Raw genomic sequence first — 111,918 nt, forward strand, 5'->3', positions numbered from 1 at the left:
AGCGGAGTTGTTGACCACGTCGGTGACGGCATCGTCGGTGATGTTGATCGTCATGAGAACCCCCCGTTCCACCTCCCATCATACTCGAACATACTTTCGAGTCAAGGGCTTTTTCGAGAAGGTGAGGTGGGCCCGGCCGTCGTGATTCTATTGTTCGAGAACAGGTTCCGTCGCTACTCGACTCGTTGGAGGAAGGGGCGAGGCCAGGCGCCGAGTGCGAGAACGGCGAGGATCGTCTGGACTAGTCCGGTGGTGAAGAAGATGCCCTGCAGCGGCGACCAGGCGAGAACGATGGCGATCTCGACGAAGATCCAGATCATCATGGTCAGGCCGGCGGCCGCGTGCAGGCCCCACGTCAGACGGAACCTGTTGTGCTGAGCGAAGAGCGCGGCGGCCTGGATGCCTCCGACGACAACGCCGAGGAGGATTCCGGGCCAGAAATATGAAGGGAAGACGGTTCCCTCGATCCACTCAGGAGGCAGGCCCATCCCGCCGCCGATCGTCAGGCCCGCCATTCCTACGAGCGCAGAGAGCAGGTTTAGCCACGCGATGGCGGACAGACCGATCCGGAGACCCCGTGGAGGGAGCGATGTGGACGTCATGCCTGACAACGATAGAGAGGGTCAGTCGAGCCCGTCCATGTTCCTGCGCGTTGCCGCACTGGCAGCGTCGGCATCACCCGCGACGATTGCTTCCACCAGATCTCGGTGGGCAGCGGCTTCGTCGTCGATGGATTGGGGGTTTCGTGCCGTGACGTCGGTGATCACGTCCAGGGCTGAGTTGCGGAGCGTTTCGATGAATGAATCGAACACCATCGACAACACGCTGTTGTGCGCAGCATTCACCACGGCGCGATGTAGTTCCATGTCAGCGTCGACAAATTCTGTTGGTGTCGAAGCATTTTCACGGGCTGCGAGTGCTGCCCGTAACAGGTCGACGTCGGCAGAGGTCCGACGCATGGCAGCCAGGCGGCCCGCTTCCACTTCCAGAAGTCGGCGTACTTCGTAGACTTCGCGGCGGTCCGAGCGTTTGAGTTCTCGCTCGAGTTCTGTGACCGGAGTCGAGGACATGACGTAGGTGCCGGACCCTTGATGCGAGTAGAGCTGGCCCGACGCAATCAGTGCGCGAACTGCCTCTCTGCCGGTCGAACGCCCGACTCCGAGGAGTGTGCTCAGATCCTGCTCGTTCGGGATTTTGGTCCCGACCGGCCACTCGCCGTCGCCGATGAGGCGCGCAAGTTCGTCCGCGGCTTTCTGTACCAGCGACTGCTGCTTGATCTGGCGCACTGCCATGTGACTGCTCCTGACTGACTCGGTGAACCGCAATGGAGCGGCTCACCGAGTAATACTTCATGTCCTCCGATGAATCTTCAGACTACGGGGCCGTCTTTCGGTTTATCGAAGGGCGATGACGTCCAGTTCGCGCTCCGTCTCGTCTTCCGGGTCGAGTCGTCGATCGCGCAAGGTGAATGCGATGACGGCGCCGACGAACAGCACTGCAGTTGTCGCCCCGATCGCCATGCGCGGTCCGAAGTGATCTGCCAGGTAGCCGAACAGCGGAGATGCGATGCCCCCCACGGACATCGCGAGTCCGAGCGTCACCCCACTTGCTGTGCCGGGGCGATTCGGTAGGTAGTCCTGCGCCAATGTCACCTGTGGCGCGAAGGGCAGGAACATAGCAAATCCGAGACAGACGATTCCCAATTCGGCAACTGCGACGTGCGGGGCGGCAGCGAGCAGTGCCAGTGAAGGTACCGCAAGCAGGTAGCCGAGTCGGATGGATGCGCGTCGACCACGACGGTCCGCGAGGACTCCTCCCAGTAGCGTTCCGGCCGCTCCTGCCAATGTGAAGGAGGACAACACGATTGCAGCGCTCGAGGACGATCCGTTCAGTGCGTTGAGCACGAACGGTGAGACCAACGACAGTGTGGTCACGTACGGAATTGACCAACAGACCGTTACCAGCACGAGTCGTGTGAACGAGCGCCAATCGTCTGACACGGGACCGTTCGCTGCCAGTTGCGCACTCAACGACTGGGCTGATTCGGCCGCACCCGTGTTGGCCGATCGCGACTGGGCGACCATCCACCAAATAGCCGCCACCACTGCAGGAACTGCGAGCAGATAGCCGCCGGACAAACCGAGTGAGCCAACCACGAGCGTGACAAACGGTGGCGCCAGCGAGGCGCCCAACGTACCGCCCACGGAGAACACGCTCATGGCTTTCTGTGAATGACCTCCAGCCGCGCGTGCCAAATTTGTGGCGGGAGGATGGTATGCGGCGATGCCGATGCCGGCCACGGCAATTGCCAGCCAAGTGACGATGTAGGTGGTGCTCATCGCTGCCACGACAATGCCTGCTGCGGCCGTCACAAAACCTGTGGGTACCAGCCAGTTTCGGCTCTTTCGATCGACCAGCATGCCGAATGCAGGTTGCACGACACTGGATAGTCCGGTCGCGGCGAGCGTGATTCCGGCGACCGCGGAATAGGAATATCCGCGTTCGAGCATCATGAACGGCAACAGTGCAGGCACAGCCCCCTGGTACAGATCGTTCACGACGTGTGTGCCGGTGAGAAATGCAACTTGCCCCTTCTTCATCTCCTTGGGCATCCCTTCGTTCAGGTCTTCAAGTCCTCAGGTCCTCTGAGGACTTGAAAGCTATCACGAACCCGCGGGCGCACGGTTGTGTTGGAGACCTGGATCTCATTCGAGACGACTGACTAACTCTCAGCAGTCGCGGCGTTGCGGGCGGCGAGTTGTGCGAAAGCGTGGGTAAGTTCTGCCGGGCCGACGACATCGATGTCGGTGTCGAATCGGTTGAAGGAGGCTGCCAGCGCCGTCCAAGACCATGATCCGGCTTCGAGAATGCACTGCTCGGGGCCAAGATCTTCGACGATGCCGTCCCCGACAAAGGGAAGAACATAACTGGCTGGTCGATGGAGAACGACCTTGCCGTGACACGGCCATTTGTTGATATGTTCCGATCCTTTGAAGCGCGCGGACACGTGTTCGCTGACGTCGCCGCCGGGGATTTCCTTCGGCGTGAACCGGGGACCGTTCGGGGTGCGTGGGGTGATGCGATCGGCGCGGAAGATTCGCCAGTCGTCTCGCGCGAGATCCCACGCGACGAGATACCAGCGACGCTTGGAGGTCACCAGGTGATGCGGCTCCACTCGGCGCGGGGGTGTTATTTCGCTGTTGTTTGAGTGGTCGTTCGAGTAATCGAAGCGGAACACCTCGCGACCGCGGACTGCAGCGGAAATCGCTACGAGCACCTCTGGGGACGCGGAGTCTGCGTCGCCGGAACCGGCCGAAATCGTGGTGAACGTGAGCGCGTCGAGGCGATGGCGCAGACGCGACGGCATCACTTGCCGCACAGTGGTCAACGCTCGAACCGCATCCTCTTCGATACCGACGCCGGTCAGCGTCGCCGCCTGCAGCGCAACTGCCAGTGCGATGACCTGATCGTCGTCGAACAGCAGGGGTGGCAGCTCGCTGCCGGCGTCGAGTCGGTATCCGCCGTCCGGGCCCATGGTCGCCGCAATGCGGTAACCCATCTCCCTGAGCCGGTCGATATCGCGGCGGACCGTGCGATGGCTGATGTCGAGCCGCTCGGCGAGTAGAGCGCCCGGCCAGTCGCGCCTCGTCTGCAAGAGGGACAGCAGATTCAAGAGTCGAGTGGTGGTCGCCATGCGGTGAGACTACGACGAGTCTAGGACGAAAACAGTCCTATACGGCTGTGAGAGTCGACGTTGTCAGGGAAAACCCGAGCGACGTTCGTACCAGGAGCAGACATGAGCATCAAGACAACGACCCACCTCAACTTCCGCGGAGACGCCCGCGCGGCTCTGGAGTTATACCAGTCCGTCTTCGGTGGCCAGGTCACGATCGCAACCTACGGCGACTTCGGGATGCCCAAGGAGGTGCCCGGCGCTGAGAACGTCGTGTTCGGCCAGGTGGAGACAGAGGACGGCTTCTGTGTGATGGCATACGACATCCCTGGACAGTCGGGCGGCTCGGCCGGCAACGCAGGCTCGACACACCGCGAGAACGGCACCACGATCACCGACCAACCGTTCTTCGTCTCGGTTCGCGGTGAAACCCTCGAAGAGGTGCAGAACTACTGGGCCAAACTCTCTGCTGGTGCATCGATCATCGAGGGTCTTGCCGCCGCGGCGTGGAGCCCCGGTTTCGGCATGCTTACCGATGCGTTCGGGGTGACGTGGATCCTCGACGTCGCTGCCGGCGAAAACCCGGCCTAGCTACTCCCCGTGCTGCGGCGCGCGTTCCGAGTCACCGCGTCGCAGCACCTTCGTCATTGCGGCATCGAGTCCTGTGTCGCCGAGGCAGTCACAGTGCCTTTGTCGTGAACAGCAGGTCCCCGTGGATTTCGTGAGGCTCCGCATGGTCGGTCGCCACGAATACGAGTTTTTCCAGCACACGGCGAGAAGCGCCGTTCCAGTCACGGACCGTGGCCCACAGACGTCGATAGCCTGATGCCTGCGCCCATTGGATTACCGCCCATGAGGCCTCAGTCGCATATCCCTGACGCCATGCCCTACGGAGAAATTCGAATGCCAGTTCAGGCTCTCCGTCAGGTCCGTGCTCAGTCTCGATCAGGCCGCAGTAGCCGATGACGTCATGGGATCCTTTACGCTCCACCGCCAGTAGACCGGGTTGGTGTGAGCGACTGCGAATCTGGTCCTCGATGTCTCCGATGGAGGGTCGACCATCGGAATCGATCCGACGATGCGGTGGGACACGAGGATCGCGCTCACCCCAGAGCTCCCGCAAGACAACGGCATCGGGCACACGGAACGGCCGGAGAAGCAGTCGGTCGGTCTCTAGCGAATTCTCCCGTTCGGACTGTGAAAGGGCGTCCATGTCATGGACTCTATCGGTGCGGATCACCTGCGGGCCGCGACGTACCAAATCGCGATGATCAACAAGGTTGCGGCCGAGGAGTATGCGAGGAAACCTCCCATATCGAGCCAGTTGGCCTCCCCGAACGGGCCCGGCTGTATCGGTGACGTCTCGACTGCGCGACTGCCTCGCCGTGAAAGGTGGATCCACCACACCACAGAGTTGCCGAGGCCCCATGTCAGCAGTAGCCATCGGAGCGCCCTGTCGGCAGAGGGACGGTCATAGCTGCTTTGGCGCATGATCGAGTGTCCACCCTCCGGTAGGAAAACCACGCGTTTTCGGTTATTGCAGATTCGGCGGTCGACTCCGTGGACCTCGACCGTCACGGACCGAGGTCCGACCCCGGACACGACGAAGCCGCCGGACACCTGCAGGTGTCCAGCGGCTCCAGCGCGTCGGTGCCCGTCTTGCGCCTCTCGGCAAGCGGCCACTCGAAGTGGCAATTCTGGGGTGGTACCCGGGGCAAAGAACCGAACACCGACACCATCTCCAACGAACCTCCACACGGAGTTATTCCATGCTGACTTGTGCCGCGGTCAATCGTGGTCCTGCTCATTGCTCAGCTCCAGCAGAGCTGGCGACAACGGCTTCGATTCTCTGATGCGCGCGTCGTAGCACCTCGAGGATTGCCTGGGTATGAGATTCCCTGGTCAGTAGGCGAAGCACGAGAACGGCTCAGGCCCTCATCTCGGTGTGAGATGGGGGCCTGAGGTGAGGATCTGAATCAGCCGGTGACACCGGTCAATTCGTTCGGGGCGTGATCGAGAGTGGTCTCGGTCAGGATGCTGCCGTCCTCGAGGTCGACTGCGATCAGCTTCTTCGACGCTGGGTCGGTGACGTAAGCGGTGTGATCTTCTACGAAGAGCGCGGGCCTGGGCTCTTGCCATTTGGTGGGCTCGGTCCATGCGTCTATGACGGCGATCTTCTTGGTGACGACGCCGGTGTTCGGGTCGATGACGTGGATGGCGCCGTCGGTGCCGAGCACCAGTGCCTCTCCGTGCGGTCCGCGGCCGAGTGAGCGGAAGGTGTAGCTGGTGCCGAGGTCGACGAGCTTGAGTTCGGACGTCGTCGTGTTGGTCAGCGAGACCCGTTGCGGACGTTCGAGTTCGGCGTCCTTGTCGGTCTTGTAATCACCCAGCACGATGTCCGACTCCTCCGAGCCTGCCTGATTTCCGATGCGGCCGTATGCATCCGGACTCTGGACCTTGGTGATCGCTCCGTTCTTGTACACGAGCAACCCGTCCTGGCAGCCCAGCACGATGGCTTCGCCGGCAGCGACTGCTTCGCCGTGGACACCGGGGCACTGTTCGTTGCGCAGGAATTCCTTGCGGTCGGCATCGAGGATGGCAATGCCGTTGCGGGACTCCGAATTTCCGATGGTCGTCAACAGGCTGCCGTCGGCAAGTGCGACCGCAACGCCGTGATGGGGTTCTGGCGTGGTGTACGTCTCGACGCGGGGTTGGCGTTTTGCCAACTGCGCCGGATCGAAGATCTCGACGAGTCCCGAGCCGTCGTTGAAGAGAACGGTTTTTCCGGCATGGCGTACAACGTGTCCGGGTTCGTTGGCTGCGAACTCGACCTCGGACATCGCGGGATCGGCTGTGTAGTAATGAGAATGATCACCGTGAGCCGAAGACCACGTGCCGGTGTCGAGCACCTTGAATGCTTCGCCGGCAGAGATCATGACGTGGCGACCGTCGCCGGCCGGGTTGAGTCGGGTGAAGCCGTCGATCTCGGTCTCGCCGACCACGTCGAGGGAAGTTGCATCCAGCACCAGGACGCCGCCGTCGTACGACACGGCGAGACGTGGTGTTGCCGAGGCCTGTTCGGTTGGTGCGGCCGACGTCGTGGTCGTGGTTTCGGACTGGGCGGAGTCCTTGTTGTCGGACGAGCAACCCGTAACGAGGGCGAGTGAGAGGCCTACTGATGTGGCAAGGGTGAGGCGCCGCGACATGCGGGTGTTGAGGTGCATGGGTATAGATCTACTGCTTAATGTAAATGATTGTCAAAGTCGAGTATGCGAATATTCGCATGTCAGGTGTAGTCGGCTCGCTCGAGCATGCGCGAGGCGATGACCCCGAAGACGAGTCCCCAGAAAGCGGCTCCGATATTGAGTAGTTCGATGTCGGAGATCGTCACGAGGAACGCGATCAAAGCGCCGAAGGTGAATTTCCCGCCGAATGCGGTCACGAAGGCTCCCTGTAAGGCCTTGAGCATGGCCAGACCACCCAGAGTGACGATGAATGCCGTCGGAGTTCCCAACATCATCGCGACGAAAGTCGGGGCGAACAGTCCGAAGACGACGGCGAGTAAGCCGCAGAAGATTCCGGCGGTGTATTGGCGTGTCCGCTCTCCCGACGCCGTGAGCAATGCGTTCGTCGGCCCGGTAAGGCACGTCGAGACACAACCCACCGCCGCGTTCACGAGAGAGAACACACCGCAGGCAACCGTTGCTGCCCCGATCGGCGGTTGATGACCCGCTGCGCGGAGGACTGCGATTCCTTGGCCGTTCTGCACGACGACGACTGTGATCGCCAGCGGTACAACCAGTTCGATCATCGCCTGCCAAGACCAGGTTGGCGTGGTCAGCATCGGATGCGCCAGCCACTCGTGCGCGTCGCCGGCGGAGTTGAATCTTCCGGCCGCGAGTATCACGACCACGCCGACGATCAACGCGCCGAGAACGGGCGGAACGAATCTTCCCAGCTTGGCGAACACGCTCAGAGCGACAAAGGTGGCGATCATCGGCAGGGCGATCACCGCGTCGTGGGCGGGCGCTTCGACCAAATCCGTTCCGAAATGAAGGAAAACGCCTGCCACCATTGCCATTACGATGGGCAAGGGTAATGCGGCCATGATCGGTGTGACCCACCCTGTCAATCCCAACAGCAAGATCAGGGCGCCGGTCGCGAAGAACGCTCCGAGCACTTGCTCCCACGGCAGATGCTCCAACGACGCTCCGACGACAACGGTTCCGGGAATCGTCCAGAAGAAGGCCAGCGGCTGCCGGTACAGCCAGGAAGCCGTGATGGTGAGAATGCCGTTGACGAAGAAGGCACCGAAAAGCCAAGAGGCCAATTGGGCTTGACTCAGTCCACCCGCCAACCCCGCAGCGAGAATGACCGCCACCGGCCCGGTGGCCGAGAAGACGATGCCGATGATTCCGTTGGCAATGGACGTTCCGCCGAAGTCGCGCAAGACCCGCTTCGGGCCGTAGAGCGGTTGGGGGAGTGGCTCGGTGACGACGCGAACGGGCGCGGTCGTCGTAGTGTCCGGCATGTTCTCAGTTCTCCTGATGCGGATCCGAAAGCCCTCGGTCGCGGAACAAAGCCGCGAGTTCGCTCCGTGATCGCAGTCCGAGTTTCGCGTACGCGCGCGTGAGGTGATATTGAATGGTCTTGACGGAGAGGAACAATTCGCCGGCAGCTTCCTTGTTGGACTTGCCCGCTGCGACAAGGTCGGCGACGGCTCGTTCTTGCGGGGTCAGGTCGGTGATTCCCTTCTCCGTCCGCGAGAGGTTCAACCCGCCCGCGCGGAGTTCGCGCTCGCAGCGCTCGACGTAAGTAGCGGCGCCCAACGAGTGATACAGCTCGCGGGCGGCGCGGAGGACGACGTCGGCCTCCGCGCGTTTCCCGGCCCGGCGGAGAGTTTGGCCGTAGGCAAAATTGATTCGGGCTCGGTCGTAGGGGAGCGGCAGCGTCTCGATGCCGAGTAGTGCAGCATCGAAACTTTCTCTTGCCAAGTCGAGTTCGCCCCGTGCGCCGTGGATCCGGCCGCGAACGTAGCCGAGACGTGCCGCAGCTGAGCGGTGCTCCCGACGTCGTGCGGTCTGCTCGTGTGGTTGCAGAAAGGCGTCGGCATCATCAGCTCGCCCGACCATGACCAATGCATTGGCGTAGAGATCGACCCACGGCCAGAAGCCCGGCTCGTCGAGCCATTGTTGCGCCTTGCTCGAGGTGAGCGGAGCCAGCGCCACCAGAACTTCGGCGTAGTCGGCGGCGGCCTCGGCAACCTGGGCCCTGGCGAGAAGTGCAGGAACATACATGATTTCGTAGGCGTGAATGCCGGCGTACGCACGTCGCACATGGTCACGGGCCAGTTCCCAGTTGCCGCGCAGAGCGTGAATCTGTGCTCCCGACCAGTGGACCAACGGCCGGATGATCTCGATCTCGAACCGATCCACCTCGGCACCGGCGCCCTCGACGGTCGAGAGCGCTTCGTCCCAGGCGCCGAGAGCGAATTGAGTGCGGGCGAGCCAGGCCTGTGCCCACAGTGAGATTCTTGCCGAACCACTGGAAAACTCTGTGGACACCGCGCTTTCGAGGTCGCGTCTGGCGGACTCCGGGTGGTCCAACGCAAGCTCGAGCCATCCGCGTCCCATCTGGAAGCGCTGTGCTTGGGCTCCGGGGCGGACACGATCGGAGAGTTCGGCGTATGCCGCGAGCGCATTCTCGGTTCTTCCGGTAGCACCGAGCCCGAGACCCTTGATCGCTTCGGACTCCACTGCTGCGGGATCAGAAGGGCCCACCAATTCGACTGCGCGGTCAACCCACTCGACGAGCGCCGTGCCATCGAGCCGAGCCAGAGAATGCAGGACCATTCGTTGGGCGATCATCGCAGCGATGCCTGGCTCACGATCCACGCTGCAGCTGTCCCACGCTCTGGTCAGAAGATCGGCGGCCTCGGTCGGTCGCCCTCTATGGATGGCGAGGTAGCCGAGGACGGCGTCGCGGAGAGGCCCGCGCGAAATACTCTCGATCTCCGGCACGAAGACCATGGCGCGGGGGATGTCACCCGATCCGGTCAGCGCGTCGACTCCGCGGAGCAGTCGGTCCTCGTGTTCGGTTCGGGCCGTGGTGAGACGGCTTGCCGTGACCATGGCGTCGGCGACTTCCGACCACGCGCCGTCGGATGCTCGTAGTGATGCGTACGCAACGAGTTCGGCGGCGAGGTCCTCGTCATGGGTGGTGCTGGCAGCGGCAAGGTGGAAAAGCCGTTCACCTTCTCCCCAAGCGATCTCGGCTGCGCGTGTGTGCAGCAGATGCAAGTGCGCGGGTCCCAACGCCCCGCGCACTGCGGCCGTGACCATCGTGCTGCTCAGTGACACCTCGGTGCTGCCGTGCTGCTCGTGGACAGAAAGGAGGCCGCTGGCGAAGGCGCTGTCCAAGGCGCCGACCACGTCGTCGATTTCGGCCAGCTGAGCAAGATGCGACAACGTCGTGCTGCGCCCGACAACTGCTGCGGCTTCGATCAACGTTCGTGCTCCCGCCGAACACGTAGCGAGGGCGGCGGCGATCGATACTGCACGATGGCGAGGGACGGGCAAAGTTCGGTGCCACTGGGTCCAATAGGTAGGTGGCAGCTCGTCGAGAAGCGAGACGATGTCGAGTGTGTTGCCCGCGGTGAAGTCCTGAAGGGCAAGCGCGACGCCGGAGCTGAGGTCGATTCCGCTTCGCATGCGCGCGATGTCGATGATGACGGGTGCGTCGATCGGGCTGATGTGCAATCGCGTCGACCAGTGCAGGTCGAGAATCTGCCTGACATCCTCGCGCAGGAACGGCGTTTCCTCGGCGACGAGGACGAACAGCAGTGGTGCCGTTCGGCCTCGATGGAGGGCGGAGGTGATTGCCTGAAGCGAGCTGACATCGCTGTGATGGGCATCGTCGACGACGATCAGGGTCAGTTGCTCCGCTGCGTCAACGATCTCGTGTGCAACGGCGACCGGGTCCGAGTTGGAAACCGGACGTTCGAGTAGTTGATCGATCACTCCGAAGGCAGTGTTCGATTCCCACTCCAGCCCACGAGCGCGGCGGAGCGTATGAGCGGAAGAGATTTCGGCGAACCGGTCGACGAGAGTGGACTTACCGCTACCGGCATCGCCCTCGACCAGCACGAGAGTCGGCACTCCTGTCTCTGCCGCGGCCAAGGCTCGGCCGAGAACGGCGAGCTCGCGTTCTCGGCCGAGCAACAGGTCACGAAGTGTCACCCGACTACCGTAACGCCGGGCTCACCACGGGTTTCCTTTTCGGCACGGTCTCCATCGGATCGAAGTGCAGTGGCACCCAGGTCGGGTGCTTGCTTCGGCACGAAGAAGGTGACGATGGCGCCCAGCACCGCGATGCCGGCGAAGACGTAGAACGCCGATTCGGAACTGATTCCGGCGCTGATCAAACTTCCGCCGATCAGTGGCCCGAATATCCCGCCCAGACGTCCGAATCCGGCGCACCACGCGACACCTGCAGCCCGAGCGGCCGTCGAATAGTAGTTGGACACGAATCCGTAGATCAGAACCTGAGTACCGATGGTTCCGACACCCGCGATGGCAACGGAGGCGAGGAGTACGGGAAGCGGGAACCCGAATGTGAACAGGAGCAGGGCGAGTGCGGCCAGGCCGAAGGTGGTTGCGACAACCCGCTGTGGACCGGTGACGTCCGCGATCTTGGAGGCGAGAAGTCCACCGATGATGGCACCGCCGTTGAGTACCAACAGGAACGAGAGCGAACCCTTCGCGTTGTATCCCGCGTTTTCCATGATCTTGGGCAGCCAGGTGTTCAGTCCGTAGGTCAGGAGGAGGCCGGCGAAGCTCATGAGGCCGAGAAGCGCGGTGCCCCAGACATATTGTCTGCTCGCCAACGCTCGGAAGCCGACCTTCTCAGCTACGGCGTCGTTGGGTCGATCTGTACCGGCAGGCAATGGAATTCCGGTTTTCGAGGAAATGGCGCGAGCTTCGTCGACACGTCCGCGAGCAATCAGCCACGCGGGAGACTCGGGCAGTTTGAACCAGGCGAGTGGGAACAGGAACACCAATGGCAGGGCGCCGACGAGGAACAGTCCGCGCCATCCGATGGAATCACGGAGAACGATCGCCAGGACGGAAGCCATGACGCCACCGGCCGGGACACCGCTGTAGACGATGGCGTTGAACAGATTGCGGCGTCCCGGCGGCGCGAACTCGGCAATCATGGCTCCGGCGGTGGCGACAAGCCCACCGACTCCGATGCCGGTGAAGAACCGCAGCAGACCGAAGGTGGTGATGCTGGTGGCGAACGCTGCCAGTGCCATTCCGACCGAGAACCAGATGATGTTGACCAGCATCATCTTTCGGCGACCGAAGTGATCGCCGATAGCTCCACACGTCAGTGCGCCGACCATCACTCCGACGAGTGCATACGAACCCAACGCGCCGGCCTGAGATGCGGTCAAGGTGCCGATATGGCTGGGGTCGTCCATGAGTACGGGCAGGATCGTGCCGTACACGACCAGGTCGTATCCGTCGAACAGAATGGCAATGGCGGCGATGGTGACCACCCACAACACTGACGAGCGATGGCGGGCACTGGCCCAGGAACCACGTTCGATCGAGGACATGGCGAATCTCCGTTCGAGAGATCAGGAATCGGGGGAGGCTGGATTCAGCCGAGGTCGCCACCGGCGACGGGCAGAACCGTTCCGGTGACATACGAAGCCTCTTCGGAGGCAAGGAAAGTGATAGCAGCAGCCTGTTCGTCCAGGGTGCCGTAACGCTTGAGTAGCGACGAGTCGACGGTCTGGTCGACGATCTGCTGGTACCAGGCCTTCTCCTCGTCGGTCTCGGCACCCGGCCCGCGTGCCACGACGCGTGGTGGCGCCTCGGTTCCGCCGGGAGCGGTTGCCACGACGCGTATTCCGTACTGTGCGACTTCCATCGCCAGTGCAGCGGTGATCGCGCTGACCCCGCCCTTGGCCGCCGCGTAAGGAACACGGTTGACACCGCGGGTGGCGACGGAGGAGACGTTGACGATGGTGCCGCTCGCCTGCTCGATCAGATGAGGCAGTACGGCGCGACACGTCCAGAGCGTGGGGAACAGTGATCGTGTGACCTCGGCTTGTATCTGCTGCGGCGTGTAGTGCTCGTAGGGTTTGGCCCAGATGGTCCCACCGACGTTGTTGATCAGGACGTCGATGCGTCCGAAGCGCTCCAATGCGGAATCTATTGCATTCTGGGCACCTTCGAACGTCTCGAGGTCCGCGGTCACCGAATGGGAACGCTCCAGCGGTGTCGCGATGTCGTGAACCAGTTCAGCTCGATCCACAAGCGCGACGGAACCACCTTCTGCGGAAACTCTTTCGGCAACGCTGCGCCCGATCCCCTGAGCCGCTCCGGTGACGACCACGACCCGGTCGTCGAACCGGCCGGCGAAGAATCTCGTGCTCACGACGCCACACTTTCCCGAGCGTCAGTGATGGCGCGGTGCATCGTCGACTTGGCGTGTTCGCTGTGCTGGACGATCAGATCACGGGCCGCGGCGCGATCATTCTGCTCGAATGCACTCACGATACGTGAGTGATCCTCCGCGACATGTTCGTCCACCCAATCGGCGGTGCGGAGCACTCGGTTCATCAGTTGTGTGACCTCGAGACGGTGGTATGCCTGCAGCAGCACTTCGTTTCCGGTGCAGCGGAAGAGGAAGTCGTGGAACAGGGCATTGGTTTCGGTGAATGCCGCTGCGTCCGTGAAGTGATCGCGGTCGATGGAAGCAGCCGAGTTCTCCGCCAGAATGCGGTACTCCGTCAACTGTGCTGGAGTGAGGCGGCCGATCGTGAGTTCCATTGCTCCGAGTTCGAGTGCCATCCGAGCGTCGAACTGTGCGTCCGACTCCGCGACCGGCAGATGTTCTTCACCGATCTCGTACGGGCCGGCAGCTGATTCTTCGGCCGAGGCTGCCGGTGAATCAGCCGGTGCTGCCGCATTGTTGAACTTTTCGAAGTAGAAGTTCGTGGGTGTGATCGATACGTCCTTGAAGTGCAGACGTACGGCTTCGACCATCGGCGGCGGGCCGCACAGGTAGACGTCTACGTTGCCGTCGTCGAGGTGATCGGGCTCGATCAAGCCCGTGACATAGCCCTTGTTCGGTGCTGTGCTGTCGGGATCGGATACGCAGTAGTCGAAGGTGAACTGGGGTAGAGACTCCGCGTAGTCGTGCAGTTTGTCGAGTTCGACGAGATCGGTGTCGGAGCTGACGCCGTAGACCAGATGGACGGGCCGAGTGGAGCTTTCGGTACGCATCTTCTCCAGTATGGAGAGCAGCGGGGCCAAGCCAGTTCCGCCGGCAAGCAGTAGGGCTCTCCGTTGACCTGACCGGAGGAAGAAGCTACCCATCGGTCCGGTCAATTCGAGAGTGTCGCCTACCTGCGCGCGCTGACTGAGATACTCGGACATCAGACCACCCGGGGTGATCTTGACCAGGAACGACGCCGACTCGACCTCAGGGCCGGAGCTGAACGAGTACGACCGCGTCGCTTCGGTTCCGGGAACGAGGATGTTCACGTACTGACCGGGGAGGAAGACCAGATCTGCGCGGTTGTCGACTGCGACGGTGAAACCCACCGTGGAATCCGAATGGCGAATGATCTCGGTGATGGTGGACGTGTACGAACCGGCAGTGGTCTTGGCGACCGCCGACGTGGTGGGAATCTGCAGCACGAGATCAGATTCCGGCACCATCTGGCACGGAAGGCAGTATCCCTGCTCGGCCTCGTCGTCCGTCAGGGCCTCCTCGATGTAGTCGCCGGCATCGAAAGTACCTGATTCACAGAGTGATTTGCAGGTGCCACATGCTCCGTCGCGGCAGTCGAGCGGAATGTTGATTCGTGCGCGGTACGACGCGTCCGCGACGGTCTCGTCGGTGTTGCATTCGACGAAGCGGGTGATGCCGTCTTCGAAACTCAGGGCTACTTGAAAGGTCGGCGCAGCTTGAATGCTCATGGGAAACAGCTCGATTCGAAGGGAAGTCGTGTCAGAAGTGGTAGATGTCGACCACGTGATGGATGTAGTCGTTCTTGAGGACTACCTTCTTCTTCATGATCAACGGCTGCTCGCCCGAGAAGTCGATCGTGTAGTGCGAGGTGCCGAAGTAGGTGTCGACTGTGTTGTAGCGGAAGTACAGCGTGAACCAATTGAAGCGGACGTCGACGACGAAGCCGCGTTCTTCGATCACTTCCACGTTGGTGATGTTGTGACCGGTGCGGGGCTCGGGAAGGCTTGTCGCGCTGGAACGGTCAGTCCTGATTCGGAACACGCGGTCCTCGATACCGCCGCGATTCGGGTAGTAGATCAGGGAGATCTCTGCGGCCGGGTCCGTGGTCAGCTCGCCGTCGTCCGCCCATGCGGGCATCCAGTACTCGGAATCGGGGTGGTAGCACTCGATCCACTTCTCGAACTCGCGATCGTCCAGATAGCGAGCCTCACGGTAGAGAAACTGCTGCACTGTTTCGAGGGCGACGGCATTGGTGGTGGTGACAGTCATGGTGATCGTCCTCAGATGGTCCGGTTGGAAGCGGCTTGCTCGGCATCTACGGCCGCAAGCATGGCGTCGCGCCAGTATCCGTGCTGAATGGGATACAAGCCTTCGTCCTCGGTCTTGGCTCCGCTCGAGAGCACACGATTCATGCCGAGATCCTTCGCGACGTCGTTCGGACCGGGAATCTGGTGTGTGACGCCACGGCTGAGGTCGTTCCACGGGGCGCCGGTTGCCTGGTAGGTCTTCTGGCAGGAACGGAACTCTTCGAGATCGTCCGGGGTGGCCATACCGCTGGCATTGAAGAAGTCCTCGTACTGACGGATGCGGTTGCTGCGCGCTTCGGCGCTCTCTCCCTTGGGCGCGATGCAGTAGATGGTGACTTCGGTCTGGTCCACGGAGATCGGACGGAAGTGCCGGATCTGGCTGCTGAACTGATCCATGAGGTAGACGTTCGGATACAGGCAGAGGTTTCTCGACGCACCGACCATGAATTCGGCCTTCTTGGAACCGAACTGAGCTTCCAGCTCCGCCTTGCGTTCGAACAGGGGACGGTCCTCGGGATTGCCCCACCACATCCAGAGCAGGAGGTGGCCGTAGTCGTACGAGAAGTACCCACCGCCCTGCTTCCCCCAGGTGCCGGCGTCCATGGCTTTGGTCTCGTTGGACGATTCACCGGCGGTGCGGCGAGCGGTGGTAGCGGCGTAGTTCCAGTGCGTCGAAGACACGTGGTAGCCGTCGGCACCGTTCTCGGTCTGCAACTTCCAGTTGCCGTCGTAGGTGTAGGTGGAAGCACCGCGCAGAACTTCGAGTCCGTCAGGTGACTGATCGACGATCATGTCGATGACCTTCGTGGTGTCACCGAGGTGCTCTTCGAGTGGCAGCACGTCGGGGTTGAGGCTGCCGAAGAGGAAGCCGCGATAGTTCTCGAACCGCGCCACCCTGGTCAGGTCGTGTGAGCCGTCTTGGTTGAACTGCTCCGGATAGCCACCGGTGCGAGCGTCCTTTGCCTTGAGGAGTTTTCCGCTGTTGTTGAAGGTCCAGCCGTGGAACGGGCAGGTGAAGGTGGTTCGGTTGTCGGTCTTACGGCGACAGAGCATCGCACCGCGGTGGCTGCATGCGTTGATCAGCGCACCCAATTCGCCGTCCTTGTTGCGGGTGATCACGATGGGCTGACGGCCCATGTAGGTGGTGAAGTAGTCGCCGACGTTCGGGATCTGGCTCTCGTGCGCGAGGTAGATCCAATTGCCTTCGAAGATGTGCGTCATCTCGAGTTCGAACAGTTGCTCGTCCGTGAAGACGCTGCGCCGCACCTGGTAGCGGCCGGTCTCCGGGTCCTCGACGAGCGCGTCGTCGAGGACGGCGCGGATGTTCGCGAACTGGTCGGTGCCGCGGGCAGCATCCAACATATCCGTCATGGGTGTCCTCCAGATAAGAGTGGGCGCCTACCGAGAAAGCCGAGGGCTGTCGGACCAAATCGGTGGGACCCGCTTTCCGGACGGGGCTGCGTCCGGTACTGAATTCACCTTGACATCGTGTGTCTCGGGTCACACTAGGCAATTGCCTAGTCCTGACCAAGGGTGCAGTGTTCGTCGAATTCTGCTGATGGGCCATGCCTGCTGAAGACGACGAGCAGGGCGGACTCGACATCGCGAGTCCGCCCTACCTGCCGAGGGGATTACCGGTTCTTGAAGAACGAGACGTCGTCGTTGCCGATGAGGTCAGGGACCGTCCAGCCGTCGAGGTCGTATTCACTCAAGCACTGCTCGGCCAGTCCCTTCATGGAACTTGCGTGTCCACGATTCTGGGCTGCGAACAGCAGTTCGGCTTTGACGTTCTCGTGATTGCCGGAGTAGTTGCGCTCGTAGAGTTCGTGTCGGCCGCCGAACTCGGTCCCGATCGAATCCCACAGCGCCTTCATGACTTTCACGCGGTCGACGGCGGTGATGCCGTCGGAACCGCGAACGTACTTGTCGAGGTACGGACGCACGTCCGGGCTCTTGAAGTCGAGTGAACTCGAAGGCAGGTAGATCAAGCCCGACGCGACGTCCTGTTCGATGATCTCCTTGATCCGCGGGTACCCCTGGATCATGAACATTCGATAGGTGAGGCCGTACTCGAGCTTCGGGATCACCGAATCGCCGACCCACTGTTCGGGATCGCGTGCCATCGATTCGGTCAACGACCAGAAGAGGTTTCGCCACCCGATCACCTCACCGACACGGGTCTGGACTCCGCGGAAGCCGCCGGCGCCGGTGGCTTCGAGTGCCTTCATCAACAGTCCGGCGATGAAGTCGAGCTTGACGGCCAGGCGAGTGCAGCCCTGAAAGGTGAAGCGCGGCAGGAAGCCTGATTGAGGGAAGAATGCGTTGATCCGGTCGACGTCGCCGTACATGAAGACGTTTTCCCACGGAACCAACACCTTGTCGAAGACGAAGATGGTGTCGTTCTCGTCCATGCGACTCGACAGCGGATAATCGAACGGACTGCCCATCACCGCAGCATGTTCGGTGTACGAGGTGCGGCAGATCAGCTTCACACCCGGCGCGTCCATCGGTACCGTGCAGATCAGGGCGAACTGCTTCTTCTTGATCGGCAGACCGTAGTGAGCGATGAAGTTGTAGTTCGTGATCGCCGATCCGGTGGCGACCACTTTGGCGCCGCTGACGATCAAACCTGCGTCGGTTTCCTTCTCCACCTTCATGAAGACGTCACCGACCTCGTCCGGTGGAAGTTGGCGATCCACCGGGGGATTGATGATCGCGTGGTTCCAGTACAGAACTTTCTCCTGCGATTCGCGGTACCAGCGTTCGGCGTTGTCCTGGAACGGTGCGTACAACTCCTTGTTGGCGTGGAGGGTGCCCAGGAAACTCGCCTTGTAGTCGGGGGAACGGCCCATCCAGCCGTAGGTCATACGAGCCCACGTCGCTATGGCATCGCGTTCCTTGAGCAGATCGGCCGACGACGTCGGAGTGCGGAAGAACGGCATGGTGACACCGCCGTTGCCCGTGTCCGTCGGAACGGTCAAGGCGTCCACGTGCTCGCCCGTATGCAGAGCGTCGTACAGCCTCGCGGTCATGCGGATCGGATTCCGGAACGCGGGGTGTGTCGTGACGTCCTTGACGCGATCACCGTGAAGCCAGATCTCGCGGCCGTCCTGCAGGCTCGAGATGTACTCGTCACCGGTCATCGGTCGGGTGGCGAAGTTCTTCGTGCGGTTGGCTTCGCAATCGGCGGCCGGATTGACCTGTGGCGCTCCGGAATCTGCGGGATCGACGCCGGTGGGAGGAATTTCGGTGGTCGTCATGGCAAAGCCTTTCAGATCGTTTGGGGTGCGGGCTGAAGATGAATCGGGGTGAACGAAGTGGTGGCGTCGAACCAGCCGCTGTGGGGGTCGTCCTGACTTCCGTTCCAGACTGTGGTCGACGAGGTAGCGCCTAGATCGTGAAAAGTGCTTCGGTAGAACAGAAGCGGATCCTTGCCACTCGACTGAGCGTCGACGATCTCGCCGATGAAGATGATGTGGTCACCGCCGTCGTACTCCCTCCACGGGACGCACGAGATGGTTGCTGCGGCGCCGTCGAGCAGGGGAGCGGTCGGTCCGTCGATCCACCTCGGTTCGGTGCGCTGCGGTCGGCCGGCAAAATGCATGGCCGTGTCCACTTGGTCGGAGGCAAGGATGTTGACCGCAAACGGCGCGTTGCCGAGGTAGCCGCACGCCTTGGACTTGCGAGTCATCGTGATCTGGCACAGCCGTGGTTCCAGGGAAATGGCCGTGAATGCGGTGACGGTGGCTCCGTGTGGTTGACCGTCGGCATTGGTACAGGTGATGACGGTGACGCCGCTCGCGAATTGACCGAAGATTCCTCGAAGCTGATTTTGTTCCATGACCGGACCTCCTTGTCGGATGGCGGGTGAGTGAGAGTGCCGCGAAGTGCGGGAGGGAAGTAGTGGGCGACTAGCGCCGGGAGTGAAGACGAACGTACGGCGGGCGCAGGCTTCGGTCGATCCGTACAGCGCGGTGGCTATCCGGATTGCGCACCCGATCGCGGCCCGTACCCGTTTTCTCTTGGAAGTGACCGGGGACACAGTGTTCAATGATGTTCAGCGCCCTTGCTCGGCAATGTGGCTGGTCACGGGTTTGGAAGGTGAAGAAGGACGATGGTCGACTCCATGATCGGTACAGCTCCCCGCGACTGGGACGAGGCGTGTCATGCGGTTTCGGACGCCTACTTTCCGCACTCGCTGACGCCGTTGTCTCGGCATGCGGCCAGTGGAGTCGGGGTGTGCACCACCGAGTTGGGACCGCTGAGGATCGCTCATATTCGGTGGGGAGCTGACGTCGCCGTCGAATCCGATCATCCCGGTGCCTATGGGGTGAACATCCCGCTCTCGGGCGAGCTCGAGTCGGTGTTCGCGGGCTCGCACGTGCTCTCGACGCAGGGTGTTGCGACGGTATGTCCACCCGACATCACGACGAGAATTACGCGGTGGAGTGCGGACTGCGAGATCGTCGGAGTCCGGATGGACCGTCAGTACCTCGACCGTGAGATGGAAAAGGTTCTCGGTCGACCCGGAATGCACTTGCCTGATCAGGTGGATCTTCGGGGCGACGACGGAGCCAGATGGCTGAAATTTGTTCGCTCACTGTCGGATCAGATACTCGGCCCGGTCGGCGTGCTGCACAACGAACTGGTGGCAGGTCAGCTCTCCGGCGCCGTGGTCACGGCATTCGTCCTTGCCGCAATGCCCGAAAGCGAGGACGCGGTGCGAAACGCCAGGCCACGCATCGTCAAGCGGGTGCTCGACGAGATGCACGACGACCCGGCCCGCGTGTGGACCGCAGCCGAGATGGCGGAGGTGGCGGGCGTCAGCGTACGGAGATTGCAGGAGGGATTTCGGCAGTATGTGGGCCGGAGTCCGTCGGAATGCCTGCTCGACATCCGTCTCGAGCGGGTCCATGCAGATCTGGTGGATGCCGACGACGCGACGACGGTCACCGATGTCGCTGTGAGATGGGGTTTCACGCACACCGGACGGTTCGCGTCGTCCTTTCGGCGTAAGTACGGATTGCTGCCTTCCGAGGTGTTGAGGCGCTAGCTTCGGTACCCCATGTCCGCGCTGAGTTGGTTCGCCTTCTCGACGAGGAAAGGCGCGACGTCGGCGCGGAAAGCTTCCGGGGATGTTCGTCCGGCCGAGGTCGAACACGCTGTCACTCCGACGACGCTTCCACCGGCGTCGCGGATGGGAGCAGCGAGGGAAATCAGGCCGTCTTCCAGTTCCTCCGATGTGAGCGCGTATCCCTGCTCGCGCACCACCCGGAGGGCGGTATGGAATGCGCCTTCGTCGGTGATCGTGGTGGGTGTGAGGGCGTCGAACGTGGAGTTCGCGATGACGTTGTCGACGATTTCGGTTGGCGCCCAAGCTAGCAGGGCTCGACCCATGGAGGTGGCATATGCAGGCACTCGGGTGCCGACGCTGACGTTGATGCTCATGATCCGCCGGACGGGTACACGCGCGGCGTAGACCACGTCGACACCGTCGAGCACCCCGAGCGACGCCGACTCGTGGGTGTGTTCTGCGATCTCCAACAGACGAGGGAGCGCCGCCTCTGTCAAAGCATGTGATGCCGAGAAGTGCTGCCCGATACTCAGAACGCGTGGGGTGAGCGACCACCGACTGTTGTTGCCGGTGACGTATCCGAGCTTCTGCAGCGTGAGGAGGATGCGCCGGACCGCGGGGCGGGAGAGACCCGTTTCGGCGGCAAGATCGGCGAGCGACGGGTTGGGGTTCTTCTCGTCGAAGGCCGTCAGCACAGCAAATCCACGCTCGATGCTCTGGATGTAATCGCGATCGTTCTCGCTCACGGAATGGCCTTTCATCTGCGGGTATGCCCGATCGACGCCTTCGAAGGTTGACAAACCTTGTGACTGGGCGCACAGTACAAGCGTACGCACAGCGTAACAGATGTACGCAGAGCGTACAACCCAAACTTGGGGAGCCGACGCAGCCCAGCAGTACGGCACCCACCCGGTAACAGCCACATACGGCCCCGAGGAGGACCACATGACCACTTCCGAGAGCCCCACCGCAGTAGGTTCGGGTACTGCCGCCACCGACAAGTTCCTCCAGGAACGAGTCAGCGCGGACACCCCGCCCGAACGCGTCTCGGCCATCGCCAAGGACGTGCTCGAGGCACTCGCAGGCGTCATCGACAAGCACGGCATCACCTACCCCGAGTACCGCGTCCTCAAGCAGTGGCTCATCGACATCGGCCAGTTCGGCGAGTGGCCCCTGTGGCTGGACGTCTTCCTCGAGCACAACGTCGAGGAGGTCGCGTACCGCGGCCAGCACGGCACCAAGGGAAGCATCGAGGGCCCGTACTACGTTGCCGATGCCAAGACGTTGCCTGCCAAGTGTGAACTTCCGATGCGTGACAACGAGGTTGGAGCGAAGCTGGTCTTCGAGGGCCAGGTTCGCGATCTCGACGGCAAGGGGTTGGGAGGTGCAACCGTCGAACTCTGGCACGCGGACGACGAAGGCTACTACTCCCATTTCGCGCCGCACATCCCCGACGGCAACCTCCGCGGAACGATCGTCGCCGACGACGAGGGACGCTTCGAGATCACCACGATTCAGCCTGCGCCGTACCAGATCCCGACCGACGGCCCCACCGGCTGGTTCATCGAGAAGGCCGGCTGGCACCCGTGGCGTCCGGCTCACCTGCACCTCATGGTGAAGGCTCCCGGTAAGCGCACCATCACCACCCAGCTCTATTTCAAGGATGGAGAGTGGATCGAGAACGACGTGGCAACGGCGACGAAGCCCGAACTGATTCTCGATCCGAAGCCAGGTGCCGACGGAACCAACCGGGTCACATACGACTTCGTGCTCGATCCGGCCTGATCCACAACTGCTCTGAAGAAAGTGATTTGATGACAGACCTGTCGATCGTCTCCATCGAGACGACCATCCTCGACGTTCCGCTGGTTCGCCCCCACAAGTTCGCCACCACGTCGATGACGGCGCAGCCGTTGTTGCTGGTCGCGATTCGCACCTCCGACGGGGTGATCGGATACGGCGAAGGAGTCGTTCCGGGCGGGCCGTGGTGGGGTGGCGAATCGGTGGAGACGATGCAGGTCATCATCGAGAAGTACATCGCACCGGTGGTGGTCGGCAGGCGCGTGGATCACATCACCGCGATCATGGCCGACATCGAAAAAGTTGTTGCCAATGCACGATTCGCGAAGGCGGCCGTCGACGTGGCGTTGCACGACGCCTGGGCGCGTAGCCTGGGAGTCCCCGTGCACACGCTCCTCGGCGGGGCTTTCCGCGAGAGTGTCGACGTCACGTGGGCACTGGGTGCTGCGCCGGCGGACGAGATCATCGAGGAAGCTCACGAAAAGCTCGAATCCCGGCTCAATTTCAGCTTCAAACTCAAGATGGGAGCACTCGATCCAGCAGTCGACGTTGCGCGCATCGTCAACATCGCGCAGGCGCTGGACGGCCACGCCGGAGTCCGTGTCGACGTCAACGCACGGTGGGATCGCTTCACTGCCCTGCGGTACTTGCCACAACTCGCCGAGGGTGGAGTCGAACTGATCGAACAACCCACTCCGGCAGACCAAATCGAGGTCCTCGCCGAACTCAGTAGGCTTCTACCGATTCCGATCATGGCCGACGAGAGTGTGCAGACCCCACACGACGCTCTGGAAATCGCCCGCCGGAGCGCCGCCGATGTCATCGCCCTCAAGACCACCAAATGTGGTGGCCTCCAGCGCAGCCGCGACATCGTCGCGATTGCCAAGGCAGCAGGTATCGCGTGCCACGGTGCGACGTCCATCGAAGGCCCGATCGGCACCGCCGCTTCGTTGCACTTCGCGTGCGCCGAGCCCGGAATCAACTTCGGAACAGAGCTTTTCGGCCCACTGCTCTTCAGTGAAGAGTTGCTTCAGGAACCCCTGAAGTATTCCGAGGGTCAGTTGCACCTCCCCGCCGGACCTGGCCTGGGAGTCGAACTGAACATGGACGCCGTCAAGACCTGGACCAGGAACTAGAGGATAGAAGAACATGGCACTCTTTCACGTTCGGATGGACGTCGATATTCCGCGCGACCTGGATCCGGAAGCACGCGCCGATACCGTCGCAACGGAGAAGGCGTACTCGCAAGACCTTCAGCGACAGGGAAAGTGGGTGCATCTGTGGCGAATTGTGGGACAGTTCAGCAACATCAGCATCTTCGATGTCGAGTCGGCTGACGAACTCCATGAGATTCTCTGGAACCTGCCCCTGTTCCCGTACATGACCATCGAGGTCATGCCGTTGACGCAGCACGGATCTTCGATCAAGTAGCCCGCCATGTCTGCCGTGTCTGCCACGCCTGCGAGCCTGCCGGAATCTGTGCAGCAGTGGCACTGCGAGATGTCGGAGACCTTCGGTGGCCTGTGCCCCGAGAGTTCCGTCGATGCCGCGCCTGTCGGTACGGTCAGCGGCGTAAGTCTCGGGGACGTAGGCGCTTTCGACATCTCCGGTTCACCGCAGATACTGCGGCGGAGCGCACGCGCAGCAAAGCGACACGGTAGTGATCTGCTCAAGATCTGCACGGTCCGAACCGGGAGCGCGATACTGCGCCAATCGGACCGCGAGTTGACGGCCCCGCCCGGCGCGATGATTCTCTACGACGTCGAGCATTCGTACGCGCTGCGTTTCGACGGTCACTGGTCGTGCACCGTCATGACCCTACCGCGCAGTGCGGTGAGTCTGACCGAGCGAGAACTGAATTGCGCGCTCGAGCGCACCCACGACGGTCGGCGTGGGTCCGGTGCATTGCTGGAAAATTTCATCTCGGGCGCTGTTGCATCCCAGGTCGACGGCAGCGCAGCCGGGCTTCTCGGAGATGCTGGAGTCAATCTCGCTTCGGCAGTTCTGATGCAAGGATCTGCGCCCGCGACACCCGGACGTTCGACGCGAGAGGAGATCTTGCGATATGCGCTTCGGAATCTCGACTCACCAGACCTCTCGGTCGCGTCGATCGCCGGTGCGTTGCACCTGTCGCCGCGAACCGTTCAGCGTCACTTCGGTGACGGGGATCTGACCCTCAGTGCGCTGATTCGCCGCGAACGGTTGATCCGCGTACGCCGCGATCTCACCGACGTCTCACTGCGGGGTCATTCGATCTCCATCCTGGCCGCACGATGGTGTTTCCATGACGCACCAGCGTTTTCGCGTGCATTCAAAGCGGAATTCGGTGCGGCGCCGTCGGAAGTACGTAACTCGCCTGATCCGAACGCCCGCGAACGTCACTGATCTGTCGCATCCGAACAACAAACGTGTCCGATCACGACAACTGGGAGCCCGAATACCGGGGCAGAGTGTGTTCCAGATCGCTTTTCAGGCTCGCGAAGAGCTCAGGTCCACGAACAGCGAGGACCGCAGCGAAAGCTACGAATCGAGGAACGCATGACGAATCTGCTCGCTCATCAGCAATGGCACGGAAAGATTTTCGACGGCCAATGGATCGACGGAGGCGGTGACACCGTCGAGTCGCTCGAACCGGCTACCGGCGAGGTGCTCGGTGTGATCGGCACGGCGACTGCTGCGGATATCGATCGAGCGGCACACATCGCGTCGGCCGCGCAGCCGGCGTGGGCGGCGACGATCGGGCAGGCTCGCGCTTCGGTGATCCGTAAGGCAGCGCAGATTTTGGAAGCCGAGCGAGCCGAGGTGGAGCGCTGGTTGATCCGTGAAGGTGGTTCCGTACCAGGGAAAGCCGCATTCGAAGTTGATCTTGTCATCGCCGAACTGTGGGAAGCCTCGGCGCTGCCGACACAGCCGTTCGGGCACCTTCTGCCCGCCAGCCAAGAGGGGCGCACGAGCATCGGTCGCCGGGTGCCCCTGGGTGTGGTCGGCGTGATCAGCCCGTGGAATTTCCCGCTTCTCCTCGCCATGCGCGCTGTCGCCCCCGCCTTGGCGCTCGGAAATGGCGTCGTTCTCAAGCCGGATGTTCAAACCGCGATCAGCGGGGGTGCGGTCATCGCGGAATTGTTCACGTCCGCAGGTCTTCCCGAAGGCCTCCTGCATGTGCTCGCCGGTGACGCGGCACCTGGTCAGGCATTGTGCGAGAGCCCGAGCATCGCGATGGTGTCCTTCACGGGTTCGACCGCCGTCGGCCGTCAGGTCGGGGCAACTGCCGGTCGCACGCTCAAGCGTGTCTCGCTGGAACTGGGTGGGAACAATGCGCTGATCGTCCTCGACGACGCAGACCTGGATGCCGCGAGCTCGGCGGGTGCGTGGGGTTCGTTCCTGCATCAGGGGCAGGTCTGCATGACCGCAGGCCGCCACATCGTGTTGGAATCGGTCGCCGATCAGTACCTGGACCTGCTGGCCAAGCGCGCAGCGGTCCTGCCGGTCGGGGATCCCAATACAGGCGACGTCGCTCTCGGACCGCTCATCAACGCGCGGCAGATTGCGAACGTCGATCGAATCGTCCAGGGCACCAAGGCGGCCGGCGCCGAAATCCGCGCCGGTGGAACATACGAAGGGCTCTTCTATCAGCCGACCGTCCTGGCCGGAGTCACCTCGGACATGCCCGCGTTCCGTGAAGAAATCTTCGGGCCCGTGGCGCCCGTCGTGATCGTCAAGGACGAAGACGAGGCAGTCAGGACGGCCAATGACAGCGAATACGGTCTGGTTGCTGCCATTCAAACACGATCGGTTGAACGCGGCGAGCGGATCGCGGACCGACTGCGTACCGGCATCGTGCACATCAACGATCAGACTTTGAACAACGATGCCTATGCACCATTCGGTGGCACGGGTGCCTCCGGAAACGGCGCGAGATTCGGAACTCAAAGCAGTTGGGACGAATTCACCACCTGGCAGTGGCGAACCAGCCGGCCAGCGGCGCAGACCTTCCCCTTCTGAAGTCGAAAGGTACTCCTATGCGCACCATCTCGGCTCACGATCTTCCCATCGTGTTGCAGGACGGCGAATTCGAATTGCGGATGCGAGAAGAAGGCGACATGATCGTCAACTTCGTCAAAATTCCTGCTGGTGCAGACTTCGCCGAACCGTTCGCACAATTGGAAGGCGGGCGCTGTCAATGTCCGCACTACGGATACGTCTTGAAAGGAAGGATCTACACAGATTCCGAAGCAGGTCGGCAAACCTACGATGCCGGCGACGTGTTCTACTGGGCACCCGGTCACGTTCCCGGAGCGATCGACGACTCGGAGTATGTCGACTTTGCTCCCAAGGCTGAATTCCTCGAACTGATCGACGGAGTGCGTAAGGCGATGGGCGGCTGAGCTGTTCGGCTGCCACCGAGGTCAGCGTATTCCGTCGCGACGTAGTGCGACGGACACTGCGGCAGAGCGGTTATCGACACCGAGTTTGGCGTAGATGTGCCCGAGGTGTGTTTTCACCGTCGCTTCGCTGATGAAGAGTGCTTTACCCAGCTCGCGGTTGGTCATCCCCTCGGCGAGCAGGCTGAGCAGTTCGGACTCACGGGCGGTGAGCGCTTCCTGCGGGCGCTGCATCTGCTGGACGAGACGAGAGGCCACGGTAGGAGAGAGAACGCTGCGCCCGGCTACCGCGCCCCGCACCGCGCCGAAGATCTCGTCGGGAGTCGAGTCCTTGAGTAGGTAGCCGATGGCACCGGCATCGACGGCTCGCACGACGTCGGCGTCGGTGTCATACGTCGTGAAAACCAGTACGGGAACATCGACACCGTCGCTTCGCAGGCGTTTGATCGCTTCTGCACCGTGCATGCCGGTGCCCATGTCCAGATCCATCATCACCAGATCCGGTGAGGCCGACGGTATCGCCGTGGCCGCCTCCTCGCCGGACGATGCTTCGCCTACTACTTCGACGTCCGGCTGAGTGTTCAGCAGCGCCCTCAGCCCGGCTCGCACGACCAGATGATCGTCGACGAGGAACACGCGAATGGTGGTGGTCACCGGATCCTCCGTTCGAGAGGGAACTGGGCCGCGACGACGGTGCCGTCTCCCGGTGCACTTTCCACGGTGAACGATCCGCCGAGCTGTGCGACGCGGCTTCGCATCGCACGCAGGCCGTATCCACCGTACCGAGAATGGTCGGCGAGCTTTCCCGGATCGAAGCCGACGCCGTCGTCGAAGATGTCTACGGAGACGGAGTGGTCGAGATACGTGATCGTCACGCCCGCCGTTTCGGCGCGAGCGTGGCGGGCGATGTTGGAGGACGCGCTCGAGACCACTCGCACGACGGCATGAGCTACGTCCGAGGGCAAGATGACGGCTTCACCGACGGTGCGGATCCGAACGGCCGGGACGAACTGGCGGGCGGCGGCCACGACCAAGGCGTCGAAGTCGCCCGTGCCGCCCTTGGTCGGCGCCAGATCGTGGACGAGGTCGCGACTCTGCATCAAGCTGGTTCGGATGTTCTCTGCTGCGGCATCGACATCGGCTCGAGACGGCGAACCCGTTGTATTCCACGTTTGTTCGGCTGCCTCGAGCCGTAGAAGGGCGCTCGCCAGTCCCTGGGTAACGGTGTCGTGGATTTCGCGCGCGAGGCGCTCTCGCTCAGCGGCAACGCCGGCAGCGCGTTCGGTATCTGCCAATGCAGATTGCGCTTCTGCTATCTGACGCAGAAGCCGAAGGCGTTCTCGGGCATCTCGTTCCATCTGCCCGTACGCGGCCGCGACCAGTGCCGCGGTGCACAGCGGCCCGAGAAGTGTCACCAATTCGGCACGACCGGTGACCCGGTAGAACGCGATACCGGCGAGGACGCCCAGGATCCCGACGAGGGGGTAGGCGATCTTGCTCGGATACAGACGAATGCAGAGGAAGAGAACGGGAAACGCACACCACGCGAAACTCGGGGCAAGCCAGACCAGCGCTGCCCATGCGCTCAGTACCGGCCACATCCACAGCCGTTGGCGAACCACATCTCGCGAGGACACCGTGGCCATGACGGCGTAGAGCAGGGCGAGGACCACGGCCAGGACGAGTACCACCCCGAACCGACCGCTGGTCCCGTGGACTGTGACGTACCGAACTCCCGATGTAGACAGCAGTACGAAGAACGACGCGTGGATCGCATACGCCAACGGGCCGCGTAGGCCGCGTTCGGCGTCGGCGTTCATGGCTCCGTTACTCATCCCTCGAATGTTACGGAGGGCACCAGGCCGTCGTATCAACCATTCGGATGATATCCGGGTAGCCGTAGGGGGCACGGTTCGTCACCCGAGCGCCCGATGTGCGCACCCGCCCCCGGACGCGACGCTGTAGTGGACGGTTTCGAATCATTCGATTGAAAGTGTGCCCGACATGAACCACCGCATTTACACACGACTTCCCCGTACGCTCGCTGTCGCCGTTCCGGTTGTCGCAATCCTTGCCAGCGCCGCATGCTCGACCACCGACACACCGGTGGCGAACGCATCGAGCACGACGTCGATTACTGCCACGCAGCAGCCTGCCGCGACCGGTGATTCGGCGATTGTCACTCAGAATCGACTCAGTGCCGACGCAGCAGTGAAGGCTGCTGGTGCGGCCCTGGCGAAATGCCGCGCCGACGGTCTCGGCTTCGTCACCGTCTCCGTCGTAGACCGCGCGGGAAATGTCATCGCCATGTTGCGCGGCGACAACGCAGCCCAGCACACGGTGGAAGCCTCACGCGAGAAGGCATACACCTCTGCAGCTTTCGGAGCCGACACCAGTGACCTCTCGCAGCGTACCAAAGGCGAAGGATCAACCATCGCCGACCTTCCCGGCACTCTCTTCCTTGCAGGTGGAGTCACATTGAAGGCTGGAGCCGGGTCGATCGCCGGTATCGGTGTCGGTGGCGCTCCAGACGGAATGCAGGACCAAGCGTGTGCTGCCGCAGGTCGTGATGCGATCGCTTCGTCACTCGGCTGAGTGAGCGCATTCAGCGTGCTTCGTGAATTGTGCTTTTCGCCACCTGGATTCGCTCGGCACGACAGTTGTCCGATTGTTGCGATGACCTCGACTTTGTAACACCGGAGCCCCCGGAAAGGGACAAACACGTCGACAGTGGAACCGACGATGCACTTACCGAAGCGAGTTTCTTGATGCGCAGTTTCGGGGAAAGACACAACCTTGCAGAGAATCAGATTCACGTTGCCCGAACGCAATACACGGCGGGTGCGGGTGCTCGTAGCGGCGTTGTTGTCGATATTCCTGCTCGGCGGTATGTTCGGTCCGACCGCCGCGAGTGCTACTCCGGCGCGCTCGGCGCCATGGGGTGGGTACGACGAGTTGTGGGTCCCGTCTTCGATGGGAAACATCAAGGTTCAGGTGCAGTGGGCCGCGCGCGGTGGCAACGCCGCGTTGTACCTGCTCGACGGTCTTCGCGCGCAAAACGACAGAAATGCTTGGAGTTTCGAAACGAACGCACTCGATCAGTACCGCAATGACAACATCACGTTGGTGATGCCGGTCGGCGGTGAGTCGAGTTTCTACACGGATTGGTACGCGCCGTCCAATTTCAACGCTCAGCCGATAACGTACAGGTGGGAAACGTTCCTCACCCGCGAGCTTCCGGACTTCCTTGCAGGGTATGGCGTTTCACCAACCAACAATGCGATCATCGGGTTGTCGATGGGCGGCAGTGCCGCGTTGAACCTGGCGGGGCATCATCGGGATCAGTTCAAGTTCGCGGGCTCGCTGTCCGGCTACATCAATATCTCGGGTCCGGGTATGCGTGAAGCGATCCGCGTAGCCATGTTCGACGCCGGCCGGTACAACGTCGATTCGATGTGGGGTCCGCCGTGGTCATCCGGGTGGCTTCGCAACGACCCGTTCGTCAACGCGGAATCGCTTCGCGGACTGTCGATGTACATTTCGTCGTCCAACGGCATCCCGGGACCGTACGATCATCCCTCTGCGCCGATCGATTACTTCCACACGGCGACGGGTATGGGGCTCGAGGCGCTCTCGTGGGTGCACGCGCGTGCATTCGAAATTCGCCTGAAATCCTTGGGAATCCCAGCGACGTACAGCTTTCCGCCCGCCGGAATTCACTCGTGGCCGTATTGGTCTGCTGAATTGTGGATGGCCAGAGGACAAATCCTCGACACCATGAACGCCTGGTGAAGCTGTAGTGAGGATCTCTCCGGACTTGCTCTCGATCGAAAGTCCGGAGAGAACTCGCTCAGAAGGCGATGATTCCACGGAGGTTGCGACCGGCATGCATGTCGGCGAAACCGTCGTTGATCTGGTCGAGGGTGTATCGGTTGGTGATCAGTCCGTCGAGTTCGAGCTTGCCGCTGGTGTAGAGATCGATCATCCAGGGAATGTCGGCGGTGGGATTGGATGCACCGAACAGGGATCCCTGAATTCTCTTCTGGTACAGCGTGAGTTCCATCAGGCTCACGGGAATTCCGACGTCCGTCATCTTCCCGAGGCCGGTGACGACGCAGGTTCCTGCCTTGCGGATCGACGAGAATGCCTGCGCGACATGTTCTCCGGTGGTCACGCCGACGGTGACGATGGCCGAATCCGCGCCCTGGCCGTTGGTGAACGAGCGCGCTAGGTCGGTGGCTTCCTCCATGGTGGCCACGGCATGGGTGGCGCCCAACTTCAATGCACTGTCGCGCTTGAACGCAACCGGGTCCACCGCGATCACGTGGGCGGCGCCGGCATGCGAGGCGCCCTGCACCGCGTTGATTCCGATTCCGCCGACGCCCATGACGATGACAGTCTGCCCGGGATACACCTGAGCGGAGTTGACCGCGGCGCCCCAACCGGTTCCGACGCCGCAGCCGAGCAGACACAAAGCGTCGAGTGGCAGGTGCTTGTCGACTTTCACAGCCGAGAGAGTGCTGACCGTGGTGTATTCACTGAAGGTGGACAGGCCGCAGGTTTGTGCGACGGGCTGACCGTCGAGAGACATTCTGTAACTCGAGGTTTCGCCGGGTCTGCTGCCAGTCATGATGGCGGCGCCGTTGTCGCAGAGGTTCTGGATTCCGCTTGCACACCAACGGCAACGGCCGCAGGCGGCGAGGAACGAGAACACGACATGATCGCCCTCGGACCATCCTTCCGTGTTCGGCCCGACCTCGACGACGATTCCGGCGCCTTCGTGTCCGCCGCAGATGGGGTAGCGGCCGACTCCGTGGTCGCCGCTGGCGATGTGATCGTCCGAGTGGCACAGGCCTGAGGCGACCATTTTGACAGTGAGTTCGCCGCTGCGGGGTGAATCGAGTTCGAGATCGACCACCTCGTATGTGCCTGGTGCTTGGCGAATGACGGCTCCACGAGTGCGCAAGGTATCTCCTGAGGTAAGAGTTGTTCTTCGGCTTCCTCAGTTGTCTACTCGAGAGTTCAGGACGGGCTCGAGGCCTATCTCACTGATCGGACGTTTCGTATCTTTCAGACTCGTCCGGGGTGCGTCCCAAGATGGCGAGTTGCAGTTCGGTGAGCAGTCGCGTATCCGGCTCGTCCAACGAAATGCCCATGATCTGTTCAGCGCGCCGAATGCGGTAGCGCAGGGTGTTCGGATGTACTTTCAGAGACGAGGCGGCCTTCTTCACATCCCCGAAAGCTGTCAGGTAGGCCGTGAGCGTGAACTGCATGTCAGAGGTGTTCTTGTCGTCGTAGGAGACGAGTCTGTCGATACGAGGGTCTCGCAATCGCTCGTGATCAGCAACGAGGTCGAGTATCTCGCCCAGCAACACCGCGGTGCGTGACGCCGCGAGTGTGGTGACCTTCGAGGTTTCGTGATCATCAGTGGTATCGAGCACGCGGTCCACTTCTCGACGCGCCTCGGGTACGCCGTGCAATCGCGCGATCGGGACCGCGACGGCGGCGCGCACGCTGATGCCCGCACGGGCCTCGACTACTCGCACGGTGTCGTGAGCCCAGTCGCTGATCGCGACCTCGTGTTCGGCCTGAGGAAACAGCACGTAGATCCGGTTGTCGATGATCGTTGTGACCGCGTCGCTGCGGAATGCGCTGGCGCGCAGGCGCAAGGCGTTGGTGATTCGATCGAGATTCGATCCGGGCGCGAGTGATGTCGCAAATCCGATGACCGCAGACGGTCCGTCGGTGTTGATGCCGAAGGAGCCGGCCAGCGAGTGCATGTCGACTCCGCCGGAGCGAACGCCGAACAGCCTTTGTAACTGGGCATTCTCGCGGCTGGAGGCGTCCAAGGTTCGCATGAGAATGCGTGCGGCGACTGCCGCTGCACCCCGCAATACCGCTTGGGCGTCGTCGGAAAGAGGTTCAGAGGCGCGCTGCACCCAGATGCTGCCGAGATTGTGTTGGTGTGCAACAGAACCCGTCGGCGCTGACAGGTCCGGGCGGGTGATGCTCACAGCCAACCTGTGCGCGGCTCCGATGCTCGGCTCGGAGGGCAGACTGATGACCTCGTCCGATCGCCTGAGATGCTCGAACACGCCTCTGCGCTCTATCCATTCGGTGTATTCGATCGGCCACTCCCGGCCCAGTATGGAGAGCTGACGGAGTTCGTCTTCACCTTCGTGAGCAGCTGAATATGCGATGACATGGAGTGCCGTGTCGTCGATCGTCACGAGTCCGCCGGTCAATTCGGCGATCGTCTCCGAGAGCGCGAACAGATCCGAATCGCCACCGGCCACAGCTCCTGAGACGGCCCGCGAACGGTACATGCTCTGTGTCAGAAGTCGTTGTACGAGTGAATAGACGTGTCCGGAACTAGCCTGCGGATGTACCGCGGCCACTGCGATTCCGATGTTGCGTGCGGCGGTGAGAAGCGTTGTCGCCTCGCGCGCATTCTTGACGAGCAAGAGCTTCGGACGACGCCTCGCCGGCCTGCCTTCGAACTTTCGCAGCCACTGCGTCAACGTCGATTCGGGAACTCCCACGGGAAGGTAAATGTCGGAGATCGCACCACGGCTGTCGGTGCCGTCGATATCGGAGGACTCGACGAGGGCGATCGAACGGATTTCGACATCGAGTCCGTCCGGGCTTTCCAGAAGTTCGATCACGGACTTGTCCGTGGAATGCATGAGGGCGCCGAGGGTGGTGCCGACACTCGGCCCGTTATTCCTCGGACCTGTCGACGCTTGCGGGAGGGCTACAGAAAGTGGCTGCACATTTGCTCCTCGGCCAGTGGGTCACTACAGGCTAACCCCGACAGACGAAATGCAGAATAAGGAAATAGGGGACAAATTTATTCGTCGGGCATGGTGATGCCGAGTTCCTGCACCTTTTCGGCGACTGCCTCTGGAAAAACGTTCTTGAACAGATAAAGGTCTTGTCCGATCACCCAACCAGGTGCCAAAGCCGTCGCATATCGTTCGAAGTATCCGAGTTGTTTACCGAAAAGAACCAATTCCTCGGGACTCGCAACGCCCCACTGCTTGCCCAACTGAATCAGTGCCATGATCAATTCACTGAGCTTGAGTTCACCCAGGTCACGGCCGAGAATCGGGGCCAGGGCCGTTGCGACCTGCATACCGAGCTGATCGTCGTCGACCTCGTAGTCGGTTGCATATCCCAAGGATCGAATTCCGCGGGCGACACGGGCGAAATCACCGTCGATGAGGGTGGCTCGGAACATGTCGGAAAGGATGGATCTCCAGGTCTCGGGAAGGACGCCGACGATGCCGAAGTCGAGCATCGCTATCCGGCCGTCGTCGAGGACCCACAAATTTCCCGCGTGGACATCTCCGTGGAACGGACCGTGAACGATGACTGATTCGAGCCAGACCTTCACTCCGCGCCGGATCAGCATGCGGGCTTCGTCGATGCCGTCCGGACCGGCGACGAACCGATCCAGTGGAACGCCGCGCATGCGTTCCATACAGATGACGCGGGGACCACAGTAGTCCCAGTACACCTCCGGTGTCGTGACTCCTTTGTTGTCACCGAATGCGCTGATGTTGTTCCGGAAAGTGGTTTGCCGGTCGGCCTCGACCGCGCTGTTCAACTCCGTCATCGTTGCGTTGTGCAGATCGCGAATGATGGCGGTGGCATTGGCAATTCGAAGGAACTCGACAAACTTCTCGAGGATGTTCGCGCCCCAGTACGCCGCCCTCAGGTCGATCAGCATCCGCGCATAGATGTCCGGACGCTGGATCTTGATGACGGCCTCGCGGCCATCGTGCAGAACGCACGCGTGTACCTGCGCTACCGACGCGGCCGCGAGAGGTACGTCGTCGAATTTCGCGAACAGGTCGTCTACGGAGTATCCGAGGTCTTCGTGCACGACACTTCTGGCCTGCTCGGCAGGAAATGACGGAACGTCGTCGAGGCAACGTAGGCATGCATTGGCGACGGGGGCGGGGAACAGGCCTGACGACGACGCGACCAGTTGCCCGAGCTTGACGAAGGTGGGACCCAGCGCGATGAAGCCGTCGACCATCCCGTCGGAAGCGGCGTCAGCCCACGTGCGTCCACGCTTGCGGAAAGGCCACACGATCAGTGCCAGCATGATCGACGTCGACAACACGACGGCGATGATCGCGGAACGCCACAACTGGGCGAGGCCGAAGCGTTCGAGGTCCGGCATGCGGACTTCGAGGGCAGTGGCGGGCACTCCTGACGAGTACGGCCCGACAGGTCGCGTTGGATCCAGCACAGCTCTCCCTCGTTCAACGAGCGCATCCAGCATTTTGCCGTGAGATCACTTACGCGACCCCTTCCGTTAGTCAGTATGCCAAGTCACACATAACTGCCGGAACCGCCTACGCGTTCAGCCTACGATCGGTGAATGCGTGAGCACTTGATCCCGATCGGCGAGGTTGCAAAATCGTTCGGAATTGCGGCGTCGACCTTGCGTTATTACGAGGACGAAGGACTGCTGTCCGCGCGGTCGCGAACTGGCGGTAAACGCTGGTACGGGCAGCGTGAGCTGCGCCGGCTGGCATTGATCCGGATGTACACCGAGACGGGAATGTCCTTGGAACAGGTGCGGTCCTTCATCGAAACCGACACCACGTCCGACCAGTTCTCGACGGTTCTCGCAGATCAAGTGTCGACACTCGAGGCACAGATCGCCGCTGCTACGCGAGCGAAGCTGATCCTCGAGCATCACCTGACGTGTCGGCAAGAGCGTCCGATGCAGTGCCCGTGGTTGCTCGAGCAGCTCGACATTCGTGTCGAAGCGGCGCTTGACTTCAAGTTCACTTGAACCTTCATAGTTAGGGCGCACTTACCGCCCTACCCGGAGGTTGACCATGTCGGCACGACGATGGCTGCCGCTCATCGCCGCATGCATCGGAACTTTCCTGTTACTGACGTACGCCACGATCACAACGATCGCGGTGCCGGCCATCGCAGTCGGTTTGGACGGCAGTACGGGCGCGATGTCATGGGTCGTCGACGCCTACACGCTGGCTCTTGCCGCGCTTCTTGTGGGCATGGGCGCACTCGGCGATGCGTGGGGACGCAAACGCCTCTACATCTGTGGACTGGTCGTGTTCCTGGTTGCAACGGCCGTGTGCGCGATTGCTCCGGACATCACGGTTCTGGTCGTTGCTCGCGGCGCGCAAGGAATTGCCGGTGCGGCGATGTTCGCGACACTCCTGCCTCTGCTTGGCGACGCTTATTCGGGCCGCGATCGGCACGTGGCTTTTGCCGCGTGGGGTGCCGTCGCTGGATTGGCGGCGGGAATCGGCAACGTTGCAGGAGGGCTGCTGACGCAGTTCTTCGACTGGCGTGCGGTCTTCTATTTCGGAATCCCCGTGGCCGCAGTGGCGCTCGCAATGGCTGTGTTCTGTTTCGCCGACAGTGAGCGCGGCGACGACAACATCGACTGGGCCGGAATCGTTTTGTTCACCCTCGCTGCCGTTGCCGCGGTTCTCGGCGTGACGTGGGGCGGCGACATCGGGTGGGCTTCGTCGTCGACAGCTCTTGCCTTCCTGATCGCAATCGGTGCGCTGACGGCGTTTGTGTGCTGGCAGCGTCGAGGCAGCAGTCCGATGCTCGATCCGGCATTGTTCCGATCCCTGAAATTCGACGGCGTCCTCGTCGCTGCTTTCGGGTACTACCTCGCGGCCTACGGCCCGCTCGTAGTCCTTTCACTGTGGCTGCAGAACGGGCTGGAACTGTCGGCATCGGCGGCCGCACTCGTGCTCTCGATTCAACCGCTCGCTTTTGTCTTCGTATCGGCCTTGTGTGGATCACGGCTTCAGCGCGTCGACCTTCGACTGTCGCTCGGATTCGGGACGATCCTTTGCGGAATCGGTTGCGTGGCCATGCTGTACGTTCTCGCCGAGCCGGTCTGGCCCGCACTGATCGCCGGGCTGATTCTGACCGGTGTCGGTTCGGCGATGGTGTCGCCGGTGCTGCCGGGTGCCGCGATGTCGGACGCCCCGGCAGAGCGCGCCGGGACGGCTTCGGCAACAGCCAACTCGTCGCGTCAATTCGGGCTTGCCGTCGGAATTGCGTTGTGCGGCTCGCTCTTCGTCGGTCCGGACGAGTTCGCCTTGCTGTGGCCGTTGGTCTTCTGTGCCGGCGTCGGAATGCTCACGGGTTTGGTGTCGATCCTTCTCTTTTCTCGTTCGTCAACTCCTGAAACAGTTCAACCAATCGCCGAAAGGGCACACACATGACCACGCTGTTCACTCCACGACCGCACCGGCGTATCGAGATGGACTGGAATCGCCGCAGGTTCCTCGGCGCTGCAGCAGGATTGGCTGCTGCGCTGGCAGCGGCCGGTTGCTCGCGTTCGGACGCAGACGCCGGGGGCGAAGGCGACGCAGGCTGGTCCTTCACCGATGATCGCGACAATCTGATCGAATTGGATTCACCACCAAGGACATTTGTCACCTACACCGGTATCGCGGGTGCTCTGTGGGATTACGGACTGGTGCCTGTCGGAGTTTTCGGGGCACTGACACGATCGCCGGGATCAACGGACACCAGCATCTCCGGCAATTTGGATTTCGCGAAGACCGACATGGTCGGGCAGCTCTGGGGACAAGTGGAACTCGAGAAGATCGCTTCGCTGGAGCCGGACGTCGTCATAGTCCCTCAGCTGCGTGGTTCGGCACTACTCGACGAGGCGAACTTGGATGCGGTGAAAGGCTTGTCGACAGTACTGTTCGTGGAAACGGCAGCAGGAACCATCGACCGAACCGTGCAAGAGATCGTGGAACTCGCCGTGGAACTCGGGGCGGACCAGGATATGGAGGCTCAGCGAAAAGACTACGACGCTGCGCGTGCACGGATCTCCGAAGTTGCTTCTTCGCTGAATAATTCACAGGTTTTGTTCGCGTCCGCAGATCCGGACACGATTCGTGTCAGTCGTTCGGGATTCCCGATCCTTGCAGATCTGGCGGGATTGGGCCTTGCCGTCGTCGATCCGGCCGCGGGATCGTCGGTCTACGTCGAGAAACTGGCTTGGGAGATGGCGGACCACTATCCGGCCGACATGATCTTCCTCGACGATCGCCCGTCCAGTTTGCAACTGGATACGCTCGGAACCAATCCTGCGTGGTCCAACTTGCCCGCGGTGAAGGCGGGGAAGATCGGGACCTGGAATCCGGAACCCGTGCTCAGTTATGCCGGGATCGCCCGTACGTACAACGATCTGGCTGACCAGCTGCTGGCATTCTCACATTCCTGACCGCCGCGTCGTCTACGACGTATGGACCTCTTCACCGCTCTGTCTGCTCGTGTTGAATCCCTCGATTGGCCTGCGCTGATCGAGGGAATCGACTCCAGTGGGTGTGCCCAGACGGCGCCGATACTCGACGAGTCGGAGTGTCGCGAAATTGCTTCCTGGTACTCGGAGGTCGACCGGTTCCGGAGCACCGTCGACATGGCTCGATACCGCTTCGGTCAAGGGGAGTACCGGTACTTCGGTGATCCCGTACCGGAGCCGATCACGGCTATGCGATCCGCCTTCTACCGACACCTCCTGCCCGTGGCGCGGGAGTGGGCGTTCAAGCTGGGCGAGGGTGCACCGTGGCCGGATTCTTTCGAAGAATGGATCGATCAGTGTCACGACGCCGGTCAGAATCGCCCTACCCCGATCCTTCTGTCCTACGGACCTGGTGACTGGAATGCATTGCATCGGGACTTGTACGGAGAGTTGGTGTTTCCCTTGCAAGTCGTGATCGGGCTCGACAGACCTCGCATCGACCACGCCGGCGGCGAGTTCTTGCTCGTGGAACAGCGGCCGCGCGCCCAGTCGAAAGGGACGGTGACAGTTCTCGGGCAAGGTCACGCGTTGATCTTCACCACGCGGGATCGACCGGTGCAGAGTTCTCGTGGGTGGTCGAGAACCCCTGTGCGACATGGTGTCAGCGTGGTGCACTCGGGTACGCGTCGAACATTGGGATTGGTGCTTCACGATGCCGAGTAAGACGTACATTCTCCGCGACGCTCGCAACAAACCCTACGAGAGTTCGACGCCCGGTGTGCTTGGCGGGCACCGGAAAACGAAGATCTACGGGCGACTCGACTGTCGAGGGGCTGCGCAGGCAATCGCGCGTGGCGGGTATGTCGCCAGTCGGGTGTTCTTCGCGGACGAGCCGACCGCGATTGCGGCCGGCTATCGCCCCTGTGCCGTCTGCATGCCCGAAGGTTACGCAGCCTGGAAGGTAGTTGCTACGCGCCGAAGCGGTCGCGGTACTCCTTCGGAATGAGCGGCTTGTCGCCGCGGACCTTCAGCTGCTGGACAGCCCAGGTATTGCCGTCCGGGTCGGCGAATCCGAAGAAGGTGCCCCCGTCACGCTCGTCGAAGACGGTGACTTCACTGGCATCGACGCCGCGGCCGATGAGCTCTTGGCGAGCCGCTGCAGCGTCGGCCACGACCAACTGCAATCCCTTCAACGAACCAGGGGTCATCTCGGTCTGCGACGGCAGGTTCCCGATGACGATCGAGCAGCCCGAACCACGCGGAGTGAGCTGGGCGACCGTCATGTGTTCGTTGACGGTGTGGTGGTCGAGATCGAAACCGACCTTGTCACGGTAGAACTCGATGGAGCGGTCGAGGTCACTGACGGGAACGATGACTACTTCGAGGGTCCAGTCCATGAAACTGCCTTTCGCTGAGGAGGTTCGGGCAAACAGGTGGTCAGAGTTGCGCGACGATCTTGTCCAGGCGTTCGTAACCTTCGGTGACGCCGAGCTCCATATTGCTCTCGATCATTCCGTCTCGCGCTTCGAGGCTCGGATATACGGAATGGCCGGAGAGGCGGGTGCGTCCGTTGCCCAGATCCTCGAACGTGATCGATTCGATGCTGACGACGTCGGGAAATCCCTCGTATTCGAAGGTCTGGATGGCAAAGTCGTTCTCGCGAACGACGTGAAATACACCGTTGAACCGGAACTCTTCGCCCTCGGGGTTGCGATGGACGTACTTGTATCGACCGCCGCTCACGAACTCGTATTCGTCGATCTCCATCTCGTATCCGTTGGGGCCGAGCCACTGCTTGACCAGATCGGGATTCGAATGAGCTGCGAAGACGGCACTGACGGGTGCGTCGAATTCGCGGGTGATGTCGATGTACGGCACGCCCTCAGGAGCCGTGATGGTGACGGGATTGGTGGTAGCCATGGCTAAGTCTCCTTCTGTGTGGTGCTGAGTAGGTGATCGAGCTTGCGGAACTGTTGTTCGTGGATCAGTCGATAGCGGTCGATCCAGGCGGTCAAAGCCTCGAGAGTTGCGGCGTTGAGATGTACCGGCCGCCTCTGGGCTTCGCGGCTGCGAGTGACCAAACCCGCGGCTTCGAGTACCTGAATATGTTTGGAGATGGCCTGTTTCGTGATCTCGAACGGCTCGGCCAACTCGTTGACCGTTTGGGGGCCGGTGCTCAGGCGGGCGATGATCCGCCGTCGTACCGGGTCGGCAAGCGCCATGAACGCTTTGTCGAGACGCTCGTCTGCCCCTGGATCCACGATCACTTGTCAACCATCTCCTTTATCAACCAACCTGTTGATTACGATACGAGCCCATGCCGAGGGTGTCAATGCTTCGAAACCGATTAGCGTGGAAACCATGAACGCTCTGATTCCTCGGCCACGATTGGAAGTGGCGCCGGGGGCGATCCTCGTTCCGGATTGGCTCAGCGTCGAACAGCAACGCTTCTTGGTGGCCGAGTGCCGACGGTGGGCGACCGCACCCGTACCGATGCGCTCCGCTGTTGTCCCTGGTGGGCACAAGATGTCGGTGCAAACAGTCTGTCTCGGTTGGCATTGGCAGCCGTACAAGTACACGCGCATCGCCGACGACGTGAACGGTGCGCCTGTCGCAGCGGTGCCTGACTGGCTCGTCGATCTCGGCCGGGCCGCAGTTGCCGCTGCCTATGATGATCCGACTGCGGGGGAGCGGTACACGCCGGACACCGCGCTGATCAATTTCTACGACGAGGGCGCTCGGATGGGAATGCACCAGGACAAGGACGAGCGCTGCGACGCTCCCGTCGTCTCACTGAGTGTCGGGCAGAGTTGTGTCTTTCGATTCGGGAATTCCGAGAACCGGAACAAGCCGTACACCGACGTCGAACTCCATTCGGGTGATCTCTTCGTCTTCGGTGGAGAGTCTCGGTTCGCATATCACGGAGTGCCGAAAGTTATTGCGGGAAGTGCAAGTCCCGACATAGGTCTGCCGTCCGGGCGGCTGAACATCACCCTGCGGGATACCGGAATGTCGTGACTGTCTCACCCCTGCTGTGCCACTGGTGCAGCAAGGTCGAAGTCTGCGCTCGAAGGTCCGTCCCCGACCATCTCGATCAACTCGGTCGACGGTGGAGTTGGCAGCGTGCGCCAGCGCTCTCGTTCGAGGTTGTGGGGTTGTGTCTCGTTCATGCCCTCATTATCGACTTCCGGCTCCGATCCACCAGTCGGGGATGGGCCGGGTGCAATTCGGTAGGCCGTTGAGCGCCCCGCTGTCTCGTCGACATCCTCGGACCTCAGCACGTCGACGACAGTTCGGGTCGCGGCACGGGTCTGGGGAGGTTGGTGGGTGGATTCGAGGCGACCGTGGTTCGCTTATCCCAGTGTCTTGTTGCGGCCGGCGAGGGAGCCGAAGACGAGTTGCACGGCCAGCAGCACCAGCAACGCGATCAGCGGAGTCGTCCAGGAATCGACGGCGTCGTGCAGTGCACCGAAAACGAGAGGACCGGTGGCGGCCAGAAGGTATCCGACGGACTGTGCCATACCCGAGAGTGCCGCTGCTTGACCGTGATTGACAGTGCGTATTGCGAAGAAGGACAAGGCAATGACAATCGATCCGCCGATGCCGATGCCGAGGAATGCATTCCACAGCAGGGCCCAGGAGGGGAGGAGGAGTTGGCCGAGAACTGCCACTGCGGCGACCGACACCAGCCCGAGGACGGCTCCTCTCTGATCCTTGGGCAGTTTGTGCAGGAGCACTGCTGTGAGGAGGCTGCCGACGATCGAGAATATTTGCATGATGCCTTGATGCAGTCCGGCGGTAGCCGCGGTAGTGCCGTGTGATTCTTCAATGGTGGGCCACCATGTCAGAACGGTGTAGAAGAAGAGAGATTGGACGCCCATGAATATTGTGATCTGCCACCCGAGTGCTGAGCGCCAGGGGGAGCGATGGCCGCCTGGATGGGAATCCAAAGCCGCAGCATGATCGTGTTTCGGAAGCGTGCGTCGGCGAAGTTGGGGAAGGAACACCCCAAATCCTATGAGAGCCATAGCAGCCCAGATTCCGAATGCGATCCGCCAACCGTGATCGGTGAGACCGGCGATCGGCACGGCAAGTCCGGATGCGGTTGCGGCGACGGCTGCAGAGACCGCCGAGAAGATGCCGGTCAAACGGCCGGCTTCGGTCGGGAAGTCTCGTTTGAGGAGCGCCGGCAGTAGAACGTTCATTGTTGCGATGGACATGCCGAGCGATACGGTACCGATCCACAGCGCAGGCATCCACGGAACAGAGCGGATCACGATCGCTAAGGCGAGCATGCCGAGTGCTGCTGCGAGTGTCCGTTCCATTCCCCATCGAGCTGCGATGACCGGGGCAACGGGGGAGAACACTGCGAAGCACAGCAGTGGAAGGCTGATCAGCGCTGATGCTGTTGTCGACGAGATATCGAGATCGGTGCGTACCTCACCGAGTAGCGGGCCGACGACTGTGATTGAGGCTCGAAGATTGGCTGCGATGAGAAGAATGCCAGCGATAACGAGTCCTCGGCGCATTATCGGTATCGCGCTCGGGGCAGACGCCACGTTTTCGGTGTCGGAGATGACGTTAGCCATAGGTGTGCCCTTCTGAGATTGTCTGTGCGCTGAACCTCTTGTGTGTCAGCTACTTCGGCATGTTTTGCAGAAAGAGGGATCGGCTGTGGTCCATCAGTCGGACCACTGCGGCGGCTGCGCCGTCCGGATCGCGGTCACGGATGGCCGCAAGCAGCTGCCGGTGTGGGTCGTCGTCGGTCCAAGGTCCGATGAACAGCTGTCGAGTCTCCTTGTCGGACTTACCTTGTGGGATGCTCATGGTGTCAGAGCGATCGAGACTGCGGTAGATGTCCGTGATCAGTTGGTTCCCGCTCGCTGCGAACATCTCCAGGTGGAAGTCGAGGTCGTACTCGACGGATTTGGCGACGTCGGGCTCAGCGTCTCGGCCATCCAAAGCCCGAGTCATTCGGTCGATGTCTTCGGGCAGGGCTCGTTCGGCTGCGAGTCGGGCGGCGTAGAGCTCCAAAGCTTCACGGGCTTCGAAGATTTCGAGCACGTTCTCCGCCGCTGCACGTCTTTGAAGTGCAATTTCGAGTTCTGAGCTCGCGCAGACGTAGGTTCCGTCTCCCGGGCGTGCTTCGAGGAGGCCGGCATGGACGAGGCCGCGAATGGCCTCCCGGACCGTATTGCGGCTCGCGCCGGTCATTTCGACAAGTTGATGCTCGCCGGGGATCTTCTCCCCTAATTCCCAGTTGCCAGAAGTGATCTGGGACCGCAGTTGTTCCGCGATCTGCACTGAAAGTGGGATGTTGCGTGCGGTGGGTGCGATACGGGAATCCGGCATGAGTCAAATGTAGGACATTTGGCGATTTGTGGATAGGTTTACCTTTGTGATCTAGGGCACTCGGGTTCGGATCGGCCTGGGCGGGGTACCGCCCTTCCGCATGTCTGCGTGCACGTGAGTGCTCCTGCCGACCGCGCACGGGGCAGTTGACTCGACTCGAAGGGCAACTGCGATCGATTCCTCACGGAACCTCATGCCTAGCAGACCCTCACGTGCGGGTCATTGCTGCGATTCCAGCGTCCATGCGGGCTGGTCGGTCACTTCCGGGCCGTCGTGCAGCACCCAAGCACACGGCTCGGAAATGTAGGTGGCAGCATCGGTGAACCAGTATGTTTCGTCGGGTGCCCAGCCCGCGATGACGCTCGCCGTCTCGGTATCGACCTCGATCGCGGTTCCTGCTGCCGCGAGGTATCCCGTCACGGTAAGGTGCACTCCCTCAAATCTTTCCGCGACCTGCACCCAGTCGGGGATGACCCACCTGCCTGATCGGCCGGTAGTCCGATACCAAACCTGCCGCGTTTCTGCGGTGACCTCGAGCGGGAACCGTCTGCACAGCTCCGACCAGGCTTGCGCGCTGTCGATCTCGTAGATGCGTGCGCCAGTCGGTGGCCGCAATGCTCGGACGACGACCCGTTCCCATCCCATGCTGTCTTCGACGAACCACAAGCCCGCCGGAGTCCCGTCGAACAGCGCCCTCGTCGAACCCTGAGTGGGTGGATTCGACCACCAATAACCTGACCAGTTCGCCGCGGGGTCCACCGGGCGGTCACGTTCAGCTCTCGCTTCCGATTCCAGGGTGCTCGTGCGCCACTCGCTGAGGAGTTGTTGCGCAGCAGGCACTTCGTCTGTGTCCGGAGATTCCTCACCTCTGCTCAGAATCGACCATTGGTCGGATGAGGCGAGCGAGGTTGACCACCACCGCGCGCATTCGGAGCCGGCGATGTGCTCGGCGACGCGTCGAAGCTCATCTCGCATAACTTCGGTGGCGACGAGGACGTCTTCTCCGTCGGGATCCTGCCAGTAACGCGCCGCATCGACCGCTTCTGCGAGGGCGGAGCGTAGATCGACGGCGGTGACGTCGGGGAGCGATATTTCCGTGAGGCTGCGCGCCACGCCCTCCGCGGTGACTATGGTCTGCCGGGCCTCTTCGGCGCCCGGGCCGAACAACACTTGGGAGGTTCCTTGTCCGATGTCGAGGTGATACGCCGCCCGGTGAGCGTTGATGCGGAACATGTCGTCGCCTGGCTCGGGACGCAGGGCGCGTTCGGCGTCGATCGCATACGCGAGCAGCATCCGGCGTCCGCGCGGGCCCGACAGCAAAATATCCGCAGTGAGCATCTGTTCTCCCGTTTTCTGGTTCAGATGACGGTAGCCGAGGTCGTTGAGACGGAGAACTTTCTCCTTTGATGTCGGAAATCCCGACGGTCCCGTCGCGCACGACATGATCGCCACACACTGCATTCGGCGGCGAAGGCGGACGGAAGGGAGCCCCAGGCTGCTGCCAGTCGCGTGAACGCCGCTTCTTTGGTGTGCGCGATCACTGCCGTCTTTGTGTAGCCGTGGTTTTCGTCGATCAGAGCTCTCTGTTTGCCTGTAGTGACTGCGAAATAGGTCGTATTGATTGCTGAGGCTGAACAATGGAGAGGGCTGAAAAGGTTGGGAGACAGGTGTTTTGGCGAGAGTGATCCGTGTGCCATCAGTACAGTCTCGACCGGAACCAGTGATCGAGGCTGATCATGTCGATCTGGTGCATGTCGAGACTCAGCTGGGCAGCAGCTTTCACCGCGTCGGCGCGGGGGATAGAGTTCTGGGGCAGAGTCCAGTTGGTCTCCCGCGCATGTTGCTCGAGAAGGTCGATGACTGTCCGCGGGACAGGCTCGTTGACGTGAAGTGTTGAGCCGTAGCGAAATTGCTGTTCTATCGACAACTCGTAGATGGATCGGGCGAGTAGGTCTACGTCGACTACCGACAGGACAGCGCTACCGCCGTCGATGATCGAGTCGAGGCGAGAGACAATTCGCGTCAGTGTCGGAAGAAACCATCTGTCGCCGGGTCCGTACACGAGATGCGGCCGGACGACCAGGCCTCCGGCGTCGCGCACGAACTTCTCGGCGAGAGCGCGCGTGCGACTGGCAGGTGAGAAGGGGCTGAGAGGTGCGCCGTTGACCGGCAAGTCTCGAAACGGTCCCGGCCCGTACACGGCCGCGGTACTGACGTAGAGCAAGCGTTCGACGCCGACGGTGGCGGCCATCGACGCAACGTTCTGTACGCCGTGTTGGTTGACGTGAACGCACCGTTGTTCGTCGTCGCCCACGTACGACACGCAACAGATGACGGTCGACGCCTGACTCATTGCAACTCGTAGAGAAGCACTTTCGTTGATGTCGCCGATCACGGTGGCGATTCCTTCACGGCCGAACTGTTTGGCTGCGGTGGCCGTGCGAACGAAACCGATTGCAGCGTTTCCGTGGCGGGAAACCAGCTGTTTCATCACTGCCGAGCCGATGAAACCAGTGGCCCCGAGTACCAGAGTCGTCACGGTGTGTCCGTGTCGAGAGCGTTGCTGCGGGCTCTTTCGACGTATCGTTGAGATTCATTCCGTCGGCAACGAGAGCTGGGTAGATCATGCAGGAGCGTGCTGTCCTGACGCGCCAGGCCGTCATTTTGGGTGCTGCGAAGAGCTTCGAGAAGTTCGGGTACTCCGCCAGTTTGGGCACGATCTTGCAGCACGGGGGTGTGTCGAAGGGGGCGATGTATTTTCATTTCGCGTCCAAGGAGGAGCTTGCGCACGCGGTCATCGCAGCGCAGCACGGTATGGCGATGGAGGGTACCCGGCGGGTTGCTGCGCACTCCGACATCGCGGTCGAAACCCTGGTGCTCGTTTCGCAGGAGATGGCTCGGCAGCTTGTGACCGAGCCCATCGCGCGAGGTGGCATGCGGTTGACGATGGAGATCGGCAGTATTCAAGGCCCCATCGAACAGCCGTACCTCGATTGGATCGAGGCTATCAAGCAGGTGGCAACCCAAGCGGCCGAAGCCGGCGATATCGTCCCGGGCACCGATATAGACGCGTTGGCTCGATTTGTGGTGGGGTCGTTCACCGGAGTGCAGATTCTCTCGGAAATGCTGACGGGCAGAACCGATCTGTACGAGCGGTTGAGTCAGATGTGGAACCTGGTGCTGCCAACGATCGTCCGCGAGGACAAGTTGGCGCACGTCATGCAACTGGCGGCGCTTGCACCGAGAGAGTGGGAAGCACCGAGCGCTTGACGTGGTAGACGCGACGAGAAGAACGTGTTCGTTCCCTCTCATGATTGGTCCGCAACTGTAATTTCGAGTTCCGCGGTGGTTTCCAGTTCTTGAGTGAACCGAACTCGGTGCACATGGCCCGACGCGTCAAGGGGGATCGTTGACACCTCGCACGGCGTTTCCCATTCAGTGAACCTCGGAAAGACCGCCGAGAGTGAGGCGATCTTTGTTGCTGGGTTGCCGATGTGAAATCGGAGCGCTTGTCGGGCGGCCTCGAAAAGTATCATTCCTGGGATGTGGTCGACGGGGTGGTCGAAAAGGGAGTGGTTGCGCGGATCGGGAGCGCAGAACATCGCGTGCCGAGCAGGATCAGTGCTGATGAGCACATCTCCATCGGTTAGGCGTCCGACTCGCTCCGATCCGACCACCGCGGCTCCGGAAGGAAGGATGCGTCGGCTCGGGCGGTGGTCTTCTCGTCCTTGCCGAATTCGACGGTATCCCTCGGGGCTGACTCCTCGCGCAACAGCGTTGCATCTGGCGACGTGCCGGTTGCCCTCGCTGAGGATCCCCGATACTTCGACCCCCGAAACCGCTCCGTCGCGATGAGTGAGGTTGTCCACTGTCATCGAGAAACTCAACGGCTCCGCGACTGATTGCACGTCGAGCGCGTCCAGCATCTCGAAGCTGAACGTTTCCATGAGGAACTTGTAGTGCAGTGGAATCTCGTATCGGGTGTGGCACAGAAGCACCACTGCCTGTCGAAATGCTTCTGCCACCCCGAGCGGATCGTGTTGCTCGCTCGATACGTCGAATATCCGGTGCGAGACCGGGAGTTGCACAGCAACCTGGTACGCCGAGTCCGATTCGATCCGGTAGTCCGTCAAGAAAACCTCGGCAACAGCATGTCTGTGGACGAGATGCCGCGGCACTGTGCGTGTGTATTCCATTGATTGAATGCACCTTTCGATGTTCACTCGTGTCTTCGGTGTCGTGTAGGACCTAATATTCGACGTCCGGGCGCGTCATCGAATCGTCAAAATTGACGATCTTTTCGAAGGTCGAGTTCGATCAGGGGCGGCACCCCATCTCGGCGAGTGTGTCTGGGGCACTTCCTGCTAGAAGCGTCCGATCCGAAGTTCCAGTGGGTGTCTGCGTGCGTCGTGACCAGAGCGGCGGAGCATCGCGCATGCCTCCAGCTGGGAATGCACCCCCAGTTTTTGCAGGATGCTTCGGATGTGGGCGCGAACCGTGGTCGGTGCGATGTGGGCGGTTCGAGCAATCGAGTCGACATTCGAGCCTCCGTAGAGAAGGCCCACGATCTCGAACTCGCGATCGGTGAGACTGCTGATTCGTGCGAATTCTTCGGTGCGCAACCGGATGCGTTGTACGAGCGAGGACTTGTCGTGTGCAGACCGAGCGGAGTTGGGGATGATCGCGGCCTGCAGTTCATCGAGCAGGGATGCGAATGGCAGTTGAGAGTTGAGCACGGCGTGGGCGCCCGCTGCGAGCCCCCGAATCATGGAGTTGCCGCTACTGAGATCGCCGACCAGGACCGATCCCTCGAGCGCGGAGAGCTCCTTCACCTGCCAATCGACGCCCCCGAGTGGTAGGAGAACGAGCGCTCTACCGTGATCGCTGGTGTGATGCCTTAACAGGCTCATGTCTGCGGTTTGTGGCTCGGAATAAGCCCTGGCGCTGATTCCGGCAGCGATTGCATTGGCGAACTCTCGATCGCTATGAGTGGTGTACAGGGTGACTGTGCTGGAGAGTGTCATAGCGACTACATCTCCGGTGGAGGTCCACTCCGCCCGCTCTCTTCGCTGCGGAACCAAAACCGTTGCTTTCAGCGTGGTTTCGTCAGCAGGTTAGCTATCGCAGTGACCTTTCCGCTGATGCGCACGAAGGTTACGGCGATATCGCAGTTGCCCGTCCTCCCATGGAAACTCGCGCGTTCGACACCTGATCGTGGACCTTCGAATTATGCTGGGGCGCTGAATATTTGGGCGATGAGTATCCCGCGTAGACGAGCCATTAGGCGTTCCGTCGACGACGTGAACGACTCCCCAATGGCTCGAGGCATTCAGGCGTCTCGATCGAGTTTCCGCGAGGCCGGTGCGTCGCGCCTCAATGTTCCGTACGCGGCCGGGTCGAGATATTGACTGTTACCGTCAGTTGCACATACCCTGTTCATTGGCGCTGACCTTAGGGAACCCGGCCTGAGCCGGCCGATCGTTCTCGGTCACTGCCGACGCCAGAAGTAGCTTCGCGACGACCGACGAAACGAGTTTCCTCATGACACAGCATGTCGACGTACTGATCATCGGCGCTGGCTTGTCCGGAATCGGCGCGGCTTGCCACCTCATTCGTGAGCAGACCGGAAGTACTTACGCGATCCTCGAACGCCGCGAGAACATCGGTGGCACCTGGGACCTGTTCAAGTATCCCGGCATCCGATCGGATTCCGACATGCTCACCTTCGGATTCGGTTTCCGTCCGTGGATCGGAACCAAAGTGCTCGCAGACGGCGCCAGTATCCGTGACTACGTCGAGGAAACCGCCAAGGAATACGGCGTCACCGACCACATCAACTTCGGCCGCAAGGTCGTGGCAATGGACTTCGATCGCGCGACTGCTCAGTGGTCCGTGACCGTCCTGGTCGAGGCGACGGGGGAGACCGAGACGTGGACCGCGAACGTCCTCGTCGGCGCCTGTGGTTACTACAACTACGACAAGGGATACCGCCCCGCCTTCCCCGGTGAGGACGACTTCCGTGGTCAGATCGTGCACCCGCAGCACTGGCCGGAGGATCTCGATTACACCGGAAAGAAGGTAGTGGTCATCGGTTCCGGTGCCACCGCGATCACCCTGATCCCGTCGATGGCCCCCACTGCCGGTCACGTCACCATGCTGCAGCGCTCGCCCACGTGGATCCAGGCGCTTCCGTCCGAGGACCCTGTTGCCAAGGGTCTCAAACTTGCACGCGTTCCCGACCAGATCGCTTACAAGATCGGTCGAGCCCGCAATATCGCACTGCAACGCGCCAGCTTTCAGCTCTCACGTACCAATCCGAAGCTGGCGAAGAAGCTGTTCCTCACCCAGATCCGCTTGCAACTCGGCAAGAACGTGGACCTGCGTCACTTCACCCCCAACTACAACCCGTGGGATCAGCGCCTGTGCGTGGTTCCCAACGGGGACCTGTTCAAGGTGCTCAAGAGCGGCAAGGCCGACATCGTCACCGACCGTATCGCCACGTTCACCGAGAAGGGCATCGTGACCGAGTCGGGCCGCGAAATCGAGGCCGACGTCATCGTCACGGCGACCGGCTTGAACGTACAGATCCTGGGCGGGGCGACCATGAGCATCGACGGCGAGCCCGTCAAGCTCAACGAGACGGTCGCCTACAAGAGCGTGCTCTACTCCGACATCCCGAACTTCCTGATGATCCTCGGCTACACCAACGCATCCTGGACGCTCAAGGCAGACCTGGCCGCGTCCTATCTGTGTCGCGTACTCAAGATCATGCGTAAGCGCGACTACACGACTTTCGAGGTTCACGCCGAACCTGAGGACTTCGCCGAAGAATCTCTCATGGGCGGAGCCCTGACCTCGGGCTACATCCAGCGCGGCGACGGAGAGATGCCGCGTCAGGGTGCCCGCGGTGCGTGGAAAGTGGTCAACAATTACTACCGCGACCGCAAGCTGATGCACGACGCCGAGATCGAAGACGGTGTGCTGCAGTTCAGCAAGGTAGACATTCCTGTCGTGCCTGATAGCAAGGTCGCCAGCGCCTGAGCCGGCTCCACCGGGGGATGGACCGGTCGCACCACCCAGACGTCGGTCCGACGTCTGGGAAGGCTGAACGTGACGCTGCAAGATGTCGGTATGGCGTGACTGCTCAGGCTGATTCTGTCCGCTTGACCCGCGCGTTATGCACAACCATCGGGACAGTTATTGCCAGGACCATCGCTATCACGAACACCGATATGAAGACCCAGGGGCGCGCTGCTTCGGACGCTCGGACGGTCAACACAGCTCCACTCGTAAGCAGGGGCATCCCTGCTGCCGCGAGTAGATCGACGTGCCGCGGGGCGACAGGAGGTCCGGCGAAGTATGGAACTCGAACCCCGGAGTTCTCCCGAAGCATCCGTCGCTCCGACATCGCGTAAGTGGTCGCGCCGACTACGAAAATGGCCAGTCCGAGTACGACAAGACCAATTCCCGTTCGGGTGGTGAGCGCGGCAAACATGAACACCGATGTCACTGCCGGATAGAGCACCACCATCTTCCAGAGTGGAGTCTTGGTCCGCGTGTCGACTGCAACACTGATCGGGCGCATCGGTTCGAGAGGCTCCATCAGCTCAGCGTGCCATGCGCCGCTCGGGAAACAAACTGCCTGTGCCGTTTCTGGCAGACTCCGGCTGCCTGGCCTGGATGTCGGGACCCCTCACTACGATTCTCGTCGTGACCGATTACGACGATCTCGACATGTTCGGTGGCCTCGACGCCTCCTCCCTGCCGCTCCGCCAGCAGCAGATTCTGATGACCATCCGGGATCTCGTGGCTGCCAACGGGTGCACGCCGAGCACACGGCAGATCGGAGACGCGGTTGGTCTGCGCTCGACGTCGACGGTGTCCAAGCACCTCAAGAGTCTCGAAGAGAAGGGCTTCCTCCGTAGGGGAGCGGCCATGGCTCGGCAGTTGGACGTGCGGCCGTTCCTCGTAGGCGCGAAGGAACGGTCGTCGTCGAACACCGTGACGGTTCCGGTCGTCGGTGACATCGCGGCCGGCGCGCCGATCCTCGCGGAGGAGCACGCCGACGAGGTGCTTGCGCTTCCTCGCGAGCTCGTCGGCTCCGGCACGGTGTTCGGACTCCGGGTGCGTGGTGAGTCGATGGTCGACGCAGCGATCTGTGACGGTGACGTCGTCGTGGTGCGCCGCCAGGACGAAGCTCATTCCGGTGAGATCGTCGCCGCGATGATCGACGGCGAGGCCACGGTGAAGGTGCTCCGGCGTCGCGACGGTCACGTGTACCTCGAGCCTCGTAATCCCGCATACAGCGTCATCGACGGCGATCGCGCGGTCATCCTGGGCAAAGTTGTTTCCGTGATGCGACGTATCTGAGAGGTGTCCGGTCTCAGCGATGGTTGGCGCGGGGACCGCCGTATTCCTCATCGGTGACTTTGTCGCCCCATGTAGTTTCGGTGCCTCCGTCGCCGGGTCCTTCCCACAGTGCGAGGTGGCTCATGAAACGGTCGGGTGCCGCGCCGTGCCAGTGTTCCTCTCCCGCTGGGGTGTAGACGGTCTCACCCGGGTGGACTTCGACGATCTCGCCGCCGCGAGCTTGAACCAGCGCGGTCCCGGAGACGATGTGGAGGGTCTGTCCGAGGGCGTGGGAATGCCAGTCGGTTCGCGCGCACGGTGCAAAGCGAACCATGTTGGCGCGCATCTTCGACGGCTCCTGGCCGGCGTAGATGACGTCCCACCAGACGTCGCCGGTGAACCAGTCGCTGGGTGCTTTGCTGGTGGGCTGGGGCTTCAAGATTTCCATGAGGTCTCCTCGGAATCGAAAGGGGCGGTTCAGTTCTGCGTCAGCGGAACAAGTCGAATGGTGTTGGGTGCGGCGGCGCGGCCGGTAACGGAGCCGACGATCTGCGGGCCGTAGCGGTCGTACTTGGTGTGATAGGCGGAGTCGATCGACGAGTGGGCATCCGGTGCGGCGGACTCGAACGCCACGTCCCGCTCGATTCCTCCTGCTCGGATTCGGCCCGTTCCACTTGCCGTTGCTCGGACGAACCACGGGTTGTCGGTTCCGTAGGCCGAGCGAACGTACAGTTGGTTGTCGGTACGGACAACCCAAATCGTGACGTACGGCCTTGCGGTTCCGTCTCGGCGGTACGAGGAGACCTGCAACTCCTCGGCGTCGCCGATCTTGGTCAGTTCAGCCTCGGTCCACGAGTGCGACATCTCGGCTTCCTTTCTCCTGGTCGAATTGCTTTGCGGTACTTCGCGTTCTCGTAGCCGGGACGATCAGTGCGAGGACGATGACGAGACAAGCGGCGAGCAGGGCGGTGCCTGCGGTGAGAGCCGTTGATACGTGATCGGTGAGTGCCGTTGTAGCGTCGTCGGCAGAGGATCCGGCGCCCGCGGAGACTGCGACGAGGATGCCGAGTCCGAGAGCACTGCCCAGTTGATGTGCAGTGTTGACCAATCCTGATGCGGCACCGGCATCTTCGGCCTGTACCCCGGAGATGCCAGCAGAAGTCAGTGGGGCGAAAGCCAACCCCTGTCCGGCGCCGATCAAGATCATCGGAAGTGCTATCGCAGTGAGGTACGTGCTGCCGGGATGGACCAGACTGAGCCACGCCATCCCGGCTAGGGTGACGGCAATGCCAACCGACAGAATTGCGGAATTTCCGAATCGCGGTGTCAGTCGCGGAATAAGCATCGCCACAGCAAAATTGACGATCGTCATCGGGAAGAAGGCGATGCCTGCTTGGAACGCGCTGAAGCCCATGACGCCTTGGAGTAGCTGAGTCGTGAAGTAGAAGAATCCGATCATGGCACCCAGATAGAGCATTCGGGCGGCGTACGCCCCGGATCGCTCCCGGCTACGGAACAACCTCAGTGGCATGATCGGCTGCTCCGCTCTCGCTTCGTTGAGGAAGAGCAAGGTCAGTAGTATCGCCCCGGCCGCCAGTGTCGCAACGGTGATCGGTGAGGTCCACCCCGCTTCGGCCGAGTTGACGGTGCCGAAGACGAGCGCGGTCATCCCGAGTGTGGCGAGAACAGCGCCGGCCACATCGAAACGTCCGGAGTTGGGCTCGGTTTCCGGAATGAACCGGGGAGCGAGAGCGATCATCGCGATACCGATCGGAACGTTGATGAAAAAGCCTGCGCGCCAAGACACCCAGTCGGCAAGGGCGCCGCCGATCACGAGTGCGAGGCTGGCGCCTATTCCCGCAGCAGCGCCGTACCAGGCAACAGCGCGCGTTCGCTCCGGGCCGGGCGGGAAACTGGCGGTCAGCAGTGACAGCGACGCCGGGGCGACCACTGCTGCTCCGACGCCTTGGAGAGCGCGCGCTGCGATGAGCCACCAACCGTTCGGCGCGACCCCGACGAGAAACGACGCAATCGCGAAAATCGCGAGACCGGCCACGAATACGCGACGACGGCCGAAGATGTCCCCGAGACGAGCACCCAGCAGGAGAAGGCCGCCGAACACCAGGGTGTAGGCGTCCTGGACCCAGGACAACCCGGTTGCCGAGTAACCCATGCTGCTTTGGATGCTGGGTAGCCCGGTGAAGATGATCGAATTGTCGAGCAGGATCATGAAATAGCTGATCAGAATGATCGCCAGGATCGCGGTGGAATTGATGCGACCGGCAACGGGACGGTTGGCAGTGTGCGTCACGCGCTTCTTCTTCGCAAGTGGTGGACTTTCGCAAGTGGTGGACTACGGGCGGACGAGGACCTTCAACGATTCACGGGAGTCCATGGCTCGGTAGCCTTCCGCTACGTCGTCGAGTCCGACGGTGTGGTCGAAGACCTTGCCCGGCTCGATCTTTCCATCGAGCACATCCGGCATCAGCTCTTCGATGTACGCGCGCACCGGGGCCGGTCCACCGGTGAGTGTGATGTTGGGTCCGAAGAGTGTCCCGAATCCGATTGGAGCTTCTTCGTATTGGGGTACTCCGACTCGGCTGATGATGCCGCCCGGTCGGACAACTCCGAGCGACTGCTCATAGGCAGGCATGTGACCTACCGCTTCGAGGACGACATGAGTGCCGTCGCCTCCGGTCAGTTCGCGGACTTTCTCAATGCCCTCGTCTCCACGTTCGGCAACCACGTCGGTGGCTCCGAACTCGAGACCGAGATCCGTGCGGGTCTTGTGGCGCCCCATGAGGATGATGCGCTCGGCGCCGAGGCGTTTGGCGGAGAGCACTGCCATCAGCCCCACGGCTCCATCGCCGATGACCGTGACCGTCGTGCGTTGGTTGACGCCACCCTTGACCGCCGCGTGATAGCCGGTGCCGAAGACGTCGGAGAGTGTGAGCAGTGACGGTAGGAGTTCGGAATTCTCACCGACCGGCGCCTTGACCAGGGTGCCGTCTGCCAACGGCACTCGGATGGCCTCTGCCTGACCGCCTCCGATCCCGTTTCCGGCCCAGAATCCACCGTGTCGGCAAGACGTCTGCAAGCCTTCGCGGCAGAAGTCGCACGTCCCGTCGGACCAGGCGAAGGGGGCGATGACGAAGTCGCCCTTCTTCAACGTGGACACCTCGCGACCGGTCTCTTCCACCACTCCGACGAATTCGTGGCCCATCGGGGAACCACCGGGCGTGGCCGGCATGTTGTGGTAAGGGTGCAGGTCAGAGCCGCAAACGCACGCCCTGACGACCCGCACGATCGCGTCCGTCGGCTGCTGCAGTGCCGGATCGGGCACGGTCTCGACTCGAACGTCTCCGGCGCCGTACATGATGGTTGCTCGCATGGTGTCCCCTCTTGCTTCTGGTGTCGCGTGCTTCGAAGTCGACGTTTCGGCGTGGACCGGTCGACTGCAATCAGTCAACGCCGCGCCTCGCGGGCGCGGGAGTGTCTGTTGTTCCAGGTAACGGCAGTACCTCCCTCGGTCTTCTCCGCTCGAGTAACGTGAACTGCATGGACAACCGAGCCGAGATCCGCGAATTCCTCAGCTCCCGTCGTGCTCGCATCACACCCGAGCAGGCAGGGCTGCCGGCCTACGGCGGGAACCGTCGCGTCAAGGGGTTGCGCCGTGAGGAAGTCGCTCTGCTCGCCGGTGTGAGCATCGACTACTACGTGCGCATGGAACGCGGAAATCTGGCGGGAGCGTCGGACTCGGTGCTCGAAAGCCTTTCCCGAGCACTGCAACTCGACGAAGCCGAAACTGCCCATTTGTACGACCTCGCGAAGGCCGCCAGTGCAGGCGCACCGAGTAGAAAGCGGCCCGCCCCCAAGGGCGTGAGCCCGGCGATTCAGCAGATACTCGACGCCATCACCGACGCGCCGGCGTGGGTACGTAATGCCAGGCACGACATGCTGGCGGCCAATCGTATGGCGCGCGCGTTGTATTCGCCGGTGTTGGCCGATCCACGTAGGCCGGCGAACAACGCCCGGTTCGTGTACCTGGACCCGGCATCGCAGGACTTCTTCGTGGATTGGGAGCGCGCGGCAGACGACATCGCCGCGATGCTCCGCTCGGAAGCGGGGCGCAATCCCCATGACAAGGCGCTGACCGAGCTCATCGGTGAACTTGCCACTCGCAGTGAGGTATTCCGCACCCGGTGGGCGAAACACAATGTGCGCTTTCATCGGACGGGATTCAAGAAGGTTCGTCACCCCGTCGTCGGAGACCTGGAGCTGAACTTCGAGGCGATGGAACTGCCGTCCAATCCCGGGCTGACACTGCTGGTCTACACCGCGGCGCCCGGGACGCCCACGGCTGACGCACTCAAACTCTTGGCGAGTTGGGCGGCAACCCAGGATCAGCTGGATCCGGCGAACGACAGCGAAGCGGCGCTCTGAATTCGATCGACAGGTAATCGTGTCGATTCAGCTCAGATGCGTTACTGCCCAAGCTACCTGGTCTCCACCTCGTCGTTTCGCCCGATACATCGCGTTGTCGGCATCGGCAAGAATCCGATCGATGGTTCCCGAAGCGTCCGGGATTGTCGAGGACAGCCACACGCTGGCTCCGACGCTCACGGAAATCGACTGCCGGCCGGCGGGCCGCGATATCGAATTGTGAATGTCCACCACGGTTTGTTCGATGCGACGTGGCTCCACGGGCATGAGAATCACGAACTCGTCGCCGCCAGTCCGCGCAACCAGCCCGACCTCTCCGACCACCGAGTTCAGGCGCCGGCCGACTGTCACCAGCATCCGATCGCCTTCCGCGTGACCCAGTTTGTCGTTGACGCTCTTGAACGAATCGACATCGATCACCACCGCAAGGACTACGTGTCCTTGGAGTTCGCCGACACCGAACAACTGTTGCCAGACATTGTGCAGCCCACGTCGATTCAGTGCAGCGGTGAGTGGATCGCGCCAAGAGTGTCGTGCGTCGTCGGTCAAATACAGGACGAGGAAATGCACGGTCATCGAAGCTGAAGCGATAACACACCCGATGACGAATCCAGTGGACACCGACAGCGAAGAGTCGGTATCCGGATCGGTTACAGCACGAATTGTCAGTAGCGCAACGACGAACAGCGCGCCGGTGATCTGTGCTGTGACTATTCGAGGGCTGTGGAATACCGACGAATAGTTCGCGACGACCACGAACAGGACGGTGCCGGTCAATGCCAGGAAGCTCGAATGGATTCCGGCGAGAAGTATCAAGGACAAGCAGATATTGGTGAGCGAAACGAAACGAACGGATTGATGGTGACTCGGCCAAGACCGTCCGAGTGACCAGCGAATCATGCAGTAGAGCGCGATCATGCATGCTGCGCCCGCCGCGAGCCGTTCAGGGAGCTCGGTTGCGCCACCCTTCACGAATTGAGCCAGTACGGCGAGTGCCACGAACACAGCACACCAAAAGGTGACGACCACCCTGGCTGTCCCCAACATCGATCGAGCAGCCAGGAACCTCGGGAACCATTCGCCGTCGTACGCAAGAGACCACCAGCGACTCAACAGTCCAGTTGTTTGACGAATGTTCTGCCCCAACCCCGCAGCGCCACTGACTCCCATGAAACCCCCTCCGAGATCTTGCGAAAATTCCCGGAAGATTCTTCGTCAAGATTTGATCCCCGAACAAGGTACCCGATAGTTGAACGATGGATTGCCGTCTCGTGGGGTGTGGGCTGCTCTAGGGTGTGATCGGTGTGGTCAGGATCTTTCTGAGTGCCGGAAGGTCCAGGGTTGCAGCAAGATCTGCAATAGTGACCCCCGACAGCGATGCGCGCCAGGCTTTTTCGGCGTCGGCCATGACCTTGGCGATTCCGCAGGCGGAACGGCACTGCTCCGGTGGAGCGGCGAGGATTCCTTGCTGTCGAATCTCCGTGCACCGGAACGCAGGTTCGGTGCCGTCAACGGCCTGTACGACGTCGAGAACGGTGATCTTCTCGGGAGCCCGGGTGAGAACGTACCCGCCGTCTCGGCCCTCGGTCGGATTGACCAGACCGGCGTGCGCGAGCGCTCGCAGATGCTTCGCCAGGTATGTCTTCGACACCCCGTGAAGTTCGGCGAGTCTGGCTGTGGGTACCGGCCCTTCGGACTGGCTCAGAACCACGCAGCAGTGGAGTGACCACTCCACGCCTCCGGAAAGCTTCATGATTGGACTCTATCGACGCCGCGGAAAGCGGTGCGGGCCGGACGTCGCTCGAGTTGTCGACGTCAGGCCTTCTCGGCAAGCCACGCGTCGTATGTTGTCGGCGCGATCCATGCATCTGCACCGGGTGTCGGGGTCAGTGCCGAGTTGTCGAGTTTCGCGCCGAAGTAGCCGGCTTCGGGATCGGAGATAACCGAACGCTTGTCGCCGGTGACGAGGAACAAGCGCCGGACCAGTTCGTCGATGCCCAGCGGTTCGGGTCCGGCAATCTCGACCGTGCCGTTTTGCGGCGCGCCGGTCACTACCTCGGCGACGTGGGACACGACGTCTCGAGACGCGATGGGTTGCAGATGTCCCGGCGTTGCGTGGACGGCGCCGTCGGTGGTTCCCGCGTCGGCGATTCCGGCGACGAACTCGAAGAATTGGGTCGATCGGACGATCGTGTAGGGGGTCGGGCCCGCTTTGACCAGGTCTTCCTGGGCGACCTTGGCTCGCATGTACCCGGAATCGGGCAGTCGATCGGCACCCACGATGGACAGGATGACGTGGTGCCCGACGCCTGCCTTCTCCTCCGCGGCGAGGATGTGGCCGGTTCCGTCGCGGAAGAAGGCCAAGACGTCGTCGTCCGACCACGACGGAGAATTGGTCAGATCCACGACGACGTCGGCACCCTCGACTGCCTCGGCGATACCTGCGCCGGTGGTGATGTCGATCCCGTCTGCCCGACCGAGCGCCTTCACGTCGTGCCCGGCGTCAGCGAGCTTTGCGGCGACCTGGCTTCCGATGAGTCCGCTTCCGAAAATGACGATCTTCATGTTTTTCTCCTTTACTCGGATAAGTAGTGTCCAAGTATACTTGGACACTACTTATCCAAGTCAAGGGTTGCCCGGTCAGTCGAAGAGTTCGGCGGCCAGTGCTTCGTAGGTCGCGATCGGATCACCTTCGGCGGGAAGTGCTTGGATCGCAACGTGATCGGCACCCGCCGCGACATGCTCGCGAAGTCGATCCGCGATGGACTTCGCGGTACCGCGTGCAACCAGGGCGTCGATGACGCGATCGTTCCCCTCGTTGGCCAACTCTTCGGGCGCAAAACCGAGGCGCTCGAGATTGCTCGTGTAGTTGCGCAGATACAGATACGGGTTGGCGACGGCGGGGCGACCGATTGCTCTGGCCTTCTCCGGATCGGTTTCCAGGACAACCTTGTGCTCGGGGGCCAGGATCTTCGAAGGGCCGAGGATTTCGCGAGCTTCGGCCGTGTGTTCGGGGGTGGTCAGGTACGGATGCGCGCCGGCGGCGCGAGCGGCGGACAGTTTCAACACCTTCGGCCCCAGTGCGGCGAGGACGCGCCGCGCTTCCGGGACCTGGGCCGCGTCGAGTTCGTCGAGGTACGACACGAGCGAGGCGTACGGCTTGGTGTAGTCGCCGGTAGCCTCCGGATGTCCGACGCCTACGCCGAGCAGGAATCGACCCGGGTGCGCGGCTTCGAGTCGGTGATAGGACTCCGCCACCTCAGCCGCAGGTGAGGACCAGATGTTGACGATTCCGGTTGCCACGGTGATGTGCTCGGTCGCGTCGAGAAGTTTCTCGGCGATCCGTAGATCGGCGCGTGGGGAGCCGCCGATCCAGATGGTGCCGAAACCGAGTTTCTCGATCGCAGTTCCCAGCTCGGGCGGCAAACCAGCCGCTCCTCGCCAGATTCCGTAGGTGCCCAGGTCAGGTGTTTTCGTAGTCTCCGTCACAGCGGGTGCAACTCGGCTGCTGCCGGGATCTATTCCTTCCGTCGTCATTTGCCCGGCGCGCGGTAGTCGGTCGGTCGCTTGACTGCCTCGTCGATCTGCTCCGGCGTGAGCAGTGTGATCGACTCCGAGCGTGCTGCACCTGCCGCAGCCGTGCGAATGCTCAATGCGGCTGCCGCGACGTCGTCCGGCAGGTTGCCGATCACGAACATGTCGTGACCGCCCAGTGCGAAGTGGCAGGATTCGACAGTGCCACCGATGCTTTCGACCATTCGCGTTATCGCGTCGCGCCGCGCAGTGCCTCCCTCCTGCTGCAGACCGGCGGCGCCGGAGGGTGAGTACGTCACTTGCCAGAGGTATTTCGGCATTTCCACTCCTAGCTCGGGATGGGTACTTCGATCGTGTACCCGTAGGGCGCTCGGTGGCAATGGGTAGGGGACAATCACGGCATGGTTGGAACTCCGGTGATCGTGACTATCGTGTCCGTGTGTGTAGGTTTTGTGATCTTCATGCTCGCTGCCAGTGGTGCACGCGGAAAGTGGGACCGTCGCCTCGTGATCGCGTTGTTCATCGGTGCGGTGGTGTGCCTGACCGTCGTACCGGTATCCGTCGCGCTCAGCGCCGGAGTTTGAAACACGGAGTGCCAAAACGCTCGAGTGCGGCTTAGTCTGAATCGATGGCAGATATTCGGGTAGGTATCTCCGGGTGGACGTATCCCGCGTGGCGCGGAGATTTCTATCCGAAAGGTCTTGCTCACCGCAAAGAATTGTCTTATGCCGCAGAGAGATTGACGTCGATTGAGATCAACGGCTCGTTCTACGCGCTGCAGAAGCCGGAAAGCTACACCAAATGGCGCAGCGAAACTCCCGAAGATTTTGTGTTCGCGATCAAGGGCGGCCGGTACATCACACACATGAAACGGCTGCTCGACGCCCGTGACGGACTCGCCAACTTCTTTGCCGCCGGAACGCTCGCCCTCGGCCCCAAGCTCGGGCCGATTCTGTGGCAACTACCTCCGACGCTGCAGTTCGAATCGCAGCGATTGGCCGACTTCTTCGACGGTCTTCCCCGTACCACGCAGGCTGCAGCCGATCTGGCAGCACAGCACGACGACAAACTCACCGAAGACCGAGTGTTCGCCCAGACCGAGAGGGACGTGCCGATTCGCTACGCGGTGGAAGCGCGGCACGCCAGCTTCGAGACCGACGAAGCCGTGGACCTGATGCGCGAGCACTCCATCGGTTTTGTCGTCGCAGACACAGCCGGCAGGTATCCCCGCATCACCACTCCTACTACCGATTTTGTCTATGTGCGGATGCACGGGGACAAGGAACTGTATGCGAGTGGGTACACCGACGAAGCTCTGGACAAGTGGTCCAAGCGCTTTCGGGATTGGATGGACGAGGGCCTCGACGTGTACGTCTACTTCGACAACGACATGAAAGGCTTTGCGCCGCACAACGCAATGTCCTTGTTGGAGCGGCTGCGCTGACGGATCGCCTGGCCTGTCGGTGGGATGTGGAAGGCTTCCGCATGAACACGAGGACCGAGGAGATACCACGATGACGCCAGAACAGCGGACGCCAGAACAGAGCTGGCCGACGCATTGGCCGAAGGTCGCCCGTGACATCGCCGATGCCACGGCCGACGCACTCGCCGCGGTGCGGGCGGCAAATCGTGACGGACTACTCGTGGCTGTCGAGGAACTGCGCGGGCTCTCTTTCGAGCAGGTCAGCTCGGTTCACGCGGCGATCGTGCGCGAATTGCTCGAGGACACGCATCCGGACGGCTTGTCCAGCGAGGACGTGCAGGATGCGCTCACCGCCTGCGCCAAGTCCACGATCGTGTGGCTGCCGGATCTGGACGTGCAGGCGCTCGCTGCGGTCTACACCGGGGCGCTCGGGATCTCGGATCTGGAAGACGATTCGTTCCGTATCGGGCACGGCGCGTACCTGCGTTCGGCGGTTCTGGTCATCGGGAGTTTGTCGACCGGAGTGAAGAAAGCTCAGAGCGCGTACATCATTCGTGCAATCGGCGAAATCGCACGTGCTCAGACCATCGAGATGCCCTGAGCGTCAGTTCGTAAATCGAATTAGGCTGAGGTCATGTCCAAGATCGCCAGCGCAGATCGTGTGTCGTTTGCCGAGCTCCTCGAATTCGTCAGGCCGCGCCATCGGGCCACGTTCGTCACGGTGAAGAAATCCGGCGAGTTGCAGATCTCTCCGGTGACGTGCGGGGTCGACGACGAGGGTCGGATCGTCATCTCCACGTACCCGGAACGGGCCAAGGCCGCGAATGTCCGCCGCACCCCGGCGGTGTCTCTGTGTATCCACTCCGACGAGTGGAACGGCCCGTACGTCCAGGTGAACGGAACCGCGGAGTTGATCGACCTCCCGGACTCGGTGGAACCGTTGGTCGACTACTACCGATCCATCGCCGGTGATCATCCCGACTGGGACGAGTACCGCGAAGCCATGCGCAAGCAGGGTAAGAGCCTGATCCGCGTCACCGTCGACTCCTGGGGTCCGATCGCAACAGGCGGGTTTCCGCCCGGACGCTGACGCTATCGAGCAGGCGGCGAGAGTTCGACTACATGCGCGTCTTTGGCGGCCAGCGGCTCTTTGCAGTGCGCGCACACAACTTGGGCGTGCAGGATCTCACCGCAACGGTGTTCGACGACGGTTGGCGGTGGACCCGTCGTCGCAAAGGCGTCCCCCCATTCCATGAGCGCCATCAGAATGGGATAGAGCGCCTTCCCTGATTCGGTGGCGACGTATTCGTAGCGCGGTGGATGGTCTTCGTAGCGTCGCTTCGCGAGGACGTCGGCGTCGACAAGGGTGCGTAGACGCGCGGCGAGGATGTCGCGGCTCGCACCCGTGCCCGCGGCGATCTCGTCGAACCGTCGTTGCCCGAGGACGATTTCTCGGAGCACCAACAGTGACCACTTCTCGCCGACGACCTCCAAGGCGTTGGCGATGGAGCAGTTGCGTCCTTTTGTCGCCGTCATCTCTGGGCCCCTGTTAGTTGGAAATGTTAGTTGGGAATTCCAACTTAGCACTTGACGGCATGTATTCGAGGGCGGAAGGTAGGTCGAGAAATCCAACGGAGCAGATGAGGGGTCGTCATGACGGAATTGAATCTCGAGGCAGCAAGCGGATTCGTCAGCGCTGCCGGATTGCAACTGGACGAGGTGTCCGGCACGAAGGTTGTCGGGCACATCGATCTGTCCGAGGCACACCACACTCCGTGGGGCGTTGTCCACGGCGGCGTTTACACGACTGCCGTCGAGTCGGCCGCGAGCATCGGGGCGAGTACCGCAGTGGCGGACCGTGGCGAATTTGCCGTCGGAGTGCACAACGGAACGGATTTCCTGCGGGCGCGTACGGGTGGGCGCGTGGACGTCGTGGCTGTGCCGATACAGCAGGGACGCGTTCAGCAGTTGTGGTCGGTGGTCATCACCGATCCGGAATCGGGGAAAGAGGTGGCGCGCGGTCAGGTGCGCTTGCAGAACGTGCCGCTGCCGAAGTAGGTCAGTCCCAGATCCCCGAGTCGATGTTGAGTGAGATGCGTTTGAGCAGTGCCGTCAGTTGGGCACGTTCGTCCTCGTCGAGTCCGGTGAGTACTTGACGGTCTCGCTCGACGCGTCGGGGAAACTCTGCCTCGACCAATGCGCGACCGGCATCGGTGAGTTGAAGCAGAACCACCCGCCCGTCGTGTTCGAAGCGCTGACGCTCGACAAAGCCCAGCTTGGCCAGGCGGTCTGCGTGTTTTGTGGTGGCGGCGCCGCTGACCATCGTGACGGCGGTGACTTCGCTCGCCCGCAGGGGACGGTCACTGCGAGCGAGTGCACTCATCACGTCGAATTCGGCGCGAGAGACCCCGCTGGACGCCAGTGCGCGGTCGAGCTGGTGAAGAGACTGCGCGTTGATGCGGGCGATCCGGCCCATCACTTCGACGGGGGCGGTGTCGAACTCCGGGTAGGCGCGCTTCCATTCGCGACGGACTTTGTCGATGAAGTCGTCTTCGGATCTGTTCGCCGCGCCCATGGCCCCATCTTAGCGACAGATTTCACATTACTTCACAAGTAATTTACTAGTGAAATAAATGTATGCTGGGTGGGTGACCCGAACCGAAACCGCAGCCAGGACGCCCAGCCGTCTCACTCATTCGAGTGAAGCCATTGCACATACCGTCTCCGGGGCGACGTGGCGAGCGGCCTTTCGCGTCGGATCTGCCGACGCGACCATCGCCCCCGCGATCAGGGTCGGGCTCGCCACCGCCGTAGTCCTCGTGGTCGGCGGACTGCTCGGGCATCGGGAATTGGCCGGCTTCGCGGCCTTGGGCGCGCTGTGCGCCGCGTTCGGCAGGTACGAGCCGTATCCACGGTTGGCCGGCAAGCTGGCAATGGTGGGTGCTGCACTGGTGGTTTCGATTGCCTTCGGCGGCGCCATGGGTGTCGCGGGCGTTCCGATGTGGTTGCAGATCGGCATCCTCTCTTTGCTTGCGGGTGCGTCGTACTGCTTCATGTCGGGCTTCCGGATCACCGGACCAGGGCCCGTCATCCTCGTCTTCGCGGCGACCGGTGCAGCCGGATATGCCTCCAGCGTTGATGATTTGGCGCGGTTGGTCACTGCCGGTGCGCTCGGAGTTCTGGTCGGTTGGGCGGCCGCGATGCTCCCAGCACTCGTACTGCCGATGGGACCCGCCCGCCTGGCAGTTGCCCGTGCAGTCTCTGCGGTGGGGCGTCTCGAACAGTCCGGAGCAGGCGGAGTGGAACCGGCGCTCGGATCGATTGCCAACGCCCGCTTGGTTATTGCGTCGAGTGGCCGGATCAAGTCGACCGTCGATCACGGACGCGAACTGGTGGCGGTGCTCGACGAAGCAGAAGCGGCAGTTCAGGAGTGGCAGTTGCACGGCGACGCCACCCTGATTCGCAGCATTGCTCGGCACGAGAAGGAGCTTCGGAAGCTCAAGCGTTCCAGCATGATCGAACACGATCTCGCACCGGCAAAGAACCTGGCCGCGCCCGAAGGCTATTTTCTCGAAGGATTGAATCGGCTGTATTCGCGCCCGGTGCGGATGAATGCTCTCCGCATCGTGGCAGCGTCGGCTCTGGCCGGTTGGCTCGCGGCGGGAGCCGGGTTGGAGCATCCGCTCTGGGCGTCGATGGGTGCCATCGCCGCGATGCAGGGGCTGAACTACAAGCAGACCGTCCAGCGTGGGATTCAGCGGTTGGTGGGAAATGTCGGTGGCGCCGTCGTCGCTGCTGCTCTCATCGCATTGACGCTCGGCTACTGGCAAGCGGTTGCCGTGGTCGTGATTCTGCAGACTGCTGCTGAGCTGCTCGTGATCAAGAACTATGCACTGACATCACTGGCCGTCACCCCGATGGCACTGCTCCTCATCGGTTTCAGTGCTCCGATCGGGACCGAAGCGGCAGTGGCTCGCGTCGCGGACACTCTCATCGGCGTGGTGATCGGAGTTGTCGTCGCCGCTGTGACGATCAGTCGATCGGATCGCCACCACGTCACCGTGTAACCGGTACTGCCGTGTTTCCGGTACTGCTGTGTTTCCGGTACTGCTGTGTTTCCGGTACTGCGTAGGCTCCTGCAGGTGGAGGACAGCACGCCGGTCGACGGCCGGAAACTGCGTTACCAGCATCGCCGTGCCGAATTGCTCGAGCAGGTAACCGCGTACGTCACGGCGAACGGCGTCGGTGAACTGTCCATGCGGCCATTGGCCAAGGATCTGGGGATCAGTCATGCGACACTCATCCATCATTTCGGTTCGAAGGAACAACTGCTCACTGAAGTAGTTGCCACCCTGCGAGACAGCTCTTCTCTCGACATCTCTTCCGGGACCGACATCGTCGAGATGTTGACGAGTTACTGGAATGGGCGCACATCAGCGGAATCGTTGCCGAACTTTCGCTTGATGTTCGAGATCTACGGACAGGCGTTGTTGCATCCGGAGCGGTATCGCGAGTTTCTCGACCATGTGGTGGGGGACTGGTTGGGTGGTTTGGCGGAAGCTGCGCTCGCGCACGGATGTCCACCCGATCGCGCTGATCGCTACGCGACGATCGTGTTGGCGCAGATTCGCGGGTTGACGCTCGATCTGGTGACCACCGGTGACCGCGTCAGAATCAACGCGGCGTTCGCCGAATTCGCGGCTGCGATGGGCGCTCTGGCCAGCTCCTGGAAGGCGATCTGACGCTCCGAATGCCGTGACGCTTCAGGCGATCTGCTCGAACAGGGACACGATGATCCCTTCAGGCCCCCGGACGTAGGCCATGCGCACGCTGTTCTCGTACTCGCCGATCCCGCCGATGAGTCCGTAACCGTCCGCAGCCACCGCGTCGACCGCAACCTGGAGATCGCCCACCTCGAAAGACACGTTGCGTATCCCGATCTCGTTGGCCATCGGAGCAGGCGATCCGGGTACGTGCTCGGGCGTGACGAAGGACGAGAGCTCGAGCCGTGATCCTTCGCCCGGCGGGCGCAGCATGGCGATTTCGCACTTGGCTCCAGGGATACCGCAGACGGTTTCCACGAACTCACCCTCCACGGATCCGGTGCCCTCCACCTCGAGACCCAGACCGACGAAGAATGCCGTCGCTGATTCGAGGTCCGCGACGGTGATGCCGATGTGGTCGAAACGCTGTACGTGTGCCATGGACACATCCTCCTACTGTTTTTTCGTGCGGTTCGATGCTAGGTCGGAGTTGGGGCCGGAATCTCGACATATACGTTTCACGAAGCTGCAAGATTTTGCTTGACCGATCGGTTAAACAAAATCTACGATAACGTCCAACGAGGTCGCCCACCGCACGAACCGGAGTCGTCAGACGTGAAATTCCAGTCGAAGTCGTTTGCCCGCATATCCATCGCAGCCCTCTGTGCTGCAACGATCGGCTCCGCCGTTGCTGCGCCCATCGCGTCCGCACAGGCACCGAGCGCGTCGCAAGCCACTGGCACTGTGGTGTCGAGTGAGCCGCTACCGAAAGATCTGTGGATTCCGGGTACCGCCGACGCCAAGCGATTCACGTACTGGACCATCGGTTCCAACGGCGGGCCTGCGCTGAGCAGTGGCGCGTACTACGTCCCGGCCGGTCCGGCACCGGAAGGCGGGTGGCCCGTCATCGCCTGGGCGCACGGCACCACGGGACTCGACGATTCCTGTGCCCCTTCGCTGGTCGGTCCTGGCCTGCCCGAGCGTGACTACCCCTACCTGGGGCGTTGGCTCTCCGAGGGCTACGCCGTCGTCGCCACCGACTACGTCGGTCTGGGTACACCAGGGCTGATGCCGTACCTCGACGGAAAGGTGGAGGCGCACAGCGTAGTCGACTCGGTCAAGGCGGCACGGGTCATCGACTCCTCGATCTCGAATCGTTGGGCAGTGGTCGGGCAGTCGCAGGGCGGCGGTGCGGCCATCACGACGGCCCGCTACGCAACCGAGTATGGAGGGGATTCGCTCGACTACCGCGGTGGCGTGGGTACCGGAGTGCCGGCCAACATCGAGTTGACCCTCCTGCCTGCCGGTCCGGGCTTCCCTCCCATCGCCCTCGGCGGCGGGTTGACGTCGTACGCGCTCTACATCCTCGCGGGCTTGCGGGAAGCGCACCCCGAGATCGACTTGAATTCCTACCTGAACGACTTGGGAAGGGAAAAGGTCGACTCGGCCGAAAAGCTCTGCGCCGCAGACCTGGACGAGGCATCCAAGGATCTGGTCCTCGGTGACATCTTTTCCCGCCCGCTCAGTCAGATCCCGAACTTCCAGGGTCTGCTGAACGATTACATGGGTGTACCGACCAGTGGATACGACCGCCCTATCTTCATCGGCCAGGGCCTGCTTGACGTGGATGTCCCTGCACCGTCTGCACTTTCGCTGGTTGCAGCGTTGGTCGCCAACGGTGAACCGGTCACGTTCAAGACCTACAACACCGATCACAGCGGCGCTTTGGTCGAATCACAGGCCGACACGATTCCGTTCGTCGCGAACCTGTTCCGCTAGGCATACCGAGAATCCAGATCATCCGCGGGGTCGCTGTCGCACAACTGCGACAGCGACCCTCGGTCATTTCTGTGACTCCTTGATTGCGTTCAGCCGCGCCTCGAGGCCGTCGAGGACACGGTCGAGTGTGTAGCGATAGTGTTCTGCCCGTGTTGCTTCCGCAGCATCCGGTGGACCGGCGAACTTCCCGATCAGTGTCTCCATCGATGAACGAGGATCTGAGGGTCTGTCGTTACTCAGTCGTTCCAGCATCGCGCTGTGATCGGGTGAAGGCTGTCCGCTGGGAATGCGCCTGGCGTCGTTCATGGCGATCAGTGTGGTTGTCGAGGTGAAGGCGACGGTGTAAGCCTGAGCGGCTTCTTCCCCGAACCCGGCGTCGATCAGCGATGCCAATCCGGCCTCCATGAGTTCCCGGCTGCGCTGGGTGGCAACTCCGTTCATCAGCAGCCACTGTGCCGCGCCTGGACACTCGATCAAGGCCTCTCGCATCTGCAAGAGCAGATGCGTCAGCCATTGACGCCAATCTTCTTGTGCGGATGGCACGTTCACGGCCGACACCGCACTGTCGACCACCGCAGCCGAGAGTGCGTCCCGATCTCCGACGAGTCGATAGACGACGGAGAACGACGTATCGAGTTCGCCGAGCAGCTGCCGCAGCGACCAGCCCTCGACTCCGTGCTCGCGACTGAGCCCGAACGCCACGGTCAGCACCGCGTCCGCAGTGATCCCGGTGTTGTAACTCCGGCGGCGCTGTGATTTCGCGGCGGACTTCTTGTCAGGTGATGGCGCAGTCATGGTCCGACCGAGCTTAGTGGCGTCGGATCGCGTCGCGTAGTCGACGCAACCGATTGACGGATGAACTTAGGTGAGGTTTACTTGCCAAATCCGAGCAGTGCTCCGATTTGTATCGAACCCCCGATTTTTCGAAGCTGAAGGACATTATGAAGTTGAAAACGCGACCCGGTTACCTATCGAGGCTGGGAGCTTCGCTGCTGGTCAGTGTCGTTGCCCTGACTGCGGCCGCCTGTAGCTCGAGTGAGGCGGGACCGACGACGGAACCTGCCGAGGGAACGCGTGTTGTGTCCCACGAATTCGGTGAGACGTCGGTTCCGGGCGACCTCGGGCGAGTTGTTTCCCTCGACGAATACGCCGCACTCGGTCTCCTTGCCGTCGGCATCACCCCTGATGTGGTCTTCACGTCGTGGGGATCGGAGATCGGCCAGGACATCTTGGCGTCAGCTGGTACCGAGGTGGTCACGGTGCCGCCGCTCGGTGCACCCCCGATCGAGCAGGTACTCGCACAGGATCCCGGACTGGTCATCTTCACGTCGATGGGCGATCGGAGCTACTACGACTCCCTTGCGTCGACCGTCCCCACAGTGCCGGTCCCGGCCGTCACCACTCCGTGGCGTGAGAATCTTGCCTTCTTCGGACGCGCTTTTGATCGTCAGTCGGTTGCCGACAAGCTGACTGTCGCTTTGGAGGGCAAGATCGCTGACGTCTCTGCTCGGTCCGGTGGTGAAGCGAACACCGTGTCGGTGCTGATGAGCAGTTCTGGAATCCTTGCCACCACCACCGAGCAGGCGCCGCCGTCCTTGTTGTTGGCGGAGAGCGGCTTCGGGCGTCCGGAATCCCAGCGATCGAATGCCGCTGGAGGACTGCCGTATGCGCCCCTGTCCGACGAGGCGATCCCGGCGCAGGATGCTCGGATCGTGGCCGTGTTCGACGAGGGCGTGTACGAGTTCGGCAAGGTTGCCGGTGTTCCCGGGTTCTCGAGTCTTTCAGCGGTGCAGGAGAACCGAGTGGCCAAGGTCAACGGAGACATGTGGCTCGCCACTCATCCCTTCGCCACTTTCTGGATGATCGAGGACATGGATGCCATGGCTGCCGGCAATCTGACCGGCACCGGAACCGAAGCTGTTGCCGCGACGCGCTATCAGGAATTCACGGCGCTGACGGCATGAGTTCGAGTGCGTTGAGTCGGCGCCTGGCTCTGCGATGGGGAGCGGTGACGCTCGGCTCTGCGGCTGTGGGTTCTGCGGCTTTGGGTTCTGTGGCATTGAGTGCGTGCAGCCGTGGCTCGGCGAACGAATCCAGTTCTGAGATTTCACCGTTCGACGACGAAGTTCGTGCTGCCGAACAGGCGAGATTTCATAGCGGGCGCACAGTCGAACGGAATCTGACAGCTGCACCGGCTCGGGTGAGTCTGGGCGCCAGAGAGGTCGACACATGGTCGTACGGTGCGGAAGCAGTTGGCCCGGAGCTTCGAATCTCCAAGGGAGACCGGCTCAACGTTCTTTTGCAGAACGACCTTCCGACGGAGACCTCGGTGCACTGGCACGGCATTACGATCCGCAACGACATGGACGGCGTCCCGCCGGTCACCCAGGAACGAATCCAACCAGGTGCCGAGTTCACCTACGACTTCGTGGCCCCGGATCACGGAACATATTGGTACCACTCCCATTCAGGATTGCAGGCCGATCGAGGGTTATTCGGTGCACTCGTGGTCGAGGACCCGAACGACCGGACCGGAGCCGACGAGGACGTCGTCATCGTGATCGACGACTGGCTCGACGGGCTGGGAACAACCCCGGATGCAGTGCTTCGCGCATTGTCACCGGACGTGCAGGGAGGACACCACGGGCACGGCGGAGCTCCACCGGAAGTCGATGATGCAGAGATTGATTCTGCCGCAGAACTTCTCGCCAGCGGTCACGGCAATTCCGAGGCGCTCGGTGGAATGGCAACGCACATCACGTATCCACTGCACCTGATCAACGGACGGCCTGTGGAAGATCCCTTCGTCGTCAGTGCGACGGCCGGAACTCGGCTTCGATTGCGGGTGATCAATGCCGGGGCGGAGACTCCGTACCGTTTCTCGGTCGCCGGGCACGAGATGACCGTTGTCAGTGCTGACGGGCAGGACGTTGCCTACACAGCCGGAGACGAGATTCTGATCGCACCCGCGCAGCGATACGACGTATTGGTGACGGTGCAGTCCGGCTCGTGGCCCATCGCCGCGAAGGTGGAAGGGAAGTCAGGTGGCGTCGCGTGCCTGCTTCGGACGCCGGATTCGGTAGCGGTCGTCGACCTGACTTCGCCTGCAGTGCTGTCAGGTTCCGGCGGTCGGCTCGTTCTGGAATCGGAGCTTCGCCCGTCAGGAGCGCTGGAGCAGAGGGCACCGGATCGTGCGTATTCGGTGGATCTCATTCAGGCCGGCGATCGATACCTCTGGGGAATGGCGGGCGCCGATGCCGGTCGGTTGAGAATGAAGCAGGGCGAGCGAATACGAATCGTCATGAACAACGACACCGACATGTGGCACCCGATGCACACCCATGGGCACACGTTCTCGGTTCCCTCCTACGGCGGGCTTCGCCGAGACACTGTGATCGTACTTCCGCGTACACAAATGGCGATCGACTTCGACGCCGACAATCCAGGACGGTGGATGTTTCACTGTCACAACGCGTACCACTTCGAGGCCGGGATGACTGCCGACCTCCACTACGTTCGATGAGGAGAGCAGAATGTCAGTTCGCACCGGATTGACCACATTGATCGCTGTTGCAGTGGTATTCACACTGACGTCGTGCGGCAACGATTCGACGGGATCTACCGAGCAAGCGCCGGTCGAGATCTCGGTGAAAAACCTTGCGTACACACCGAACTCCGTCACCGTGCACACAGGACAGACCGTCACGTGGATTTTCGAGGACCAGGGAATGCCGCACGATGTCGTGTTCGCCGAGTTGGGGATCAAGAGCGATCTCCAAGGAAGCGGAACCTACAGTCAGACCTTCGACAAAGCCGGAACGTTCACCTACACGTGCACACCACATCCGAACATGACCGGCACGATCATCGTCGAAGAGTGAGTGCGGCAATGAAAGTGAACGAGGCCGCAGCCCCGGAAGACTCGCCTGGACTCGTCGACCGCGACGCTTTGGGCAGGATGATCGCGCCGGTGAGAAATCAACTCCTCCTAGGGGCGGGTCTGTCGGCACTGTCGGTGCCGTTGCGATTCCTGCCCTACGTTGCGGTGGTCGAGATCGCGCGGGTGCTCCTGACCGACTCGTCGTTGAACCTGGTCTGGCTGTGGGCCGCAATCGGTGCAGCGGGCACAATTCTCGGTTTTGTCGTCTACAACGCAGCGCTGACCGTGTGCCACACCGCCGACGCGCATTTCAAATACTCGATCCGCTCGCGTATCGCTCGGCATCTGTCCCGAGTTCCTCTGGGGTGGTTTGTAAATGGTGGCACCGGTGAAGTGAAGCAGGCGATGACGGACGACGTGAAGCGGATGCATCTTCTCGTCGCTCACCTTCCCGCCGACGTGGTGCCCGCGATCCTGTCGCCGATAGTGGCCCTGATCTATCTGGTGGCGATGGACTGGAAGTTCAGCCTGGTCCTGGTCGGCTACATCGGAGTGTGTCTCGCTCTCGCCGCGCCGTCGATGCGCAGAGCCTATCGAACGAACGTCGACTCCTGGAATCTTGCAATGTCGACATTGACCTCTGCGACAGTAGAACTGGGCGACGGTATCGAGGTTGTCAAGACGTACGGGAGTGGGAGTCGCGCATTCGCGCGCTACTCGAGCGCTGTCGATTCGATGGTTGCGGTGTGCGTGCGATGGATGTCGGGGATGGGAAGGCCGGTGGTCGCGATGTCGATCCTCCTCTCACCGGCGGTACTCATCGTGGTCATCACGGCGACGGGAACTGCAATGTTGTCCGGGGGTTGGATTACCCCGGTAGCTCTTGTTGCCTTTCTGGTCGTCGGAATCGGTGTTCCGTCGTCGGTTCTGCACATGGGAACGATGGCCAACCTCTACCGCGAAGGCCAACTGGGAGCGACTCACGTCGAGAGCATCCTCGGCGAACCAGAGCTGGCCGAACCTCAGGATGCAGTGCCTGCTCGCAGCACTTTGGTCGAATTCGACAGCGTCGGCTTCGAATACACCACTGGGCAGCGCGTCCTCGAGAACATCTCCTTCGAGATGCAACCGGGCACCGTGACCGCGATCGTTGGCCCCTCCGGCTCCGGAAAGACCACTTTGGCGCGTCTACTTCCGCGGTTCTGGGACGTGACGGATGGATCTATTCGCCTCGGTGGAAGCGATTTACGAGATCAGTCCAGTCGTGAAGTCTTGAAATCGATGGCGATCGTCTTCCAGGATGTCGTGCTCTTGCGGGACACCGTGCGCGAGAACATTCGGCTCGGCAGACCAGATGCAACGGATATGGAAGTGGAGACAGCGGCGAAGCGGGCGCAAATTCATGACGTGATCGTGCGACTGCCAGACGGGTACGACACCGAGATCGGTGGTGGTTCGGGCGGTGAGCTGTCGGGTGGGGAGAAGCAACGCCTGACGATCGCCCGCGCCATCCTTCAGAACCCGCCGATCGTCATCCTGGACGAGGCGACTTCGCAGGCCGATCCCCACAGTGAATCGGCCGTTCAACGCGCACTGGGCGAGATCAGTGCAGACGGCGGCACCATGATGGTGATCGCTCATCGACTGCACACCGTCCGATACGCAGATCAGATACTCGTTCTCGACGCCGGGCGGATCGTGGAAAAAGGTACGCACGAACAGTTGTCGGCGCTCGGCGGAACCTACGCGCGGATGTGGGCGCTCCAGAACCCCCTCGTCGAAGACATATCTCCGTGAAAGGCGCTGCAATGATTCAAGACCTGGACGAAATCCTCGGGCGCGGCAATGGGATGCGATGTCAGATAGCAGGTTTCACGCTCGCTGGGATACTCGAGGGTGTCGTCTTTGCACTGATTATTCCGATCCTGAAAGCGGTGGTTCGCGGCGATTACGACGCCGCAGTGCCGTGGGTTGTCACGGCTGCTCTCGTGGCGGTGGCCTGTGGCGCCGTACGGTGGATCGCCGAGAATCGGGCGTACCGCATCGGAATCGAGGGTTTTGCCGGTGGAATCATGCATCGCCTCGGTGAGCACGTGGTGCAGGTTCCGCTCGGGTGGTTCAGCAAGGCAAACCGTGGAGCGTTCACTCGCCTGGTCACCGAGGGCACGGCTATCTTGATGAGCATCCCGGGAATGATCATCGCGCAACTCGTCACCGTCACGGTGACTCCAGCGACAGTGGCGATCGCTGTGTTGTTTGTGGACTGGCGACTGTCCCTCGCGATGGTCGTCTTCGTTCCACTGGGGATTCGGGCTTACCGCAACGTGCAGCGTGCGGTTGTTCCCGAATACGAGGCGATCGGCAAGAGCGAATCCGAGTTGGCATCGCGCGTCGTCGAATATGCACAGGCGCAGCAAGTTCTACGTTCGGCCGGTAAGAGCGGCGAAGGCTGGACTCGGTTGGACGAAGCTCTTGTGTCCAACCGGGACGCACACCTGCAGGAAATCGGATCGGTCGACAAGTATCTGCTGCGGTTCATGATCGTCGTTCAGGTTGCCTTTCTCACCGTCCTGGTACTGGCGGCACTGCTGGTCACCACCGGGTCCATCGACACAGCAAGCGTGATCGTTGTTCTCGTGTTGGCCGTGAGGTTCGTGGAGCCGATGCAGATGCTCGCAGGATTCGGTGAAGGTATCTCACTGGCCCGGGTGTCGCTCGGATCTGTCCGAGAGATGATCGATGTACCGGTGCTGGCGGAGCCTGAGGTGCCGAAAGAGCCTACTTCGTATGATATTCGGTTCGATTCGGTTTCCTTCGGCTACGGCCCGGATCGCGTGATTCGTAACGTGAGCCTCGAGTTCCCGGACTGCTCGGTCACCGCTCTGGTCGGTCCTTCCGGTTCCGGAAAGACAACTCTGGTTCGGCTGATCTCCAGATTCTGGGACGTAGACGAAGGTGCGGTAACCATCGGGGGAGCCGATGTTCGCGAGATCGGAACGAGAGCATTGATGTCTCGGATATCGACTGTCTCACAGCAGGTTTACCTGTTCGACGGGACCATCCTGGAGAACGTTCGGTTGGCGAGACCGGATGCCACCGAGTCGGAGGTCCGTCAAGCAGTGGTGGATTCCAGACTAGGCGAAGTGATCGACCGTTTGCCGAGCGGCGAGGAGACCAGGGTAGGTGAAGGCGGATCACTGCTGTCCGGCGGTGAACGTCAGCGGGTCTCGATTGCGCGGGCATTCCTCAAGGACACTCCGATAGTTCTACTCGACGAAGCGACTTCCGCCCTCGACGGAGAGAACGAAGTCGCCATCACCGAGGCAATTCACCGATTGGCCCGTGGTCGAACGGTGGTGATCATCGCTCATCGCCTGTCGACTATTCAGGGAGCAGATCGCATCGTCTACCTCGAAGCCGGAGGGGTCGAGGAGGTCGGCTCCCACGAAGACCTGATCGCGCGAGGTGGAAAGTACTCGGATCTGTGGGCCGAGCGCAGTGGCGCGGAGGGATGGAGGATCGACCGAGCGCCTAAGCGGTGAAGAAACCGTGTGGTTTGATCGACGAATGGACGAAGCCGCTGCAGATCCAGTGAAACCGCCGCGCAAGCGCCGGTGGCCTCGTTGGGTCGCAGGCATTGCGGTGCTCGGAGCAGTTGTCTACGTGGGCTCGATCGTGTGGATCTCCGTGGCGTCGGCCGGCCACACGTCGGACGCCGCCGATGCTCCCGATGCTCCAGTAGTGATCGTGCTGGGCGCGCAGATCAAGGACGGTAAGCCGATGGCTTTCCTGAAAGGGCGGCTGGACGCAGCAGTCGAACTGGTGGAAGCGGGAAAGGCTAAAGCGGTCCTGGTCTCCGGCGACGCGAACGGCGGCTCGGGTGACGAGATCGCCGCGATGACGAACTACCTGGTGGAGCAGGGAATCGATGCGCGTCGCATCGTGGGGGATCCGTACGGCCTCGACACCTATGACACCTGCTTCCGGGCCATACATACGTATGGGGTGACCAAGGCGTTGATCGTCACTCAGGGGTATCACGTGCCACGCGCCGTGGCATTGTGCCGAGACGTCGGCATCGACGCAGACGGGGTGAACAGCGATTGCGGGTGCGCAACTCCGACGCTGATCAAGAACGCCGCGCGGGAGTGGGTCCTTGCCAAGCCCAAGGCGGCGCTCGACATGCTGTGGAGCCGGGACGCAAAGGTGACGTCGCCGTCGGAGGACTCGGTCCAGGTGGCGCTGTCGATTCCCTGACGCGGGGTGAGTGCGCACGGTTTCTGTCGAGTGAACACACGCTCCGGAGAGTCGGAGCGTGTGTTCACTCGAGGTGAAGGGTGCTCGGTCGAGAGTCAGATCAGTGCTGCGGCGGCGAATGCTCCCAGTGCGATCAATGCCGCGCCGGTGACGCTCTGCACGCGACGGTCCACGACGCACATGATCGAGAGGAATCCCGGCATCGAGCCACCGCGCTTGGTGTGCACGATTGCCGCGAGGCTGGGCATGCAGCGGCCAAGGGATACGACTGTGAACAGCGCCGCCCCGAGAGCCGGTGAACCCGAAGCCATGACGCCGAGTGCCAGGAGGTAGTACGCACTCGAGCGGATGAAGATCAGAAATCCCGGACCGATGATCGCGCCGAAGATCAGCGAGACCTTCCAGGGCGCCATCGTGCGGCGCAGATGGCGCGGAAGCTGTTGGCGCCGCATCGGAGTCGGCATGCTCACCGCACCCAACTCGTGCAGCCCGTATGCAACCGCGACGACGGCCCAGACGCCCAGCGCCCAGCCGACCGGCACGTACCCGGACATCGCCGCACCGAGAGCGCCGATCAATGCCCCGGTGACGGCTCCCGTCGTGACCGAACCCAGAGCGTGCCAGCCGAGTCGGCGGACGGGAGTCGAGGATCCCTTCCGATCGACTTGCTTCGGCGCCGCAACAACTCCGGCGACGGACATTCCGCAGGTCGACCAGTTCGCGGCCAGCGACGTAACCAGCCCGGCGCCGATAACAGCTGTGGTCAAAGCTGTTGTCGCAGATGGCGTGGCCACGAGTGCGAGGCCGGCGCCCGCAGCGGCGCCCGCCGCGACGAGGCTGACACGGGTCGCGGTGCCGACCGATCCTTGAAGGGTCGGCCGGATGTCAGGGACGTCGGTTTGCAGTGGGCCGTGTGAGAGAACAGTAGTCATCAGATCCTCCGAAGTGTTTGTGGTTCAGGAAAAGTGTCGAGCCGAAGTCGCAGCGAAAAGTGATGAGCCAGAGTTCACAGCACTGTGATGACTCCGATCATGTACGGGTGCACGGAGCACGAATATTCGTAGACTCCGACGCTCTCGAACGTGTGCCGGAACGTTCCGTCTCCGGTGATACCGCTGTCGAACAGGCCGGGTGATTCCACGTGATGCAGGAGTCCGCCGTCGTCGAAGCGCCACTCGACGGTGCCGCCGTGCTCCACGGTGACGTCCATCGGGCTGAACTGAACATTGCTGATCTCGACCACCACATCGGGGACGGGATCTTCTGTGCCGCAAGCTGGGACACACGTCGCCGCGACAGCGAGGCCGAAGCCGACGATCCACCTCCTCACTATTGAACGATCACGGTGCCCACCATCATCGGATGGGGCGTGCAGTGGTAGGTGAAGGTGCCGGCGTCGTCGAACGTGTACGAGAAGGTTCCCTCGGTGAGCAACTCGCTCTTCAGTTTCCCGTCGAGATCACCGTTGCCGACCACGTCGTGGGGGAGTCCGCTGTCGTCGAACTTCCATTCGACGGTCTGTCCCTTCTCGATGGTGACCGATGCCGGTGTGTACGCCATGTTCTTCACCTCGATCACGACTGCAGGTTCGTCCGACGACGCACCGGCATCACTACTGCAGGCGGTGAGGCTCAGGGCAGCGCACGCGACCAGGAAAGCGGGAACGAGTTTCTTCATGAGGTGTTCTCTCCATTCTTCGACTTGTCAGCGGACGTAACGCAGATTTGCCGTCATGCCGGCCTCGAAGTGGTAGGCGTTGTGGCAGTGGAACATCCACTCGCCGGGATTGTCGGCGTCGAACTCGATGGCAAGCTCGGTGCCGGGTAGGACGTTGACGGTGTCGCGGCGAAGTCCGCCGTAATCCGGTACCGCAAACGTGTGGCCGTGGGTGTGCATCGGGTGCCACATCGTGGACGTGTTCTTCATCGTGATCCGGACCCGTTCGCCCTGTTTCATGACGAGCTTGCCCGCATCGGCTCCCGCCATTCCCCAGACGTACCGATCGCCGGCCTGGATCAATTCGATGTGGTAGTCGCGATCAGGCGACTTCGTCTCGAGCCGTGCGGATTCCGTGGGCCGGAGTTCGCTTTCGGTGACCAGTCGGCCGGCCAGTTCCGAGAGGTTTCCGCCCACATCCGGGTTCGCCAGGGCCAACGCGTCGGTGCTGCGTAGGACGGTCGACGCATAACCATCTCGGCCCTCGACCTTCGCCACCACCGGCCATGTTCCCGACTTCACCGTCACCAGCACGTCGTAGCGCTGCGCCATTCCGACGATGATGGTGTCGGCAGGAGTTGGTTCCACGTCGTAGCCATCGGTAGCGACAATTGTCATCTCGTGACCGGCCACAGCGAACCGATACGGAGTTTCGGCCGCTGCGTTGATGATTCGCAGTCGCAGGGTCGAACCGGGCGCTGCAGTGACGACAGCAGGATCGTTGGGTGGCCGCCCGTTGATCAAGTGCAGTGGATACGCGATGTGTTGAGTCATCCCGCCGAGTGGTTCGGAAGAACCGTGTCCGCCGCTCACCAACTGTTGCGCGACGGACATGTCGGCTTCCGAGTGTTCCGCCGGAGTTGTTGCCCCACCGCCGTGTCCGCCGTGCCCGCCCGAAATTGCCGGGTTCAGGGCCATCAGGACGGAATCCGGTGTGGTACCCAATCCGTCGAGCCAGTCGTCGAGCACCAGAACGGCATCGACGTCGGCCCCGGTGATGTCGTTCGGGTTCTCGACGATCAAGGCGCCGAACAGCCCCCGATCGGCTTGTAATCCGCTGTGCGAGTGGTACCAGTACGTTCCCGGATCCGTTGCGATGAAGTTGTACTCGAAACTCGAACCGGCACCGATGGGAGCCTGCGTGGTGGGTGCCGCGCCATCCATGTCGTTGCGGACTCGAATTCCGTGCCAATGCAGTGTTGTTTCGGCGTCGAGGCCGTTCTGGACGCTGACGTTCACCCGGTCACCGGACTTCAGGCGAAGTTCCGGAGCCACCGCAGCGCCTCCGTACGTCCACGTGTCCACGAGGCGTCCGCCAAGATCTACCGTCGAGAATCCGGCGGCAAGGGCAAACGCAGCGGTGGTCCCGTTCCAGGCTCGCGCCGATTCTGCGGCGGCAACTTCGGGGTCGGTGGGCAGGATGTAGTCGAGATCGGTTGTGGGCGTCGGAGATGCTGCAGTGGAACTGCATCCGGCAATCGTCCCCGTTGCGCCGAGCCCGAGTGCTCCGGCGCCGAGTGCTCCCAAACTCAGGAAGCGGCGCCGGCCCATCACCACACCGGATCCGGGACGACTCATCGGAGTACTTCTGGTGTGATCAACCCGCTGACATCCCCGACGTTGCCCGAGACATCGACGGAACTGACCTGCTCGCCGGTGCTCGCGTTGTAACCCACGATCTTCTGCGGAGCGGAGCCTTCGACCTCAGGTCCGGTACCGAGCACGTAGAACGTGGCGCCGTCGACGGAAAAGGTCATGCTCTTGATGTCTGTCAAGCCGAGGTCTGCAAGCGTCAAGCTCTTCACTGGGGCGAAGGTCGTTGCGTCGGACAAGTCGATCTTGACCAGTGAGCCTCCCCGAGCAGAGTCCGGATGAATAGCCGTGTCCGTGTACGCGATTGCGAGCCGGGTTGCGTCGGCGTTGATGACGTTCTCCGAGAATCGACCGGAGTCCTGCCCGGCGTTTCCGATCGGCTTGACACCTTCCTGAGGTAGTCCGTTGGAGAAGTCGAAGACGTACACATCGCCGTTCTCACTGACCAGCAAGGCTTTATTCGCTTTCGATGCCCACGTGACCTTGCGGGTGGAGACAAAATCCTCGGGTAGGACCTTGCTTCGGGCGGTTTCCTTCGGAACACCGTCGTCACCGATCGTGACGTGCAGCAGTTCCCGGGTGTCCTCGCAGACGCTGTACAGCTCGTGATCGACCATCCACGTGAACGGACCGCAGCCGACTATCTGGAGTGCACCGGTCGCTTCCTTCTTCTCGAGGTCGACCACTCTGATGCCGTACAAACCGTCGTCCCACGTGACGAAGAACTTGCCGTCGGAGGTCACGGCGTTCGAGCCGGGACGGGAATGTACGCGTGCGACGTCCGGAAGCATGACCTCGGCTGGTTCCAGCAGGTTTCCGGAGTAGGTGCTGACCGTGAAATCTGCTGCGCCGCGGGAACCTCGGGGCCGCCACACCTCGGCAGCGAGCACCGCAGGATCCTCGGCGGAATCCCCGACGAATCCGTGAATGACCGGATCCCAGATACCCGGGCCGACGGTGATCCGGCTCTCGGCCACACCGGTTTTCGGATCGATGACGTTGACGCTGAGCTCGAGTTGGCCGAATCCACCTTCGACGCCCAGCAAGCGGTCAGCTGCGATCGGGGTGATCGAACCGACGTGCAACGGCTCGGGAATGGTGTCGCCGATTTCCTGGTCGTCGTGACCGAGGGAGATTCCCTCGCCCGGTGCAGTGAACGGAACTGTCGGATAGGTGACATCACCTGCGCTGGAAGGTTCGTCGTTGTCGGACGAACTGCAACCGGCCAGCGCGAGTACGACGGTGAGTGGGATGACGGCAACGGCGGGTCGCGCCAGTTTTCGGGTTCGCGGACTGCTCATGATCCGGCACCGACCTTGGGGCGCTCGGCCGGTCGAGTCTGGCAGTCCTCACCGATGATGGGCGCCATCGTGCAGGTGTATGCCTGGGACTCGTCGGAGACACACCAGATGATTTCCTGGTCGTAGCTTCCGGAGACCGGGTTGTACATCACGGCCTGCATGTCCGGTTCGCCGCAGAATGCGTTGGAACACGAAGGCGCACCGCAGCAGTCGTAGTAGGCGATCAGATAGGTCTTGCCGGTATCAGGGTTGGTGCAGCATCCGACCCAGAACTCTGCGCCGGGCTTGCTGCCGGGGGCGCAGGTGGTGACACCGCCGCCGTTGCATGCGGCACACGACGTTCCGTCCATGTTGCACCAGCGCCAGTACTCGCACTCGGCCGGATCTTTACCGTCGTAGACAGGGACAAGAGGTTCGGGGCCAGGTGCCGGCGCAGGAACCTCGGACTCTTGGGCGAAGGCACTACGTGTCACAGGAAGTGTGCTGATCAGTGCCACTCCTGACACACCCATGGTCCACTTGCCGATCCGGCTGATCATGGACCGCCGCGAAACGCGTTCGGAGAGTTTGCGTCCGGTTCGACTGGTGAGCGAACCGCCCTGGCCCGCCATCCATTCGGCCTGGGCCTGAACTGTCGCCTCGTCGACGGGATATCGGTTCTCCGTCATGTTGTGCTGCGGGAATTCATTGTCGTCCAACGATTTTCTCCTGATTCGTGAAGAGGATCGAACTGTGCAGGAAGATCAGGCCGCGCTGCCGGATTTCGCCTGGGCATGAAGGTGCTGGAGTGAGGGGGTGCCGGATTCGAGCGCATTGAGCAGGCTTTCCACCTGAGCCATGTGATTGCACAGGCCCTTTCCTCGGATCTTGCCGTGCTCGTCGAGAATCACGCCGTACGGAGTGGTGCCCACTTGGTACGCGATACCGACGTCTCGAGCGTCGATGTAACTGAGCTCGGAACCGATCCCGCTGCCGGCCAGGAACTCGCGATGCTCTTCGGGTGTTCCGTCCGAGATGATGATCACGTCGAGATCCGATTCGGCTCGGGCCATTGCCCTTACGCCGGGAAGAAGGCTCTTGCACGTCGAGCAACTCGGTGCTGTGAACAGCAGGAGTTGAGGTTTGTCGCGGTGACCACCGACTCCGACGGTCCGTCCTTCCTGATCGATGAGACCGGCAAACGACGGGCCGGCCTGTTCGACCTTGGGGCCGGTATCCATCATCCGGGCACCGAGAGGTCCGAGACGTACTTGTACGCGGCCGATTTCACGAGCCAGAGCAAGAACCATCAAGAACAGTACGGCTACGGCGATCACCAGGATCACTGTCGCGACAAGGAGGAAAGTGGTCATCGTGGTAGTCCTGCCTTCGAGTTTTCAGTGGTGGGGATGTGAGTTCACGAGCCGTACCGGGACGCGGTTTCGGCGGTTCGGAGGCGAATGGAGGCACTCGACAGGTAGTCGTCGACCGGGCGTCGTCCGAGGTGGACCACCGAACGAATCTGTGCGAGAGCAACTCCCGCCAGAACGAGGAGGAATCCGAAGGTCGCCGCCACGACCTGGACGCCGATCTCAGCCTGTCCGGCGGTGACCGACAGTGCCACAGCGATCACCGCGAGTGTTCCGGCGCGAACGGCGTGGAACCATCCGATACGCGGAATCTCGCCGACTCCGAATGCAAAACATCCGCAGTCCAGATCGCGTCGCCCACGCAGGAGGTTGATCGTGAGGCCCGTGAAGAACGACGCGAACATGACGGCAGCAACCAAGGCGGCGAGGCGATGGGCCACGCCGAGAACCAGAAGGATGCCTACGACGGTTTCCGTGACGGGAAGGATGCGAGCGATAGGTACTTCGAGTCGCACCGGCAACACTTTGTATCCGCGCACCGAACGAAGGACCCCGTCGTGGTCGTTCAGCTTGGGAATGCCGGCGAGCAGGAGAACAAATCCGATGATCGCCGAAGTGGTGGCGCTGACCAAGTCCATGCTTCCTCCGTTCCTCTCGGGTAGTGCCGGTGGTGTGTGGGACACATCCTGTACGGGCGATGCTGCGAACCCGCGTCGACCGCGCTACGCCTGGACGAGGTGCAACTGAGAGAGCAGTTGTCGTGTGAGAATCGGAGAACTCGCAGGTCAAGGTGCTCCCGGAGGGGACGGATACCGTCGGCCGCCCTTGATCCGGCATGACGCTGGGTGGGAAACAGAGTCGGATTCTCACTTGAAAGTTCTGTGCGCGCCATCGTGGAAACTGCGCGGAAACATAAGCGGACTAACTTGACCGAATTCTGACAATTCGCTCGTAGGTTCGGGCCTGGACGCGACGGACGGTGACACATGGCCGTGAGTGCGGCACTGCGTGCGGCGATCACGCGAGCGCAGAATGCGGATCAACACAGTGAGCCCGTGTTCTCCCCGCTCCGTGGTCTCGGACGAGGACGTCTGACCCCGATCGACCTGTTGGGGCAATCACTTTCCACGATCGCTCCGGCAACGGGAATGGTGTTCATCGCCCTGTGGATGATCACCTACAGTCCCGGCTACGTCGGGTTGGCTGCGATTGCTGCGACAACTTCGGCGGTGTTTCTCGTTGCGTTCTGCATCACTCAGTTCACGCGGAGACTGGCCGCAGCAGGATCGTTGTACAGCTTCGTCTTCCAAGGCTCCGGTATCCGGGCGACACTGACGGCGGGTGCCGCACTGGTACTCGGGTATCTCGGAATCTCGGTTTCGGTTTTCTCGCAGGCAGTTCCGAGTCTGCTCGATACCATCGCCATTGTCGGCCCCGACGTGCGAGGGCCTGCCGCGACGGTGATCACGACGGTGGCGATTGCCCTGGCCGTCGCGTGGATTGCAGTGCGAGGCGTCCGGTTCGCCACCCGAGCGATCCTGGTCGTCGAAGCGTGCTCGTTGATTCTCATCGTCGTGGTCATGCTGGCGACGCACAGTGACACGACAACTGCTGTTGCCCTGCCGAATCCGTCGCTGAGTGCAGTTCCGTTTCTCGCGATGCTGACGGTGCTCAGCATGGCGGGCTTCGAAAGCTCGGCCTTCTTCGGCCCGGAAGCGAAACGACCACTCATCAGCGTCACACGCACGGTTCTCATTTCGCCGATCATCTGCGGGGTCCTCTTCGTTTTTGCGGCCTGGGCGGCGATGACCGGCCACGGCGCAACGATCGTCGGAGCGTACTTCGAAGGAACGGCATCCGGAGCCAGCGCGGAAGTGGTTCTGGCAGTCAAGATCGGAATGACGTGTTCCTGGTTCGCATCCACTCTCGGTTGTGCGCAGGCGGGTTCGCGGTTGTTGTACTCGATGGGGATCGAACGGGTACTGCCTGCGCCGCTCGCTCGCGTACACAGACGGTTCCGCACCCCGTACGTTGCGGTACTTGCGTTCGTCGCGGTAAGTGCGGCGGGCGTATTCATCTATTCGGATACGGTTCGCGACGATTCGGGATCCTTCGACGGCGTGGTGGAGACCGCGTTGGTCTGCGCTTACACGCTGGTGGCCTTTGCTTCGTGGAAGTTCTTGCGCCGAATCGGGGAACATACGTCGCTGACCCGGATATGCACCCTGTCCGTGAGTACCGCCGGTGCTGGTCTACTGGTCTACATCGTTCTCGACGGTGCGGTTCACGGGATGTGGGCACTGCCGATCGCTGCTCTTGCTGTTGCGGTGTCGGGGACAGTGTGGAGTGCATTGCTCCGTAGAGCCAGACCTGAAAGCCTTCTGATGGTTGGCGCTTTCGACAGCGTCGAGACGGCGGACCTGTTGCCCGGTGCGGGCACTCTGCTGATCGACGGTGACGGGCGAAGGCGACTCGTTCCGGATCGTGGGACCGCCGAGGGTGACTCGCCGGAGCATGGGCGGTGACCGCGGACCGTGCAACCGCTGGTCCACGATCAGGCAAACAGATCGGCGACGAGACCCACTTCAGTGGACAACAACCGCGTGCGGTCCAGAAGGCGCTGGGGATGCTCGAGGCGGTGGCTCATCTGGGACCGGGAACAACCGCGAAGGAGATCGCCACTTTTGCAGGCGTTCCATCGGCCACGGCGTACCGGATGCTGAATCTGCTGGTGGCGGAGGGCTTTCTCGTGCGGGTGCCGGACCTGTCAGGGTTCGCGTTGGGGCGTCGGACTGCCGAGCTCTCGCATGCGGCGTCGTCGAGTGGTCCGGCGCCCACGCTGCACGAGCGCGTCGAGGACATGCGGACACACACGAGGTTCGGATTGCACGTCGCGTCATTCGCCGGTGGGCGCTTGAGGTTCGTCGACAAGGATCCGGACCACGAGATCATCGGAATAGCGGCACTGCCGAAGAACCTTCACGCGAATGCGCTGGGGAAGGTGTTGTTGGCGCACGACGAGCGGTTGCTGCCGGGCTTGGACCTACGCCGGGTCACGGAGTTCACGATCGGTGACTTCGATATTTTGTCTGAACAGCTGAGGTCTGTTCGCCGGCAGGGATTTGCGTTCGAGGATCAGGAGTGTCGCCTGGGTCGATCCGCGGTCGCAGTACCGGTTCGGGATCACGCGGACCAGGTGGCCGGCGGGTTGTGCGTCCAGGGCGCGAGCGGACGAGTGACTGAAGGCGATCGAGAGTTGGTCGGCTTTCTATTCGATTGTGCGCGCCAGCTCACCGGATTGCTCTGACGTCACCCGCGCAGGTGCTGGGGGAGTCCGGCGGTCATCAGAACCACCGACTCGGATGCAGCGGCGACGCGGCTGTTCAGCAGACCGAGCAGATCACGGAACAGTCTCCCGGACTTCGTGTCCGGGACCACACCGCTTCCGACCTCGTTGGTAACGGCGACAATCGGTACCGGACAGGCGGCCCAGGCGTCGGCCAAGACGTCGATATCTGCGTGGACGGCGCTGAGATCTTCTGTGGTCCATGCCTGATGTCGGTCCAGGCGCGCGGTCAACCACGTGCCGAGGCAGTCGATCAGGATCGGTGTTGTTGCGCCTGAAAGAATTTCGGCCACCTCGGAGGTCTCTACCGTCGTCCACGTCGACGGCCTCCGCGCGCGATGCGACGCAATTCGTTCGATCCAGTCGGGATCGTCGTCCAGCGGATCCCCGGTGGCGATGTACGTGACGTGCCGGTAGCCGGCAAGCAGGCCCTCCGCGTAAGTGGACTTGCCCGAGCGGGCGCCACCGGTGACCAGAGTTCGATGGCTCTGTCCTACCCCGATCTCGAGCACAGCTCCATCCGGAACCGCTCGCGCCCCTGACACACGAAGTGCTTCCGAGAGTTCGTTTTCGACGGGGTTGTGGTGCCCGAGGTGTACGGCGACCACATCGGTTCGATCGGTGATCGCGTCGCAGTTGCGGAGCCGCAACACCGTCTCCGCGAAACTCGACAGATCGTGGTGCCCGGTGCCGTGGTCGGTCTTGTGGCCGAAGGTCTCTTCGAGAAAGACGGCGTCGAAACGCGCGTCGGCAAGGGCGTCGACAGTGGATTCGGGCAGAGGCCCGGTGTCGGTGGCCCAGAAGATTCGGGTTCCGGATGCGTCGGTGATGTCGTAGAGAAGGGTGGGTACTTCGTGTTCGGCTTCGAGTGCGCGAACACGATAGGTGCCCAACATGATCGACTGGCCGGTCTCGAGCGGTGTGAAGGTCACCGGGTCATCCGGGCCTACCCAGTCTCGGCAGAGATCGAGCGCGTCGGGTGGTCCGAGAACCTGTAGTGGTTCGGTGCGCGAGGCCCAGGACCGGAACAGCAATGCCATCGGGCCGAGGTGATCGGGATGAGAATGCGTCAACAGGATGTGTTCGACGTGTGCCAGCGTGCGACCGAATCGCGACGCGGCACGCGGTACTTCGGGTCCACAGTCCAACAGGATTCTGTTGTCCACCAGGGCGGCAGTGTGCCCGCGGATGGTTTCACTCGACAGGGCGGCCAGGCAGGAAGGGCAGGTACAGAACGGGTTCGGCCAACCGTCGGCAGCACCGGTGCCGAGCATCACCAATTCCATCAGCGGGTGCCTTCCTGCCGAATCGGAACAACTATGGGACCGCTGGGCCGGTCCAGGATTTCGACCCGAGCGCCGTACACGCGGCCGAGGAGGTCTGCCTCCAGCACCGATGAGGGAGTGCCGTCGGCAACGACGCTGCCCTTGTCCAGCAACACGATTCGTCGACCGTACTGACCCGCGAGAGTGAGGTCGTGCATCGCGGCGATGACCGTGATGTTGTCGGCTTCACGCAGTTCCTCCACCAAGTCGAGAACCTGCTGCTGGTGACCGATGTCGAGGGCGCTGGTGGGTTCGTCCAGGAGCAGTACCTGCGGCTCTTGAGCCAGTGCCCGAGCCAGGACCACGCGTTGCAATTCGCCGCCGGAAAGTTCGGTGGCTCGTCGATCTGCGAACTCGGTGAGGTCGAGCCTTTCGATCACCGAAGTGATCACCGAACGATCTGTGGCGGTTTCGGTTCCGAATCGTCGTAGATACGGAGTACGGCCGAGCGCTACCAGTTCCTTGACCGTTGAGCCCTCGGGTACTACCGGACGCTGAGGCATCAACGCGACGACGGCGGACATCGCCTAGCGGCTGGAATTGCGAGGACTCAGTCCCCCGACCGAGAGCTCACCGGTAGACGAAATCAATCCAGCGAGGGCATGCATCAAGGTTGTCTTGCCGGCGCCGTTCGGCCCGACCACGGCAACCCAATCGCCTGGTGTCACATCGAGATCGATGCCGTCGACGACGTCCTTGCCGCCGAGGTTGACTCGGAGGTCGCGGCACCGCACTGCGCTGTCGGTCATGCCGAGACCCGGCTGCGGCGCAGAACCAGAAGGAAGAACGGAGCGCCGATCATCGCGGTTACAACTCCGATGGGGAGTTCGGCCGGTGCCATGACCGTGCGGGCGGCAACGTCGGTGAGGACGAGAAACGCCGCTCCGAGCATGAGTGACAGGGGGAGAAGCAGCCGATGAGACGGGCCGACGACCAGTCGAACCGCATGGGGAACAACGATTCCGACAAAGCCGATGAGTCCACTTGCACTCACGACCGCGGCCGTTCCCAGAGTTGCGGCGAGCACCAGCACCAGGCGTGATCTGGCCGGGTCGACGCCGAGGCTGGCGGCTTCGACGTCACCTACGGCCATCACGTCGAGTACACGCCGGTGTACCAGGATGACGGCTGAGGCCAGCGCAACGTACGGCAGGACAACCAGAACTTCCGACCAACCGTCGGTGGACAGTCCGCCGAGTAGCCAGGAATAGACCTCGCGCAGTGAATCGTCGAACCGCTGCTGAACAAAAGTCTGCGCTGCATTCGTGAACGCTGCGACTGCGACACCGGCGAGGATGATGACTACCGCGTTCTGCGGCCCGCCAATGCTTCGACCGAGCGAATAAGTTGCGAACACTGCCAGCACACCACCGACGAAGGCGGCCATGGGAATTCCGAACATGCCCAGCGCTCCACCCGAAACGATGGCGAGGGTTGCGCCCAGTCCGGCTCCGCTGGAAACTCCGAGGAGATACGGATCCGCCAAGGGATTTCGGAACACGCCCTGGTAGGCGGCGCCGGCTACCGCCAACATTGCTCCGACCAACGCGCCCAGGACTACTCGCGGAAGCCGGATCTGCCAGAGAATCGCCTGCTGTGTTGCGGTGAGGCCGGAATCGAGGTGGATGCCGGGTATTCCGTCCAGAAGTTCGAGAATGGTCCGATCAGGCGTCAATCCGGCCGGCCCCACCAGAACACCGATCAGCAAGGCAGCGCACAGAATGAGCGCGGCGCCGAGCAGAACGGCGGTCCGATGTTGGGAGATACCGGCTTTGATCATCGAGTGCTCAGGCCGCGGGAACTTGGGCAACGATGGCCGCGACGGCCTTCACCTGGTCGGCGACACGAGGTCCCCAGCGGCTGGAGAGGTCTTCGTCGAGCACATGGATCTGGTTGCCGGTAACCGCTTTCATGCCGCTCCACCCGGGTCGAGCGGCGACGGATTCTGCTGTCACTCCACAGCATTGGGAGTCTGCGAGAAAGATGAGATCGGGATTGGCCTGTACCACGAATTCGGCGGACAACTGCGGATAGTCACCCTGCCCCGCGGCGTCGGCGATGCTCTTCATTCCGAACAGCGAGTAGATCTGCCCGACGAAGCTCGAACTCGTGACGGTGTAGAGCGAGGAGTCGAGTTCGTGGAAGTACGTCAGCGGCTGTTGGCGCGCAGGAACACTGGCGACAGCGGCGTCGATGTCCGAGCGCATGGTGTCGACAACTTCGGTGCCCTTGTCTTCGTGGCCGGTGGCCTTCGCGACGCGCTCGATTTGGGCGTAGACGTCGTCGATGCTCGTCGCTGCCGGTAGTAGGAGTGTCGGCACCTTCGCCTTTTGCAGTCCGGAGACAAGATCGTTCATGTCATCCGATGCGATCACCAGATCCGGTGCGTAGCCGAGGATGGCTTCGACGTTCGGTTGAAAGCCCGAGAGATCGGTGACCGGGATACCGGCCGGGTAGTCGGACTGATTGTCGACGGCCTTCACCTGATCGCCCGCGCCGACGGCCCACAGGGTCTCGGTGGCGCTGGGACTGAGTGACACGATCGACTGCGGACGTGACTCGATGGTGATGTCCGTGCCGGAATCCGTGGGACCGGAAACAACAGTCACCGGGAACGAGCCGTCCGAGGCCGCTGTGGTTGCGGGTGCATCGGACGTCGAGCTACTGCAGGCACCGGCAAGCAGTGCGGTGCTCACCGTCAGTGCTGCAAGTACAGATCTGAATTTACGTGTCGGCCGAGTACTCACAGCCACCCCTCCGCTAGTGGTGAAGGGTCGCGAGCAGCGCGGCCGCGAGGCGAAGCGCCACGAGCGGTCCTTCGTCCGAGAACCATCGTGTCGCCACGAGGCCGGTGACCTGACTCGTTCGCCTCGAGTAGTGACGGGCGAATTCACAGTTGCGTCGACAGTGCCGGGGTTTCACCGAACTTCACACGAGCAGCGTGGCACCCCGGTGAACCGGGGCATCTGCACTTTACAGGGGTCGTCTGGCTTGACCCGGGAGGTCAAGGCAGGGTAAATATCTATTCCACTAATGAACTAGTGAAAGGGTTCGGATGATCGACTTCCGTATCGACCGCCGATCCGGCATTCCCACTTACGTGCAATTGGTCCTTCAGGTGAAGCAGGCGCTCAGGCTCGGTGATCTCCAAGTCGGGGATCGGCTGCCCACAGCCAAGGACGTCGTGGGAGCGCTCGCGATCAACCCGAACACAGTCTTGAAGGCCTACAAGGAACTCGAGCGCGACGGGCTTGTTGCCCCGAGGCCCGGATTGGGCACGTTCGTCGTGAAGTCCCTGGCCAAGCCCGGTATGGCGGAAAGCTCTGCGCTACGGCGCGAGTTGGCCCGCTGGGTGGCAGATGCCGTGGCTGCTGGACTCGAGCGCACGGACATCGAAGCACTGGTGAGTTTGGAACTCGAGAAGACGTTCATCGAAACGGATCCGTCCGGAAAGCAGGGGGAGACATCATGACTGCGCAAGAATCGGCACTGACGATGCAGGACGTGGACAAGCGCTTCGGCAAGAAGAAGGTGCTCGACGCCTGCACTTTCGAGGTCGCGACAGGAAGCATCACTGCCCTGGTCGGGGTGAACGGAGCGGGCAAGTCCACACTGATGTCCTTGGCGGTCGGGTTGACGATGCCTGACCATGGTTCGATCTCCGTCCTGGGCAGCACGCCGGATCAGGACGGCATCTGTCCAGGCCTGTCGTACCTCGCTCAGCACAAGCCGCTGTATCCCAAATTCACTGTTGCAGAACTTCTTCGATTCGGCGCATATACCAACGACGAGTGGGATGCGAAGTACGCTCTGGATCTGGTGGAGCGCGCTGGAATTGCTCTCGATGCGAAGGCGAAAGCCCTGTCGCCAGGTCAACGAACCAGGGTTGCACTGGCTTTGGCACTCGGGCGCAGGCCGCAGTTGCTTCTACTCGACGAGCCTCTGGCAGATCTCGATCCGGTGGCACGGCGGTCTGTCGCGACCACTCTGCTCGAAGACGTTGCCGAGTACGGCACCACGGTTCTGTTGTCTTCACACATCGTCTCCGAATTGGCAGACGTCTCGGATCGACTTCTTCTGCTGGGCGGCGGAAACGCGAGATTGTCCGGTCCGTTGGATGAATTGATCTCTGCCCATTACGTATTGATCGGGGACGGCGACCCCTCGGACGTGGTCGGCGCCGGTGCGGTCATTCATACCGAGAAGGGGGTGCGGTCGAATTCTCACGTGGTGGAGGGAATCCGTCCGAGCCCTCGGGCCGGCTGGGTGATCGACGACGCAACTCTCGACGACGTGGTGCTCGGGCACCTGAGCGCAGAAACGATGGTGGCGGCATGATCTGGGTTACGTGGCGGCACCACCGGACATCGCTCGTTGTGTCATTGGGATTCATCGCAGCTTTGGCTATATCAGCGATAGTCGGCGGAATCGGAACTCGAAGTAGCTTGGGGGCAGAGGGCCGAGGAACGTACTTCGGGTGTGTCGGGGTCGGATGGGACTGCTGGGCGGATACCGCCGTTACCGGCGTGAACACGATCGCCGCCGCCTTACCGGTACTACTCGGGGCGCTGGTGGGCGCGACGGTATTCTCCCGCGACATCGATCAGCAAACACATGTTCTCGGTCTGACGCAGTCGGTGAGTCGAGCACGATGGTTCTGGATGCGAGTCGTTGTTGTCTTTCTTCCGCTCACTGCCGCAGCCGCGATCCTCGGTTTCATTCTCGAAGCCGCTCGGGTTGGATTCGAGAGTTGGAGTTATGTGGTCAACGTCGGACCCGTTCAGTCGTACGGAATGAGTTCGATGCTCTTCCCTCTGTTCAATTCCAGCGGAATTGTCTTGGGTGCATACACTTTCATGGCATTGGTCGCCGGAGCTGCGGTATCACTGCTGGTGCGATCACCCATCGCCGCGGTGGCCGTCACCTTGGTCGCCGTCGCAGGTTTGATGGTGGGATTTCAGAATCTGGCACGGCCGCACTATGCCGAGCCGACTGTGCTGACGCAAGGTATCGACCACGACACTTTCTACGCAACTTACGTCATGGACTCCTCGATGGCGTGGGTAATACGGAGTGGATACACCGATGCCAACGGGAAGCCGGTCGAGATCGACTATCAGGCGTGCACTACCGATACAGCCGGCAATGAATACGATCAGCGATCCGACGAGAGTGACGTGGATTTCTACGTTCGCCAGAAGGCATTCTTGGCCCAACTCGACGCCGAGTATCGTGCGTGTGTGCTCGCGCAGGGAGTGGACCACTACGAAACGTGGTACCACTCAGTCGACCAGGTCCGACGATTCCAGTTCACGGAAGCTGCACTCGTCCTGATCCTTTCAGGCCTGTTCCTCCTGCCGGCGCTCTGGGGTCTACGACGCCTCAAGCCGTGAATCAGCGGGCGACCGGCGCGACCGTCAGCTGGTTGATGTTCGCGCCGGTCATCGAGCAACCCTTGGTGGGATAGGCAAGGAAGACCGAATCGTAGCTGTTGGGCGGGTAAACCCTCAGTCCCGCAACGTCGGTCACGCCGCACTGATCTGCCGGGTAGTTCTCGACGTTCGTAGCTCGCACCAAAGACGTTGCGGCAGAGCCAGGGGCAAGGGAGACGAGTGAACCGGATCCGGAGCGGCCGGCTGCAGCACCCACTTCGCTTCCGGACGCTCCCGTGACATACGAGACGCCGGGGAAACCGTCGAGCGTGCACGTGCGGCCGCCCGTGTTGGTGAAGACCACCGGAAGCTCCACAGAACCGGCGGCGCCACTCGACTCGCCGAGGGTGACGTTCAGTTCCCCGATCGTGCAACCCTCGGGATTGGGTGCCGTCGAGGTTGTCGTTTGGGTGTGGTCGGTATGGGTCGTCGAAGGTGAAGCGGTGCCGGTCTGGGTCGTCGGCGCAGAGGCGGTCGTGGTTGAGGCGGGTGCCGGTGAACTCTCGGCCGTTCCCGTTTCATCCGAGCCGCAACCGCTGAGAAGAGCGAGAGCAGCAAGTGGAGCCGCCAACAAGCCGACGTTGCGCATGCGGTTGGGATTCATCGCTCTGTACTCCTCAAGTTGGTCGACAACTGGCCCCGGAACATCCGTGTCCGGTATATCCGAGTTTGAAGCCGGATGTGCAGAAACGAATCAGGCTCGCCGGTGATCAGGACCTACTTCCCGGATGGATTGCCGCTGCGGATCTAGCATGAGAAATGACCTGTCCGGATCGCGACCACCGGGAGTAGCGCATGTTCACCTTCACCAGCGACGACGGAGTGGTCATTCATGTCCACGAATGGCCCACCGAGCAGGAACCTCGAGGGGTTGTTCAACTCGCGCACGGTATGGGTGAGCACGCAAAACGCTACGCACACGTTGCCGAAGCCCTGAATGCTCGCGGTTTCCAGGTCTACGCGGCGGACCACCGCGGCCACGGTGAGAGCATGCACGCCGGCCCAGGCAACATCGGCGACGATGGCTGGAACCGCTTGGTGGCAGACATGGTGACCCTCACGGGCATCATCCGCGACAAACACCCCGGCCTGCCCGTCGTACTGCTCAGCCACAGCCTCGGTTCGTTCGCTTCGCAGCAGTACATCCTCGATCATTCGCACCTGATCGACGCCGTCGCACTGTCGGGGACCACCGCGGTCGATCAACTGATCGAGAGCCTCGTCAACGACGGCCCGGACGTCCTCGCCCAGTTCAATGCGGAATTCGAACCGGCCCGTACTCCGCACGACTGGCTCAGCCGTGACGAAGCGCAGGTGGATTTGTACATCAACGATCCGCTGTGCGGTTTCAGCCTGGACGACGCCGGCATGGGTGGACTTATCGCAGCGGGACCGAGGTTCGTCGACGTCGAGGGCGTGCGACAAGACCTTCCGATCCTGGTCTTCGTCGGCACCTCGGATCCTCTCAACGCCGCGCTGAGCCGTACCGACGTCGCAGTCGAACGGTACAACTCGGCGGGGATCGAAGACGTCACCTACTACACCTATCCGGGTGCCAGACACGAGATCTTCAACGAGACCAACCGCGACGACGTCATCAATGATCTGACGACGTGGATGGACCGCGTACTAGAAGCGTGACCGCCTCACCGGAAAGGGGAACACGATGTCCACAGTTCCGGCCGCACGACCCGATCCAGACCCGCGAGATGTCAAGCGCTGGAGACGATACCTCGCCGACGAACAAGCCGAGGCCGCCGTCTACCGAGACCTCGCGAGTAGGCGCAGCGGCGAGGAGCGCGAAATCCTTCTCGCACTGGCCGACGCGGAGGGGCGACACGAGGCGCACTGGCGAGCGCTACTCGGCGATCACGTCGGCAAACCACTTCGCGGCGATATCCGCACTCGGATACTGGGCTTTCTGGCCAGGCGCTTTGGCTCCGTCTTCGTGCTCGCTCTTGCACAGCGCGCGGAGACGCGATCCCCGTATCCCAACGACGCCGACGCGACTGCATCGATGGGCGCGGACGAGAAGATCCACGAAGAAGTGGTGCGGGCCTTGGCCACTCGGGGTCGGAACAGACTTTCGGGGACGTTTCGTGCCGCCGTCTTCGGAGCCAACGACGGCCTCGTCAGCAATCTCGCTCTCGTGCTCGGCATCAGCGGTAGCGGCGTCTCCAATCAGATCGTTCTGATCACCGGCATGGCCGGGCTTCTGGCCGGCGCCCTGTCGATGGGCGCCGGCGAGTACGTTTCAGTCCGCTCGCAGCGAGAGTTGTTGGAAGCGTCCAATCCTGGTCCGGCTGCCAGCGAAGCTGTCGGACTGCTCGACGTCGACGCGAACGAATTGGCCCTGGTCTACCGGGCCCGCGGCATGTCCGCCGAGGAAGCGGACCAGCGCGCCGCCGAGGTCCTCGCGAACAGCACCTTCGGCGCCGCCGACGTTGTCGACGACCATGAAGCTGTCGGAACCGGGTTGGGCGCAGCGGCGGCAAGTTTCTGCTTCTTCGCCTCGGGCGCAATCATTCCGGTGCTGCCGTATCTGTTCGGCCTGGAAGGCATGACGGCTCTGATCGTCGCATCTGTTCTCGTGGGGATCGCGTTGCTGACGACGGGCGTTGTGGTCGGGTTACTCTCGGGCGGGCCGCCATTCAAGCGGGCGCTACGCCAACTTGCGATCGGCTACGGCGCTGCCGGCGCGACGTATCTGCTCGGCATGTTGTTCGGGACTTCGCTCTGAGCGTCTGCTTACGCGCGTAGGGCGGGATCGCGGTGAGCCGAATCGATCCGAACCGGAATCAAGACCTCGCTCCGATACACCGTCGCTGCCGATAGACGACGGCACCGACCAGCTCGACCGAGCGAGGGCTGAGTGGGACCGCACCTCAATGCCTTTAACACACAACAGGGCGAACTACGCACAAACGGACCAGGGCCCCGGCAAAGTCATGAGTGATACCCGCTGGACTGGGACTTCAGGGCGAGATAGCAACCCCGATAAGACACGTCGATCGGGCGGGCACGGCCGTCTCGGTGATCATTCAAGTTCCTACACAACCGTCACAACCAGGAACGAGTCGTGCCCGCAGCCCCATCCATGCCCGAGTGCTCGACACCGGGATACTCGACGCACTCGCCGAGGAAAGTTACGAGGCGCCACCGGGGTAGCTCCCCGGCGGCGAATGGCCATGCCCGCTTGACAGATTTTCCACATGTCAGCTGAGGCGGCTCATTCGTAGCGCAGTTCGGCGACGGACGGCGTCGTATCGGCGTCCCACACATGTTCGAAGGATTGTTCGACCAGCGGCCACAGGTGCTGTTCTCCGTCGTACACGGAGTTCACGACGTCAGCCCCGTCACCAAAGACCACGAACTCGTGGGGGATGACTCGTCCCGCTGCGTCTCGTCGCCCCTCCGGGTCCGGGAATCGCACTGCGACCACTTGTCCGTTTCGGCGCCACGCCGCGGGTTCGTCCGCGAGTTCGGCGAATGCACGCTCGTATTCTGGAAGCGGATCGCCCAGGCCTGCATCGAGCAAGAATCGAAAACCCCAGCTCCGGCCCCGAGTCGCCCAGATGAGGTGTGACCGAGACACTCCACTCACAGTCACTTCTGCTTCCTGAGCACGTTCTCGGTCACCGCTTGGTCGAGGTCAATCTTGAACTGCGTGAGCATGGCCCGCAGGTACAGATGCTTCGCGCGCGCGTCCTCGTTCATCTCCTTGAGTTTCGGGCCGACGATCTTGATCGCAGCAGCGAATGCTGCAGGGAGACCTTTGGCCACGAACGCGGCCTGCGCATCGTTCTTGGTGACCATTCGCAGGAGCTTCTCGAATCCTGTGAACTTGACACCAGCCATGGCTGCTGCGATCACGTCCGCCCCGTCAGCGAGCGTGTCAGCCACCTTCCACGGGAGCTTCATCCTCTCCTCCCACAGGACACGGCGCTCCAGCGGCAGAAGTGACGCGATGGGGAGCACCAGGTCAAGGCCGATGCGCTGTTTCAGGTCGATCTCGACCGGCTCTGCGCTGTCCGCCTTGAGTTCGAACTTGGCAGAGGAGAGGAGCATGAAATCTTCGCCGATGGATAGCGCTTCCGGCGTGACGATCATGCCCGCGATTGTCGAGCGAAGCTGCTCGATATCGTCAGCAGCCTTCAGGATGACGAGATCACGGAACGTATTCACGTCCCAGTCGGGTAACAGATCGGCCTTGGACAGCGACAGGATCCAGATTCGGGGGAACTCGATCAGCGGCCCGTCATCGCTAAGGAGAGGGCCCTTGAGCCGGACCAAGGTCTGGCGGAAGTTGTGAAAGAGGGACTTGAGGTATCGCTCTTCCTCGCCGCGGTGGTCAAGGAGTTTCTGCCCGTCCACGAGGAGGAGGGCAACATCCGAACGGAGAAGGGTCCTGAAGGTGTCGATCCGGCGCTGGCACTCTTCCTCGCTGCTGGGATCGTCCTCGAACCACTCACCTGGGTAGTCGTGCCATGCCAGACGCAACTCGTCGAATGGACGCTTCTCTTCCTCATCGCCTTCCCCCGCCTTGAGCTTGACTGAGAAGTCGTATGTGGTGTTTGCAAAATGGGTTTGCATGGGTGTCTGTGCGCTGTCTCGCATGCCGAGATAGTTCTTGTACAGGCGATTTCCCTGCCCGGCCTTGTCAGCGACGAGATCCCAGAGGTCGTTCTTGTGGGAGCCCGCCTGGGTGGGGCCGTAGAACGATGACACCAACACGGTCTTGCCCGACCCTGACTCACCAAAGACTGCGATGTTCTGTTGCCGAATTCGCGGATGCTTCGCCATGGCTGAAAACCTATCCCAGCCGTCCGACGCTTTCGGTAGAGACGGGTGTAACTCGGCCTGATGCCCAGGGACCAGGGCCCAGACAACGTGCATAGCCGCACGTCAAGCTGCATGAAGCAGGTCTACCGGCCGGTGCGGGTTGCGGCTGTGATGCCGTAGCGCGGCAGCGATGTTGTCGTGGCCGGCCAAGCGGGGGACGCTGACGATGGTGTTGCGGATCATGGCCATCAACTGCGGACCGGTGCCGGTGTGGACCGGATTGGTCCTCGTCGAACGTGACATCCCGAACCCAGTGCAGTCGGTTCTCGATTGCCGAATGACCCCGAACCCAGGCCGCGACCTGCAGCGGAGCGGCCGACACCATCGGCATCGAGGTGACCAGGTAGACCACCTCCAGGCTTCGCCGGCCGCCGCGGATGACGGTGCGACGGACCTGTAACACCTGCACCGCACGCGGGAAGCCGAGGCCGCCGGCGACTTCGGTGGCCTTGATCGTGCACCGTTCCCGCCGCCCGTGATCACGCCCGCCGATCGAAGACGAGACGGGAATTTCGTTCCAGGGCAACGCCTTCAACACATTTCGGAGAGCTTGTTGATTGTTCTTCACGGTGAACACGTAGTGCCCACTACTGCTCCGCCGTGGGCCAAGGACGCCCTAAACCACCCAGCGAGGGCCGGGAGGGGCCGGGAGGTCGACTTCGTCGGCGGTCTGGTGGTTACGAATATCCTCGAATGCCGGGTGTCTGAGCCCACCGCCGGTGTACCCTGCCGGTTTTCTCCATAACTCCGGATTTGAGCTTGCCCTTGCAGGTGTAGGGCTTGCCGGCTTTGGTGTTTTGCCGTGATCTCAATGACCTCACCAGCGACCACTGTGCCTACTTCGGCGTCGGTCCTCGTGGGTCGCGGTGCTGACCACCGGCGTTGTGGTCGGTCTGCCGCTTGGCGTGTTGTTCGGGACCTCGCTCTGAGCGTCGGCTCATGCGCGTAGGGCGGGATCGCGGTGAGCCGGATCGATCCGAACCGGAATCTGGCACACCACGGCCTCGGTGTGTTTGCGCAGTGCATGAGCGATCTCATCGGTCCGTTGGCTCGGGAGGAACCGGTGCCATCTGGTCGCCGGGTCGATGGTGGCGACGACAACAAAGGTCTCTCGGTGGGGGAAGTGTGTGCGGATGTATCGGGCGAGGGTGTTCCCCACGGAATTCTCGGTGTCCTCGATGACGATCAAACGTGAATTCGGGTGTCGGGCTTGCCATCGGCGGGTGAAGTCCGTCGTAGATTCGTGGGCCAGGCAGACTCGAATTGCGATGGGCTGCGAAGACATTGCCGTTGCCGCGGCCATCGCGCGGGTGGAGAGCGACGTAATTTCGGACACGGGTACTAGGACCGCTGGTTTGTATCCGATAGACAGAGAATCGTTCTCACCCTGAACGGTTAACCGCGTACCGATATGTGTGTACGCACCGCGGATGCGTTCCATGCCGAGGACGAGCGCAGGGAGCGCGAGAGCGATCAGCCAGGCGCCCTCGGTGAACTTCATGGCGGTAGTCACCACTGCTGCGATCGAAGTCAACGCAGCCCCGAAACCGTTGAGCGCTAGGCGCCACTTCCAGCCCGGCGTCTGTTCGGCGAGCCAGTGGCGCACCATGCCGAACTGCGCGAGCGTGAATCCGATGAACACACCGATGGCGAACAGCGGCACCAAGGTGTTCATGTTTCCGCCGGATCCGATGAGCAGGAGAGCACCGACGCCACCGAGCGACAAGACGCCGTAAGTGAAGACGTCACGCGTCGACTTCCGGCTGAAGCGGTGCGGGAGCACGTTGTCGTCGGCGAGGATCCGCATCAGGTTGGGAAGTCCGCCGTACGAGGTATTCGCGGCCAACGCCAACAGAATCACGGTGGAGAATTGGACGACGTAGTAGCCCACACCATTTCCGAGGGCAGCGGAAGTGAGTTGCGACAGGACCGTTGTTCCGGGGACTGGGGCCAGTGAGAACTTTTCGATCAACACCGCAAGGCCGATCAGCATGGTGCCCAACAGGATTCCCAGAGCTACTTCGGCACGCTGAGCGCTACGCACGCGAGGCTTCTTGAAACTGGGTACCGCATTGGCGATGGCTTCGACTCCGGTCAATGCGGCGCAACCACTCGAAAATGCCTTGAGCAGAAGGAGAATGCCGATCGTGTGTGCGTTGTCGGCGAGGAAGGGAGCCGTGGCGGCGGCAGGGTTTTCCCGAAGTAGTCCGGCACCGATCACCGTGAAGATGCTGACGACAAAAACCACGGTGGGCAACATGAATACCCGCGCGGAATCTGCGATGCCCCGCAGATTCAGTGCCGTGATGCCGCCGAGTATCGCCAGTGCGATCCAGACCGTGTAGGGAAGAAGCGCAGGGAAGGCGGAGGTCAGAGCCGCGACACCGGCTGCGATCGACACCGCGACGTTGAGGGTGTAGTCGACGATCAACGACGCGGCGGCGGTCAAACTTGCCCGCGGGCTCAGATGCTTCTTTGCGACGGCGTAGGCGCCACCGCCTTCGGGAAATGCGGCGATCACTTGGCGGTACGACGCCACCAGGACTGCAAGCAGCACTGCGATGGCGATCGTCACCGGCACGGTGAAGCCGATCCCCGCGCCGCCGGCGAGGGCCAACACCAACACGATGGCCTCTGGACCGTACGACACCGAGGCCATCGCGTCGAGCGACAGACCCGCCAGTCCGGTTGCGACGGAGAGCTTTTGCTTCTCAGGTTCGCCGCCGGCGCGGATGGTCGACGATATGACTCCACGGTGTCCGAGTATCACTGCATGTCTCACCGAGTCAGTATCGTCATTTCCCGTAGCTCTGAGACTGATCTTGACGATGCTTTGACGCGATGGCCCGCAAATCTGTACGGGTTCACAACGGGGGTTCGAGTCGCGGGAAGCCTTGTGACAGCTGATCAATCCAGCGAGCGCGCGTGGCGAGAATATCGCGGTTCCGAGACTCCGATTGGGCGGCGACGTGCGAAAGTAGGTCGCGAAGTCGGCCCAGAACGAGTGGCGAGTTCGATGCCGAGGCTATGACGTCGTCCAGTCCGGTTCTGACGAAGCTCGTGAAGTCGGGCAGTGGAATCACCACACGCAGATCACCATGCTCGTCGACGGCCCGGATCGAATCTGCGCGTACGGAGGCCACCAGAGAGAGGAGGTCCTCGATCTCGTCCAGAGCCTGCACGGCCGTCGCAGGATCGTTGATAGCGGGTGAGAGCGCTCTGAGCGCGATGTCAGCCAACAACCGAATCGCGAGTAGGGGGTCCTGGGTGAAGGTCCGCTCACTCCCACTGACCAAGGCGTCAAGGATCGTGTTGGCGGGCATGGGTCCGCCGTAGACGTCGGCGAGCGGCAATCCGTCTCGCAGCGTGCTACCCGGCGACACTCGGAGGACCACCATGGATCGGCAGTTCCGAGCGCTCTGCAGGAGATCTTCGACGAGGATCTGTTGCAGAACGGCCGGCGGTCGATGCCACTCGATTGTCGTGATCACCGGAAGTGTTGGTAGAGGAGGCAACTCCAGATCAGTGGTGGGGTACACGGCGGCGAAGACTGCTCGGCCACGACTCGAGATCGTGGTCAGTACAGGAGCCAACTGGATGGCCGAGAATGCGCGCAGCTGGAGCAGTCTGATCAGCGTCAGCGTGGCCAAGAGTGCCAGCACTGCGAGGCTGGGCACGATCACCGACACGTCCGTTTCGTTGCTGATGGCGAGCGCTGCCGTGATGTCGAAAACGGACTGGCCTATCGCGAAGGCAAACGTCCGCCACACGATGGGGTCGTCGCGGAACAACAACAAGCGAGGAGTGAAGGTGGTCGCGGCCCATTGGACGACGAGGAACAGCAGCGAGAAGATCACTGCCACTACACCTAATAGCCCCAGTCCGAGGGCAACGAGCATCTCGCTGACCTGACGGGCAGGAATCATCGGGCCGCTCCGGACGTACGGCATCCCCAGTCCGGCAGCCAGTCCCACGACGACGCACAGGATCTGGGTCAGGCCGGCACGTACACGGCGCCGGGGGACGAGGAAGGCATGCCCGATCGGGGTGGGAGCGAAACGTCCGGGCTGATCCACACTTCAAGCCTCCACGCTGCGGCAATGGTGCGCCTTCACCCGAAACGGATGATGTCGACGTCGTCGTGATCCTGAAACGCTTGAAAGAGCCATGTGAGAGACAGAAGGCGAGACGTCATGACGGATCCGACAGACCAGAGCCGCGCCGTACTACCGATTCCGGATCGACAACATCTTGGTCTGGTGACGTACGACGCGAAGGATCCGGACACCGAGTTTCCGCCGATCACTCCGCTACTACCGCCGGCCGGCGCACCCAATGTTCTGGTGGTCCTGTTGGACGACGTGGGATATGGCGCGAGCAGTGCCTTCGGAGGACCAGCGGACACACCGACTGCTGAGCGATTGCAAAGTAATGGGCTCACGTACACGCGGTTTCACACGACGGCACTGTGTGCTCCGACCCGCGCCGCTCTTCTGAGCGGGCGCAACCATCATTCGGTCGGCATGGGATCGATCACCGAAACCGCTACCTCGGCTCCTGGTCTTTCCGGCCTGCGGCCGAATACCAAAGCCGCACTGCCGATGACGTTGAAACTCAACGGATACTCGACGGCGCAGTTCGGCAAGTGTCACGAGGTTCCGCCGTGGCAAACATCCCCGGTGGGTCCGTTCACGTCGTGGCCGACGGGAGAAGGCGGATTCGAGCATTTCTACGGATTCATCGGCGGGGAGAACAACCAGTATTACCCGGCGCTGTACGAGGGCGTCGCGCCTGTCGAGCCGGACAAGACACCGGAGGAGGGTTACCACCTCACTGAGGACCTTGCCGATCACGCGATCGACTGGGTTCGGATGCAGAAGTCATTGGCTCCGGACAAGCCGTTCTTCGTCTACTTTGCACCCGGCGCCACACATGCACCGCACCATGTTCCGAAGGAGTGGGCAGACAAGTACGAGGGCCGGTTCGCAGGAGGTTGGGACGCTCAACGCGAATCGATTCTCGAGCAGCAGAAGCAGCGGGGAGTCGTTCCCGCGGATGCGGTCCTCACCCCGCGCCCCGACGCCATTCCGGCGTGGGAGGACATGAGTGAGGAGATGAAGCCCGTCCTCGAACGCCAAATGGAAGTCTATGCAGGATTTCTCGAACACACCGATTTCCATGTCGGCCGGCTTGTCGATGCGATCGAAGAACTCGGAGCTCTCGACAACACCCTCGTGTACTACATCATCGGAGACAACGGAGCGTCCGCAGAGGGGACGATCAACGGCGCTTTCAACGAGATGGCCAACTTCAACGGACTCGCCGCCATCGAGACGCCCGAGTTCATGGCGGAAGTGAAAGACAAATTCGGTACCAAGGACGCATACAACCACTATTCCGTGGGGTGGGCGTGGGCAATGTGTACCCCGTACCAGTGGACGAAACAGGTTGCGTCGCATTGGGGTGGCACTCGCAACGGGACGATCGTGCACTGGCCTGCAGGGATTCGGACCAAGGGGGAGACGCGGTCGCAATTCACCCACGTCATCGACGTCGCACCGACGATCCTCGAGGTCGCGAAACTGCCGGAACCGACCTTCGTCAACGGCGTCCAGCAATCACCCATCGAGGGGACCAGCATGGTCTACACCTTCGACGACGCCGAAGTCGCCGAACGTCACGATCTGCAGTACTTCGAGATGGCCGGCAACCGTGGAATCTATTACAAGGGTTGGAGTGCGGTCACCAGACACAGCACTCCGTGGCTGTTCGCGGAGGCACTCCCCGCACTCGACGACGACGTGTGGGAGCTCTACGACGGGTCTCAGGATTGGACGCAGTCCAAAGACTTGGCGGCCGAGATGCCGGAGAAACTCGCTGCACTGCAACGCTTGTGGTTGATCGAAGCGGTCAAGTACAACGTGCTTCCGATCGACGACCGAAGATTCGAGAGGTTCAACCCTCACATCGCGGGGCGTCCGCAGTTGGTGTCCGGGAATCGACAGGTTCTGTTTCCCGGAATGAAACGGCTGAGCGAGCACAGCGTGCTGAGTATCAAGAACCGATCATTCAGTGTCACAGCAGCAGTCGACGTCGCGGATGGCATTACTGCCAACGGTGTGATGATCGCGCAGGGAGGCAGATTTGGTGGCTGGGCACTTTACGCGCGGGAAGGCCGCGCCAAATTCGTCTACAACCTATTGGGCATGACCGAGTTCGTCATCGCTTCCGACGTTGACATTCCGGCAGGATCACACCAGATCAGAGCTGAGTTCACTTACGACGGAGGTGGTCTCGCGAGAGGCGGTGGGGTCACGATCTATCACGACGGTCGCGAAGTGGGCTCAGGTCGCGTCGAGCAGACGCAACCGATGGTCTTCTCCGCGGACGAGACCACCGACATCGGGGATGACTACGGCATGCCTGTCAGTGTCGATTACAGTGGCGCAACCACATTCAACGCACGTATCGACGTCGTGCAGATCGATGTCGGTGACGACGACCATACCCACCTCATCGATCCGGAGGAGGTGGCGCGAGTGGCGGTGTCCAGACAGTGATTCCACAGGCAAGAGCAGCAGTCACAATCTCCTGAGGGTCGCAATGCCGACCGTCATCCGAACTGTTCACGATCTGGTCCGCCACGCGCGCGGGCCGACGCACCATCACCACCATCAATCCGTGCACGAGGCGCGGCGAATACGTGCCCACCACATTCTGGTCACGCATTCGCTCGCCTGATTTCGGGGCTACAGGTCGCGCGCCAATGCTCGTCCGGCTGCGCGGCCCGAGAAGATGCAGCCGCCGAGGAAGGTCCCCTCGAGTGCGCTGTAACCGTGGACTCCGCCGCCGCCGAAGCCCGCGACTTCACCGGCTGCGTACAGGCCGTCGAAGACACTGCCGTCGGCCTTGATGACCTGCGAATCCAGGTTGGTTTCCAAGCCGCCGAGAGTCTTGCGTGTGAGCAGGTGCAACCGGACCGCGATCAGTGGGCCGTTCTTGGGGTCCAGGATCTTGTGCGGTGCAACGACGCGCACGATCTTGTCTGCCAACAGATTACGGGCACCGTGGATGGCGGTGACCTGGAAGTCCTTGCTGTACTTGTTGTCGACTTCGCGGTCGCGGGCGATCATCTCGCGCTCGATGTCCTCGTAGTCGAGGAGCGGTTCGTCGGTGAGGGCGTTCATGCCGTCGACCAGATCACGAAGGTTGTTGCGCACAACGAAGTCGGCGCCCTTCTGCTTGAACGCCTCGACCGGTCCCGGCGCGCCCTTCTTGATTCGTTCGAGGAGGAGCTTGAAGTCGCGGTTGGTGAAGTCCGGGTTCTGTTCCGATCCCGAGAGTGCGAACTCCTTCTCGATGATCTTCTGGTCGAGGATGAACCACGTGTACTCGTGGCCGCTGTCCAGGATGTACTTGAAAGTTCCCATCGTGTCGAAGCCCGGGAAGTTGGGGACCGGCAGACGCTTGCCGGTGGCGTCGAACCACATCGAGGACGGTCCGGGAATGATTCGGATTCCGTGGTTCGGCCAGATGGGATTCCAGTTCTGGATGCCTTCGGTGTAGTGCCACATGCGGTCGCGGTTCACGATGTTTCCGCCCGCGGATTCGGTGATTTCGAGCATGCGCCCGTCGACGTGCGCCGGTACTCCCGTCAGCATGTGCTTGGGTGCCTTGCCAAGTCGCTCGGGCCAGTTTTTCTTCACCAGTTCGTAGTTGCCGCCGATTCCACCGGATGTGACCACGACGGCCTGTGCGGCGAACTCGAATTCGCCGATGGGGGTGCGCGAGCTCTTCACGCCGCGCAGATCACTGGAAGGTTCGAGGACGGTTCCGCGTACACCAGTGACCGCACCATCGGTGACGACGAGTTGATCGACTTGGTGGCGGTGCTTGAACGTGACCAGTCCACGCTTCTGAGCGGCGATCACTTTGGTCAGAAAGACATCGACGACGCCAGGTCCGGTGCCCCAGGTGAGGTGGAAGCGCGGCACCGAATTTCCGTGTCCGAGAGCCATTCCGCGGCCGCGTTCGGCCCAGCCGACATTCGGCATCAGGCGAAGCCCCAGATCGTGCAGGTACTGACGCTTGTCGCCGGCCGCGAACTCGACGTACGCCTTGGCCCACTGACGCGGCCAGTGATCTTCGCGGTCGCGGTCGAATCCCGCTGTGCCCATCCAGTCCTGCATCGCCAACTCGAGGGAGTCCTTGATGCCGAGTCGGCGTTGTTCGGGGCTGTTCACGAGGAAGAGTCCGCCGAGAGACCAAAATGCCTGCGCGCCGAGGTTGGCAGCGTTCTCCTGTTCCACGACAAGGACTTTGCGGCCCGCGCGCGTCAGTTCGTAGGTGGCGACCAGTCCCGCCAGCCCTGCCCCGACAACGATGACGTCAGCTTGTTCGCTCACGACAACTCCTCTTCCGATTGGTTGTTCTGGATTATTTCGCTGTAGGACAGCAGAATTCGAGTGAAGATATCGCGGCGCAGTGCAAAGGCGGCGTTGGTGTCGGTATCGACGAGGCACTGCACGCTGGTGCCGTCGTGCACTGCAACCAATGCCCGTCCCAACGCCGTCGGGTCGCCGACGATTGTTCGCCCGACGTCGCTGAGTGCGGACTCCACGATGGGCAACAGGGTGCGAAGGATCGCGTCTTCACGGTCGGCAAGGGCTTTGCGAAGTGCCGGGTTGCGGAGCGCGTGGGCTGTGAATTCCGCGTTGATCCGGTACCACTGCGGGTCGACCGGAACCACCGCCACGATCCGGGCGACAGCGGCATGGATGTCGACGGTGTTACCGGCGGTGATCGACTCCGTCGCCAACCGCAGATCGGCGAGCATTGCTGCGGATCGCTGCTCCCACATCGCGAAGAACAATTCGTCGAGTGAATCGAAGTTGGAGTAGAACGCGCCTCGGGAGTATCCGGCGCGTTCGCAGATCTGCTCGACCGTGGCGTGCCCGAACCCGGCTTCGGAGAAGACATCTGCAGCCGCGTCGAGCAGGCGCTGCCGGGTCTGACCACGGCGTTTGGTGACACGCTTGGCCGGCGAGTTGTCCGTTCCAGTCGTCATCGGCGCCTCCGTCAGGGTGGGACCCCAAACGATACACCGATGTATCCGATGCGTAGGCGTATCTCGATCTGTTCTTCTTCGCAGGTATTTCTATGCGTATCTAGTAAATGTCCAAGAGAAGTGAATATTCAGGTGTGATCGCTACAGATGCAGATCACGCTTCCTGATCGCCGCAGTGGCGGCGACGCTGATCGCCGAGGTGGCCACCAGATATCCACAAGCCAGCCACGGTGAACCGCCGCTGGCGCCGATCAGTGCCGTCAGAATCAGAGGTGTGACGCCGGAGGCGTAGATACCCGAGAACTGGTAGACGACCGACAACCCGGTGTACCGGATTTCTGTAGGGTAAAGGCTCGCATACAGGGTTCCCTGGGCACCGTAGAACAAGGCATGAATCACTCCGAAGACCACGACCATCGCGACTCCGAAGAGCAGGAGATTCTCGGTACCGAACAGTGCGAAGGCGGGGAAGATCGCGAGGCCGTACGCGGCGATGCCCACGATGTAGACCCGTTGCGGGCCGAACCGATCGGTGAGTAAACCGGAAAACGGCAGCAAGATCGCCATCACTACTGCGGCCACGGTGACCACAAGAAGTACGGGAACCTTTTCGAAATGCAGCGTCTTGGTTGCATACGTGATTGCAAAGACGCCCCAGGTGTTGAACGCGGCGCCCTCGCCCCAGCGAGACAACATGCCCAGTACGGTGTTTCGCGCGGCTTTTCCTTGAAAGACTTCCCTGAGCGGGGCGGACGAGCGCTGTTCGAGGTCGCGAACGGCCTGAAAGGCGGGCGTCTCGTCCACCTTCAAGCGGACCACCAACCCCACGATCACGAGCACCAGGCTCAGGACGAAGGCGATGCGCCAGCCGAAACGGAGAAACTGGTCGTCGTCGAAGACTGTTTGAAGCAGCGCGAACATTCCTGTGCCCAATGCCAACCCGAGAGCCAATCCGATCTGCGGGATGCTGCCGAACAGTCCACGCTTCTTCTCCGGACTGTGTTCGACCGCCAAGAGAACAGCTCCGGCCCACTCACCACCGAGAGCAAATCCCTGCAGGATACGAAGCAGCAGAAGCAGAATCGGCGCAACGACTCCGATCTGAGCGGCGGTCGGAAGAACGCCCATCATCGCCGTCGCGATACCCATGATGAACATCGTGAGAGCAAGCGTCTTCTTGCGCCCGATGCGATCGCCGATGTGACCGAACACCACTCCACCGATGGGGCGAACGAGAAAGCCGACCGCGAAGGTCGCAAAAGAGAGCATGGTCCCGACAAACGAACTCTGGTTCGGGAAGAACAGTTGGTTGAAGACGAGGCTCGCGGCCGTCGCATAGAGGAAGAAGTCGTACCACTCGACCGTCGTGCCGAGCAGGCTCGCGGCGACGACGGTTCTCAGTCTGGATCGCCGCTCGTCGTCGGTCTCGTTCGAGAACGGTGAATTGTGCTCGACTTCGGCAAACGTGGTCATGGGAGCCCCCGGGTCGCGGTGCAAATTCACGAAGGTATCGCCGGAGCCGAAAGTGGGCACCCGTAGCGATCAGGGTGATTTCAACCCTGTTCTTCGAGGTGGACTGTGGTTGTAATGACAGAAGAGTTCTGCCTGTTCGTCGACGAAAGGAATCACCGTGTCACTGCGCTTCCACTGGTTCTTGCCTACTTACGGTGATTCCCGGAATCTGATGGCGGGTGGGCACGGCAGCTCGATGTCCGGTGATCGTCCGGCGACGCTGAAATACCTCAATCAGATCGGCGCGGCCGCCGAGACGAACGGCTTCGAGGCCGTCCTCACGCCGACCGGCGCGTGGTGCGAAGACGCATGGCTGACGACTGCGATGATGCTCGAGACCACCGAGACGCTCAAGTTTCTGGTTGCTCTGCGACCGGGATTGCTCAGCCCGACGCTGGCCGCCCAGATGGCCGCAACCTTCCAATGGCAGTCGGGCGGTCGTCTGCTGCTCAACGTCGTGACCGGCGGGGAGGACCACGAGCAGCGCACGTTCGGTGACTTCCTCGACAAGAACCAACGGTACGCACGATGCGGCGAGTTCCTAGACGTGATCCGCCAGTTGTGGTCCGGTAACGGTCCGGTTGATTTCTCCGGCGAGTACGTCAACGTGGAAAAGGCTATGCTGCAGCGTATTCCGGACCCGGTACCGCCCATCTTCTTCGGTGGATCGTCGCCGGCGGCCGGAACCGTCGCATCGCGTTACGCGGATACGTATCTCACCTGGGGTGAGACGCCGTCCGCTGTTGCCGCCAAGATCGCCTGGATTCGCGACCTCGCGGAAGTTCAAGGTCGTCACCTCGACTACGGAATCCGTCTGCATGTCATCAGCCGGGACACCTCGGAACAGGCATGGGCAGAAGCGGATCGGCTGCTCAGTGCGCTCGATCCGGCGACCGTCGAGCAGGCTCAGGCGAGTCTTGCGCGATCCGGCTCCGAAGGTCAGCGTCGGATGCTCGAATTGCACGGCGGCGGTTCGGCTTACAAGGAGGGCGTCGGAGCGAGGTCGCTGGAGATTGCGCCGAACCTGTGGACCGGCGTCGGATTGGTGCGAGGGGGTGCAGGCACCGCATTGGTCGGTTCGCACCAAGAAGTGGCTGATCGGATTGCCGAGTACGCGGCGATCGGTCTGGATCACTTCGTATTGTCGGGCTATCCCCATCTCGAAGAGGCGTATCAGTTCGGTGAGGGCGTGCGTCCGATCCTCGAAAAGCGTGGATTGGTAGCACCGCACGGTTCGGTCGGCGGACCGGTGCGAACGCCCTTCGTCTCCAGTGGGAACTGAGTCGAACAGCGAGCTCTTCGAGAAGGGGACGTTTGTCCCGATCTTTCGGGCACGGCCTCCCTCCGGGACTATTCACGCAATTCGGTCAGTAGATCCGTTCTAGGCTGCGCACTGTTGCCGAACTCAAGGCGCAGTACGAAAGGATCCTCGATGAAGCTGGGCACGAGTGGAGTACGTCGCGTCGTGGGAACCGTGGCAGTCGCCGCTGCAACCGCGGCAGGCGTCGCGATGGTCAATCCTGCAACTGCGTCGGCCGAGGTGGTCCCGCCGGTCGTCTCGTACAAGGTGACCGGAAACGATCTGGCACTGACGATCACGAACAACAACACGGGCATTGCCCCGTTGTGCCAGGCGTTTGTCGTCAACGCCGCGGATTCTGCTGCTGTGCTTGATGATCCGCTCAAGCTGCTCGATCCGAACCTTGTGGTGTACCCCAAGATCACCGACCCGTCCTCACTGTTCGCCGTCGGTAAGGGGCAGACGGTCACCAACACCGTGACCGATGTTCCGGACGGAACCTACGCCGTGCTCGGTGCCTGCTCCGATCTTCTCGATCTGGAGACGTTGGGTAAGCCTGTTCCTGGCGTGCCGAGCCTCGTTGTCATCGGTGGACCGTTCAGCGGCATCAATACCGGAAGCCTGAGCGACCTGTTCGGCAGCGGCAGCCTCGAAGGACTTTTCGGGTAGCTCACCGTCTGTCTCCCCAATTTTCCGACTGAGCGGTCTATTCTTCAGGCATCTGGTGATCTGACCGACTTGTCTGGAGGTTCGGAAATGCGAAGTCGTGGATTCAAACGCGCTCTGGGAAGCATTGTCGCGGCGTCGGCCGCCGTCGTGGGACTTGTTGTCATGACTCCGGCGACGGCGTCGGCAGCACCGGCGATTCTCCCGCCTCCGGTGTCGGTGAGCGCAGCGGACAATGCGATCACCTTCACCATCACCAACCCGAACCCGCGGTTCAGCTTCATCAACTGCACAGTGGCGATCCTCAACGCCAGGGACGTCCCCGACGTGATCCGCGATCCGACAAAGCTGCTCCAGCCCGGCGTGTTGGTGTATCCGACCGTCAGCAACATCCTCGATCTGTTTGCTGTTTCGCCTGGGCAGACGATCACGCGGACCGTCGGGAATCTGCCGGCCGGGGTGTACGCCGTTGCGGGAGCGTGCGTTCGACTGCTCGATCCGACCAACCCCACTATCGCGATTCCGCAGGCCGTTGTGGTCGGCGGCTGGTTCGAGGGCGCCGGAACCGGAAGTCTCTCAGGTTCTTTGGAGGACCTGGGATACAACACGGTCCAGGACTTGATCGACGCGTGGAATCGGATCAGCTCGGGAAGCAGCGGCGGCAGTTTCCAGTTCGACTACCAAGGTGGCTCGGATTTCGAGGTAGTGGGTCCCACGTCGTAGTCGGTCCGGCTCACTTGCGCGCGCGGTGGCGTCGCACCGCGTCGCGATTCGCACACGTGGGGGAGCAGTACCGCTGATTGCCGTTGCGTGAGGTGTCCGCATAGATGTTGGTGCACTCGTCCAGGGTGCACCGACCTAATCTGTGCATTCCGCGGCCGACGAGGTGCAGCGCCGTGCCTACCGAGAAGAGGGCCTTGAGGACCTCGGCGAGCGACTGTTGCGGATCGCGGTAGTGCAGATGCCACCCGTCGTTTGCATGGTTGGTCATGCGCGGATACGCCGACGCTTGCTCGAGCATGACGTTCACCAACTCGGCGCGGGCTGCCTCCTCCGTGACGTCGACGATTTTCGACCACTCGATCAGAAGGTCGAGGGTCTCGTCGAGGTCCTTCTCGGCGATGGGGAAATCGAGAATGATGCCTGCATCGACGCAGCGTTCGACGAGTTCGGCCAAGGTCTCGGGATTTCGATTGGCCAGGTCGGCGGCCAGCGTCACCGCATATTCGCCGTAAGGGTTGAGATGCACAATGCCATTACATCATGCTCGTCGTATGAAGAAAACAGATTTCGCGCCGATAAGTTGCATCCACCGCTGGGAGATCGAATCTCGGCATCGGACCAGCGAGGGGACGGTCACCTACCTGCGCTGCCATTGCGGGTCGTGGCAGACCTTGCTCGCCGAATGGGTGTCGGGCGGTGCGGGCTCGGCCGTCGCTGCGCCGATCAAGGTCAGGTCCAGGTAACGGTCAGCTAATCGCTCCGTTTTGCCTCGGGTGACATGGAACGTGTTCTAGATTCAGGGTTGTATGCCTCGGTATCGCGGCGCAGACTCTGAAAGGGAAGACGATGCAGTTCAACCTCGCTGATGTATTCGAAACCGTCGCCAGCTCGGTGCCTGATCGCGTCGCCTTGACTTACGAGGGAGAGAACTTCTCCTACGCTGAGCTGGACGCGGAAGCCAACCGAACGGCCAACCTGCTCGCGCAAGCCGGCATCTCGCGCGGCGATCATGTAGCCCTGTTCCTGAAGAACAGCGTCGAACATGTCACGTCGATCCTCGGGTTGATCAAGATCCGTGCGGTCCCGATCAACGTGAACTACCGGTACACACCCGCCGAGCTCGAGTACATCTTCACCAACTCCGACTCGGTCGCAGTGGTCGTGGAACTCCCCGAGCATCAGCGTGTCCTTGCTTCCCTTTTCGGTGCATGCCCGAAGGTGAAGACGGTGATCGTGATCGGCGAGGTCGAGGCCGACCTGGTCGCCGCAGCGAAAGCGCATGAAGTTTCCGTGGTTTCCTTCGACGACGCTCGCGAGATGTCACCGGTAGGGGAGTTCGATTCTCGTTCGGGCGACGACGTGTACCTGCTCTACACCGGCGGGACCACCGGATACCCGAAGGGCGTCATGTGGCGTCACGACGACTTCTTTCGTAAGCCGCTCTCCGGCGGAAATCCGTACGGCGAGGAAGCTCGACAGGACCTCGCCGAGATAGCCAGCGCTGCAAAGGAATTTCCGGAACTCTCGTTCCTCATTGCCGCCCCCCTCATGCACGGCGCAGCGTTGTATTCGCTGTTCACGTTCCTCACCCTCGGCGCGCGCGTGGTTCTACGACGAGAATTCGTTGCGGAGAAAGTCGTCGAAGCGATCGAGAAGGATTCGGTACAGGTGATCCTGATCGTCGGTGACGGCATGGGACTGCCGTTGGTCGACGAGATGGAACGACGCAAAGACGAGGTCGATTTCAGCAGTCTCTTCTCGATCACGTCAGGTGGTGCGATCTGGTCCACCAGCGTTCGAGACCGCATGCTGGCGGTGAAGCCGGACCTGCTGTTGCGGGACAACTTCGGAGCCTCGGAGTCCGGTAATGACGGCGCCTTCTCCATCGATGAGGCGGGAAATCTGCGAATGCCGCCCTCGCCGAACATGATCCTGGTCGACGAGCGGCTCGAAGAGATCCCCGCCGGCTCCGACGACGTGGGCTACATCGCGCGTATCGGAAACGTCCCGCTCGGGTACTACAAGGACGAAGAGAAGACCGCCCGCACGTTCCCGACCCGCGCTGACGGCACCCGTCTTTCGGTGCTCGGCGACATGGGCAAGGTTGAAGCGGACGGCACGATTGTCTTCCTGGGCCGCGGCTCACAGTGCATTAACACCGGCGGCGAGAAGGTTTTCGCCGAAGAGGTCGA

Annotated in this window: 113 protein-coding genes and 1 pseudogene (1 of these 114 only partly in view); 47 read left to right on the forward strand and 67 right to left on the reverse strand. The window is 61.8% G+C overall.

Going from position 1 to position 111,918, the window contains the following annotated elements; genetic code table 11:
- Positions 1-173 precede the first annotated feature (173 nt).
- The 4 genes from ACN50D_RS05455 to ACN50D_RS05470 form a co-directional block, all read right to left on the reverse strand.
- Complete coding sequence (locus ACN50D_RS05455) at positions 174-602, reverse strand: hypothetical protein (RefSeq protein ID WP_225320164.1); 429 nt, start codon at positions 600-602, stop codon at positions 174-176.
- A 21-nt stretch (positions 603-623) separates the two neighbouring features.
- Positions 624-1,292: a FadR/GntR family transcriptional regulator gene (locus tag ACN50D_RS05460; protein WP_042447187.1), complete on the reverse strand. Its 669-nt coding sequence runs from the start codon at positions 1,290-1,292 to the stop codon at positions 624-626.
- A 102-nt stretch (positions 1,293-1,394) separates the two neighbouring features.
- On the reverse strand, positions 1,395-2,600 hold the full coding sequence (locus tag ACN50D_RS05465; RefSeq protein WP_042447245.1) for an MFS transporter: 1,206 nt from the start codon (positions 2,598-2,600) through the stop codon (positions 1,395-1,397).
- A 122-nt stretch (positions 2,601-2,722) separates the two neighbouring features.
- A complete protein-coding gene (locus ACN50D_RS05470) occupies positions 2,723-3,694 on the reverse strand; it encodes a helix-turn-helix transcriptional regulator (protein WP_211921055.1) in 972 nt (323 codons plus the stop codon).
- 102 nt (positions 3,695-3,796) lie between these two features.
- Between ACN50D_RS05470 and ACN50D_RS05475 the strand changes: the two genes are divergently transcribed.
- Positions 3,797-4,264 (forward strand): VOC family protein, encoded by a 468-nt coding sequence (locus ACN50D_RS05475; protein ID WP_193594857.1) that lies wholly within the window; start codon positions 3,797-3,799, stop codon positions 4,262-4,264.
- Between the two features lie 88 nt (positions 4,265-4,352).
- Here the strand turns inward: ACN50D_RS05475 and ACN50D_RS05480 are convergent, their stop codons facing one another.
- The 11 genes from ACN50D_RS05480 to ACN50D_RS05530 form a co-directional block, all read right to left on the reverse strand.
- Positions 4,353-4,886: a GNAT family N-acetyltransferase gene (locus ACN50D_RS05480; RefSeq protein WP_099697114.1), complete on the reverse strand. Its 534-nt coding sequence runs from the start codon at positions 4,884-4,886 to the stop codon at positions 4,353-4,355.
- A 763-nt stretch (positions 4,887-5,649) separates the two neighbouring features.
- Positions 5,650-6,897 carry a zinc metallochaperone AztD gene (gene aztD / locus ACN50D_RS05485; RefSeq protein WP_211921053.1) on the reverse strand — a complete coding sequence of 416 codons (1,248 nt, stop codon included), beginning with the start codon at positions 6,895-6,897 and terminating at the stop codon, positions 5,650-5,652.
- A 62-nt stretch (positions 6,898-6,959) separates the two neighbouring features.
- The gene (locus ACN50D_RS05490) at positions 6,960-8,204 is read right to left on the reverse strand and encodes a benzoate/H(+) symporter BenE family transporter (RefSeq protein WP_054188474.1); all 1,245 of its coding nucleotides are present in this window, start codon (positions 8,202-8,204) and stop codon (positions 6,960-6,962) included.
- Between the two features lie 4 nt (positions 8,205-8,208).
- A complete protein-coding gene (locus tag ACN50D_RS05495) occupies positions 8,209-10,911 on the reverse strand; it encodes a helix-turn-helix transcriptional regulator (RefSeq protein ID WP_007729783.1) in 2,703 nt (900 codons plus the stop codon).
- A complete protein-coding gene (locus ACN50D_RS05500; protein ID WP_054827003.1) occupies positions 10,908-12,293 on the reverse strand; it encodes an MFS transporter in 1,386 nt (461 codons plus the stop codon). Before ACN50D_RS05500 ends, ACN50D_RS05495 begins: the two co-directional genes overlap by 4 nt.
- Before the next feature lie 44 nt (positions 12,294-12,337).
- Positions 12,338-13,120 carry a 1,6-dihydroxycyclohexa-2,4-diene-1-carboxylate dehydrogenase gene (locus tag ACN50D_RS05505; RefSeq protein ID WP_007729779.1) on the reverse strand — a complete coding sequence of 261 codons (783 nt, stop codon included), beginning with the start codon at positions 13,118-13,120 and terminating at the stop codon, positions 12,338-12,340.
- A complete protein-coding gene (benC, locus tag ACN50D_RS05510; protein WP_054827004.1) occupies positions 13,117-14,670 on the reverse strand; it encodes a benzoate 1,2-dioxygenase electron transfer component BenC in 1,554 nt (517 codons plus the stop codon). Before benC ends, ACN50D_RS05505 begins: the two co-directional genes overlap by 4 nt.
- Before the next feature lie 31 nt (positions 14,671-14,701).
- Positions 14,702-15,211: a benzoate 1,2-dioxygenase small subunit gene (gene benB, locus ACN50D_RS05515; RefSeq protein WP_003939939.1), complete on the reverse strand. Its 510-nt coding sequence runs from the start codon at positions 15,209-15,211 to the stop codon at positions 14,702-14,704.
- Between the two features lie 11 nt (positions 15,212-15,222).
- A complete protein-coding gene (gene benA, locus ACN50D_RS05520) occupies positions 15,223-16,620 on the reverse strand; it encodes a benzoate 1,2-dioxygenase large subunit (protein WP_099697110.1) in 1,398 nt (465 codons plus the stop codon).
- Between the two features lie 260 nt (positions 16,621-16,880).
- Positions 16,881-18,509, reverse strand: a complete 1,629-nt coding sequence (locus tag ACN50D_RS05525; RefSeq protein WP_003939685.1) for a 4-hydroxyphenylacetate 3-hydroxylase family protein — start codon at positions 18,507-18,509, stop codon at positions 16,881-16,883.
- Between the two features lie 11 nt (positions 18,510-18,520).
- Positions 18,521-19,090, reverse strand: a complete 570-nt coding sequence (locus tag ACN50D_RS05530) for a flavin reductase family protein (protein WP_007729773.1) — start codon at positions 19,088-19,090, stop codon at positions 18,521-18,523.
- Positions 19,091-19,363: 273 nt separating this feature from the next.
- Between ACN50D_RS05530 and ACN50D_RS05535 the strand changes: the two genes are divergently transcribed.
- A complete protein-coding gene (locus ACN50D_RS05535) occupies positions 19,364-20,302 on the forward strand; it encodes an AraC family transcriptional regulator (protein ID WP_058038297.1) in 939 nt (312 codons plus the stop codon).
- Here the strand turns inward: ACN50D_RS05535 and ACN50D_RS05540 are convergent.
- Positions 20,299-21,069 (reverse strand): IclR family transcriptional regulator, encoded by a 771-nt coding sequence (locus tag ACN50D_RS05540; RefSeq protein WP_211921051.1) that lies wholly within the window; start codon positions 21,067-21,069, stop codon positions 20,299-20,301. The genes ACN50D_RS05535 and ACN50D_RS05540 overlap by 4 nt on opposite strands.
- 199 nt (positions 21,070-21,268) lie before the next feature.
- Between ACN50D_RS05540 and catA the strand changes: the two genes are divergently transcribed.
- The 6 genes from catA to ACN50D_RS05570 all read left to right on the forward strand — a co-directional run bounded on the left by catA (position 21,269) and on the right by ACN50D_RS05570 (position 26,508).
- The gene (catA, locus tag ACN50D_RS05545) at positions 21,269-22,108 is read left to right on the forward strand and encodes a catechol 1,2-dioxygenase (protein ID WP_211921049.1); all 840 of its coding nucleotides are present in this window, start codon (positions 21,269-21,271) and stop codon (positions 22,106-22,108) included.
- Between the two features lie 29 nt (positions 22,109-22,137).
- Positions 22,138-23,259 carry a muconate/chloromuconate family cycloisomerase gene (locus ACN50D_RS05550; protein ID WP_003940572.1) on the forward strand — a complete coding sequence of 374 codons (1,122 nt, stop codon included), beginning with the start codon at positions 22,138-22,140 and terminating at the stop codon, positions 23,257-23,259.
- Between the two features lie 13 nt (positions 23,260-23,272).
- A complete protein-coding gene (gene catC, locus ACN50D_RS05555) occupies positions 23,273-23,554 on the forward strand; it encodes a muconolactone Delta-isomerase (protein WP_064112385.1) in 282 nt (93 codons plus the stop codon).
- Positions 23,555-23,560: 6 nt separating this feature from the next.
- Positions 23,561-24,508, forward strand: a complete 948-nt coding sequence (locus ACN50D_RS05560; protein WP_042447166.1) for a helix-turn-helix domain-containing protein — start codon at positions 23,561-23,563, stop codon at positions 24,506-24,508.
- Positions 24,509-24,661: 153 nt separating this feature from the next.
- Positions 24,662-26,125, forward strand: a complete 1,464-nt coding sequence (locus ACN50D_RS05565) for a benzaldehyde dehydrogenase (protein ID WP_054827007.1) — start codon at positions 24,662-24,664, stop codon at positions 26,123-26,125.
- 17 nt (positions 26,126-26,142) lie between these two features.
- On the forward strand, positions 26,143-26,508 hold the full coding sequence (locus ACN50D_RS05570) for a hypothetical protein (RefSeq protein ID WP_065351503.1): 366 nt from the start codon (positions 26,143-26,145) through the stop codon (positions 26,506-26,508).
- Between the two features lie 21 nt (positions 26,509-26,529).
- Here ACN50D_RS05570 and ACN50D_RS05575 read toward each other — a convergent pair whose 3' ends face one another.
- Complete coding sequence (locus ACN50D_RS05575; protein WP_054825987.1) at positions 26,530-27,159, reverse strand: response regulator; 630 nt, start codon at positions 27,157-27,159, stop codon at positions 26,530-26,532.
- Positions 27,156-28,325: a sensor histidine kinase gene (locus tag ACN50D_RS05580; protein ID WP_065351502.1), complete on the reverse strand. Its 1,170-nt coding sequence runs from the start codon at positions 28,323-28,325 to the stop codon at positions 27,156-27,158. The genes ACN50D_RS05575 and ACN50D_RS05580 overlap by 4 nt, the downstream gene beginning before the upstream one ends.
- A gap of 184 nt (positions 28,326-28,509) precedes the next feature.
- On the opposite strand from ACN50D_RS05580, the gene ACN50D_RS05585 reads away from it, so the two are divergent.
- Both ACN50D_RS05585 and ACN50D_RS05590 read left to right on the forward strand, forming a co-directional pair.
- Positions 28,510-29,100 (forward strand): GlcG/HbpS family heme-binding protein, encoded by a 591-nt coding sequence (locus ACN50D_RS05585; protein ID WP_211921047.1) that lies wholly within the window; start codon positions 28,510-28,512, stop codon positions 29,098-29,100.
- Positions 29,101-29,346: 246 nt separating this feature from the next.
- Positions 29,347-30,297 (forward strand): alpha/beta hydrolase, encoded by a 951-nt coding sequence (locus ACN50D_RS05590; RefSeq protein ID WP_003940156.1) that lies wholly within the window; start codon positions 29,347-29,349, stop codon positions 30,295-30,297.
- 58 nt (positions 30,298-30,355) lie between these two features.
- Here ACN50D_RS05590 and ACN50D_RS05595 read toward each other — a convergent pair whose 3' ends face one another.
- The 3 genes from ACN50D_RS05595 to ACN50D_RS05605 form a co-directional block, all read right to left on the reverse strand.
- Entirely contained in the window at positions 30,356-31,471 is a 1,116-nt protein-coding gene (locus ACN50D_RS05595; protein WP_209910124.1) for an NDMA-dependent alcohol dehydrogenase, read from the reverse strand.
- 79 nt (positions 31,472-31,550) lie between these two features.
- Positions 31,551-33,278: a PucR family transcriptional regulator gene (locus ACN50D_RS05600; RefSeq protein ID WP_230359140.1), complete on the reverse strand. Its 1,728-nt coding sequence runs from the start codon at positions 33,276-33,278 to the stop codon at positions 31,551-31,553.
- A gap of 77 nt (positions 33,279-33,355) precedes the next feature.
- A complete protein-coding gene (locus ACN50D_RS05605; protein WP_030536471.1) occupies positions 33,356-34,765 on the reverse strand; it encodes an ABC1 kinase family protein in 1,410 nt (469 codons plus the stop codon).
- A 132-nt stretch (positions 34,766-34,897) separates the two neighbouring features.
- On the opposite strand from ACN50D_RS05605, the gene ACN50D_RS05610 reads away from it, so the two are divergent.
- From ACN50D_RS05610 to ACN50D_RS05630, 5 genes are read left to right on the forward strand one after another with little or no spacing between them, the layout of a single operon-like run.
- Positions 34,898-35,317, forward strand: coding sequence for a MerR family transcriptional regulator (locus ACN50D_RS05610; RefSeq protein ID WP_021345761.1), 420 nt, complete (start codon positions 34,898-34,900; stop codon positions 35,315-35,317).
- A 46-nt stretch (positions 35,318-35,363) separates the two neighbouring features.
- Positions 35,364-36,740 (forward strand): MFS transporter, encoded by a 1,377-nt coding sequence (locus tag ACN50D_RS05615; protein ID WP_042925156.1) that lies wholly within the window; start codon positions 35,364-35,366, stop codon positions 36,738-36,740.
- On the forward strand, positions 36,737-37,756 hold the full coding sequence (locus ACN50D_RS05620) for an ABC transporter substrate-binding protein (protein WP_047271909.1): 1,020 nt from the start codon (positions 36,737-36,739) through the stop codon (positions 37,754-37,756). Before ACN50D_RS05615 ends, ACN50D_RS05620 begins: the two co-directional genes overlap by 4 nt.
- Positions 37,757-37,777: 21 nt before the next feature.
- Entirely contained in the window at positions 37,778-38,497 is a 720-nt protein-coding gene (locus ACN50D_RS05625; protein WP_211921045.1) for a 2OG-Fe(II) oxygenase, read from the forward strand.
- Entirely contained in the window at positions 38,487-38,780 is a 294-nt protein-coding gene (locus ACN50D_RS05630) for an Ada metal-binding domain-containing protein (RefSeq protein WP_030536475.1), read from the forward strand. Before ACN50D_RS05625 ends, ACN50D_RS05630 begins: the two co-directional genes overlap by 11 nt.
- Here ACN50D_RS05630 and ACN50D_RS05635 read toward each other — a convergent pair.
- Genes ACN50D_RS05635 through ACN50D_RS05645 form a run of 3 tightly spaced genes read right to left on the reverse strand, consistent with a single transcriptional unit; the run spans position 38,743 to position 40,041 of the window.
- Entirely contained in the window at positions 38,743-39,171 is a 429-nt protein-coding gene (locus ACN50D_RS05635) for a VOC family protein (protein ID WP_007729747.1), read from the reverse strand. The genes ACN50D_RS05630 and ACN50D_RS05635 overlap by 38 nt on opposite strands.
- Positions 39,172-39,211: 40 nt before the next feature.
- Entirely contained in the window at positions 39,212-39,694 is a 483-nt protein-coding gene (locus ACN50D_RS05640; RefSeq protein ID WP_003940319.1) for an SRPBCC family protein, read from the reverse strand.
- Between the two features lie 2 nt (positions 39,695-39,696).
- Positions 39,697-40,041: an ArsR/SmtB family transcription factor gene (locus tag ACN50D_RS05645; protein ID WP_003939956.1), complete on the reverse strand. Its 345-nt coding sequence runs from the start codon at positions 40,039-40,041 to the stop codon at positions 39,697-39,699.
- 94 nt (positions 40,042-40,135) lie between these two features.
- Between ACN50D_RS05645 and ACN50D_RS05650 the strand changes: the two genes are divergently transcribed.
- Positions 40,136-40,792, forward strand: coding sequence for an alpha-ketoglutarate-dependent dioxygenase AlkB family protein (locus ACN50D_RS05650; RefSeq protein WP_030536476.1), 657 nt, complete (start codon positions 40,136-40,138; stop codon positions 40,790-40,792).
- A gap of 5 nt (positions 40,793-40,797) precedes the next feature.
- On the opposite strand, the gene ACN50D_RS05655 is transcribed toward ACN50D_RS05650, so the two are convergent.
- The 5 genes from ACN50D_RS05655 to ACN50D_RS05675 all read right to left on the reverse strand — a co-directional run bounded on the left by ACN50D_RS05655 (position 40,798) and on the right by ACN50D_RS05675 (position 45,665).
- The gene (locus tag ACN50D_RS05655; protein ID WP_211921043.1) at positions 40,798-40,944 is read right to left on the reverse strand and encodes a hypothetical protein; all 147 of its coding nucleotides are present in this window, start codon (positions 40,942-40,944) and stop codon (positions 40,798-40,800) included.
- A gap of 183 nt (positions 40,945-41,127) precedes the next feature.
- On the reverse strand, positions 41,128-42,363 hold the full coding sequence (locus ACN50D_RS05660; RefSeq protein WP_050656055.1) for a CynX/NimT family MFS transporter: 1,236 nt from the start codon (positions 42,361-42,363) through the stop codon (positions 41,128-41,130).
- 49 nt (positions 42,364-42,412) lie between these two features.
- A complete protein-coding gene (locus tag ACN50D_RS05665; RefSeq protein ID WP_003940486.1) occupies positions 42,413-43,126 on the reverse strand; it encodes a FadR/GntR family transcriptional regulator in 714 nt (237 codons plus the stop codon).
- Positions 43,127-43,345: 219 nt separating this feature from the next.
- Complete coding sequence (locus ACN50D_RS05670) at positions 43,346-44,464, reverse strand: hypothetical protein (protein ID WP_050656070.1); 1,119 nt, start codon at positions 44,462-44,464, stop codon at positions 43,346-43,348.
- Positions 44,465-44,822: 358 nt separating this feature from the next.
- Positions 44,823-45,665 carry an NAD-dependent epimerase/dehydratase family protein gene (locus ACN50D_RS05675; RefSeq protein ID WP_065351496.1) on the reverse strand — a complete coding sequence of 281 codons (843 nt, stop codon included), beginning with the start codon at positions 45,663-45,665 and terminating at the stop codon, positions 44,823-44,825.
- An 86-nt stretch (positions 45,666-45,751) separates the two neighbouring features.
- Here ACN50D_RS05675 and ACN50D_RS05680 point away from each other — a divergent pair, with 86 nt between their 5' ends.
- Positions 45,752-46,396, forward strand: a complete 645-nt coding sequence (locus ACN50D_RS05680) for a ScbR family autoregulator-binding transcription factor (RefSeq protein WP_003940238.1) — start codon at positions 45,752-45,754, stop codon at positions 46,394-46,396.
- Positions 46,397-46,434: 38 nt separating this feature from the next.
- Here the strand turns inward: ACN50D_RS05680 and ACN50D_RS05685 are convergent, their stop codons facing one another.
- Together ACN50D_RS05685 and ACN50D_RS05690 are read right to left on the reverse strand one after the other, a co-directional pair.
- Positions 46,435-47,322, reverse strand: a complete 888-nt coding sequence (locus tag ACN50D_RS05685) for a ScbA/BarX family gamma-butyrolactone biosynthesis protein (RefSeq protein ID WP_021331802.1) — start codon at positions 47,320-47,322, stop codon at positions 46,435-46,437.
- Between the two features lie 168 nt (positions 47,323-47,490).
- Complete coding sequence (locus ACN50D_RS05690) at positions 47,491-48,150, reverse strand: LuxR C-terminal-related transcriptional regulator (protein WP_211921041.1); 660 nt, start codon at positions 48,148-48,150, stop codon at positions 47,491-47,493.
- Between the two features lie 517 nt (positions 48,151-48,667).
- Between ACN50D_RS05690 and ACN50D_RS05695 the strand changes: the two genes are divergently transcribed.
- On the forward strand, positions 48,668-50,167 hold the full coding sequence (locus ACN50D_RS05695; RefSeq protein ID WP_063315606.1) for a flavin-containing monooxygenase: 1,500 nt from the start codon (positions 48,668-48,670) through the stop codon (positions 50,165-50,167).
- Between the two features lie 103 nt (positions 50,168-50,270).
- On the opposite strand, the gene ACN50D_RS05700 is transcribed toward ACN50D_RS05695, so the two are convergent.
- The gene (locus ACN50D_RS05700; RefSeq protein WP_081558512.1) at positions 50,271-50,729 is read right to left on the reverse strand and encodes a hypothetical protein; all 459 of its coding nucleotides are present in this window, start codon (positions 50,727-50,729) and stop codon (positions 50,271-50,273) included.
- 77 nt (positions 50,730-50,806) lie between these two features.
- Here ACN50D_RS05700 and lexA point away from each other — a divergent pair, with 77 nt between their 5' ends.
- Positions 50,807-51,496, forward strand: a complete 690-nt coding sequence (gene lexA, locus ACN50D_RS05705; RefSeq protein WP_211921094.1) for a transcriptional repressor LexA — start codon at positions 50,807-50,809, stop codon at positions 51,494-51,496.
- A 13-nt stretch (positions 51,497-51,509) separates the two neighbouring features.
- On the opposite strand, the gene ACN50D_RS05710 is transcribed toward lexA, so the two are convergent.
- Genes ACN50D_RS05710 through ACN50D_RS05725 form a run of 4 tightly spaced genes read right to left on the reverse strand, consistent with a single transcriptional unit; the run spans position 51,510 to position 54,866 of the window.
- Positions 51,510-51,923, reverse strand: a complete 414-nt coding sequence (locus tag ACN50D_RS05710; protein ID WP_211921039.1) for a cupin domain-containing protein — start codon at positions 51,921-51,923, stop codon at positions 51,510-51,512.
- Positions 51,924-51,952: 29 nt separating this feature from the next.
- Positions 51,953-52,339, reverse strand: coding sequence for a DUF2255 family protein (locus ACN50D_RS05715; RefSeq protein WP_007729735.1), 387 nt, complete (start codon positions 52,337-52,339; stop codon positions 51,953-51,955).
- Entirely contained in the window at positions 52,314-53,786 is a 1,473-nt protein-coding gene (locus tag ACN50D_RS05720; RefSeq protein WP_211921037.1) for an MFS transporter, read from the reverse strand. Before ACN50D_RS05720 ends, ACN50D_RS05715 begins: the two co-directional genes overlap by 26 nt.
- A 42-nt stretch (positions 53,787-53,828) precedes the next feature.
- Entirely contained in the window at positions 53,829-54,866 is a 1,038-nt protein-coding gene (locus ACN50D_RS05725; RefSeq protein ID WP_211921035.1) for a zinc-dependent alcohol dehydrogenase family protein, read from the reverse strand.
- A gap of 167 nt (positions 54,867-55,033) precedes the next feature.
- Here ACN50D_RS05725 and ACN50D_RS05730 point away from each other — a divergent pair, with 167 nt between their 5' ends.
- The gene (locus tag ACN50D_RS05730; RefSeq protein ID WP_007729733.1) at positions 55,034-55,918 is read left to right on the forward strand and encodes a helix-turn-helix transcriptional regulator; all 885 of its coding nucleotides are present in this window, start codon (positions 55,034-55,036) and stop codon (positions 55,916-55,918) included.
- A gap of 27 nt (positions 55,919-55,945) precedes the next feature.
- Here ACN50D_RS05730 and ACN50D_RS05735 read toward each other — a convergent pair whose 3' ends face one another.
- The 5 genes from ACN50D_RS05735 to ACN50D_RS05755 form a co-directional block, all read right to left on the reverse strand.
- The gene (locus ACN50D_RS05735) at positions 55,946-57,088 is read right to left on the reverse strand and encodes a sensor domain-containing diguanylate cyclase (RefSeq protein WP_007729732.1); all 1,143 of its coding nucleotides are present in this window, start codon (positions 57,086-57,088) and stop codon (positions 55,946-55,948) included.
- Positions 57,089-57,206: 118 nt separating this feature from the next.
- Positions 57,207-57,671 carry an RrF2 family transcriptional regulator gene (locus ACN50D_RS05740; protein ID WP_039973110.1) on the reverse strand — a complete coding sequence of 155 codons (465 nt, stop codon included), beginning with the start codon at positions 57,669-57,671 and terminating at the stop codon, positions 57,207-57,209.
- A gap of 62 nt (positions 57,672-57,733) precedes the next feature.
- Positions 57,734-58,483, reverse strand: coding sequence for an SDR family oxidoreductase (locus ACN50D_RS05745; RefSeq protein WP_211921033.1), 750 nt, complete (start codon positions 58,481-58,483; stop codon positions 57,734-57,736).
- 75 nt (positions 58,484-58,558) lie between these two features.
- A complete protein-coding gene (locus ACN50D_RS05750) occupies positions 58,559-59,407 on the reverse strand; it encodes an LLM class F420-dependent oxidoreductase (RefSeq protein ID WP_039973116.1) in 849 nt (282 codons plus the stop codon).
- A gap of 44 nt (positions 59,408-59,451) precedes the next feature.
- On the reverse strand, positions 59,452-59,772 hold the full coding sequence (locus ACN50D_RS05755) for a GYD domain-containing protein (protein WP_007729728.1): 321 nt from the start codon (positions 59,770-59,772) through the stop codon (positions 59,452-59,454).
- Between the two features lie 81 nt (positions 59,773-59,853).
- On the opposite strand from ACN50D_RS05755, the gene ACN50D_RS05760 reads away from it, so the two are divergent.
- The 4 genes from ACN50D_RS05760 to ACN50D_RS05775 all read left to right on the forward strand — a co-directional run bounded on the left by ACN50D_RS05760 (position 59,854) and on the right by ACN50D_RS05775 (position 61,965).
- Positions 59,854-60,036: a hypothetical protein gene (locus ACN50D_RS05760; RefSeq protein WP_003940600.1), complete on the forward strand. Its 183-nt coding sequence runs from the start codon at positions 59,854-59,856 to the stop codon at positions 60,034-60,036.
- A 44-nt stretch (positions 60,037-60,080) separates the two neighbouring features.
- Entirely contained in the window at positions 60,081-60,896 is an 816-nt protein-coding gene (locus tag ACN50D_RS05765) for a DUF72 domain-containing protein (protein ID WP_058226655.1), read from the forward strand.
- 70 nt (positions 60,897-60,966) lie between these two features.
- Positions 60,967-61,476: a hypothetical protein gene (locus ACN50D_RS05770; protein WP_030536492.1), complete on the forward strand. Its 510-nt coding sequence runs from the start codon at positions 60,967-60,969 to the stop codon at positions 61,474-61,476.
- Positions 61,477-61,509: 33 nt separating this feature from the next.
- Complete coding sequence (locus ACN50D_RS05775; RefSeq protein WP_030536493.1) at positions 61,510-61,965, forward strand: PPOX class F420-dependent oxidoreductase; 456 nt, start codon at positions 61,510-61,512, stop codon at positions 61,963-61,965.
- 2 nt (positions 61,966-61,967) lie between these two features.
- Here the strand turns inward: ACN50D_RS05775 and ACN50D_RS05780 are convergent, their stop codons facing one another.
- Positions 61,968-62,411, reverse strand: a complete 444-nt coding sequence (locus ACN50D_RS05780; protein ID WP_003939845.1) for a winged helix-turn-helix transcriptional regulator — start codon at positions 62,409-62,411, stop codon at positions 61,968-61,970.
- Positions 62,412-62,528: 117 nt separating this feature from the next.
- Between ACN50D_RS05780 and ACN50D_RS05785 the strand changes: the two genes are divergently transcribed.
- On the forward strand, positions 62,529-62,933 hold the full coding sequence (locus ACN50D_RS05785; RefSeq protein WP_019745591.1) for a PaaI family thioesterase: 405 nt from the start codon (positions 62,529-62,531) through the stop codon (positions 62,931-62,933).
- A 1-nt stretch (position 62,934) separates the two neighbouring features.
- Here ACN50D_RS05785 and ACN50D_RS05790 read toward each other — a convergent pair whose 3' ends face one another.
- Entirely contained in the window at positions 62,935-63,450 is a 516-nt protein-coding gene (locus ACN50D_RS05790) for a MarR family winged helix-turn-helix transcriptional regulator (RefSeq protein ID WP_003940222.1), read from the reverse strand.
- 58 nt (positions 63,451-63,508) lie between these two features.
- Here ACN50D_RS05790 and ACN50D_RS05795 point away from each other — a divergent pair, with 58 nt between their 5' ends.
- Both ACN50D_RS05795 and ACN50D_RS05800 read left to right on the forward strand, forming a co-directional pair.
- A complete protein-coding gene (locus ACN50D_RS05795; RefSeq protein WP_007729716.1) occupies positions 63,509-64,942 on the forward strand; it encodes an FUSC family protein in 1,434 nt (477 codons plus the stop codon).
- A 75-nt stretch (positions 64,943-65,017) separates the two neighbouring features.
- Positions 65,018-65,617, forward strand: coding sequence for a TetR/AcrR family transcriptional regulator (locus tag ACN50D_RS05800; RefSeq protein WP_007729715.1), 600 nt, complete (start codon positions 65,018-65,020; stop codon positions 65,615-65,617).
- A gap of 21 nt (positions 65,618-65,638) precedes the next feature.
- Here the strand turns inward: ACN50D_RS05800 and ACN50D_RS05805 are convergent, their stop codons facing one another.
- The gene (locus ACN50D_RS05805) at positions 65,639-66,079 is read right to left on the reverse strand and encodes a VOC family protein (RefSeq protein WP_007729713.1); all 441 of its coding nucleotides are present in this window, start codon (positions 66,077-66,079) and stop codon (positions 65,639-65,641) included.
- A 174-nt stretch (positions 66,080-66,253) separates the two neighbouring features.
- Here ACN50D_RS05805 and ACN50D_RS05810 point away from each other — a divergent pair, with 174 nt between their 5' ends.
- Positions 66,254-67,417, forward strand: coding sequence for an alpha/beta hydrolase family protein (locus tag ACN50D_RS05810; protein WP_007729711.1), 1,164 nt, complete (start codon positions 66,254-66,256; stop codon positions 67,415-67,417).
- A gap of 63 nt (positions 67,418-67,480) precedes the next feature.
- Here the strand turns inward: ACN50D_RS05810 and ACN50D_RS05815 are convergent, their stop codons facing one another.
- Positions 67,481-68,212, reverse strand: coding sequence for a TetR/AcrR family transcriptional regulator (locus ACN50D_RS05815; protein ID WP_211921030.1), 732 nt, complete (start codon positions 68,210-68,212; stop codon positions 67,481-67,483).
- 284 nt (positions 68,213-68,496) lie between these two features.
- Here ACN50D_RS05815 and ACN50D_RS05820 point away from each other — a divergent pair, with 284 nt between their 5' ends.
- From ACN50D_RS05820 to ACN50D_RS05845, 6 genes are read left to right on the forward strand one after another with little or no spacing between them, the layout of a single operon-like run.
- Positions 68,497-69,381, forward strand: a complete 885-nt coding sequence (locus ACN50D_RS05820; RefSeq protein WP_230793261.1) for an ABC transporter substrate-binding protein — start codon at positions 68,497-68,499, stop codon at positions 69,379-69,381.
- On the forward strand, positions 69,378-70,940 hold the full coding sequence (locus ACN50D_RS05825; protein WP_211921028.1) for a multicopper oxidase family protein: 1,563 nt from the start codon (positions 69,378-69,380) through the stop codon (positions 70,938-70,940). Before ACN50D_RS05820 ends, ACN50D_RS05825 begins: the two co-directional genes overlap by 4 nt.
- A 10-nt stretch (positions 70,941-70,950) precedes the next feature.
- Positions 70,951-71,298, forward strand: a complete 348-nt coding sequence (locus ACN50D_RS05830) for a cupredoxin domain-containing protein (RefSeq protein WP_050656040.1) — start codon at positions 70,951-70,953, stop codon at positions 71,296-71,298.
- A complete protein-coding gene (locus tag ACN50D_RS05835) occupies positions 71,295-73,094 on the forward strand; it encodes an ABC transporter ATP-binding protein (protein ID WP_307850438.1) in 1,800 nt (599 codons plus the stop codon). The genes ACN50D_RS05830 and ACN50D_RS05835 overlap by 4 nt, the downstream gene beginning before the upstream one ends.
- 11 nt (positions 73,095-73,105) lie before the next feature.
- Positions 73,106-74,839, forward strand: coding sequence for an ABC transporter ATP-binding protein (locus ACN50D_RS05840; protein ID WP_211921026.1), 1,734 nt, complete (start codon positions 73,106-73,108; stop codon positions 74,837-74,839).
- A 25-nt stretch (positions 74,840-74,864) separates the two neighbouring features.
- Positions 74,865-75,554, forward strand: coding sequence for a SanA/YdcF family protein (locus ACN50D_RS05845; protein WP_211921024.1), 690 nt, complete (start codon positions 74,865-74,867; stop codon positions 75,552-75,554).
- A 95-nt stretch (positions 75,555-75,649) separates the two neighbouring features.
- On the opposite strand, the gene ACN50D_RS05850 is transcribed toward ACN50D_RS05845, so the two are convergent.
- The 8 genes from ACN50D_RS05850 to ACN50D_RS05885 form a co-directional block, all read right to left on the reverse strand.
- Positions 75,650-76,486: a hypothetical protein gene (locus ACN50D_RS05850; RefSeq protein WP_042447112.1), complete on the reverse strand. Its 837-nt coding sequence runs from the start codon at positions 76,484-76,486 to the stop codon at positions 75,650-75,652.
- Between the two features lie 74 nt (positions 76,487-76,560).
- Complete coding sequence (locus ACN50D_RS05855; protein ID WP_019745578.1) at positions 76,561-76,884, reverse strand: cupredoxin domain-containing protein; 324 nt, start codon at positions 76,882-76,884, stop codon at positions 76,561-76,563.
- Positions 76,884-77,231, reverse strand: coding sequence for a plastocyanin/azurin family copper-binding protein (locus ACN50D_RS05860; RefSeq protein ID WP_064073870.1), 348 nt, complete (start codon positions 77,229-77,231; stop codon positions 76,884-76,886). The genes ACN50D_RS05855 and ACN50D_RS05860 overlap by 1 nt, the downstream gene beginning before the upstream one ends.
- A gap of 27 nt (positions 77,232-77,258) precedes the next feature.
- Positions 77,259-78,848: a multicopper oxidase family protein gene (locus ACN50D_RS05865; RefSeq protein WP_211921022.1), complete on the reverse strand. Its 1,590-nt coding sequence runs from the start codon at positions 78,846-78,848 to the stop codon at positions 77,259-77,261.
- Positions 78,845-80,164, reverse strand: a complete 1,320-nt coding sequence (locus ACN50D_RS05870; RefSeq protein ID WP_007729697.1) for a hypothetical protein — start codon at positions 80,162-80,164, stop codon at positions 78,845-78,847. The genes ACN50D_RS05865 and ACN50D_RS05870 overlap by 4 nt, the downstream gene beginning before the upstream one ends.
- Positions 80,161-80,832: a methylamine dehydrogenase light chain gene (locus ACN50D_RS05875; RefSeq protein WP_211921090.1), complete on the reverse strand. Its 672-nt coding sequence runs from the start codon at positions 80,830-80,832 to the stop codon at positions 80,161-80,163. Before ACN50D_RS05875 ends, ACN50D_RS05870 begins: the two co-directional genes overlap by 4 nt.
- Positions 80,833-80,907: 75 nt before the next feature.
- On the reverse strand, positions 80,908-81,516 hold the full coding sequence (locus ACN50D_RS05880; RefSeq protein WP_019745575.1) for a redoxin domain-containing protein: 609 nt from the start codon (positions 81,514-81,516) through the stop codon (positions 80,908-80,910).
- A 44-nt stretch (positions 81,517-81,560) separates the two neighbouring features.
- Positions 81,561-82,151, reverse strand: coding sequence for a MauE/DoxX family redox-associated membrane protein (locus tag ACN50D_RS05885; protein ID WP_031330762.1), 591 nt, complete (start codon positions 82,149-82,151; stop codon positions 81,561-81,563).
- 348 nt (positions 82,152-82,499) lie between these two features.
- On the opposite strand from ACN50D_RS05885, the gene ACN50D_RS05890 reads away from it, so the two are divergent.
- On the forward strand, positions 82,500-84,038 hold the full coding sequence (locus ACN50D_RS05890; protein ID WP_042447105.1) for an APC family permease: 1,539 nt from the start codon (positions 82,500-82,502) through the stop codon (positions 84,036-84,038).
- Positions 84,035-84,820: an IclR family transcriptional regulator gene (locus ACN50D_RS05895; RefSeq protein ID WP_211921020.1), complete on the forward strand. Its 786-nt coding sequence runs from the start codon at positions 84,035-84,037 to the stop codon at positions 84,818-84,820. Before ACN50D_RS05890 ends, ACN50D_RS05895 begins: the two co-directional genes overlap by 4 nt.
- Positions 84,821-84,822: 2 nt before the next feature.
- Here ACN50D_RS05895 and ACN50D_RS05900 read toward each other — a convergent pair whose 3' ends face one another.
- From ACN50D_RS05900 to ACN50D_RS05915, 4 genes and pseudogenes are all read right to left on the reverse strand, one after another.
- On the reverse strand, positions 84,823-86,145 hold the full coding sequence (locus ACN50D_RS05900) for a bifunctional adenosylcobinamide kinase/adenosylcobinamide-phosphate guanylyltransferase (RefSeq protein WP_211921018.1): 1,323 nt from the start codon (positions 86,143-86,145) through the stop codon (positions 84,823-84,825).
- Positions 86,145-86,933: pseudogene (locus tag ACN50D_RS05905) on the reverse strand (ABC transporter ATP-binding protein). Before ACN50D_RS05905 ends, ACN50D_RS05900 begins: the two are co-directional and overlap by 1 nt.
- Positions 86,930-87,964, reverse strand: a complete 1,035-nt coding sequence (locus ACN50D_RS05910; protein ID WP_019745569.1) for a FecCD family ABC transporter permease — start codon at positions 87,962-87,964, stop codon at positions 86,930-86,932. Before ACN50D_RS05910 ends, ACN50D_RS05905 begins: the two are co-directional and overlap by 4 nt.
- A 7-nt stretch (positions 87,965-87,971) precedes the next feature.
- Positions 87,972-88,931: an ABC transporter substrate-binding protein gene (locus ACN50D_RS05915; protein ID WP_003940083.1), complete on the reverse strand. Its 960-nt coding sequence runs from the start codon at positions 88,929-88,931 to the stop codon at positions 87,972-87,974.
- Between the two features lie 308 nt (positions 88,932-89,239).
- Here ACN50D_RS05915 and ACN50D_RS05920 point away from each other — a divergent pair, with 308 nt between their 5' ends.
- From ACN50D_RS05920 to ACN50D_RS05930, 3 genes are read left to right on the forward strand one after another with little or no spacing between them, the layout of a single operon-like run.
- Positions 89,240-89,656, forward strand: a complete 417-nt coding sequence (locus tag ACN50D_RS05920) for a GntR family transcriptional regulator (RefSeq protein ID WP_003939899.1) — start codon at positions 89,240-89,242, stop codon at positions 89,654-89,656.
- Positions 89,653-90,522, forward strand: coding sequence for an ABC transporter ATP-binding protein (locus ACN50D_RS05925; RefSeq protein WP_050657035.1), 870 nt, complete (start codon positions 89,653-89,655; stop codon positions 90,520-90,522). Before ACN50D_RS05920 ends, ACN50D_RS05925 begins: the two co-directional genes overlap by 4 nt.
- Complete coding sequence (locus ACN50D_RS05930) at positions 90,519-91,577, forward strand: ABC transporter permease (RefSeq protein WP_249342811.1); 1,059 nt, start codon at positions 90,519-90,521, stop codon at positions 91,575-91,577. Before ACN50D_RS05925 ends, ACN50D_RS05930 begins: the two co-directional genes overlap by 4 nt.
- A gap of 1 nt (position 91,578) precedes the next feature.
- Here ACN50D_RS05930 and ACN50D_RS05935 read toward each other — a convergent pair whose 3' ends face one another.
- A complete protein-coding gene (locus ACN50D_RS05935) occupies positions 91,579-92,220 on the reverse strand; it encodes a DUF4232 domain-containing protein (RefSeq protein WP_211921016.1) in 642 nt (213 codons plus the stop codon).
- A 191-nt stretch (positions 92,221-92,411) separates the two neighbouring features.
- On the opposite strand from ACN50D_RS05935, the gene ACN50D_RS05940 reads away from it, so the two are divergent.
- Positions 92,412-93,257, forward strand: coding sequence for an alpha/beta hydrolase (locus tag ACN50D_RS05940; RefSeq protein WP_047271960.1), 846 nt, complete (start codon positions 92,412-92,414; stop codon positions 93,255-93,257).
- Between the two features lie 25 nt (positions 93,258-93,282).
- Complete coding sequence (locus ACN50D_RS05945) at positions 93,283-94,356, forward strand: VIT1/CCC1 transporter family protein (RefSeq protein WP_007729922.1); 1,074 nt, start codon at positions 93,283-93,285, stop codon at positions 94,354-94,356.
- Between the two features lie 489 nt (positions 94,357-94,845).
- On the opposite strand, the gene ACN50D_RS05950 is transcribed toward ACN50D_RS05945, so the two are convergent.
- The 5 genes from ACN50D_RS05950 to ACN50D_RS05970 form a co-directional block, all read right to left on the reverse strand.
- Complete coding sequence (locus tag ACN50D_RS05950) at positions 94,846-95,226, reverse strand: hypothetical protein (RefSeq protein ID WP_256520000.1); 381 nt, start codon at positions 95,224-95,226, stop codon at positions 94,846-94,848.
- Positions 95,223-96,419: a TRAFAC clade GTPase domain-containing protein gene (locus ACN50D_RS05955; protein WP_249342810.1), complete on the reverse strand. Its 1,197-nt coding sequence runs from the start codon at positions 96,417-96,419 to the stop codon at positions 95,223-95,225. Before ACN50D_RS05955 ends, ACN50D_RS05950 begins: the two co-directional genes overlap by 4 nt.
- A gap of 102 nt (positions 96,420-96,521) precedes the next feature.
- On the reverse strand, positions 96,522-96,701 hold the full coding sequence (locus tag ACN50D_RS05960; protein WP_165638982.1) for a hypothetical protein: 180 nt from the start codon (positions 96,699-96,701) through the stop codon (positions 96,522-96,524).
- Positions 96,702-97,395: 694 nt separating this feature from the next.
- Positions 97,396-99,228: an APC family permease gene (locus ACN50D_RS05965; RefSeq protein ID WP_042447082.1), complete on the reverse strand. Its 1,833-nt coding sequence runs from the start codon at positions 99,226-99,228 to the stop codon at positions 97,396-97,398.
- Between the two features lie 94 nt (positions 99,229-99,322).
- On the reverse strand, positions 99,323-100,534 hold the full coding sequence (locus ACN50D_RS05970; protein ID WP_211921012.1) for a DUF2254 family protein: 1,212 nt from the start codon (positions 100,532-100,534) through the stop codon (positions 99,323-99,325).
- A 117-nt stretch (positions 100,535-100,651) separates the two neighbouring features.
- Here ACN50D_RS05970 and ACN50D_RS05975 point away from each other — a divergent pair, with 117 nt between their 5' ends.
- Positions 100,652-103,018: an arylsulfatase gene (locus tag ACN50D_RS05975; RefSeq protein WP_211921010.1), complete on the forward strand. Its 2,367-nt coding sequence runs from the start codon at positions 100,652-100,654 to the stop codon at positions 103,016-103,018.
- Between the two features lie 189 nt (positions 103,019-103,207).
- Here the strand turns inward: ACN50D_RS05975 and ACN50D_RS05980 are convergent, their stop codons facing one another.
- From ACN50D_RS05980 to ACN50D_RS05990, 3 genes are all read right to left on the reverse strand, one after another.
- On the reverse strand, positions 103,208-104,863 hold the full coding sequence (locus ACN50D_RS05980; RefSeq protein WP_003940084.1) for an FAD-binding dehydrogenase: 1,656 nt from the start codon (positions 104,861-104,863) through the stop codon (positions 103,208-103,210).
- Positions 104,860-105,525 carry a TetR/AcrR family transcriptional regulator gene (locus ACN50D_RS05985; protein WP_003939987.1) on the reverse strand — a complete coding sequence of 222 codons (666 nt, stop codon included), beginning with the start codon at positions 105,523-105,525 and terminating at the stop codon, positions 104,860-104,862. Before ACN50D_RS05985 ends, ACN50D_RS05980 begins: the two co-directional genes overlap by 4 nt.
- 141 nt (positions 105,526-105,666) lie before the next feature.
- On the reverse strand, positions 105,667-106,998 hold the full coding sequence (locus ACN50D_RS05990; RefSeq protein ID WP_211921008.1) for an MFS transporter: 1,332 nt from the start codon (positions 106,996-106,998) through the stop codon (positions 105,667-105,669).
- Between the two features lie 157 nt (positions 106,999-107,155).
- Here ACN50D_RS05990 and ACN50D_RS05995 point away from each other — a divergent pair, with 157 nt between their 5' ends.
- From ACN50D_RS05995 to ACN50D_RS06005, 3 genes are all read left to right on the forward strand, one after another.
- Positions 107,156-108,319, forward strand: a complete 1,164-nt coding sequence (locus ACN50D_RS05995) for an LLM class flavin-dependent oxidoreductase (protein ID WP_058226639.1) — start codon at positions 107,156-107,158, stop codon at positions 108,317-108,319.
- A gap of 150 nt (positions 108,320-108,469) precedes the next feature.
- Positions 108,470-109,006, forward strand: a complete 537-nt coding sequence (locus ACN50D_RS06000; RefSeq protein WP_007729952.1) for a hypothetical protein — start codon at positions 108,470-108,472, stop codon at positions 109,004-109,006.
- 87 nt (positions 109,007-109,093) lie between these two features.
- Positions 109,094-109,726, forward strand: a complete 633-nt coding sequence (locus ACN50D_RS06005; protein WP_211921006.1) for a hypothetical protein — start codon at positions 109,094-109,096, stop codon at positions 109,724-109,726.
- A 10-nt stretch (positions 109,727-109,736) separates the two neighbouring features.
- Here ACN50D_RS06005 and ACN50D_RS06010 read toward each other — a convergent pair whose 3' ends face one another.
- A complete protein-coding gene (locus tag ACN50D_RS06010; RefSeq protein ID WP_003940315.1) occupies positions 109,737-110,252 on the reverse strand; it encodes a CGNR zinc finger domain-containing protein in 516 nt (171 codons plus the stop codon).
- Positions 110,253-110,277: 25 nt separating this feature from the next.
- On the opposite strand from ACN50D_RS06010, the gene ACN50D_RS06015 reads away from it, so the two are divergent.
- Positions 110,278-110,469 carry a hypothetical protein gene (locus ACN50D_RS06015; RefSeq protein WP_039973125.1) on the forward strand — a complete coding sequence of 64 codons (192 nt, stop codon included), beginning with the start codon at positions 110,278-110,280 and terminating at the stop codon, positions 110,467-110,469.
- A gap of 103 nt (positions 110,470-110,572) precedes the next feature.
- Positions 110,573-111,918 carry the 5' portion of an AMP-binding protein gene (locus tag ACN50D_RS06020; RefSeq protein ID WP_054188441.1) on the forward strand. 262 nt of this gene lie beyond the right edge of the window, so 1,346 of the gene's 1,608 nt are visible here — the first part of the coding sequence; it begins with the start codon at positions 110,573-110,575; its stop codon lies beyond the right edge, outside the window.

Origin of the sequence: Rhodococcus sp. SB1D (assembly GCF_048573875.1) — a bacterium.
GTDB classification, from domain to species: domain Bacteria; phylum Actinomycetota; class Actinomycetes; order Mycobacteriales; family Mycobacteriaceae; genus Rhodococcus_F; species Rhodococcus_F qingshengii.

What these genes read in the sequence shown, in the direction of transcription:
- ACN50D_RS05700 (WP_081558512.1), bottom strand. Translation starts at nt 50,729, where the DNA reads ATGGAGCCTCTCGAACCGATGCGCCCGATCAGTGTTGCAGTCGACACG.
- ACN50D_RS05665 (WP_003940486.1), bottom strand. Translation starts at nt 43,126, where the DNA reads ATGCCGGATTCCCGTATCGCACCCACCGCACGCAACATCCCACTTTCA.
- ACN50D_RS05920 (WP_003939899.1), top strand. Translation starts at nt 89,240, where the DNA reads ATGATCGACTTCCGTATCGACCGCCGATCCGGCATTCCCACTTACGTG.
- ACN50D_RS05530 (WP_007729773.1), bottom strand. Translation starts at nt 19,090, where the DNA reads ATGGAACAAAATCAGCTTCGAGGAATCTTCGGTCAATTCGCGAGCGGC.
- ACN50D_RS05815 (WP_211921030.1), bottom strand. Translation starts at nt 68,212, where the DNA reads ATGACTGCGCCATCACCTGACAAGAAGTCCGCCGCGAAATCACAGCGC.
- ACN50D_RS05615 (WP_042925156.1), top strand. Translation starts at nt 35,364, where the DNA reads ATGTCGGCACGACGATGGCTGCCGCTCATCGCCGCATGCATCGGAACT.
- aztD (WP_211921053.1), bottom strand. Translation starts at nt 6,897, where the DNA reads ATGCACCTCAACACCCGCATGTCGCGGCGCCTCACCCTTGCCACATCA.
- ACN50D_RS05770 (WP_030536492.1), top strand. Translation starts at nt 60,967, where the DNA reads ATGACGCCAGAACAGCGGACGCCAGAACAGAGCTGGCCGACGCATTGG.
- ACN50D_RS05735 (WP_007729732.1), bottom strand. Translation starts at nt 57,088, where the DNA reads ATGGGAGTCAGTGGCGCTGCGGGGTTGGGGCAGAACATTCGTCAAACA.
- benB (WP_003939939.1), bottom strand. Translation starts at nt 15,211, where the DNA reads ATGACTGTCACCACCACCAATGCCGTCGCCCTCGAAACAGTGCAGCAG.
- ACN50D_RS05890 (WP_042447105.1), top strand. Translation starts at nt 82,500, where the DNA reads ATGGCCGTGAGTGCGGCACTGCGTGCGGCGATCACGCGAGCGCAGAAT.
- ACN50D_RS05610 (WP_021345761.1), top strand. Translation starts at nt 34,898, where the DNA reads ATGCGTGAGCACTTGATCCCGATCGGCGAGGTTGCAAAATCGTTCGGA.
- ACN50D_RS05635 (WP_007729747.1), bottom strand. Translation starts at nt 39,171, where the DNA reads ATGGACTGGACCCTCGAAGTAGTCATCGTTCCCGTCAGTGACCTCGAC.
- ACN50D_RS05985 (WP_003939987.1), bottom strand. Translation starts at nt 105,525, where the DNA reads ATGACGACTGGAACGGACAACTCGCCGGCCAAGCGTGTCACCAAACGC.
- ACN50D_RS05655 (WP_211921043.1), bottom strand. Translation starts at nt 40,944, where the DNA reads ATGAACGAGACACAACCCCACAACCTCGAACGAGAGCGCTGGCGCACG.
- ACN50D_RS05850 (WP_042447112.1), bottom strand. Translation starts at nt 76,486, where the DNA reads ATGACTACTGTTCTCTCACACGGCCCACTGCAAACCGACGTCCCTGAC.
- ACN50D_RS05860 (WP_064073870.1), bottom strand. Translation starts at nt 77,231, where the DNA reads ATGAAGAAACTCGTTCCCGCTTTCCTGGTCGCGTGCGCTGCCCTGAGC.
- ACN50D_RS05945 (WP_007729922.1), top strand. Translation starts at nt 93,283, where the DNA reads ATGTCCACAGTTCCGGCCGCACGACCCGATCCAGACCCGCGAGATGTC.
- ACN50D_RS05775 (WP_030536493.1), top strand. Translation starts at nt 61,510, where the DNA reads ATGTCCAAGATCGCCAGCGCAGATCGTGTGTCGTTTGCCGAGCTCCTC.
- ACN50D_RS05680 (WP_003940238.1), top strand. Translation starts at nt 45,752, where the DNA reads ATGCAGGAGCGTGCTGTCCTGACGCGCCAGGCCGTCATTTTGGGTGCT.
- ACN50D_RS05475 (WP_193594857.1), top strand. Translation starts at nt 3,797, where the DNA reads ATGAGCATCAAGACAACGACCCACCTCAACTTCCGCGGAGACGCCCGC.
- ACN50D_RS05805 (WP_007729713.1), bottom strand. Translation starts at nt 66,079, where the DNA reads ATGGCACACGTACAGCGTTTCGACCACATCGGCATCACCGTCGCGGAC.
- ACN50D_RS05670 (WP_050656070.1), bottom strand. Translation starts at nt 44,464, where the DNA reads ATGCTCACTGCGGATATTTTGCTGTCGGGCCCGCGCGGACGCCGGATG.
- ACN50D_RS05620 (WP_047271909.1), top strand. Translation starts at nt 36,737, where the DNA reads ATGACCACGCTGTTCACTCCACGACCGCACCGGCGTATCGAGATGGAC.
- ACN50D_RS05490 (WP_054188474.1), bottom strand. Translation starts at nt 8,204, where the DNA reads ATGCCGGACACTACGACGACCGCGCCCGTTCGCGTCGTCACCGAGCCA.
- lexA (WP_211921094.1), top strand. Translation starts at nt 50,807, where the DNA reads ATGTCGGGACCCCTCACTACGATTCTCGTCGTGACCGATTACGACGAT.
- ACN50D_RS05990 (WP_211921008.1), bottom strand. Translation starts at nt 106,998, where the DNA reads ATGACCACGTTTGCCGAAGTCGAGCACAATTCACCGTTCTCGAACGAG.
- ACN50D_RS05795 (WP_007729716.1), top strand. Translation starts at nt 63,509, where the DNA reads ATGTATGCTGGGTGGGTGACCCGAACCGAAACCGCAGCCAGGACGCCC.
- ACN50D_RS05470 (WP_211921055.1), bottom strand. Translation starts at nt 3,694, where the DNA reads ATGGCGACCACCACTCGACTCTTGAATCTGCTGTCCCTCTTGCAGACG.
- ACN50D_RS05880 (WP_019745575.1), bottom strand. Translation starts at nt 81,516, where the DNA reads ATGACCACTTTCCTCCTTGTCGCGACAGTGATCCTGGTGATCGCCGTA.
- ACN50D_RS05930 (WP_249342811.1), top strand. Translation starts at nt 90,519, where the DNA reads ATGATCTGGGTTACGTGGCGGCACCACCGGACATCGCTCGTTGTGTCA.
- ACN50D_RS05565 (WP_054827007.1), top strand. Translation starts at nt 24,662, where the DNA reads ATGACGAATCTGCTCGCTCATCAGCAATGGCACGGAAAGATTTTCGAC.
- ACN50D_RS05830 (WP_050656040.1), top strand. Translation starts at nt 70,951, where the DNA reads ATGTCAGTTCGCACCGGATTGACCACATTGATCGCTGTTGCAGTGGTA.
- ACN50D_RS05845 (WP_211921024.1), top strand. Translation starts at nt 74,865, where the DNA reads ATGGACGAAGCCGCTGCAGATCCAGTGAAACCGCCGCGCAAGCGCCGG.
- ACN50D_RS06005 (WP_211921006.1), top strand. Translation starts at nt 109,094, where the DNA reads ATGCGAAGTCGTGGATTCAAACGCGCTCTGGGAAGCATTGTCGCGGCG.
- ACN50D_RS05525 (WP_003939685.1), bottom strand. Translation starts at nt 18,509, where the DNA reads ATGACGACCACCGAAATTCCTCCCACCGGCGTCGATCCCGCAGATTCC.
- ACN50D_RS06015 (WP_039973125.1), top strand. Translation starts at nt 110,278, where the DNA reads ATGAAGAAAACAGATTTCGCGCCGATAAGTTGCATCCACCGCTGGGAG.
- ACN50D_RS05785 (WP_019745591.1), top strand. Translation starts at nt 62,529, where the DNA reads ATGACGGAATTGAATCTCGAGGCAGCAAGCGGATTCGTCAGCGCTGCC.
- ACN50D_RS05975 (WP_211921010.1), top strand. Translation starts at nt 100,652, where the DNA reads ATGACGGATCCGACAGACCAGAGCCGCGCCGTACTACCGATTCCGGAT.
- ACN50D_RS05780 (WP_003939845.1), bottom strand. Translation starts at nt 62,411, where the DNA reads ATGACGGCGACAAAAGGACGCAACTGCTCCATCGCCAACGCCTTGGAG.
- ACN50D_RS05875 (WP_211921090.1), bottom strand. Translation starts at nt 80,832, where the DNA reads ATGACGGAGAACCGATATCCCGTCGACGAGGCGACAGTTCAGGCCCAG.
- ACN50D_RS05790 (WP_003940222.1), bottom strand. Translation starts at nt 63,450, where the DNA reads ATGGGCGCGGCGAACAGATCCGAAGACGACTTCATCGACAAAGTCCGT.
- catA (WP_211921049.1), top strand. Translation starts at nt 21,269, where the DNA reads ATGACCACTTCCGAGAGCCCCACCGCAGTAGGTTCGGGTACTGCCGCC.
- ACN50D_RS05760 (WP_003940600.1), top strand. Translation starts at nt 59,854, where the DNA reads ATGGTTGGAACTCCGGTGATCGTGACTATCGTGTCCGTGTGTGTAGGT.
- ACN50D_RS05570 (WP_065351503.1), top strand. Translation starts at nt 26,143, where the DNA reads ATGCGCACCATCTCGGCTCACGATCTTCCCATCGTGTTGCAGGACGGC.
- ACN50D_RS05710 (WP_211921039.1), bottom strand. Translation starts at nt 51,923, where the DNA reads ATGGAAATCTTGAAGCCCCAGCCCACCAGCAAAGCACCCAGCGACTGG.
- ACN50D_RS06000 (WP_007729952.1), top strand. Translation starts at nt 108,470, where the DNA reads ATGAAGCTGGGCACGAGTGGAGTACGTCGCGTCGTGGGAACCGTGGCA.
- ACN50D_RS05840 (WP_211921026.1), top strand. Translation starts at nt 73,106, where the DNA reads ATGATTCAAGACCTGGACGAAATCCTCGGGCGCGGCAATGGGATGCGA.
- ACN50D_RS05725 (WP_211921035.1), bottom strand. Translation starts at nt 54,866, where the DNA reads ATGCGAGCAACCATCATGTACGGCGCCGGAGACGTTCGAGTCGAGACC.
- ACN50D_RS05730 (WP_007729733.1), top strand. Translation starts at nt 55,034, where the DNA reads ATGGACAACCGAGCCGAGATCCGCGAATTCCTCAGCTCCCGTCGTGCT.
- ACN50D_RS05455 (WP_225320164.1), bottom strand. Translation starts at nt 602, where the DNA reads ATGACGTCCACATCGCTCCCTCCACGGGGTCTCCGGATCGGTCTGTCC.
- ACN50D_RS05630 (WP_030536475.1), top strand. Translation starts at nt 38,487, where the DNA reads ATGCCGAGTAAGACGTACATTCTCCGCGACGCTCGCAACAAACCCTAC.
- ACN50D_RS05900 (WP_211921018.1), bottom strand. Translation starts at nt 86,145, where the DNA reads ATGGAATTGGTGATGCTCGGCACCGGTGCTGCCGACGGTTGGCCGAAC.
- ACN50D_RS05640 (WP_003940319.1), bottom strand. Translation starts at nt 39,694, where the DNA reads ATGGCTACCACCAATCCCGTCACCATCACGGCTCCTGAGGGCGTGCCG.
- ACN50D_RS05480 (WP_099697114.1), bottom strand. Translation starts at nt 4,886, where the DNA reads ATGGACGCCCTTTCACAGTCCGAACGGGAGAATTCGCTAGAGACCGAC.
- ACN50D_RS05625 (WP_211921045.1), top strand. Translation starts at nt 37,778, where the DNA reads ATGGACCTCTTCACCGCTCTGTCTGCTCGTGTTGAATCCCTCGATTGG.
- ACN50D_RS05535 (WP_058038297.1), top strand. Translation starts at nt 19,364, where the DNA reads ATGGTCGACTCCATGATCGGTACAGCTCCCCGCGACTGGGACGAGGCG.
- ACN50D_RS05870 (WP_007729697.1), bottom strand. Translation starts at nt 80,164, where the DNA reads ATGAGCAGTCCGCGAACCCGAAAACTGGCGCGACCCGCCGTTGCCGTC.
- ACN50D_RS05925 (WP_050657035.1), top strand. Translation starts at nt 89,653, where the DNA reads ATGACTGCGCAAGAATCGGCACTGACGATGCAGGACGTGGACAAGCGC.
- ACN50D_RS05765 (WP_058226655.1), top strand. Translation starts at nt 60,081, where the DNA reads ATGGCAGATATTCGGGTAGGTATCTCCGGGTGGACGTATCCCGCGTGG.
- ACN50D_RS05940 (WP_047271960.1), top strand. Translation starts at nt 92,412, where the DNA reads ATGTTCACCTTCACCAGCGACGACGGAGTGGTCATTCATGTCCACGAA.
- ACN50D_RS05685 (WP_021331802.1), bottom strand. Translation starts at nt 47,322, where the DNA reads ATGGAATACACACGCACAGTGCCGCGGCATCTCGTCCACAGACATGCT.
- ACN50D_RS05960 (WP_165638982.1), bottom strand. Translation starts at nt 96,701, where the DNA reads ATGTCACGTTCGACGAGGACCAATCCGGTCCACACCGGCACCGGTCCG.
- ACN50D_RS05825 (WP_211921028.1), top strand. Translation starts at nt 69,378, where the DNA reads ATGAGTTCGAGTGCGTTGAGTCGGCGCCTGGCTCTGCGATGGGGAGCG.
- ACN50D_RS05560 (WP_042447166.1), top strand. Translation starts at nt 23,561, where the DNA reads ATGTCTGCCGTGTCTGCCACGCCTGCGAGCCTGCCGGAATCTGTGCAG.
- ACN50D_RS05740 (WP_039973110.1), bottom strand. Translation starts at nt 57,671, where the DNA reads ATGAAGCTTTCCGGAGGCGTGGAGTGGTCACTCCACTGCTGCGTGGTT.
- benC (WP_054827004.1), bottom strand. Translation starts at nt 14,670, where the DNA reads ATGAGCATTCAAGCTGCGCCGACCTTTCAAGTAGCCCTGAGTTTCGAA.
- ACN50D_RS05465 (WP_042447245.1), bottom strand. Translation starts at nt 2,600, where the DNA reads ATGAAGAAGGGGCAAGTTGCATTTCTCACCGGCACACACGTCGTGAAC.
- ACN50D_RS05755 (WP_007729728.1), bottom strand. Translation starts at nt 59,772, where the DNA reads ATGCCGAAATACCTCTGGCAAGTGACGTACTCACCCTCCGGCGCCGCC.
- ACN50D_RS05885 (WP_031330762.1), bottom strand. Translation starts at nt 82,151, where the DNA reads ATGGACTTGGTCAGCGCCACCACTTCGGCGATCATCGGATTTGTTCTC.
- catC (WP_064112385.1), top strand. Translation starts at nt 23,273, where the DNA reads ATGGCACTCTTTCACGTTCGGATGGACGTCGATATTCCGCGCGACCTG.
- ACN50D_RS05460 (WP_042447187.1), bottom strand. Translation starts at nt 1,292, where the DNA reads ATGGCAGTGCGCCAGATCAAGCAGCAGTCGCTGGTACAGAAAGCCGCG.
- ACN50D_RS05715 (WP_007729735.1), bottom strand. Translation starts at nt 52,339, where the DNA reads ATGTCGCACTCGTGGACCGAGGCTGAACTGACCAAGATCGGCGACGCC.
- ACN50D_RS05745 (WP_211921033.1), bottom strand. Translation starts at nt 58,483, where the DNA reads ATGAAGATCGTCATTTTCGGAAGCGGACTCATCGGAAGCCAGGTCGCC.
- ACN50D_RS05500 (WP_054827003.1), bottom strand. Translation starts at nt 12,293, where the DNA reads ATGTCCTCGATCGAACGTGGTTCCTGGGCCAGTGCCCGCCATCGCTCG.
- ACN50D_RS05910 (WP_019745569.1), bottom strand. Translation starts at nt 87,964, where the DNA reads ATGATCAAAGCCGGTATCTCCCAACATCGGACCGCCGTTCTGCTCGGC.
- ACN50D_RS05865 (WP_211921022.1), bottom strand. Translation starts at nt 78,848, where the DNA reads ATGAGTCGTCCCGGATCCGGTGTGGTGATGGGCCGGCGCCGCTTCCTG.
- ACN50D_RS05955 (WP_249342810.1), bottom strand. Translation starts at nt 96,419, where the DNA reads ATGGCGAAGCATCCGCGAATTCGGCAACAGAACATCGCAGTCTTTGGT.
- ACN50D_RS05550 (WP_003940572.1), top strand. Translation starts at nt 22,138, where the DNA reads ATGACAGACCTGTCGATCGTCTCCATCGAGACGACCATCCTCGACGTT.
- benA (WP_099697110.1), bottom strand. Translation starts at nt 16,620, where the DNA reads ATGACGGATATGTTGGATGCTGCCCGCGGCACCGACCAGTTCGCGAAC.
- ACN50D_RS05935 (WP_211921016.1), bottom strand. Translation starts at nt 92,220, where the DNA reads ATGAATCCCAACCGCATGCGCAACGTCGGCTTGTTGGCGGCTCCACTT.
- ACN50D_RS05690 (WP_211921041.1), bottom strand. Translation starts at nt 48,150, where the DNA reads ATGACACTCTCCAGCACAGTCACCCTGTACACCACTCATAGCGATCGA.
- ACN50D_RS05695 (WP_063315606.1), top strand. Translation starts at nt 48,668, where the DNA reads ATGACACAGCATGTCGACGTACTGATCATCGGCGCTGGCTTGTCCGGA.
- ACN50D_RS05660 (WP_050656055.1), bottom strand. Translation starts at nt 42,363, where the DNA reads ATGGCTAACGTCATCTCCGACACCGAAAACGTGGCGTCTGCCCCGAGC.
- ACN50D_RS05650 (WP_030536476.1), top strand. Translation starts at nt 40,136, where the DNA reads ATGAACGCTCTGATTCCTCGGCCACGATTGGAAGTGGCGCCGGGGGCG.
- ACN50D_RS05580 (WP_065351502.1), bottom strand. Translation starts at nt 28,325, where the DNA reads ATGAACGCCGACGCCGAACGCGGCCTACGCGGCCCGTTGGCGTATGCG.
- ACN50D_RS05585 (WP_211921047.1), top strand. Translation starts at nt 28,510, where the DNA reads ATGAACCACCGCATTTACACACGACTTCCCCGTACGCTCGCTGTCGCC.